Source organism: Neorhizobium sp. T7_12, assembly GCF_002968535.1.
GTDB lineage: Bacteria > Pseudomonadota > Alphaproteobacteria > Rhizobiales > Rhizobiaceae > Neorhizobium > Neorhizobium tomejilense.
In genome coordinates, this window is sequence record NZ_PVBK01000002.1 from 57451 (window position 1) to 169041 (window position 111591).

A 111591-nucleotide genomic window follows, 5' to 3' on the forward strand; every position below is an offset into this window, starting at 1 on the left:
TGCCGGCTTCCAGATGGTCGAGAAGCATGACTGGCTCGGCACCGGCATCTCCTATCATCTTGGCGTCGACGGCATTTCCATGCTGTTCGTCATCCTGACGACCTTCCTGATGCCCTTCTGCGTGCTTGCCAGCTGGAATACGATCGAAAAGCGCCTCAAGGAGTACATGATCGCCTTCCTGCTTCTGGAAGTGGTCATGACCGGCGTCTTCGTTTCGCTCGACGTCGTGCTCTTCTACGTCTTCTTCGAAGCGACCCTCATTCCGATGTTCGTCATCATCGGTGTGTGGGGCGGCAAGGACCGCGTCTACGCCTCCTACAAGTTCTTCCTCTATACGCTGCTCGGCTCGGTGCTGATGATGCTCGCCATCATGGCCATGTACTGGCAGGCCGGCACGACGGACATTACCGCGCTCCTGAAATACGGCTTCCCGGCCGGCATGCAGACCTGGCTCTGGCTCGCCTGCTTTGCGGCCTTCTCGGTCAAGATGCCGATGTGGCCGGTCCATACCTGGCTTCCGGACGCGCACGTCCAGGCTCCGACCGCTGGCTCGGTGATCCTGGCCGGCGTCATGCTGAAGCTCGGCGGTTACGGGATGATCCGTTTCTCACTCGCCATGTTCCCGATCGCGTCCGAACATTTCGCGCCGCTGGTCTTCTCGCTGTCGGTCATCGCCATCATCTACACCTCGCTGGTGGCGATGATGCAGGACGACATCAAGAAGCTGATCGCCTATTCGTCGGTCGCCCACATGGGCTACGTGACCATGGGCATCTTTGCCGCGAACGTGCAGGGCGTGCAGGGCGCGATCTTCCAGATGCTGTCGCACGGCATCGTGTCGGGCGCACTCTTCCTCTGCGTCGGCGTTGTCTATGACCGTCTCCACACCCGTGAGATTTCGGCTTATGGCGGTCTCGTCAACAACATGCCGAAATACGCCGTCGCCTTCATGATCTTCACCATGGCCAATGTCGGCCTGCCGGGCACGTCCGGCTTCGTCGGCGAATTCCTGACGATCATCGGCGTCTTCCGGGTCAACACCTGGGTTGCCCTGTTTGCGGCGACCGGCGTCATCCTCTCGGCCTCCTACGCGCTCTGGCTCTATCGCCGGGTGATCTTCGGGGCGCTTGAGAAGGAAAGCCTCAAAGGCCTGCTCGACCTTTCCGGCCGCGAAAAGCTCATCCTCTATCCGCTGATCGCGATCACCATCTTCTACGGCTTCTATCCGGCGCCGATCTTCGATGCGACGGCAGCATCGGTAGACCTGCTGGTGAACAATTATTCCGCAGCCCTGGCAGCAGCGAAAGACCTTGCACTCAACGTGCACTGAGACGGGACACGACTGGACATGACCGCTGAAATTCTCTCCCTAAGCCTGCAGCTCTCGATGCCGGAGATCATCCTGGCCGTGGGCGCGCTCGCTCTTCTGATGATCGGCGTCTTCTCCGGCGACAAGTCCGCGCCGACGGTGACAGGGCTTGCGGTGGCGTTGCTGGCGGTTGCCGGCCTCTGGCTGATCTTCATGCCCGGCGAGGGCGTGGCCTATGGCGGCGCCTTCAAGCTCGATGCCTTCGGCCGCTTCATGAAGGTCCTGGCGCTCATCGGTTCGATCACCGCCATGGTCATGTCCGTCGGCCATGCGAAGTCGGATCAGCTCAACCGCTTCGAATTCCCGGTCCTTCTGGTCCTGTCGACGCTCGGCATGCTGCTCTTGATCTCGGCGAACGACCTGATCGCCTTCTATCTCGCCCTCGAACTGATGTCGCTGGCGCTCTACGTCATCGCCGCCTTCAACCGGGACAGCTTGCGCTCGACCGAAGCCGGCCTGAAATACTTCGTCCTCGGCGCGCTCTCCTCCGGCATGATGCTTTACGGCATGTCGCTGGTCTACGGCTTCACCGGCAATACCGGCTTTGAAGGCATCGCCAAGGTTCTCTCCGCCGAAACCCGTGGCCTGGGCCTCATCTTCGGCATGGTCTTCGTGCTCGCCGGCGCCTGCTTCAAGATTTCCGCCGTGCCGTTCCACATGTGGACGCCGGACGTCTATGAAGGCGCACCGACCCCGGTCACTGCCTTCTTCGCGGCCGGCCCGAAGGTTGCCGCCATGGCGATCCTGGTTCGCATCGTGTCCGACGCCTTCCTGCCGCTCGTTGCCGATTGGCGCCAGATCATCGTCTTCGTGTCGATCGCCTCCATGCTGCTCGGCTCGTTCGCCGCGATCGGCCAGCGCAACATCAAGCGACTGATGGCCTATTCCTCGATCGGCCACATGGGCTACGCGCTGGTCGGCCTTGCCGCCGGCTCCGAGACGGGCGTCTCCGGCGTCGTTCTCTACATGACCATCTACATGGTCATGACGCTGGGCACCTTCGCCTGCATCATGGCGATGCGCCGCAAGGAAGGCGGCAATGTCGAGAACGTCGACGATCTCGCAGGCCTGTCCTCCACCAAGCCGTTCATGGCCATCGTGCTGACCGCGCTGATGTTCTCGATGGCCGGCATTCCGCCGCTCGCAGGCTTCTTCGCAAAGTATTTCGTCTTCGTCGCGGCGATCGAAGCCAAGCTCTATGCGCTGGCCGTCATCGGCGTGCTCTCCTCGGTCGTCGGCGCTTATTATTATCTGCGCATCGTCAAGCTGATGTGGTTCGATGAAGCCAAGGGCGAGTTCGCCCGTATCTCCGGCGAACTGCGCCTGGTCTTTGGTCTCTCCGGCCTCTTCGTTGTGGCCTATGTGCTGATCGGCGGGCCGATCGGCACGGCGGCAAGTGCCGCCGCGAAGTCCTTCTTCTGAGAATGTCCGGAGCAAGGGGTCGTTTCTCGCTCGATGCGTTCTGTCACGAGGCGCTCGACGAGGTCGGATCCACCAATAGCGAATGTCTCGCCCGCGCTCGCGCGGGTGATTCCGGTTTGTTGTGGCTGACCGCGACACGCCAGCTCGCCGGCCGCGGCCGCCGTGGCCGGGCCTGGACATCGGAACCCGGTAATCTCTATGCGTCGCTGCTGCTGATCGATCCTGCGCTGCCGGAGAGGATCGGCTCGCTGCCGCTCGCGGTCGCAGTCGCCGTCCATGCCGCAGTCAGATCGGTTCTGCCGCCGGGCGGCGAGCCGCTCGACGTCAAATGGCCGAACGATATCCTGATCGGCCGCAAGAAGACCTGTGGCATCCTTCTGGAGGGCGAGGGGCTGCCGGATGGCCGCCGCGCGCTCGTCATCGGCATCGGCATCAATATCCGCCATATGCCCGATAGTGCAGCCTATGCGGTCACGCGGCTTGCCGACCATGGCGCCAACGTCTCGCCGGAAGAGCTTTTTGCGCGTCTTTTCAGAGAGATGGCACAGGTTCTGGAATCCTGGGATGAGGGTCGGGGCACGCCGGAAATCAGCCGGCGCTGGCGCGAGGTCGCCTGCGGCATCGGCGAAAAAATCACCGTGAACCTGCCGGACCGCTCGCTTGTTGGTACATTCGCAGGTATCGATGACAAAGGATTTTTGCTGCTCGACACCGGACTGGGCGCGCTAACGTCGATCGCCGCCGGTGATGTATTTTTTCAAGGAATGGAATAGACAAAGAAAATGGCAAACCAAGAAGAACTGGTGTTTCTGCCGCTTGGCGGCGTCGGCGAGATCGGCATGAACCTCGCCCTCTACGGCTATGGAACGCCGGAGAAACGCCAGTGGATCATGGTCGATTGCGGCGTGACCTTCCCGGGGCCGGACCTGCCGGGCGTCGATCTAGTGCTGCCGGATATCCGCTTCCTCGCCAGCCAGCGCAGCCATCTCAAGGCGATGATCATCACCCATGCGCACGAGGATCACTACGGCGCCATGAACGACCTCTGGCCGGGTCTCAACGTGCCCGTCTACGCGTCGCCGTTCACCGCCGGCATGCTGGAAGCCAAGCGCAATTACGAAGGTTCGCGCGCCGAAATCCCGGTGACGATCTTCAAGGCCGGCGATCGCATCAATATCGGCCCGTTCGAGATCGAGGCGATCGGCGTCAACCATTCGATCCCCGAGCCGATGTCGCTGGTCATCCGCACGCCGCTCGGCAATGTCGTCCATACCGGCGACTGGAAGATCGACCACGCGCCGTCGCTCGGACCGTTTACCGACGAGGCGCGCTTCCGCAAGATTGGCGACGAAGGCGTGCTGGCGCTGATGTGCGACAGTACCAACTCCATGCGCGAGGGCGTTTCGCCCTCCGAGGAGGAAGTCTCCGAAGGCCTGCGCAAGATCATCGAGGCCGCCGAGGGCAGGGTGGCGATCACCACTTTCTCCTCGAATGTCGGCCGCATCCGCTCGATCGCCCAGGCAGCGGACGCTGCCGGCCGCGAAGTCCTGCTGCTCGGCTCTTCGCTGAAACGCGTCGTCGGCGTCGCCCGCGATATCGGCATCATGGAGGGCTTGAAGCCCTTCATCGCCGAGGACGAATACGGTTATATCCCGCGCGACAAGATCGTGGTGATCCTGACCGGCAGCCAGGGCGAACCGCGCGCCGCACTTGCCAAGATCGCCCGCGACGAGATGCGCCACGTGGCGCTGACCTCAGGCGATACGGTGGTCTTCTCCTCCCGCACAATTCCAGGCAACGAAAAGGCGATCATCGAGATCAAGAACGGCCTGATCGAGCAGGGGATCAAGATCGTCACTGACAGCGACGCGCTCGTCCACGTCTCCGGCCACCCGCGCCGCAGCGAACTGGTGCAGATGTATGAGTGGACCCGCCCGCAGATCCTGGTGCCCGTCCACGGCGAGGCCGCGCATCTGACGGCCCAGGCCGAACTCGGCGCATCCGTCGGCATCAACAGCATCCCGCGCGTCAGGAACGGCAATATTCTGCGTCTGGCGCCCGGCCCGGCCGAGGTGATCGGCGATGCGCCTCATGGGCGTATCTTCAAGGACGGCAAGCTGATCGGCGACTTCGAGGAAATGGGCATCGGCGACCGCCGCAAGCTTTCCTTTGTCGGCCATGTTTCCGTCAACGTCCTGCTCGACGCTCGCTACGACTTCGTGACCGATCCCGATCTCATCGCCTTCGGCCTGCCGGAATTCGACGACGAGGGCGAGGACATGGAGGATACGCTTTACGACGCCGTGCTCGGCGCCGTCGAAAGCATACCGCGGGCCCGCCGCAAGGATCTCGACATGGTCCGCGAGGCCATCCGCCGCGCCGTCCGCTCCACCGCCAACGAGGCTTGGGGCAAGAAACCGATCGTGACGGTGTTCGTTACGCGTCTCTGAGGGGATGGGTTGTTTGCCCCTCACTTGCGATTTCTAACACTTAGCCTTTGGCTAAGATGTTGAAATCGCTTTCTCTCCCACAAGGGCAGAGATAAGAGTGCCGCGGCGCCGCAGTCCTACCTCCCCCATGGCGGGGGAGGAAGAAAAATCAGCATCTTAGCCGGAAGGCTAAGTGCTGATTTTTCAGGTGAGGGGGGCGGGAATGGATGCAGTTCCCGAAGGAGGACAGACATGCTCGGACGCGTCAATCACATCGCCATCGCCGTGCCGGATCTTGGCGTCGCGACCACGACCTATCGCGATACGCTCGGCGCCCGTGTCTCCCAGGCCCAGGCCTTGCCCGAGCATGGGGTCACCGTGGTCTTCGTCGAACTCCCCAACACCAAGGTGGAACTGCTCGAGCCGCTCGGACCCGATTCGCCGATTGCGGCCTTCCTCGAGAAGAACCCGTCCGGCGGCATGCACCATATCTGCTATGAGGTGGACGATATCATCGCCGTCCGCGACAAGCTGAAGGCGGTCGGTGCGCGGGTCCTCGGAGACGGCACTCCAAAGACCGGAGCCCATGGAAAACCTGTGCTTTTCCTGCATCCGAAGGACTTCAACGGCACCCTGGTCGAGCTCGAACAGGTGTGATTCCCGCAACTGTGACATCACGTCAGGCCATGCAGATTTGAGCTTGTGGGCCTTTAGGCCTATAAGGCGCCCATTCTTCGAACCGGAATCGAGTCGAGACCATGCCGCTTTTGACGGTCGCCGCCATCTACTTCATCATCTGGTGGACCGTGCTCTTCATCGTCCTTCCGCTCGGCTATCGCAGCCAGCAGGAAGACGGCGAGGTGACCAACGGTACTGTGGAAAGCGCGCCGGCCCGGTTTCGCGGCGGCCGCGTCATCCTGCTGACGACGGTGATTTCGACACTGCTCTACGTGGGCTACTACGTTGCATCCGCCTATTTCGGCGTCGGCATTGCCGATATTCCCGTCATCGTGCCGACCTTCGACTGAAGCACGAAAAAGGCAGGATCATCTGAGCCTGTCATTTCCCCGTCATGATTTTCAGGCATAGGAGCGGCGGCGAAGGCACCCGCGTGACCCGTTCGACTGGCTAAAAAGCAAAAAAAAACAAGGCGGTTAAGCCTTGTTTCTAGTGTCGCGTGATCCTTAACCGTTACCGGGGCTGCGACAAGCGCGCCTAAGATCTGATCCTCCCAAGACTTGACCGCGAAATGGCAAGAATTTGAACTCCTTGCCTCTTTTGTGAGCTGAACCTAGCCCAAAGGATGTGCTTTGTCATCCGCTTTTTTTGTATTTTTGCTACACTTCGATAAAATTTTTCGGTTGACAAAAATGTCGCACACTTGCCACGAAATCCCCGCTTTTGGCAGGTCTGGAAGTGCCGGCGCAGATTCGTGAACGACATGCGATTCATGCTGGGGCGGGTTCCCTTGGGCCTGAGGAACGGCTATGTACCCTCCCAATATTGTTGAAGAAAATGGCCGATTCCTCGCCTGCTGGGGATAGGCCTGACAACCTCGGAAATCGCGATGCGCCTGTCCCGCTATTTTATGCCCATCCTGAAGGAAAACCCCAAGGAAGCGGAAATCGCGTCCCATCGGCTGATGCTGCGTGCCGGCATGATCCGCCAGCAGAGCCAGGGCATCTATTCCTGGCTGCCGCTCGGCAAGCGCGTGCTCGACAAGGTCAACGCCATCATCCGCGAGGAGCAGAACCGTGCCGGCGCCATTGAGGTGCTGATGCCGACGCTGCAATCCGCCGAACTCTGGCAGGAAAGCGGCCGCTACGACGCCTATGGCAAGGAAATGCTGCGCATCAAGGACCGCCAGGAGCGGCCGATGCTCTACGGCCCCACCAATGAGGAAATGATCACGGACATCTTCCGGTCCTACGTCAAATCCTACAAGAACCTGCCGCTCAACCTCTATCACATCCAGCTGAAGTTCCGTGACGAGATCCGCCCGCGCTTCGGCACCATGCGCTCGCGCGAATTCCTGATGAAGGACGCCTATTCCTTCGATCTGACCAAGGAAGCCGCCGAGCATTCCTATCGCAAGATGTTCACCGCCTATCTGCGCACCTTCTCCAGGCTTGGCCTCAGGGCGATCCCGATGCGCGCCGACACCGGCCCGATCGGCGGCAACCTGTCCCACGAATTCATCATCCTTGCCGAGACGGGCGAGTCGGAAGTGTTTTCCCACAAGGATTTCGTCAACTTCGACATCCCCAGCACGGACACCAATTTCGATGACGTCGAGGCCATGCAGGCGGTCTTCGATAAGTGGACCTCTGTTTATGCCGCGACCTCGGAAATGCACGACGAGGAGGCGTTCAACGCCATCCCCGAGACCGACCGGCTTTCCGCCCGCGGCATCGAGGTCGGCCATATCTTCTATTTCGGCACCAAATATTCCGAGCCGATGGGCGCCAGGGTGCAGGGACCGGACGGCAAGGAACACCCTGTCCACATGGGTTCCTACGGCATCGGCCCGACACGCCTTGTTCCCGCCATCATCGAAGCATCGCATGACGACAACGGAATCATCTGGCCGGCATCGGTCGCGCCGTTCGACGTCGTGGTCATCAACATGAAGCCCGGCGACGAAGCCTGCGACCGGATCTGCGAAACGCTCTACGGCGGTCTCGCAACAGTCGGCAAGGACGTGCTCTACGACGACACGGACGAGCGCGCCGGCACCAAGTTCGCGACCGCCGACCTGATCGGCGTGCCGGTCCAGGTGATTGTCGGACCCCGCTCCGCCGCGTCAGGCGAGGTGGAGGTCAAGGACCGCAAGACCGGCGAGCGCGAAACGCTGACCGTCGAAGCGGCCATGAACAGGCTCGCCGGCCGATAAAGCCGGCAGGCGTATCACGGCGGATTTCCCGCCTTCGGCAGGTTGAGGAAATGGCATGGCGAGTGTCGCGGCGAATGGTGAAGCGGTAAAGGCGGGCGGTTCGCCTGCGGCCGGTCCTTTCTCGGCTTTCGAGCGGATGGTCGCCTGGCGTTACCTGCGCTCGCGCCGCCGCGAGGCCTTCATCTCGGTCATCGCCGGTTTTTCCTTCATCGGCATCATGCTCGGCGTCGCGACGCTGATCATCGTCATGGCCGTGATGAACGGTTTCCGCACCGAGCTGATCTCGCGCATTCTCGGCATCAACGGCCACATGATCGTCCAGCCGATCGACGGGCCGCTGACCGACTACGCCGAGCTCACCCAGAAATTTGCGGCCGTCCCAGGTGTGCGGATGGCGCTGCCGCTGGTCGAGGGCCAGACGCTGGCATCGGGCCGTGGCGGTGCAGGTTCCGGCGCTCTGGTGCGCGGCGTCCGCCCCGAAGATCTCGAAAAGCTGTCGGAGGTCGCCGGCAACGTCAAGTCCGGCGATATGGTCGGTTTTGCCTCGGGGCAGGGGGTTCTGGTCGGCTCCAGGCTCGCAGCCCAGCTCGGCCTCTCCGCCGGCGACCAGATCACCCTGATCTCGCCGGAAGGCGACGTGACGCCGATGGGCGTCAATCCGCGCGTCAAATCCTATCCGGTGTCCGGCATCTTCGAGATCGGCATGTCGGAATACGACGCGACGATCATCTATATGCCGCTCGAGGAATCGCAGCTCTATTTCAATGCCGACGGCATCGTTCAGTCGATCGAGCTGTTCATCGACAATCCCGACAATGTCGATGATCTGCGCCCGAAGATCGAGGCCGCGGCCGGCCGCCAGATCTTCATCACCGACTGGCGGCAGCGCAACCAGACCTTCTTCTCCGCGCTTCAGGTGGAGCGCAACGTCATGTTCATGATCCTGACCCTGATCGTGCTGGTGGCGGCGCTCAATATCATCTCCGGCCTGATCATGCTGGTGAAGGACAAGGGCAGCGATATCGCCATCCTGCGCACCATGGGCGCGGGTGCGGGGGCGATCATGCGCATCTTCTTCATGACTGGGGCGGCGATCGGCCTCGTCGGAACGTTCGCGGGCGTCCTGCTCGGCGTGGTCGTCTGTCTGAACGTCGAATCGATCCGCCAGTTCTTCTCCTGGATCTCGGGTACCATCCTCTTCGATCCGCAACTCTATTTCCTCAGCCAGCTGCCGGCGGAGATGAGCTTTGGCGAGACCTTCTCGGTGGTCATGATGGCGCTCGTCCTCTCCTTCATCGCCACCATCCTTCCGGCATGGCGGGCCTCCCGGCTCGATCCTGTCCAGGCCCTTCGATACGAATAGGACCCACATCCTTCATGGCACCCAAAACCGTCTTGCAGCTCTCGGGCGTCGAACGTCACTATGGCCAGGGCGAGACCACGCTTTCGATCCTGAAGGGGGCTGATTTCGACCTTAAGACCGGCGAGATCGTCGCGCTGGTCGCCCCGTCGGGCACCGGCAAATCGACGCTGCTGCATCTCGCCGGCCTGCTCGAACATCCGGACGCCGGCGAAGTCTTTCTCGCCGGGCATGCCTGCAACGGACTTCCCGATGCGGAGCGCACTGCGATGCGCCGCAACCAGATCGGTTTCGTCTACCAGTTCCACCATCTCCTGCCGGAGTTTTCCGCGGTCGAGAACATCATGATGCCGCAGCTAATCGCCGGCCTCTCCAAGGCCGAGGCGAAGGAGCGGGCAAGCCAGCTTCTGGACTATATGCGCATCGGCCACCGCGCCGAGCACCGCCCTTCTGAACTGTCCGGCGGCGAGCAGCAGCGCGTGGCGATCGCCCGTGCCGTCGCCAACGCCCCGCGCGTGCTTCTTGCCGACGAACCGACCGGCAATCTCGACCCGAAGACCGCATCCTATGTCTTCGACGCACTGGAAGCCCTGGTGCGCCAGTCAGGCCTCGCGGCCCTGATCGCCACCCACAACCACGACCTCGCCAGCCGCATGGACCGCCGCGTGACGATCGAGGGCGGCAAAGTCGTCGAGATGTGAAGAGGCGGATATGCGTGCGTCTGGATCCTCGGGTCGAGCCCGAGGATGACGCCGCTGGGTGGTGTGCTCCGCCCCTTCCTCCGTCATCCTCGGGCTCGACCCGAGGATCCACTCTCCACACGCCGACCCATCCGGGCATATTCGAAACCTCCACGGATGGTCATCCAGTCCGGATGTATCCGCATGCGCCAATCTAACCGAAAATCCCACCATTAATGGCTTGTTTACCAGGTGAGGGAGGATATCGCGATATGTTTGTTTCCGGTCTGTTCTTTTATTGACTCTCAAACAAAATGAGAACAAATTAAAAACATAAGAGAACACGGGAGACGACGATGACTGACCTGCTTCGTGACATTGCCGCATTCGCTTCCATCGCCACCTTCGTGGCAAGCCTCTCCGTGATCATGATGGCCATGTGATCTGGACCCTCGGCCGAAAGGCGTTGAGGGGGAAAATCCGAACTGGACTCTCAAGTCCCTGCGCCGGACAATAGCCTGATTCATGAGATGGATATGGCGCAGACATGGCAGATACAGCGGACGTAAAATCGGGATTGGAAAAGCTGGGGACCACCCCTCAATTCGTTCACCTGCGCGTCCATTCCGCCTACTCGCTTCTCGAGGGCGCCTTGCCGCTCAAGAAGATCCTCTCGAAGGCGATCGCGGACAATCAGCCTGCGATCGCGATAACCGACACCAACAATCTCTTCGTCGCGCTGGAATTCGCCCAGAAGGCGATCGGAGACGGCCTGCAGCCGATCATCGGCTGCCAGCTGTCGATCGATATGGAAGACCAGTCGGACGAGCGGCGCAACAGCCACCAGCAGCTCGCCAAGCTGCCGGCGATCGTCGTGCTGGCGGCCAATGCCGTCGGTTACGAACGGCTCGTCGACCTGATCAGCCGCGCCTATCTCGGCGACGAGGGGCATCAATCCATCCATATCAGCCGCTCCTGGCTGGAGGACGGCGGCACCGAGGGGCTGATCGCGCTGACCGGGGCCGGAAGCGGGCCGGTCGACATGGCTCTGAAGGAAGGCAATGCTACGCTTGCCGAAGCGAGGTTGCTGAAACTCAAGGAGATCTTCGGCGATCGGCTTTACGTCGAACTGCAGCGCCACGGCGCCTACGATCGGCGCCACGAGCACAAGATCGTCACGCTCGCCTACGACCACGACCTGCCGCTGGTGGCGACCAACGAGGCCTTCTTTCCCACCAAGTCCGAGTTTGATGCCCATGACGCGCTGATGGCGGTTGCCCATAATGCGATCGTCTCGGACGACACCCGGTTTCGCCTGACGCCGGACCATTATCTGAAGAGCCGCGCCGAGATGGCAAAGCTGTTCGCCGACCTGCCGGAGGCGCTTGAAAACACCGTCGAGATCGCCCGGCGCTGCTCTTTCGTGCTGAAGACCCGCAATCCGATCCTGCCGCGCTTCACCGGCGCCACCGACGATCCGGCGGAAGCCGAACGCGCCGAGGCGGAGGAGCTGCGCCGCCAGTCCGTAGAAGGTCTCGAAGAGCGCATCGCGACGCTCGGCATGACGCGCGGTTATACCGAACAGGATTATCGCGACCGGCTGGATTTCGAACTCAGCGTCATCGAGAAGATGAAGTTCCCGGGCTACTTCCTGATCGTTGCCGACTTCATCAAATGGGCGAAACAGCAGGGCATCCCGGTCGGTCCCGGCCGTGGTTCGGGTGCGGGCTCGCTGGTCGCCTATGCGCTCACCATTACCGACGTCGATCCGCTGCGCTTCTCGCTGCTGTTCGAGCGCTTCCTCAATCCCGACCGCGTCTCGATGCCGGACTTCGACATCGACTTCTGCCAGGATCGCCGCGAAGAGGTGATCCGCTACGTGCAGCAGAAATACGGCCGCGAGCAGGTGGCGCAGATCATTACCTTCGGTTCGCTGCAGGCGCGCGCCGCGCTTCGCGACGTCGGCCGCGTGCTCGAAATGCCCTATGGCCAGGTCGACAAGATCTGCAAGCTGGTGCCGAACAACCCGGCCAACCCGACACCCCTGTCGAAGGCGATCGAGGAGGATCCGAAATTCCAGGAGGAGGCCGACAAGGAGCCGGTCGTCGCCCGCCTTCTCGATATCGCCCAGAAGATCGAAGGCCTCTACCGCCACGCCTCGACCCACGCCGCCGGCATCGTCATCGGCGACCGTCCGCTGTCGAAGCTCGTGCCGATGTATCGCGACCCGCGCTCGGACATGCCGGTCACCCAGTTCAACATGAAATGGGTGGAGCAGGCGGGCCTGGTGAAGTTCGACTTCCTCGGCCTGAAGACGCTGACCGTGCTGAAGACCGCCGTCGATTTCTGCCGCAAGCGCGGCATCGAGATCGATCTCGCCAAGATCCCGCTCGACGACACCAAGACCTACGAGATGCTGTCGCGCGGCGAGACGGTCGGCGTATTCCAGGTGGAAAGTGCCGGCATGCGCAAGGCGCTGATCGGCATGCGGCCGGACTGTATCGAGGACATTATCGCGCTCGTGGCGCTTTATCGTCCGGGCCCGATGGAAAACATTCCGACCTACAACGCCCGCAAGCACGGCGAAGAGGAGATCGAATCGATCCATCCGACGATCGACCACCTCCTCAAGGAGACCCAGGGGGTCATCGTCTACCAGGAGCAGGTCATGCAGATCGCTCAGGTGCTCTCGGGCTATTCGCTCGGCGAGGCCGACCTGCTGCGCCGCGCCATGGGCAAGAAGATCAAGGCCGAGATGGACCAGCAGAGCGAACGCTTTGTCGATGGCGCCATCAAGAACGGCGTCTCCAAGCCACAGGCCAACAACATCTTCGAACTGCTGGCAAAATTCGCCAACTACGGCTTCAACAAAAGCCACGCCGCGGCCTACGCGATCGTTTCCTACCAGACCGCCTTCATGAAGGCGCATTATCCGGTCGAGTTCCTTGCCGCCTCGATGACCTACGATATGTCGAACAGCGAGAAGCTGAACGATTTCCGGCAGGATGCCGGCCGCCTCGGCATCGCGGTCATTCCGCCCTCGGTGCAGACCTCGTTCCGGCATTTCGAGACCGGCGACAACAGGATCTATTACGCGCTGGCGGCCATCAAGGGCGTCGGCGAGTCGGCGGTCGACCACATCACCGAAGTGCGCGGCGATGTGCCGTTTGCCAGCATCGAGGACTTCTGCCTGCGGATCGATCCGAAACAGATCAACCGTCGCGTCATGGAAAGCCTGATCTCGGCGGGTGCCTTCGATTGTTTCGGTCGCGATCGCGCCGAACTGAGCGGCGGCCTCGACCGAATCATCGGTTATGCGCAGCGCGCGCAAGGGGAGAAGGTCAGCGGCCAGCACGACATGTTCGGCTCGTCCTCCGCCTCCGGGCCGGAAACGCTGATTTTTCCGTCGTTCACGCCGTGGATGCCGTCCGAAAAGCTGATGCGCGAATATCAGGTGCTTGGCTTCTATCTCTCGGCCCACCCGCTGGATGCCTATGCCAGCGTGCTTGCCAAGATGCGCGTCCAGAACTTTGCGGACTTTTCCGCCGCCGTGAAACAGGGCGCAACCGCCGGCCGGCTTGCCGGAACGGTGACCAGCAAGCAGGAACGCAAGACCCGTACCGGCAACAAGATGGGCATCGTCACCTTCTCGGATGCGACCGGCCAGTTCGAGGCGGTGCTGTTCTCGGAGGGGCTGGCGCAATATCGAGACCTGCTCGAACCCGGCAAGTCGCTGGTCATCACCGTGCAGGCGGAAGAGCGGCCGGAAGGCATCGGCCTGCGCATCCAGACGGCGCAGTCGCTCGAGGAAAAGTCGGTGCAGATGCAGAAGGCGCTGCGCGTCTTCGTGCGCGATTCAGGCCCGATGCGCGCCGTCGCGCGACACCTCAATGCCCGGGGCGACGGGCTGGTGTCCTTCGTGATCATCAAGGATGACGGCAAGCGGGAAATCGAGGTGGAGCTGACGGAAAAATACCGCATCTCGCCCGAAATCGCCGCGGCGCTGAGGACCGCGCCGGGCGTTCTCGATGTCGAACTGGTCTAGCCTCAGTAGAGGCCGTAGGCGCGGGGCTTCGCTGCCGTCCGCCGCTGGCTGACCGGCTGCGGCCTGGTGATGGAGGCCTGCGCTTCGGCGACCCGCTGCACCGGCTGGGTTACGGTGATGAAATCGGTGCCGTCGCCGGTATCCTGGCCGATGCCCTGGTCGTTGATCGTCAGAGACGAGCCGTCGCTGATCAGCGTTTCGATCCGGTCGCGAATGTCGGCCGGGATTTCGATGCGGCTGAGAGCCTGTGTGGCGGCGCCCGGCGCGTAAGGATCGTCGGCGACGGTGATCCCGAGCCGCTGCTTCATCGCAGCGCTGAGACCGTTGGGAACCGTGACGCTGTGCCATTCGGCCGTCTCTTCCTTGCGCTCGACCTTGTCGACACTGAAGAAATGCGTGCCGAGCGCGATTTCGGGATCCTTGATGCCGACCGGAGCCTCGAACAGCGGCTGGAAATTCTGGCGCACCATGATCTGGCCCATCGGCGGGCGCGGCTTGCCGGCGGTCTCGTAAAGCGAAGCCAGGAATTCCGGCGTCACCAGCGCGCCCTTGGGCGACAGGTTCTTCCAGCGCTTGAACCCGGCAATCGCGCTGCGGGTCATCGGACCAGCGAACCCGTCGCCGCCACCGGTGTCGAACCCGAGCTGCTGCAGCAGGATCTGGGCATCCATCAATGTCTCGCGCTCGCCGCGGCGGGTGATGAGGATGCGCAGCGGTGCGACATCCTCTTTCGCGGCCGCGACCGGTTGGGTCGGAGCCGGCCGCGCGTCGGTTGTCGGATGGACGATTGAGGGATTGTTCGGAACGACGTTCATCGCCACTTCGACCGGTTTCGCGCTGCTGCCGATCGACGAGGTTCGCAGTTGGGCATCGGAAAGCAGCGGTCCTGTCGGCAGCGGCTTGCGCGGCAGGAACAGGTTGGCGTTCTCGATCAATTGCGGCACGACCGGCGCATCGGTGATGATCACATGCGCGCCGCGCTCGGTCATCTGGAAGAGCGATTTGGCAAATGCGCCCGGCATGCGCACGCAGCCATGCGAGGCCGGATAGTTCGGCACACTGTTCGATTCGTGAAGCGCGATGCCCGACCAGGTCAGGCGCTGCATCCACGGCATGGGCGCGTTCGAATAGAGGTTGGATTCGTGATATTTCTGTTTTTCGAGGATCGAGAAGATCCCGCTCGGCGTCGTGTGGCCTTGCTTGCCGGTCGACACCTTGGAGGTGGTGAGCACCGTTTCTCCGTCATAGACGACAAGCGACTGCTTGTCCTTGGAAACGATGATCTGCAGCGTGCGGGCACCTTCCGCAAAAGCCGCATGCGACAGCATGGTCGCAGACAAAAGACCTAACCCGAACACCAGGCGACGCAACATGACCGACCCCATACGCAATACAAGACCCGCATATTAGCGCACGAGGTTTAAGGAAGGTTATCCGCACCGCGAGTAGTTTTAACGTTATGGTTAATAACGGATCACATTTCATTGATCCCGTCGGCGGTTCCCGAAAGTATATCCGGTCTCGACCGCGGCCTTGCCGAATTTGTCGCGCAGCTTGTCCATCGCCGCTTCCGCAGCCGCCCGCCGGCCGGCCTGGCGGTCAACGAGGTCGGGCGGATCGGCAAGTGACGGATCGCCGAGATCGGTGACGCCGATGCCCAGCAGGCGGAATTTGGTGCCGTCGGTCTCGCGCTCCATCAGCGACAGCCCGGTGCGGAAAATGCGGTCGGCGAGCTGGGTCGGGTCCTCCAGCCGCTTGTTGCGGGTGCGGCTTTTGAAGTCGGAGGTCTTCAGCTTGAGAACGACGGTCTGGCCGGCAACGCCGTGTTTCTTCAGCCGTGCCGAGACCTTTTCCGAAAGCCGCCGCAGGATCGGCACGAGATCGTCATAGCTGGAGATATCGTCGAAGAAGGTGGTCTCGGCCGAAACGCTCTTGGCCGCGTCGTTTACATGCACTTCCCGATCGTCGATACCGCGCGAAAGGCGATAGAGCCGCTGGCCCATCGAGCCGTAGCGGCGCATCAGGTCGGCCTCCTGCATGGTCTGGAGCTGGCCGATGGTGCGGATCCCGTCCGCCTCCAGCGTTGCGTTGAACGCCTTGCCAACGCCCCAGATGGTGGTGACGGGCCGCGCTGCCAGGAATTCTAGCGCCTCTTCCTGCCCGATCACCGAAAAACCGCGCGGCTTCTGGAGATCCGAGGCGACCTTGGCGAGAAACTTGCAATAGGAGAGGCCGACCGAAACGCTGATGCCGATCTCGTCCTGTACCCGCTTGGCGAACTTGGCGAGAATTCGCGCCGGCGGGGCGTGGTGCAGCCGTTCGGTTCCGGCGAGTTCGAGAAAGGCCTCGTCTATCGACAGCGGCTGAACCAGCGGCGTCAGATCGTGCATCATGGCGCGCACCTGCCGCCCCACTGTCACATATTTTTCCATGTTCGGCGGGATCACGACGGCGTCGGGGCAGAGTTCCAGCGCCTTGAACATCGGCATCGCCGAGCGCACGCCGTTGATGCGGGCGATATAGCAGGCCGTCGAGACGACGCCGCGCTTGCCGCCGCCGATGATCACAGGCTTGTCTGCAAGCTCCGGATTGTCGCGTTTTTCGATCGTCGCATAAAAGGCGTCGCAATCGATATGCGCCAGCGTCAGCGCGTAGAGTTCCTTGTGATAGACGAGGCGCGGGCTGCCGCAGGCGCGGCAACGGCGCACTTCCGCCTTCTGCTCAGCAAGGCAGTCGCGACAGAAGCCGGGTGTCTTGTCAGGCGTGGGCGTCATGGCAGAGAACAAAGGTTGAACACCGCGACGTTAAAGCCTAAGCTCATGAGTCACAAGGTAGGGTGTGGAGGTTTGGCGTGGATATCGATCTTCGTTTCGAGCCCGTGACGGCGGAGCGCTGGGGGGATTTCGAAATGCTCTTCGGCCCGCAGGGTGCCTTCTACCACTGTTGGTGTGTCGCTCTGCGCTTGCCGCATGCGGTGCGCACCAGGATGCAGCCGCAGGAGCGGAAGGATCACATCCACGACCGTATAAATGCTGGTCCGCCGCCCGGCATCCTGGCCTACGCGGATGGCGGGCCGGTCGCCTGGGTACAGGTCGGACCGCGCCATGATGTGCCGCAGTTCAATTCGCCGCGCACCGTCTCGCGCCCGCTGGAGGAGGCGGATGCAACCGATCCCTTTGTCTGGGCGGTCAGCTGTTTTTTCCTGACGCCGAAGCTCAGAGGCAAAGGGCTGAGCCACCGTCTGCTGTCGGGTGCCGTCGACTATGCGCGCCAGATGGGAGCGCGGTTCGTCGATGCCTGTCCGATCGATCATGTGAAGCAGTCGAAATCGGTGACGCTGTGCATCGGCTCGACGGCGATCTTTGACGCCGCCGGCTTCGACGTGGTGGAGCGCCGCAAGGACGGACGACCGCTGATGCGGCTGGAGCTTTAGATGTCAGGCGGCTTTGGTCTGGATATGGTGACGGATCAGCCCGGCGGCATGGGTCCAGTCCGTCGCCCGGACGATGCCTTCGTCCGGTTTCGGCGCAAGCAGATGCAGGGGAGAGTCCGGCATCATATGGAGGACGAGGCATTCGGCGACGTGATCCCGCACCGAGTGGAGATTGCGCGCCATATCGTCGATGAAGACGCAGGGCAGGGGACGTCCGGCATGCAGGCGCTGCACGATCGGTCCCTTGGGTTCCTCGCTGGCGATCAGCGGGAAGGTGAGGCCGATCTGGTCGAGAAGCCGGCGGCGGTGGTCGCGATAGCGCGGCGGCATGGCGGTGAGAAACACGACGTCCGCATCGTCCGACAGCGTCTGCAGTGTCTGGACGACAAGTTCGGTCGGGATCTGCCAGTTTTCCTGCGCCTCGAAAAAGGCTTCGATCAGCCGCCGCACCTGCACAGGCTCGAGCGCCGTCCGGGTCTCGGCGGAGACGATATTGCCGGTAAGGCGGAAGGAGCGCGGCAGCAGTTCATGACCTTCGCCGCGCAGAAAATCCTGAAAGGGGGCCACGAAGTGCAGCACCACATCGTCGATATCGCAAACGACGAGCGGCCGGTCGCCGAGGCGCACATGGGAAAGGTCGAGGATCTCGCTCATCTCAATAGTCGCCGGAGCCGAGCCCGGGGCCGGAATAATGCTGCCAGGCTGCTGCCACGGTCTCGGGTTTTGTACCCGTCGCCTCACAGAAGGCGAGCAGCGTCGGTTCGTGACCCATCAGGAAATCGATCATCCCCGCAAGAAAGCCCGGATCGTTTACCGCATTGCGCAGCTGGTTGGGCTGTACGCCGGAAAGGGCGAGGAATCGGCCCAGCATGTCGGGTTCGTTGGCGAGCCATCCCAGAATGGCGCCTGCCGTCTCTTCCGCCTTGGCTTCGTTGCTTCGAGCATTACCGGGTTCGCGCCGCATTGTCCGCCGAGTTACCTCTTTTTCAACTAAATGGCTTTACCGTGCCTGATAGGCGCTCTGTGGAATCGGCCGTTCCGGGAGCTTATATACTGAAGGCACTCATGCAAGCCGGGATTTAAGGAACGGATCGCTATGCCCAAACGGGTCATGATCGTCGAGGACAACGAGCTGAACATGAAGCTCTTCCGCGACCTGATCGAAGCATCGGGATACGATACCATCCAGACCCGCAACGGTATGGAAGCGCTTGATCTTGCACGCAAACATCGCCCCGACCTGATTTTGATGGACATCCAGCTGCCCGAGGTTTCGGGTCTGGAAGTCACCAAATGGCTGAAGGAAGACGATGAATTGCACGTCATTCCGGTGATCGCGGTGACCGCCTTTGCCATGAAGGGCGACGAGGAACGCATTCGCCAGGGCGGTTGCGAGGCCTACGTCTCGAAACCCATCTCGGTGCCGAAGTTTATCGAGACGATTAAAACATATCTCGGCGACGCGTGAAAACGGGACGGACCTCATGACGGCGCGGATACTGGTAGTCGATGATATTCCAGCGAATGTGAAGCTGCTCGAAGCCAGGCTTCTGGCTGAATATTTCGACGTCCTGACCGCCGACGACGGCTACAAGGCGCTGGCGATCTGCGACAGCACGCATGTGGACCTGATCCTGCTCGACATCATGATGCCCGGCATCGATGGTTTCGAAGTCTGCGAGCGGCTGAAGGCCAATCCGCGCACCGCCCATATTCCGGTCGTCATGGTCACCGCGCTCGACCAGCCTTCCGACCGTGTGCGTGGCCTGAAGGCCGGCGCCGACGATTTCCTGACCAAACCGGTCAACGACCTGCAGCTCATTTCGCGCGTGAAAAGCCTGGTGCGGCTGAAGACGCTCAGCGACGAGCTGCGCATCCGCGCCGACACTGCCAGCAATATCGGGCTGGAAGACATGCTGAAGGGTGCCGACGGCCGCGAAGAGACGGCCCAGGTCCTGCTCGTCGATGGCCGCGCGAGCTCGCAGGAGCGCATCATCAAGGCGCTGAAGCCGGTTGCCGGCGTCATTGCCATGTCCGATCCGCAGGCAGCGCTTTTCGAGGCGGCGGAGAGCCCGGTCGATATGGTGATCGTCAACGCCAATTTCGACGAATACGATCCGCTGAGGCTCTGCTCGCAGCTGCGCTCGTTGGAGCGCACCCGCTTCCTGCCGCTGCTGCTGGTGACCGAGATGGGCGCCGACGATTTGATCGTGCGAGCGCTCGACCTCGGCGTCAACGACTATATCGTACGCCCGATCGACCCGAACGAACTGGTGGCCCGCGTGCTCACCCAGATCAAGCGCAAGCGCTACAACGATCGCCTGCGCATGAGCGTCCGCCAGACGATCGAGCTTGCCGTCACCGACGGGCTGACCGGCCTCAGCAACCGGCGTTATCTCGACAATCACCTCAAGGTTCTGTTCAACCGGGCTGCCGCACGCTCCAAGCCGCTGTCCGTCTGCATCACCGATATCGACCGCTTCAAGTCGGTCAACGATGCCTACGGTCACGATGCCGGCGACGAGGTGCTGAAGGAGTTCGCAGCCCGCGTCCGCTCGACCGTTAGGGGAGCCGATCTTGCCTGCCGTTACGGGGGTGAGGAATTCGTGGTGGTCATGCCCGATACCGACGCTATGTCGGCCGGAGCGATTGCCGAACGGCTGCGCAGCATCATCGAGAGCCAGCCGTTCCATTTGAAGACAGCGGGTATCATGCTCAACATCACCGCCTCGCTCGGCCTCGCCTGCAGCACGCAGGGCGCCGAAACGCCGGAACAGCTCCTGAAGCAGGCCGATCGCGCGTTGTATGAAGCGAAAAATGGCGGGCGCAACCGGGTGGTTGCCGCAGCCGCGTAGAGAATCAGCAGATACTGAAATTCCTGCCCCGCCTTCGCCGAATGGCGAAAACACCGAGAAAAAAGCGCCCGGTCCCCAGTTATTTTTGAGCGGAACCCAACTTTTTGTAGGTGCTAATTAATGGAAGAATTTCATGAACAGCTGTCAGTTAACGGGACTGCTGCAGCGCATTCAAGAAATTTCGAATGTATCCGCGCACTCTCAGATTTGCCGGCAGAGAATAGCTGTTTGTATTGGCTTTGAATTTTTTGCATGGCTGAGAAGATAGACAGTGCTCGCCAAGGATGTGCTTGAAAGTTGGAAGGCATTTCTGAGAGCTAGATCAAAGTAAGCATATAAAGCGCCGGGAGTAACTTTGGATTTATGCCAGGAAAATCGAAAAAATATCAGTAGCGGCCGCGGATTTTAACCAACAACAGTGAAGGATTCGGTTCGAGATTAAGATTGTGTTGATTTTCTTTTCGTTTTGCGCAATTTTGGCCCCGACCAGACAGTGTACCCGAAATGGTACATAGATACCCCATGATGCTCAGGTCCGCCGCATCTCCTGGGTCGTGGGGTCGGTCGACCGGCAGGCATACCAAAGCGGTTCCTCGTGCCGTGATTGCAGGCTGGTCGACCCCCATTTGAAAGCGCCGCTTCCAGTTTCTGGAGCGGCGCTTTTCCATTTCTACGCAGCCCGTCCCGCTCTGGATCACTCGGCTACCGCAACGGCCCGAAAATCAGTTCCGAATTCTGGAAAGCCCGCGGCAATGGGAGAATGCTGGGTAAAGCCCAAAAGAAAAGGCGCCTGGCCCTATCGGCCGGCGCCCTTCGACAACCCTCGGATCAAGGTCTTACTTGATCTTGGTTTCCTTGAACTCGACGTGCTTCTTGGCGACCGGGTCGTACTTGGTCTTGGTCATCTTGTCGGTCATCGTGCGGCTGTTCTTCGTGGTGACGTAGAAGAAACCGGTGTCAGCCGTCGACAGCAGCTTGATCTTGATGGTCGTAGCTTTCGCCATGGTGTTCTGCCTCTAAGAAAAAATGAAGCCGCGGACGCGGGTTGGGTCCACGGCGAAATCTGGCGCGAAATTACAAATCGCGCCCGAAAAGTCAACTCCGTTTTGAGCGGAAAAGCATTCGGCAGATGGAAACCAGCACATAGAAGCCAAAGAATCCCGCCAATGCCCAGGCAAAACCGTCATTGCCGGCGATATCGATGGCCGCGCCGATGCCCTGCGGGCCGGCAACAGTGCCGACCGCATAACAGAAGATGAAGGCTGCGTTGGCCGCGGCAAGGTCGGCTCCGCTGAGCCGCGATCCGAGATGCGCCAGGCCGACGGTATAGAGGCCGGAGACGCAACCGCCCCAGAAGAACAGGACCACGGCCATCATGATCCAGTTCTCGATCAGGAAGGGCAGCGCAAGCGATCCTGCGACGCCGAGCACCGCCATGGCGGTCAAGAGTGGCCGCCGATCCCTCAGCTTGTCGGAATAGAGGCCGAGCGGGATCTGGAAGGCCATATTGCCGATGCCCATCACCGTCAGCAGCAGGGCGGCCTGCTGCTCGGTCAGCGCAGACCGAATCGCATAGATCGGGAACAGCGACAGCCCGCCCGCCGAAACCGCGCCGAAGGCGAATACCGCCGCGGTCGCCGTCGGCACAAGGAAGATGTAGTGGAAGAAGTGCCGGTCCGGCTTGGTATCCAGCACGGGGCTTTCATTGCGGGCGATGAAGATCGGGATGATCGCCAGCATGATGATCGCCGCGCCGACCAGGAAGGGCAGGACGCCGTCGCTGCCGAGCGCAGAGAAGAGCAGGGGTCCGATCGCGAAGCCGATGGCCAGCACCGTGGCATAGATGCCGAGAACGAGCCCACGGCGCCGGGGAGGGGCCGCCTCGTTGATCCAGAATTCGGACAGGATGAAAAGCGTCGTCGTCGCGCCGTGGAAGGTGAAGCGCAGCGGGAACCACATCCAGAAGGCATCCGCGTAAAAGAAGCCGATGGCGCTGACTGCGGCGACGAGCACCGCGAACATCATCGTCCGCGCGACGCCGTAGTCGTGAGCGATCTTGGTGGTGATCGGCGCGGCCGCCATGGAGGCGACGCCGGCCATGGCAGCGTTGAGGCCGATCAGGGTGGAGGAAATTCCGCGCTTTTCAAGAATGATGCTGAGGAGCGGCAGGCCGAGGCCGATGGCGATGCCCACTGCACTGATGGCGGATATGGCGGCGATCAGCGATGGCCAGTGGATCTTGTCGACATGGCCGTTGGCGTCTGTCGTCGGCTGAGCCATTCAATATTCCTTACAGTCGGCTGCGGACGAATCGTCCATGACGCATGAAGTAGAAGGACACCGGGCTTCCAAACGGTAAAGATGGATCGGAGACCATCAGGTTTTTCACGTCCTCCAGAACCGCCTGTGTGATGCGCGGGAGTTTCAGACCTGAAAGCTCGGCAATGTCAAGCCAGCGCACGTCCTGAAGTTCGCTTGAGTCGCCCAGGCGCGTTATGTCGAAGCGGGTTTCGTCGGCAAAGGTGAGAAAGAAGCGCGTATCGTAGCGCCGGACATTGCCTGGCGGCGTGATGGCGCGGGCGACGTAGCGCAGGCGGGAGAGGTCGGCAGCGCCGCCGCCCGCAAGCCCGGTCTCCTCCTGGAGTTCCCTGAGGGCCGCGAGCGCCAGTGCCCGGGCGCGGGCCGAGGTCATGCGGGCGGTGGTGCCTGCCGCCAGCTTTTCGAAGACGATCGGGTCGAGATCGGCGCCGAAGGGGAGGGCATGGTCGCGAGGATCGCGCTTGCCGCCCGGGAACACGTAGACATCAGGCATGAAGACATGGCCGCTGCCGCGCCGGCCCATGAGGACTCGGGGAGCCACGTCCGAGCGATCGATCAGGATCAGGGATGCTGCGTCCTTGGGCGTCACGCCGGCCACGCGCGCATGCTTCGGCGCGTCCATTGCGAACGGAGCCTGTTCCTCGGCCGACGATGTCATGCGATCGGTCCGCCCCGGCCCGGATCGACGGCTTCGTCGTCCGTGCCATTGAAGCCGTGCATCTTCAGCGCCCATTGAAAGCCGATGACGCCGCCCTTGATCGGCTGGATGGTCAGAAGCGCCGCAAGGATCGCCAGCGGCACCCAGATGGCGAGATGCACCCAGGGCGAGACCCGAAGCGTCATGTCGGTCAGCATGTAGCCCGTCATCAGCACGTGGCCGACGACGACGATCACCAGATAGGCCGGCAGGTCGTCGGCGCGGTGATGATGGATTTCCTCGCCGCAGACGGCGCAGGTATCGACCGGTTTGAGGAACGCCCGGAACAGGCGGCCGGTGCCGCAGGCAGGACAGGTGCAGAGCAAGCCCCGCCTGATGGAGCGGCCGAGCGGCCTTTCGGCCTCTTGTGCGCCACCGTATCGGACCGTCTGTTCGTCCTGCTTCTGCATCCTATCTCCTTCGGCCGCTCCGCGGAGGCCGCGTGCCGGGTTGGGTCCGGCCACGCCGCCCCGATTTGTGGAAGGAGCGGATCGCGGTCGGCAATTTCTTGCCCTCGCTCAGCATCTCGAACTGCAGCGCGCCGGCAAGCGGGATGGCCTGTTTCAGCCGCACATCGACCGTATCGCCGATCTGGTAGCCCAGACCGGTCTTCTCTCCGGACAGCGCCTGATGCGCCTCGTCATAGATGAAGTAGTCGTTGCCGAGCGTGGATATAGGTATGAATCCGTCCGCACCATAGGTCGGAAGCGAGACAAATAGTCCCGCCTTGGTGACGCCGGAGATCCGGCCGACGAATTCCTCGCCGATGCGCTCGGAGAGGTGATGGGCGATCAGCCGGTTGATCGTGTCACGTTCGGCGGCCATCGCGCGGCGTTCGAAGGTCGAGATCTCGGCGGCGATATCGTCGAGCTGGGCCTCTTCCTCCGGCCTGATGCCGCCTTCGCCCAAGCCCAGCGATCCGACCAGTGCACGGTGCACGATCAGGTCGGCGTAGCGGCGGATCGGCGAGGTGAAATGCGCGTATTTCATCAGGTTGAGGCCGAAATGGCCGATATTCTCGGGGCTGTAGATCGCCTGGCTCTGGGAGCGCAGCACCATCTCGTTGACCATCACCTGGTGGGCGGTGCCCTCGGCTTTGGCGAGAATGCCGTTGAACGAGTTGGCGCGCATCTGGCCGCCCTTGGCCATCGGAATGCCGAGCGTCGCGAGAAACTCGCGCAGCGTCTCCTGCTTGGCAAGCGACGGTGTGTCGTGGATGCGGTAGATCAGCGCCTGGCGCTTTTTTTCCAGCGTCTCGGCGGCAGCGACGTTCGCCTGGATCATCATCTCTTCGATGAGCTTGTGGGCATCGAGCCGGTCCGGCACGAAGACCCGGTCGACCGTGCCGTCGGGCTTCAGCAGGATCTTGCGCTCCGGCATGTCGAGCTCCAGCGGCTGGCGGCGGTCGCGGCCGCGCTTCATCACCCCATAGGCATGCCAGAGCGGCTTCAGGATCGGATCGAGCAACGGCCCGGTCTTGTCGTCCGGCTTGCCGTCGATGGCCGCCTGCGCCTGCTGGTAGGAGAGCTTGGCGGCGCTCTTCATCATGATGCGGTGGAACGTGTGGCCCGCCTTGCGGCCTTCCCTGGAGAAGACCATGCGTACGGCAAGCGCCGGTCTATCCTCGCCTTCGCGCAGCGAGCAGAGATCGTTGGAGATGCGCTCGGGCAGCATCGGCACGACGCGGTCCGGGAAATAGACAGAGTTGCCGCGCTTCAGCGCCTCGCGGTCGAGCGCCGAGCCGGCGCGGATATACCAGGAGACATCGGCGATCGCGACGGTGACGATCACGCCGTCCGGATTGTCGGGCGAGGGGTCGAGCTCGGCATAGACCGCGTCGTCGTGGTCCTTGGCGTCGGCCGGGTCGATGGTGATCAGCGGCAGCGAACGCCAGTCCTCGCGTTGCGACAAGGAAGCCGGTCTTGCCGCTTCGGCCTCGTCCATCACCGCCTTCGGGAAGATATGCGGAATGCCGTGCGAATAGACGGCGATCATCGAGATCGCCTTTTCCGAACCGATCGTGCCAACGATCGACAGAACCCGGGCGCGGGGGAGGCCGAAGCGGCCCGAACGGACCACTTCCGTCTCGACCAGGTCGCCGTCCTTGGCCTCGCCGATATCGGCGGGCTCGATCACCATTTCCTCGCCGCGCCGGTCGATCGGTAGCAGACGCAGCTCGCCATCGGCGAGCTGATGGACGATGCCGAGCGAGGCGCCGCGACGCTTGTCGATGATCTTGATGACGCGGGCGGTATAGGCCGGTCCGGTCCGGTCCTTGTTCGGGAAGATCTTTGCCAGAACCCGGTCGTTGAGACCGGCGGCAGTCACCCTGCCTTTGCCGCGGCTGTCCGACGATTGCCGGATCAGCACGGCCGGCGCCGCACCCAGCTCCTCCGGCCATTCGGCCGGGCGGGCGATAAGTTCGCCATCCTTGTCGCGGGTGGTGATGTCGAGAACGGTGACCGGCGGCAGCGCATCGGGACGGGTCAGCGACTTGCGGCTCTTCTTGAGAAGGCCTTCCTCCTCCAGCGTCCGCAGGAGATCCTTCAGTTCGACGCGGGTGTCGCCCTTCAGCCCGAAGGCCTTGGCGATCTCCCGCTTCGACCCCTTGTCTGGGTTTTCGGCGATGAATTCGAGCAGGACATCACGCGGCGGCACGGCACCGTGGATGATCACCGGCTTCTCCGTTGCAGAAGCGGCGTGACCGCGGGCAACCTTTTCGGGGCGTTTTCCCGGATGTCTCGATCTATCGCGTGGTTCTCTCACGTGCCTGTCTTCTTCGCCTTGGGTGCGGCCTTTTTCACCGGAGCTTTCGCCTTGGCGGCCGTCTTGGCTTTCGGTGCTGCCTTCTTGGTGTCGGTGGTCGTCTTGGCGGCGGCTTTCTTCGGCTTTGCCTTGGACGACGGCGCCTTGCCGCCCTTTTCGATGATGAAGGCCATCGCCTGTTCCATCGTCACCGATTGCGGGTCAAGCCCCTTCGGCAGCGTGGCGTTGACCTTGCCCCAATTGACGTAAGGGCCGTATTTGCCGTCGCGCACGGTGATCGTGCCGCCATCCGGATGGTCGCCGAGTTCCTTCAGTGCCGCAGGCGTGCCACGGCCGCGGCCACCGCCAGCCGCCACCTTGCTCTGCTTTTCGGCAAGCACGGTCACAGCGCGGTTGAGGCCGATCGAGAACACGTCCTCGATGCTCTCCAGGTTGGCATAGCTGCCGTCATGCAGCAGGAACGGCCCGTAGCGGCCAAGCCCTGCCGAAATCATCTTGGCTGATTCCGGATGTTTGCCGACGTCGCGCGGCAGGTTGATCAATGCCAGCGCCTTTTCGTGGTCGATGTCCTCGGGCTTCCAGCCTTTGGGCAGCGACGAACGCTTGGCTTCCTTGCCTTCGCCGCGCTGGATATAGGGGCCGAACCGGCCGGAACGCAGCGTCAGTTCCTCGCCCGTATGCGGATCGGCACCGAGTGCCTTCGGTTCGTTGAGAGCGTTCGCTTCCGCATCCGCGCCGCCTTCCGAGGAAAGCTGGCGGGTGTAGTTACAGTCCGGATAGTTCGAGCAGCCGACGAAGGCGCCGTATTTGCCGAGCTTCAGCGACAGGTTGCCCGTGCCGCAGACCTGGCAGATGCGCGGATCGCTGCCGTCCTCCCGCTTCGGGAAGACCAGCGGCGCCAGCGTCTCGTTCAGCGCATCGAGCACGTTGGTGACGCGCAATTCCTTGGTGTCCTCGATCTGGGCGAAGAAATCCTGCCAGAATTCGCGCAGAACCTGCTTCCAGTCGAGTTCGCCGGCAGAGATCTTGTCGAGCTTTTCTTCCAGATCGGCGGTGAAGTCGTATTCCACGTATTTCGTGAAGAAGCTTTCGAGGAAGGCCGTCACCAGCCGGCCCTTCGAATGGGGGATCAGCTTGCGCTTGTCCATCGTCACGTATTCGCGGTCGCTCAGCGTCTTCAGCGTCGCGGCATAGGTGGACGGCCGGCCGATGCCGAGCTCTTCCATCTTCTTGATCAGCGAGGCTTCCGAATAACGCGGCGGCGGCTCGGTGAAGTGCTGGCTGGCATTCACCTTGTTCTTGTCGAGCTTTTCGCGGGCGTTGATCTCGGGCAGGCGACCATCTTCATCGTCATCCTCGCCCTTTTCGGCATCCTCGCGGTTGTCCACGTAGGCGCCGAGGAAGCCGTCGAAACGGATCACCGAGCCGACGGCGCGAAGGCCAGCCTTCTCGCCCTTGTTGTCGGCGAGGATCTCGACCGTGGTGCGCTCGATTTCGGCGGACGCCATCTGGCTGGCGATGCCGCGCTTCCAGATCAGCTCGTAGAGACGGGCCTGGTCGGCGTCGAGATAACGGCGCACCTGGTCCGGGGTGCGGGTGAATTCGGTCGGGCGGATCGCTTCGTGGGCTTCTTGGGCGTTTTTCGCCTTGGTGGAATAGAAGCGCGGCTTTTCCGGCAGGTAACGCTGTCCGAACTGGTCGACGATGGCGCTGCGGGCAGCATCGACTGCCTCCGGCGCCATCTGCACGCCGTCGGTACGCATATAAGTAATGAGACCGACCGTCTCGCCGCCGATATCGACGCCTTCATAAAGCTTCTGCGCCACCTGCATGGTGCGCGAAGCGTTGAAGCCGATATTCGAGGAGGCAGCCTGCTGCAGCGTCGAGGTGGTGAAGGGCGGGCCGGGGTTGCGCTTGACGGGCTTCGCCTCGACCGTATCGACCAGATAGGTCGCGCCGTCGAGCAGCGCCTTCAGGCGGTTGGCGTCCTCGCCGTTCTTGATCGAGCGGGCCTGCAGCCGCTTGCCGTCGGCCGAGACGAGGCGCGCCTCGAACTCGTCGCCGCGCGGGGTGCGCAACAGCGCCGACAGGTTCCAGTATTCTTCCGAGACGAAACGTTCGATCTCCGACTCGCGGTCGCAGACGAGCCGCAGCGCAACCGACTGCACGCGACCGGCCGAGCGCGCGCCCGGCAGCTTGCGCCACAGCACCGGCGACAGATTGAAGCCGACCAGATAGTCGAGAGCGCGGCGGGCGAGATAGGCGTCCACCAGCGGCACGTCGATATCGCGCGGATTGGCCATCGCATCGAGCACGGCCTTCTTGGTGATGGCGTTGAAGACGACGCGCTTGACCGGCTTGTCGCCGATCAGCTTCTTCTTCTTCAAAAGGTCGAGCACGTGCCAGGAAATGGCTTCGCCTTCGCGATCCGGGTCGGTCGCGAGGAACAGGCCGTCCGAGCCTTTCAGGGCGTCGGCGATATCCTTCATGCGCTTTTGGGAGGCGCTATCGACTTCCCACAGCATTTCGAAGTCCTGGTCGGGAAGTACGGAACCGTCCTTGGCCGGAAGATCGCGCACATGGCCGAACGAGGCGAGAACCTTGTAGCCGGGGCCGAGATACTTGTTGATTGTCTTGGCCTTGGCGGGAGATTCTACGACGACAACATTCATTTTGCTTCTCTGCAATAGAGGCTTGGCCCGGAACCTTTGCAGTCCAGGCGGAAATCTGACCTCCCGACATGGAGGGCGTTTGCCTCGCGGTCAAGGGGCGTGTGCCAAATTATAGGGTACAACGAGATGCAACCGCAGGAAGATTTACAATTGGTTGCAATCTTAAATAAATGCGATATGGTCCCTCGCATACCTCGAGGTGAATTTATTTGGACCGGTGGCCGACTTTTTAAGGATAGAATATGATTTCCCGAAGTGAGACAAACGGCCGGCGCGAGGACGATACCAGGGAGAGTATAGCCTATATAAGGCAGATGCTCGGAGAGCTCCGGCAGGTCGCCTTGGGAGAGGGAGCCGATATGCTCTGTTACCTCATCGAGATGGCCTATGTAGAGGCGGGGGATGTACAGGCGGGCCGGCGTCCCCGCTCAGTCTTCCATCGCGATTGAAACCAGACCGCCGACATGCCGATGCAGCCGGCCGGCGAGATCAAGTTCCAGCAGGATGAGATAGACGGAAGAGGCGGGTAGTTCCGTATGGCGGATGATGTCGTCCACCTCTACCGGCGTCGGCCCCAGCGCCGAAACGATGATCGCCCGGTCGTCGTCATTGGGCGGCAGTATGTCGCTGAACTTCTTGGGCTCTTCCACCACAGAGCCGCTGAACAGATCGAGTTGCGAGAGCGGCGCCAGGGCTTCGATGACGTCGGCCGACCCAGTTGTGACGATCGCCCCCTGTTTCAGAAGCCCGTTTGTGCCGTGGCAGCGCGGATCAAGCGGCGAGCCAGGAACGGCGAAGACAAGCCGTCCGAAATCGGTCGCCATCCTGGCGGTGATCAGCGAGCCGGAACGCTCCGCTGCCTCGACCACGACGACTCCGAGCGAAATGCCGGATATCAGCCGGTTGCGGCGGGGGAAATCCCGTGCGCGGGGCTCCCAGCCGAAGGGCATTTCGCTGACGGCAAGACCTGCACCCTCGGTGATCTCCTCGAGCAGAGGCACGTTCTCCGGCGGATAGGGTTGGTCGAGCCCGCCGGCCAGCACCGCGATCGTCCCGGTTTCCAGGCTGGCCCGATGGGCTGCGGTATCGACGCCGCGGGCAAGGCCTGACGTCACCGTATAACCGGCCCGGCCGCAATCCTTTGCGATCATCGCCGCGAACTTGGCGCCCGATATCGAGGCGTTGCGCGACCCAACGACGCCGACCGATGGACGGGTCGCGGCGGAAAGGTCACCTTTCATGGCAAGAAGCGGTGGCGCGCCTTCGATCTGGCGCAGCGCCGGCGGATAGTCCGGTTCGCCGATGCCGACGAAGCGAGCGCCAAAGCGATGGGCAGCTTCGAGTTCGCGTTCGGCCTCCTGCACGCCGGCAATCCGGATCGCCCTGGTCGCTCCGCCGCGGGCGGAGAGTTCGGGCAGCATGGCAAGCGCGTTTTCCGCCGAGCCGCAGTGGTTGATGAGATCTCGAAACGTGGCGGGGCCGACATTGTCCGAACGGATCAGCCTCAGCCAGGCGATCCTTTGCCTCTCCGTCAGCGCAATTCCTGTTCGTTTCGCGCTGCCGTCCGCCATTGTTTCCCCGGTCTATCCCTTTTGGCCGATCCTGCTTTCGGTGCCGGCGATCAGCCGCTTGATGTTTTCTTCGTGCTTCCACCAGGAAATCGCGGTCATGACGGCCAGGACGAGCGCGATCTTCGGCTCGTTTAAGAACCACAGCACAACCGGAATGACAAGAGTTGCAACCAGAGCGGAGAGCGACGAATATTTGCTGATCCTGGCGACGCCGAGCCAGATCGCCGCAAACACCAGCACCATCCAGGGAGCGACGCCAAGCAGCGTGCCGATATAGGTTGCGACGCCCTTGCCGCCCTTGAAGCCGAGCCAGACCGGGAAGAGATGACCCATGAAGGCCGCAAAACCGGCAAGCAGGCCGGCTTCTTTCCCGAACAGATACCAGGCGACCAGTGCAGCGACCGTGGCCTTCAGCGCGTCGAGCAGCAGGGTGGCCGCGGCAAGCTTCTTGTTGCCGGTGCGCAGCACGTTGGTGGCACCGATATTGCCCGATCCGATCGACCGGATATCGCCGAGGCCCGCCGCACGGGTGAGGATCAGGCCGAAGGGAATGGAACCGAGCAGATAGCCGAACACCAGCGCGGCCAGTGCGATCGGCAGGGTGATCTGCCAGTTGAAGAGTTCACTCACGCCCGTGCTCCCCTTAAAGCGTGTAGACGCACTTGCCGGCCACATAGGTGGCGACGGCGCGGCCCGAGAAACGCGCGTCTTCGAACGGCGTGTTCTTCGACCGCGACAAGATCATATCCTTCGAAACGATCCAAGGCTCGTCGAGATCGATCAGCGTGATATCCGCCTTGGCGCCGGGCTTCAGCGTGCCTGCATCGAGGCCGAAGATCTGCGCCGGCCGGGTCGACATCGCATCGATCAGCCGCATCAGCGGCACGCGGCCGTCATGGTGCAGGCGAAGGGCGGCCGCGAGCAGGGTCTCGAGGCCGATCGCCCCGTCCTCGGCATCGGCAAACGGCAGGCGCTTGGTATCGACGTCCTGCGGATCGTGCGAGGAGACGATGATGTCGATCGTGCCGTCCGCGAGCGCATCGGCCATCGCCACGCGGTCGTCTTCGGAGCGCAGCGGCGGCGAGAGCTTGAAGAAGGTACGGTACTCACCGATGTCGTTCTCATTGAGCGCCAGATGGTTGATCGAGACGCCGCAGGTGGCGTTGGCCCCGCGGGCGCGGGCGACGCGCATCGCTTCGGCCGATTCCGCCACGGAAATCTTCGCCGCATGGTATTTCGCTCGGGTCAGGCCGGCGATCCTCAAATCCCGTTCGAGCGGGATGATCTCCGCTTCCTTCGGCACGCCGGAGAGGCCGAGCCAGCTGGCGAACAGGCCCTCGTTCATCACGCCGTTGCCGAGATATTTTTCGCGCAGTTCCAGCGAGACGACCGCGTCGAATTCGCGCGCATAGGTCATTATGCGGCGCAACAGCAACGTGTCGGAAAGTCCGTGCCGGCCGTTGGTGAAGGCGACGGCGCCCGACTGCTGCAGCAGACCGATCTCGGTCATCTCCTTGCCGGCCAGCCCCTTGGTGAGGGCGGCGGCCGGATGGACGTTGACGACCGCCTTGTCGCGCGCCGTCTTCTGCACGAATTCGACCAGCGCGATATCGTCGATCACGGGGTCGGTGTCGGGCATCATGATGAAGGAAGTGACGCCGCCGGCTGCCGCCGCCCGGCTTGCCGATTCGATCGTTTCGGTGTGTTCGGCGCCCGGTTCGCCGACATAGACGCGGGCATCGACGAGGCCAGGCGTCGCGACGAGGCCCTGGCAGTCCCGGATCGTCGCGCCTTCCGGGGCGCCCTGGTTCTGGGCGTCTTTCCCGGCGGCGAGGATGCGACCGTCGGCGCCGATGACGATCGTGCCGGTCTCGTCGAGATTGCGCGACGGGTCGATGATGCGGAGGTTCTTGAGGACGGTGGGGGTCATGCGCGTTCTCCCTGGTTCTGGGAGACGAGCAGGGTCTCCATCACGGCCATGCGGACCGCGACCCCCATTTCCACCTGTTCCTCGATGACGCTCTGCGGACCATCGGCGACTTCGGAGGCGATCTCGACGCCGCGGTTCATCGGACCGGGATGCATGACCAGCGCATCCGGCTTGGCAGCCTTCAGCTTTTCGGCATCGAGCCCGTAGAAGCGGAAATATTCGCGCACCGACGGCACGAAGGCGCCGGCCATCCGCTCGCGTTGCAGGCGCAGCATCATCACCACGTCGGCATCCTTGAGGCCTTCTTCCATGGAGTGAAAGACCTCGACGCCCATGTCCCTGATGCCGGAGGGCAGCAGCGTCGAAGGCGCCACCACACGAACCCGCGCGCCCATGGCGTTGAGCAGGAGGATATTGGAGCGCGCGACGCGCGAATGCAGCACGTCGCCGCAGATTGCCACGATGATGCGCGACAGCTTGCCCCTGGCGCGGCGGATGGTGAGTGCGTCGAGCAGCGCCTGTGTGGGATGCTCATGCTGGCCGTCGCCGGCATTGATCACCGAGCAGGCGACCTTTTGCGCCAGAAGTGCGGCGGCACCGGCGGAGGAATGACGCAGCACCAGCACGTCCGGGCGCATGGCATTCAGCGTCATCGCCGTGTCGATCAGCGTTTCGCCTTTTTTCACCGAGGAATTGCCGACCGACATGTTCATCACATCGGCGCCGAGGCGTTTGCCGGCGAGCTCGAAGGATGATTGTGTACGGGTGGAAGCTTCGAAGAACAGGTTGATCTGGGTGAGACCACGCAGCGTGGAGGTCTTTTTCTCCCGCTGCCTCGAGATCTTCACGGCCTCGTCGGCCTTGTCGAGAAGAAAGGTGATATCCTGTTCGGTAAGGCCCTTGATGCCAATCAGATGGCGGTGAGGGAAGAAGACCATGGACACGTCTCCGCTTGCGTTCGGCGGTCTATAAGGTCTGACGGCAGGAGCCGCAAGCGGGCGCGGGGTTTATCTCACTGCTTGTTTGCCCATTGTCGCTCGCAGCGGTTTCCCGGCGTGGGCGCGGCCTTTTGTTGAGAACGCCAGAAATCCTGAGCGGGCGCCGTTCCCAGGCCCGGTAACTTCCGCTAGAACCCGTTTCATGAACCAGATGTCGCGCGCCGAAGAAAAATTTGCCGAACTGAACCAGCCAAAACCCTGGTCCGGCATCAATGCCTACCGATCCGATCCGCTGGTCGTCGACCTGACGAGCACGCTGAACCGCACCATCCGTGAGGAGTACGACCAGCTCGGCCGTTACGTGACCTCGCCGGAGGCGCAGGAACTGGCGCGCATGGCGAACGAGAACCCGCCGAAGTTGAAGACCCATGGTCCGCGCGGCGAGCGGCTCGACGTCGTCGAGTTTCATCCGGCCTGGCATGCGCTGATGCGCCGTTCGATGCAGACCGGCCTGCATTCCTCGGTCTGGGAAAACATCCCCGAAGCCAAGGGCCACGAGCACAAGGCGCGCGCGACGCGATTCTATCTGTCGGCGCAGCTCGAGTGCGGCCATCTCTGCCCGCTGACCATGACCAGCGCCTCGATTGCCGCGCTGATGGCCTCGCCGCGCGTACAGAAGGAATGGGCGCCAAAGATCCTGTCGCGCAAATACGACTCGACGAATCGCCCGGCTCTTCAGAAGAGCGCGGTCACCCTCGGCATGGGCATGACCGAAAAGCAGGGCGGCACGGACGTGCGCGCCAACCGCTCGACCGCCGAGCGGGTCGGCGAGGGCATCTACCGGCTCTCCGGCCACAAGTGGTTCATGTCGGCGCCGATGAGCGACGGTTTCGTGATGCTGGCAAAGACCGGCGACGGCATCGGCTGCTTCCTGGTGCCGCGGTTGCTCGAGGACGGTTCGGCGAACGGCCTGCAGTTCCAGCGCCTGAAGGACAAGGTCGGCAACCGCTCGAACGCATCCTCCGAAGTCGAATTCACCGATGCGTTCGGTTATCTGCTTGGCGAACCGGGCGGCGGCATCCGCACCATTCTCGACATGGTGACCCTGACGCGGCTTGATTGCGCGCTGGCATCCGCCGGCATCATGCGCGCGTCGCTCGCCGAAGCGGTCCACCACACCCGCGGCCGCAGCGTGTTCGGCAAGAAGCTCGTCGATCAGCCGCTGATGACGCGCGTGCTCGCCGACATGGCGCTCGATGTCGCTGCGGCGACGGCGCTCAGCTTCCGGCTCGCCGACTCCTTCGATCGGGCGGCCAGCAACCCGGCCGACGCGGCTTTCGCCCGGGTCATGACGCCGGTCATCAAATACTGGAACTGCAAGATCGCGCCCGCGCTGATCTACGAGGCGATGGAGTGCATCGGCGGCAACGGCTATATCGAGGAACGGCCGATCGCCCGGCATTACCGCGAAGCCCCGGTCAATGCGATCTGGGAAGGCTCGGGCAATGTGATGGCGCTCGACGTGCTCCGTGTCCTGTCGCGCGGGCGGGACCTGTTCAACACGGTGCTGGCCGGTTTCGAACGGGATCTCGGTCCTGCGGGCCGCAAGACGGTCGAGGTTCTGCGCGCCGCCATGGCGCTCTGCGAGACCGACGAGGGAGCCGCCCGGCTTCTGGTGGAGCAGCTTGCACTTGCGGCTGCGGCGTCCGAACTGGTGCGGCTTGGCGCCGGCAAGATCGCCGATGCTTTCCTGGAAACGCGGCTCGCCGGCGGCTGGCGCTCGACCTACGGCATGCTCGATGCCCGGTTCGACGCGCGCTACATCGTCGACCTGCTTTATCCAGCAGCCACGTAGGCGACAGCTGTCATCACCACCGGAATGGTGAGGAACGAGGCGACGACCTGCAGGGTCGCCGCCGCAGCGTACATGTCTGCATCGCCGTTCAACTGTTTCGCCAGCAGATAGCCGTTCATCGCGGTCGGAACCGCGGCACTCAGTGCCAGAAGCACGAGGGCGCTGCCCTGGATGCCGCACAGCGCGCCGACGCCCACGGCGACGATCGGGAAAGCGATCAGCTTCAAAAAGACGGCGAGGAGAGTGATAGGCCTCGGCCTGAGCGCGTCCATGACTCGCAGGCCCGCGCCGACCGTGATCAGGCCGAGGCTGAGCGAAGCCTGCGACAGCAGGTCGACCGCCACCATCACCGGTTCGTAGATCGGAATGCCGGCAACGTTGACGACGATGCCCAGCGCCGTCGAGACGATCAGCGGATTGGTGCAGACTCTATAGAAGATGGCCTTGTAGTTCCGGTCGTGGCCGGAGAACCACAACAGCACGGTCACATTGATGAAGTTGAGCGGAATGATGATCGCCGCCATCACCAGGCCGACCATGGTCAGGCCCTGCTGGCCGTAGGTCTTTGCGGCGATCGCCAGCGCCATGAAGGCGTTCCAGCGCGTCGCCGTCTGGAACAGCGAGGTATAGGCCGGCCCGCCGACACGCAGGTTCCGCAGCAGAGGCCATGCCAGCAGCAATCCGCCCGACATCACGAAAACGGAAACGATCGCCGCGAAACTGACCGTCAGGGTCTCGGTATTCGAAAAGTCGGCCTTGGCCATCGTCGAAAACAACAGGGCCGGAAACATCACCCAGTAGCTGCACTGTTCGAGACCGTCCCAGAAATCGGCGTTGATGATCGGCGCACGTCTCAATCCCACGCCGAGGAGGACGAGAAGGAAGATCGGCAGAACGCTTTGGAAGACGATGAGCATGGAGGAGGGCACGTCGGTGGGAGGATAGGATCTCGTTAGTCCTCCCATGCCAAGAGTGCAATGTGCAGCCCCGCAAAATCAAGTGCTGCGCGCGCAATCCTGTGCATGGGCACCGAGACCGCTTGCGGCGGTTGACGGCTCGGACTATCGCGGTTGAAGATTGAAACCGAAACAGGCGGAAAATGCTCCAGATCCCTGAAGTCACAGCGCAACAAGGTTCGGTCGCCAAGGTGCGCAGCCGCGCCGGCACCGAGCGGGCGATCTTCCTGGCGGCCCGCGCGCTGCTTGCCGAACAGGGTTTTCAGGGTTTCGGCATCAACGCAGTGGCGCGCCGGGCCGGCTGCGACAAACAGCTCATCTATCGATATTACGGCGGTCTCGACGGGCTGATCGAGGCGATCGGCGCCGATCTCGGCACCTGGGTCAAGGACCGCATCCCGGAAGATACCGGCGGCATGTTCCTGCTGACCTACGGCGATCTGATGGAGAAACTCTCCATCTATTTCATGGAAGCACTGCGCGACGACCCGCTGGTCTGCAAGATCGTCGCCTGGGAGGTCTCGCAGGATACGCCGCAGGTCCGCCGGTTGTCGGAAGCCCGCACCAAGGCGCTCGGCAAATGGCTCGAAAAGATGCGCGGCTCGCTGACACCGCCCAAGGGCGTCGATGCCGCGACCACCAATGCGCTGCTGTTTGCGGCAATCCAGCACCTGGTGATCTCCGCCGCCGTGAGCGGCCAGTTTGCCGGCATGGCGCTCAAGACCGAGAAGGACTGGGATAAGGTCGGCAACGCGCTCCGCCGCCTGGTCCGCGCGATCTACGGCTGATCCGTGGCCAAGTCTTGAAGCCATGACGTCTGCCTCATATCTCTTGGGAAGACGGAGGGAACGCCATGACAGTGCCAACGCTTTATGAATGGATCGGCGGCTTCGATGCGCTCTTGCGTCTCACGACGGAGTTTTATCGACGCGTTCCGACGGACGACCTGCTCGGTCCGGTCTTTTCCGGGATGGACCCGGAACATCCACAGCATGTAGCCATGTTCATCGCAGAGGTCATTGGCGGGCCGAAGCTCTATTCGGAGCAGCGTGGCGGTCATCCGGCGATGGTGCGCCATCATCTTGAAAGGCACCTGACCGAGCCGATGCGCCGGCGATGGATCAACATCCTGCTCGATACCTATACGGATCTCGAACTTCCGGCCGACCCGGAGTTCACGTCTGCGCTGGTCGGCTATCTCGAATGGGGAACACGGCTTGCGGTCGTTAATTCGCAGCCCGGAGCCAAGGTTTACGAGCATGCCCCGATGCCGACATGGGGATGGGGCGAGACCGGCGGTCCTTATATTCCGAAGAAGCCGAAATCGCCGGCTGCCTGACCTGCTTTATCCACAGGCGCCCTTGCGAAATTAACCATCTCCCCCGGTTTCCGTTGCGGCAAATCCCTGCGGGCTTAAGTTCGGCGTTAACGCACTGTTAACTACGACGTTCGCCGAGTATCCGCGTATGGGAACTGCAATCCGGAATATAGCATTGCTGATCGTCATGACGACGGTCTTCGCGGCGCTGGCCATGGATATTGCCATTCCCGCATTGGCCTTGAGCCTTATGGCTCTATCGAGATGGCTCGTGTCTCTGGAACCGTATCCGGCAGAGTCGAGAGGGAGGACTGCATGAAGTGGTTCGTGATTTTGTGGGCCGGTCCGGTCCTGCTGCTGACCAGCTGGTACGGGCTTTCCTATTACGACATGAGCTTCGGTTTCTTCATGCTGACCCGACAGACGCATGATCTTGTCTTCCAGATCTACGGCAATGTTCTGGGCATTCCCCCGGAAACCATTCCGCCTTTGGTGGCGCGCGCCATCGCTTTCGACAGCGTGGTCGTGTTTGCAATCATCGCCTTTCGCAAGCGCCGCGAGATCGCCGCCTGGTGGAGCAAGCGTCAGCTGGCGAAATCGGTCTCCCTGCCGAGCGACGAGAGCCTGTCCAGAGCGCCCTGAAGAATGAAGCTTGCCGCGGCGGAATCGATCCGCTCGGCACGTTTGGCCCGCGACACGTCCATTTCCAGAAGCGCCCGCTCGGCGGCCACCGTTGACAGCCGCTCGTCCCAGAAGACGAAGGGCAGGGCGGTCTTTTCCGACATCGAGCGCACGAAGGCGCGCGTCGCCTGGACGCGCGGACCGGCCGAGCCGTCCATGTTCGTGGGCAGGCCGATCACGAAGCCCGCCACTTTTTCCTTCTCGGCAAAGGCGAGCAGCACTTCGGCATCCTTGGTGAACTTCACCCGTTTGATGACCGGACGTGGCGTGGCAAATCGGCGGCCGAGATCCGACATGGCGAGCCCGATCGTCTTGGTGCCAAGGTCGAGCCCGGCAATCGCCTGTCCGGGTTTGAGGGCCTCAGCCAGTTCCTCGATGGTCATCACTGTCATGCGTTCTTCATCCCGGGGATCCAAATAGCGTGTCCAGAGCGGGTTTGTCCCACCCTCTGTCCCACTTCCCTTTAGCCTCCTATCGGCTATGTGTCGTCATTATCTCACATCATTTCGAGGAGAGTTTTCCATGAAGATCACCTGGCTCGGCCATTCCGCATTCCGCATCGAGACCGCCAAGGCCAAGATCCTGGTCGACCCGTTCCTGACCTATAACCCCGCCTTTGCCGGTCAGGATATCAAGGCCGCTGCCGAAGGCCTGACCCATATCCTGCTCACCCACGGTCACGGCGACCATGTCGGCGATACGATCCAGATCGCCAAGGAAACCGGTGCCGTCGTGCTCGCCAACTACGACCTCGGCGTCTGGCTGGCAAAGAAGGGCGTCGAGAAGCTCGAAATGGGCAATACCGGCGGCACGATCGGCTTCGACGGGTTCACCGCCACCTTTACCAATGCGCTGCACTCGTCTGCCTCGCTGACCGAAGACGGCGTTTCGCACTGCCTCGGCAATGCCAATGGTCTGATGCTGCATTTCGACGACGAGCTCTCCGTCCTCCACATGGGCGATACCGACATCTTTTCAGACATGGCCCTGATCAACGAACTGCACCAGCCGGATATCGGCATCGTGCCGATCGGCGACCGTTTCACCATGGGCGGTGCCGTCGCTGCGCTCGCCTGCCAGCGTTTCTTTGATTTCAAGCACGCGCTGCCTTGCCATTATGGCCTGCCGGGCGTCGACCAGACGCCGGAAAAGTTCGTCAAGGGCATGGAAGGCTCCCGCACCCGGGTCGAGACGCCGGCGCCGGGCGGCAGCCTGACCTTCTGAATCGCATCCTTTCAGGCGGCGCGCCTTCGCAAAATGAGGCGCGCTCCCTGTTGCGAAGGGCGGGCATGGCCATTATAGCGAAGGGGAAATTTCCCATCGGAGTTATGCCATGTCCGTCGATCTCGCCACCGTCAAGCGCGTCGCGCGCCTTGCCCGCATTGCGGTCACCGAGGAAGATGCCAATCGCATGGTCGGCGAGCTGAACGGCATCATCAATTTCGTCGAGCAGCTTTCCGAAGTCGATGTCACGGGCGTCGAGCCGATGACGTCGGTCACCCCGATGGACATGCGCAAGCGCACAGACGCCGTCACCGATGGCGACAAGGCTGACGATATCGTCGCCAACGCGCCTTCTACCGACCATAATTTTTTCCTGGTGCCGAAGGTCGTCGAGTGAGCGCTGGATAGCGCCCCGCCGAACCTCCTCCTCGTATTCGAACCGTTTGAAGAGCCCATGACCGAACTCACCAGCCTCACCATTGCCGAAGCCCGCGAAAAGCTCGAAGCCAGGGAGTTCACCTCCGTCGAGCTGACCGAGGCCTATCTTTCCGCGATCGATGCCGCCAACTCGGTGTTCAACGCCTATGTGGCCGTGACGCCGGAAAAGGCGCTCGGCATGGCGAAGGCTTCTGACGAACGCCGTGCCGCAGGCACTGTCGGCGCCCTGGAAGGCATCCCGCTCGGCATCAAGGACCTGTTCGCCACCCGCGACGTCCATACCCAGGCCTGCAGCCATATCCTCGACGGTTTTCTGCCGAAATACGAATCGACCGTTACCCAGAACCTTTGGGACGACGGAGCGGTCATGCTCGGCAAGCTCAACATGGACGAGTTCGCGATGGGCTCCTCCAACGAGACCTCTCACTATGGCGCCGTGATCAACCCGTGGCGGGCCAACGGTTCCAACCAGCAGCTCGTGCCGGGCGGTTCTTCCGGCGGTTCCGCCGCTGCGGTGTCCGCATTCCTCTGCGCCGGTGCGACCGCCACCGATACCGGCGGCTCGATCCGCCAGCCGGCCGCCTTCACCGGCACCGTCGGCATCAAGCCGACCTATGGCCGCTGCTCGCGCTGGGGCACTGTTGCCTTCGCATCCTCGCTCGACCAGGCCGGCCCGATCGCCCGCGACGTACGCGACGCCGCGATCATGCTGAGGTCGATGGCGTCGGTCGATGCCAAGGACACGACCTCTGTCGATCTGCCGGTGCCGGATTATGAAGCCTCGCTCGGCCAGTCCCTCAAGGGCATGAAGATCGGCATTCCGAAGGAATACCGCGTCGAGGGCATGCCGGAAGAGATCGAAAAACTTTGGGCTCAGGGCATCGCCTGGCTGAAGGATGCCGGTGCCGAGATCGTTGACATCACCCTGCCGCACACCAAATACGCGCTGCCGGCCTATTACATCGTCGCGCCTGCCGAAGCCTCGTCGAACCTCGCCCGCTACGACGGCGTGCGCTACGGCCTGCGCGTCGACGGCAAGGACATCGTCGACATGTACGAAAAGACCCGCGCTGCCGGTTTCGGCACCGAGGTCAAGCGCCGCATCATGATCGGCACCTACGTTCTGTCGGCCGGTTATTACGACGCCTATTACCTGCAGGCGCAAAAAGTCCGCACGCTGATCAAGCGCGACTTCGAGATCGTCTTCGACGCCGGCGTCGATGCGATCCTGACGCCCGCCACCCCGTCATCGGCCTTCGGCATCGCCGATGAGGACCTCGCGTCCGATCCGGTCAAGATGTACCTCAACGACATTTTTACGGTGACGGTGAACATGGCCGGCCTGCCGGGCATCGCCGTTCCCGCCGGCCTCGACGCCAAGGGCCTGCCGCTCGGCCTGCAGCTGATCGGCAAGCCGTTCGAAGAGGAAACTCTCTTCCGCACCGCCCATGTCATCGAACAGGCCGCCGGCCGGTTCACGCCGGCGAAGTGGTGGTAAGCGGACCGATCATCCGGAAAATGACGGCCGCCGATCATCGGGCGGTCGCCGGGGAGATGGCTCATGGCTAAGACGGATCTGGAAGGATTGATCGAGGCGTTCGATCGTCTCGCGGCCAATGGTTTCACCATGGGTGCGGACTGGCAGGCGGTGCACGAGATTTGCCAGGCCCATGAGGGCGAACAGCCCTTCGACTGGGGCCACGCTCTCTGCCATCGCATCGAAGGCGACGACTCGAACGCCGACTACTGGTACCGCCGCGCCGGCAAGCGACGTGCGAACTCGATCGCCGAGGACTGGACGGCGATGAGGGCTGAGCTTTCGGCTTAGAACCCCGTCCGAGAATGGGGTTGGAAGGACCCGGAAGCGACCATCAAGTCTGCCAAGGCATTTCTCTACGCCGCATCCATCATGACGCTAGTCCGAAGAATTGCATGCCGCTTATGAATCTCACTTCGCCTCTGCCTCTCATGCGAGGATTGCAAACAAGTGCCTTGGGTGGACGGCCGGCCTAGCATCCAAGCGGCCTTTGGCGGTCTCGCTTTCTTTTTCGTCCATCTGGGCGCGTTAGGATGAGTCACGAACAAGCTTATCTATGTAGGTCTGGAGCGAGATCGATCCTCGAATTGGATCCGCGGGGTATTCGGGACCATCGGCGGTGAGAGCCGTCATCCTTGCATACGAGTGAGCCGCCGCGTCGGAGAAGCCCAGACTGCGATATGCGCCTTCCCAGTTTTCCCGCGGGATCACCTCGATGCGAACGGCCCGGCCGAGGGCGGCGGCGAAGGCTGCGGCGACATCAGTGGGAGAGTACCGTTTCGGCCCCTCAACGGGGTGTATGCCGATCTGTTCGATCGGCTCCTGCAGGAGCCGCGCCGCCACCCTTCCCAGATCCTCGGGCGCGACCATCGGGAGCGTGAGATCGGCAGGGAGCATGGTCGACAGCACCCCGTCCTTAGTGACAGGCCCCACCATCGTATCCCAGTTACTATAGTAGTAGGCTGCGCGGATGACACTGGCAGGTATCGGCTGGTTCCTCAGGCCCGCTTCCAGTTCGTAAAGGATGTTGAGATCGCCGCATTCCTCGCCCGGCTGTGCGCCCATGGTTGATTCCGCCACTACCTTCTCCAGCCCGGACCCTTCGATCGCGTCGAGTAGGCAGCGGACGGTCTCGCGTTCCTCCCGGTCCGTATCGCTCGAGATGTCAGCGTTCGGGTTTAGGAGGAAGGCCCGCTTCCCGTTGCGGAACACCTCACGCAGCGACGTCACGTCGTGGACGTCGGCGACGGCGACCTCCGCCCCCCGCAGTCGCCATGCGCCGGCCTTATCGGAGTTTCGCGTGACGACCGTGACAGCTTTGCCTTCTTCGAGCAACGTCTGTGCCACGGCGGAGCCGACGTGCCCCGTTCCGCCAACAACGATGTACATTTGCCATTTCTCCAGCAGTGATGTGGCGCATAACCCTTCGCCCCGTTCAAAGGTTCCCTTTTGGCATTTGGCGGCTTCCCCAGCGTCTTCTTTCGACGTCACCGAAAAAGCATATCGCTGGTAATCTTGATTTGACAGCCGCGCGTCGAGGACGACGCGCGGCCTTTCATCCGATTTCACCGATTGTCCTGCTCGGCCCTCACCAGCACCAGACCCCTTTCGGTGATGCGGTAAGGCCTACCGCCCTGAGACTTGATGGCTCGTTTCTGCTTGAGCTTACGGAAGGTGGTGAGGTCTAAACCCGAGAAGACCCAGCCCTCGCGGGTGACCAGCTGGAGTTTTTCGATCTTGCGGTTCTGATCGCGGGTGATGTCGATCCTGCCGCCCTGGGCGAGCAGGTGGAGAATGCGCTGTTCGGCGCGGGAAATATCCATTGTCTTTTGATGTCCGGAAAAGCGCTCGCAAACGAGCGCACAAAAACGTTGCCGGCGTCGCGTGACGTCGGGGTTCTCGTTTTTGTCTGGGCCGGCGCGGCTTTAAGAGCGGGGCCGGCCCCTCAGCAGGTCTCTACGGAAGAGAACATCAAAACTCCATCGATACGAAATCCGCACTAGGCGCGTTTTCCCGAGCCGTCAAGCGCCTGACCGAAACGCCCTAGATGTTGCACTGGTCAAAGCGCGGACTCAGTGGTCTACTAAGGCTGCAGCAGGGGAAGCTATGGCCCATATTCGCAATGCGCGTGAGGACGAGGTGGATATCCTGGCGGAAATCGGCTTCCGCTCCTGGGAGAAGGCCATGATTTCGATCGGCGAGATGACCGATATGCGCTCCAGCGCCCGCACTGCCTTCCAGAATTTCACGCGCTCCTCCTGGCTCACCATTACCGTCGTCGAACATGCCGGCAACCTTGCCGGCTGGGCGGCGCGCGAAAAGCTCGACGAGCTGATCTCCGACTTCTGGATCGATCCGGCCTTCCAGGGCCACGGCTTCGGCCGGGCGCTTCTCGTCGAGGTCGAGGCCGAGATCGTCCACCAGGGGTTCGAAGTCGCCCGCGTCGAGACCCACGCCCGCAATGCCGAGGCGGTCGGCTTCTTCGAGAAGCTGGGCTATTCCATCAACTGGCTCTCGACCATCTATTCGCCGAAGATCGACCGGGACGTGCAGTCGGTCGGCCTGTCGAAGCGCCTCGTCGCGGAAGTGCCGGATACTTACGGGCCAAGCTTCTAGATTGCCCGAGCGATCTTTGCGATTGCTGCCCGCGTTAGTTCCGGCGCAAGTAGCCACGATGCCGCACCGAGCGTGTGAAGAGCGATTATGATCATCAGCAGCGTGCGAAAAGGTTCCTTGCGTGTCTTGTGCCGCAGCATCTGCTGCGCGGTCACGGCGCCCAGGCTGCCGCCGATAAAGGCCACACCCAGCAGCGTACGCTCGCTGATCCGCCATGTGCCATCGATCGCCGCCTGCTTGTCCCACCAATAAACGCAGAATACGATGACGTTCAGGACTAGATATAAGAGAAATAGCGCGAGTGGGGTTGATAGCTCCATTTCGCAATTTCACCAGAACCTAGTTAAAATCGGCTGAACTACAGCACTCCACAGCGACCCCTGCGCGCAGCAAGCCTTGCACCGCAACGCCATTTGCTCTACCTCCAGAAAACGCAATAGAGACCATTTCACGAGCATCAGATGACCCTTGTCGACGTCCGCACGCCCGATCCGAAACGCTTCATTCCCGGTGCCACCGGCGACTGGGAAGTCATCATCGGTTTGGAGGTGCACGCCCAGGTCCTCTCCAATTCAAAGCTGTTTTCCGGCGCCTCGACCGAGTTCGGCAAGCCGGCGAATTCGAACGTCTCGCTCGTCGATGCCGCCATGCCGGGCATGCTGCCGGTCATCAACGAGGAATGCATCAAGCAGGCGGTGCGCACCGGCCTCGGCCTGAAGGCGCAGATCAACAAGCGTTCGCTGTTCGACCGCAAGAACTATTTCTATCCGGACCTGCCGCAGGGCTACCAGATTTCCCAGTACAAGGATCCGATCGTCGGCGAAGGCAAGATCGTCATCTCGCTCGGTCCCGACCGCCAGGGCCAGTTCGAGGATATCGAGATCGGCATCGAGCGACTGCATCTCGAACAGGATGCCGGCAAGTCGATGCACGACCAGCATCCGACCATGTCCTATGTCGACCTGAACCGCTCCGGCGTGGCGCTGATGGAGATCGTCTCCAAGCCCGACATGCGCTCGTCCGACGAAGCCAAGGCCTACATGACCAAGCTCCGCTCGATCGTGCGCTACCTCGGCACCTGCGACGGCAACATGGACGAAGGCTCCATGCGCGCCGACGTCAACGTCTCGGTACGCCGCCCGGGCACGGAATTCGGCACCCGCTGCGAGATCAAGAACGTCAACTCGATCCGTTTCATCGGCCAGGCGATCGAATACGAAGCGCGCCGCCAGATCGGCATTCTTGAAGACGGCGGCTCGATCGACCAGGAGACCCGCCTCTTCGACCCGAACAAGGGCGAGACGCGCTCGATGCGCTCCAAGGAAGACGCGCACGACTATCGCTATTTCCCGGACCCGGACTTGTTGCCGCTCGAATTCGACGATGCCTTCATCGCCGAGCTGGAACAGCACCTGCCGGAACTGCCGGACGACAAGAAGGCTCGTCTCGTGCGCGAGCTCGGCCTGTCGATCTACGACGCCTCGGTTCTGGTGTCCGAAAAGGCGATCGCCGATTATTTCGAGGCGGTTGCCGAAGGCCGCGACGGCAAGATCGCCGCCAACTGGGTCATCAACGACCTGCTGGGCGCCTTGAACAGAACCGGCAAAGACATTGAAGAGACTCCCGTTTCTCCGGCCCAGCTCGGCGCCATCATCGACCTCATCAAGGCCGAGACGATCTCCGGCAAGATCGCCAAGGACCTGTTCGAGATCGTGCTCGCCGAGGGCGGTGACCCGGCCGAAATCGTCGAGAGCCGCGGCATGAAGCAGGTGACCGATACCGGCGCAATCGAGGCCGCTGTCGACGAGATCATCGCCGCCAATCCGGACCAGGTCGCCAAGGTCAAGGCCAAGCCCACGCTCGCCGGCTGGTTCGTCGGCCAGGTCATGAAGTCGACCGGCGGCAAGGCCAATCCGCAGGCCGTCCAGGCGCTGGTCAAGGCGAAGCTCGGGATCGAAGAGGAGTAGGCCCGATGGTCTACTTCGTCCGCACCGCCGGAGAAGCTGACGTCGAGCAGATCCGCGCCCTGCTGGCGGCGACCTTTCACGATACCTACGATCCGTTCTACGGGGCCGACAAGGTGAGGAGAATGGTTGACGGCTGGCATTCTCCGGGCGCCGTAAAGGCGCGTATCCAGAAACGCGGCGGCGAATTTCTGGTCGCCGACAATGGCAAGGATATCGGCGGCATCGGTTATGCCGCCATGTATCCGAAAATGGTGAAGACGGCGATGCTGCACCAGCTTTACGTCAAGCCATCCTGCCAGAACGAGGGCATCGGCCGCGATATCTTCGCCGAGCTCGAAACCTGTTTTCCGGATGCCGAGATCATGCGGGTCGAGGTGGCGCTGCCGAACGTGCGCGCGATGTCCTTTTACGAGAGGCTCGGGTTTTCCGAGGTCGACAGGATGGAGGAGTGGGGTGCTCCCAATTCCGGCCTGCCAGCGATCATCATGGAGAAGCGGCTGGAGCTGCGCTGACCCATCTGAGAAGGACTTTTTGCATGGCCGACATCGTCATCCGCAGAGCGCGGCAAGTCGATCTCCCCGAACTCATCGCCCTGTTCGCGGCGGATGACGTCGGAGGCCATGGCGACACGACGGACGAGGCCGCCTTCGACGACTACCTGCGCGCCTTCAACGTCATCGATGCCTCGCAGAACGAGCAGCTTTTTGTCGCCGAGCTGGAAGGCGAGGTGGTCGGCACGTTCCAGATCCTCTTCAACCGCACGCTGACGGGAAGGGGATCGCTGTCGATGATCCTGGAAGCGGTGCAGACGCGCAGCGACATGCGCGGCAAGGGCATCGGCGCGCAGATGATCGGACACGCGATCGAGGAAGCCAGGCGCCGCGATTGCCGCCAGGTCGCACTCACCTCCAACATGGCTCGCACGGATGCGCATCGCTTCTATGAACGGCTCGGCTTCGTCAAAAGCCATTTCGGCTTCAAGATGAAGCTCAAATGACCGTGCGCGACATTTGGAACCACTGGACATCGAAGGCGTCAGGCGGCATAAGCGGATCAGCCAATTCGATCGTCATCCTGTTTGCCAAGCCGACGGAACATCCATGAAAAACCTCCTGCTGCAGATCTTCACCTGGTGGAACGGACAGACCATGGGCACCCGGTTCTTCACCTGGCGTTTCGGCAAGAAGGTCGGCGAAGACGAGTTGGGCAACGTCTATTACGAAGGACCGATGACTTCCTGGGGCAAGCCGAAGCGTTGGGTGATCTACAAGGATTACGCCGAAGCCTCCGCAATCGGGCCTGGCTGGCACGGCTGGATGCATTATCGCACCGACGTTGCTCCGTCGCAGGAAGAGTACAAGGCCCGCGAATGGGAAAAGGCGCACAAGCCGAACGGCACCGGCACGCCGCTTGCCTATCGCCCGCAGGGCTCGCTTGCTGCCACCGGCGAACGCCCCCGCGTCACCGGCGACTACGACGCCTGGACGCCCGGCAACTGACACCTGTTTTGGCCACAATCGCACTCTAGGTCTCGACGCCGACGGGATCGCCGGGACGGGAAGCATAATGGGATTGATGACGGTTTTTCCACGCAAGCAAATGATCGGCGCGTTGACCGCGCTGGCATCCGTGCTCGCGGCGGATTGTGTATCTGCGGCGCGGCTGAACAACCCGGTCGCCGTCTTTGCCGGCATCGACAAGATTACCGGCCGCATCACCACGTTCGACGTCTATGTCAATGAGACGGTTCAGTACGGCGCGCTGCAGGTGACGCCAAAGGTCTGTTATTCCCGCGACGAGACGGAAGCCCAGAAGATCGATGGTTTCGTGGAAGTCGACGAGATCACCCTCGACCGCAAGATCCGCCGGATATTCACCGGCTGGATGTTTGCCGACAGCCCCGGCCTCAATGCCGTCGAGCATCCGATCTACGACGTCTGGCTGACCGGCTGCAAACAGAAGTCCGACGTGCCGCCGCCGAAGGCGACCAACTGATTTTCCTTTAGAATTTCAGATGCGGGGAATCGACGGCGATTCTCAAGAGCTTGAGATAGTCGTCCTTGGGGATGTCGATTGCGCCGAACGTCTTCAGATGTTCGGTTGTGAACTGTGTGTCGAGCAGGGTAAAGCCGTTTTTCCGGAGCCGCTCGACAAGGTGCACGAGGCAGATCTTGGAGGCGTTCGTGCGCCTCGAAAACATGCTCTCGCCGAAGAAGGCCGAGCCGAGCGAAACGCCATAGAGACCCCCGACCAGTTCATCGCCCTCGAAGGCCTCGACGCTGTGCGCGTGGCCCATGCGGTGCAGTTCGTTGTAGAGCTTGCGGATTGTGGAGTTGATCCAGGTACTCGGCCGGTCGCCGGCCGACTCGGCGCAGAATGCGATCACCCGTTCGAAAGCCGTGTCGAAGCGGATGTCGAGCGGTGTCCTGCGAACCGCCTTGGCCAGGCTTTTGGAGAGATGGAAGGCATCGAGCGGCAGGATGCCGCGCATTTCCGGTTCGACCCAGAAGATTTCCGGGTCGTCGGCAGATTCGGCCATCGGAAAAAGTCCGATGGAATAGGCGCGCAACAGGATTTCCGGAGTTATCGCCGGGTAATATCTGCCGCGTCGCCCTGCCATCGATCTCCCTAATGCGTCTTGTCGCCGGCGAGATATTGCTCCAGCCAGTGTATGTCATAATCGCCGTTGGCGATATCCGGATTGTCGACCAGATCCTGGAAAAGCGGCAGCGTCGTCTTGATGCCGTCCACGACGAACTCGTCCAGCACACGCCGCAGACGCATCATGCATTCGACGCGGGTGCGTCCGTGCACGATCAGCTTGCCGATCAGGCTGTCGTAATAGGGCGGGATCTTGTAGCCGGCATAGGCGCCCGAATCGACGCGCACGCCGAGGCCGCCCGGTGCATGGAAATGCGTGATCGTGCCGGGCGACGGCACGAAGGTGCGCGGGTCCTCGGCATTGATGCGGCATTCGATGGCATGGCCGGAGAACACGATGTCTTCCTGACGCACGGACAGGCCGCCGCCGGAGGCGACGCGAATCTGTTCGTGCACGAGGTCGATGCCGGTGATCGCTTCGGTGATCGGGTGTTCGACCTGAAGACGGGTGTTCATTTCGATGAAATAGAACTCGCCGTTTTCGTAGAGGAACTCGATCGTCCCGGCGCCGCGGTATTTCAGCTTGCGCATCGCGTCGGCGCAGACTTCGCCGATCTTCATGCGCTGCTCGACATTGAGGGCAGGGGAGTTGGCTTCTTCCCAGACCTTCTGGTGGCGGCGCTGCAGCGAGCAGTCGCGTTCACCGAGATGGATGGCATTGCCTTCGCCGTCGCCGACAACCTGAATTTCGATATGGCGCGGTTTCCCGAGATATTTTTCCATGTAGACGGCATCGTTGCCGAAAGCGGCGAGCGCTTCGGAACGGGCAGTCGACACGGCTTCGTCGAGGTCGGCTTCGGTCTTGGCGACCTTCATGCCGCGTCCGCCGCCGCCAGCCGTCGCCTTGATCAGCACCGGAAAACCGATCTGGCGGGCGATTTCCATGGCGTTCTCGGGCTTCACTTCGCCGTCCGAACCGGGAACCACGGGGATGCCGAGTTCCTGCGCGGTCTGCTTGGCGGTGATCTTGTCGCCCATGATGCGGATATGATCGGCGGTCGGGCCGATGAAGGTGATGCCGTGCGCGTCGAGGATATCCGCGAACTTGGCGTTTTCCGACAGAAAGCCGTAGCCCGGATGCACGGCGTCGGCGCCGGTGATTTCGCAGGCGGCGACGATCTGGTGGATGTTCAGATAGCTGTCGCGCGACGGCGGCGGGCCGATGCAGACGCTTTCGTCGGCAAGCCGGACGTGCATGGCGTCGGCGTCCGCAGTGGAATGGACCGCGACGGTCGCGATGCCGAGTTCCTTGCAGGCGCGAAGCACGCGAAGCGCGATTTCACCGCGGTTGGCTATGAGGATCTTGGAAATCATGGATGCGCCTTACTCGATGACGACGAGCGGCTGGCCGTACTCGACGGGCTGAGAGTCGTTGACCAGGATTTCCGTGACCTTGCCGGAGCGCGGCGACGGGATCTGGTTCATCGTCTTCATGGCCTCGATGATCAGCAGCGTCTGGCCTTCCTTGACGGTGGCGCCGACTTCAACGAAGGCGCGCGAACCCGGGGCTGGGGAGAGGTAGATGGTGCCGACCATCGGCGCAGTGACCGCGTTCTTGTTGTCCTGGATTGCGGGCGCTGCTGCGGCTACGGGCGCTGCAGCCGGGGCATAGGCGGGCGCTGCGACCGGAGCCTGGACATATTGAGTCGTACCGACGCGCGATACACGAATACGCACATCGTCCTGTTCGACTTCGATCTCGGTGAGGTCGGTATCGTTGAGAATGTTCGCGAGGTCGCGGATCAGTCCCTTGTCGATACCGTTCTTCTTGTCAGACATGGCAAACCCTATTGTTCTGTTTATCTTGTCAGGCGGTAATGGATTTCAAGGCGTGCAGCGCCAGAATGTAGCTCGCGGTGCCAAAACCGCAGATCACGCCCTTTACCGCCGGTGCGATCATCGAATGATGGCGGAATTCCTCCCGCGCGTGGACATTCGAGATATGAAGCTCGATCACCGGCACGGAGATCGCCTTGATGGCGTCGTGCAAGGCGATCGAGGTATGGGTATAGGCGCCCGCGTTGATGGCGACGCCGACGGCCTTTTCATTGGCCTCGTGCATCCAGTCGATCAGCACGCCTTCATGATTGCTCTGGCGAAAATCGACATCGAAGCCGAGTTCCCTGCCGGCGGCGATACAGTCCTTCTCGACGTCCTTCAGCGTGGCCGCACCGTAGATGCCCGGCTCGCGCTTGCCCAGCATATTGAGATTGGGGCCATTGAGGACGAAGATCGTCTTGCTCATCACTGATCTATTGTTCCATGCAGAAATTCAGGGGCCACCTATAGACCGCCGACGCGGCAAGGGAAAGCCCCCGCCGCGCCGAAAGCCCGCGAGTCCACTGCGATGGAACATCTGTCGCTCGGGAGGTTGCCCTGTCAGCAGGTCGCCTTGCCGCAGGCACGCACGTTGGCGACCTTCTGTTCGATGGTTTCGAGGCCGACGGCGCCGAAGACGGCTTCGTCGCCGACCACATAGGTCGGCGTGCCGGTTATGCCGATCGCGTTGGCGAGCCGGTAGGCGTCGCGCACCAGGTCGTCGTTCGGCTGGTCGGCCATGGACTTGCGGATCGCCGCCTCCTTGACGCCGAGGGCGCTTGCGACCGCAATGGCAGTCGCTTCCGAAGCGTGCGGCTTGCCGCTGAGCAGCTCGCGATGGAATTCCGCATATTTTTCCGGCGCGACCAGGCGCACGGCGTTGGCCACCCGGTGGGCGGCGACCGAGTCCGGCCCGAGGATCGGGAATTCCTTGAGGATGAAGCGGACGTTCTTATCCTTGGAAAGGATGTCGTCCATGTCAGAGAGCGCCCGCTTGCAGTAGCCGCAATTGTAATCGAAGAATTCGACGACCGTGACGTCGCCCTTCGGATTGCCAAGCGTAATGTCGGTCGGCGAGGAGAAGATCGCCTGCCTGTTGTCCGCGATCCCCTTGGTCGACTGCTCGACGCGCTGGGTCTGCTGCTTCGCCTCCAGCGCGTTCTGGACTTCGACCAGCACTTCCGGGTTCTGCAGCAGGTATTCACGGATGAACTGGCCCATTTCCTTCTTCTGCTGGTCGTCCAGGGCGAAAGCCGGGGCGGTCGCGGAAAGTGCCAGCGCCAGCATCGAGCCGGCGGCCAGTGTCTTGAAAACGGGCGTCTTGAACAGGCGGGTCATCCATATCCTCTTGGTCGGCACACGAATCCCGCGCACCATTGTTGCGGTTTGTGCCCAAAGTAAGCCAGTCGGGCTTTCCAAAAAACCTCAAAATCATGTCCAGGCGGTTTCCGCCAGTTCACAACTGCGTATGACGCCTGGCCGGACGGCGGACCCGATGCTGGAATGGAGTCTGATTTCAACAGGCTAGCCACGTTTTCGGAATCGCTTCGGCAGGCGGTTGATCCAGTTTCTGAGGCTCAGGGCAGGGCAGAAATAAAAACGGCCGCGTCTTGCGCGGCCGTTTCGTCGGTTCTCGTCAGGCTCAGAAGAAGCCGCGGCGCTGCCACCAGCCGGCTTTCTTCGGCTTCGACGGGTCGGCTTCGGTCTCGGGCGCTGCCACGGGATCGGAGCTCTTCACCACCGCCTCGACGGAGGAGGAGATGTTCGATGCGCGGTTGGCCCGTGCCGGCTTTGCTTCACCGCTATCGGCCTGCTCGGCCTCTGCGACGGGAGCTTCTTCGGCAGGCGTGGCTTCAACCGTAGCGGCTTCGGGAGCCTGCGGCTCCTGGCCGAGCGCGGCTTCGACCTGCTCGACGACGGTTTCCACCGGAGCCGGAACAACCGCAGCCGCTTCTTCCGCAGCCGGTGCGTCGGTCGCAGTCGCCGCCTTGCCACGACGCGAACGGCGCGGCTTGGCTTCCGGCTTGCCGCTAGGTGCTGCTTCCGCCTCGGCGGGAGCCGGGACAGCCTCGACGGCGGCCTCTTCGGAGGCTTCCGCTACGGTTGCTGCCGGCACTGCCGCGACGTCTTCGCTGGATGCATCTTCGTCGGCCGCTTCGCCGTCCTCCGAAGCGCTCAGTTCCTGTCCGTCCTCACCATTGCGATTGCGACGACCACCGCGCTTGCCGCGGCGGCGGCGCTTGCGGCGGTTTTCTTCCGAGTCCGAATCGGCTGCAACCGTTGCGTCGGATGCTTCGCCGGCTTCGGAAACGTCGTCCTCGCCTTCGTCGCCGTCCTCGTCGCCATCGGCCATGTCGTCGTTGCCGCCCTGGGCAGTCTGGGCGTCTCCGCCCTTTTCTCCACGGTTGCGACGACGCCGGCGGCGCTTGCGCTTGCGGCCGTTCTGGTCGTCGCCCTGCTGCTGGGCGCGCTCGGCACTGGCTGCTGCCGGCTGCGCCGCCGCTGCGACGGTCTCTTCTTCTTCCTCCTCGTCGGCCTCGATGACGAAGTCGTCATCGTCCTCTTCGACGGGGATGGCCGCGAACTGCATCAGGCTTTCGATCTTGACCGGGTTCTCGACCGGCTCGCCACGATCGATCGCGAAGTGGCTGGAGCCGATGCTGACATCCGATTCGATGAAGATCGAGACGCCGAAGCGGTTCTCGTAATCGACGATGCTGGTGCGCTTGTGGTTCAGGAGATAGAGCGCGATCTCCGGCGTGGTGCGCACGGTGATGTCATGCGTGGTGTTCTTGAGCAGATATTCCTCGACGCCGCGCAGCACGTGCAGGGCGACCGACGACTGCGAGCGCACATGACCGGTGCCACCGCAATGGGTGCAGATCTGCGTCGTTGATTCGAGAACCGAGGCGCGGATGCGCTGGCGCGACATTTCGAGCAGGCCGAAATGCGAGATGCGACCGACCTGGATGCGGGCGCGGTCGTTCTTCAGGCAATCCTTCAGCTTCTTCTCGACGGCGCGGTTGTTGCGCTTCTCTTCCATGTCGATGAAGTCGATGACGATCAGGCCGGCAAGGTCGCGCAGACGAAGCTGGCGGGCGACTTCCTCGGCAGCTTCCAGGTTGGTCTGGAGCGCCGTTTCCTCGATCGAATGTTCGCGGGTCGAGCGGCCGGAGTTGACGTCGATGGCGACCAGCGCTTCCGTCTGGTTCATGATCAGGTAGCCGCCGGACTTCAGCGTCACCTGCGGCTGCAGCATGCGATCGAGCTGCGCTTCGATGCCGGAACGGGCGAAGATCGGATGCAGGTCGCGGTAGGGCTGGACCACCTTGGCATGGCTCGGCATCAGCATCTTCATGAAGTCTTTCGCTTCACGATAGCCTTCTTCGCCGGAGACGATGATCTCGGAAATGTCCTTGTTATAGAGGTCGCGGATCGAACGCTTGATCAGCGAGCCTTCCTCGTAGACGAGGGTAGGGGCGGTCGAGCTCAGTGTCAGCGTGCGGACGTTTTCCCAAAGGCGCATCAGGTATTCGAAGTCGCGCTTGACTTCGACGCGGGTGCGGTTCGCACCGGCGGTGCGCAGGATCACGCCCATGCCCTGCGGCACGTCGAGTTCGCGGGCGATTTCCTTCAGGCGCTTGCGGTCCTGCGGCTGGGTGATCTTCCGGGAAATGCCGCCACCACGCGCCGTGTTGGGCATCAGCACCGAATAACGGCCGGCGAGCGAAAGATAGGTGGTGAGAGCCGCACCCTTGTTGCCGCGCTCTTCCTTGGCGACCTGCACGAGCAGGATCTGGCGGCGCTTGATGACTTCCTGGATACGGTACTGCTTGCGCGGCTTGCGCACGACGCGGTCCGGAACTTCTTCCATGGCGTCTTCGGCGCCGACCGATTCGATCACTTCCTTCTCGCCGTGGTCGTCATCGTCGTCGTCATCGAAATCGTCGTTGCGGCCGCCGCGGCGGGCGTCGACGTCTTCCGAAATCGAATCGGTCTCGACCATCGCGGCCATTTCGCCGGGCGTCGAACCGTCGTCGTCATTGTTCTCGGAGGAAGGAGCGCCTTCGCCTTCGGATGCGCCGGCTTCGAGAGCGGCTGCTTCTTCCGCCGGCTTCTTGCGGGCGCGGCTGCGGCGCGGCTTGGCCTTCGGCTTTTCTGCCTCTTCGGCGGCGACAGCCTCGACCGGGCTTGCCTCGGCTGCTTCCGCGCCGGCTTCGCTTGCTGGCTCGGCGGCGGGGGCAGGGGTGGAAATGCCGATATCCGGCTGTTCCTGGTGGGCTGGATCGACCACCGGATCAGCGGCTTCCGCCTCGGCGATCTTGCGCTGATCCTCGGCTTCCTGCTGCATCAGCGCCTGACGGTCGGCAAGCGGAATCTGATAATAGTCGGGATGGATTTCGGCGAAGGCGAGGAAGCCGTGACGGTTCCCGCCGTAGTCGACGAAAGCGGCCTGCAGTGAGGGTTCGACCCTCGTCACCTTCGCCAGATAGATATTGCCGCGTATCTGTTTCTTATGCTGCGATTCGAAATCGAACTCCTCGATCCGGTTACCGCGAACGACGACTACGCGCGTCTCCTCTTCGTGAGACGCGTCGATAAGCATTTTGTCTGCCATTGAAATTCTGCTCCTCGGCGCCGCCGGGAGAATGCAGAAAAGCCTGCCACGAGGACAGGCCCGTCATGCAATGCGGTCGTTGCGCCGGATAAAGATGTTCCCGTCGGGCGCGGTTGTGACGGCAACCGGAAAGATGACGGGGAGCGTTGCTCCCTCGGTCTCTCCAGGTTCTGAAAATTGTGCCGCGACATCAAAAACCAAACGAGAATGACGATACCATAGGCCCGCATGGGCCCGATGAATGTGCTCCGCATGAGCGGTGGGTGGCACGCCACCCGGTATTATTCCGGCCACCGCCGGTTGGATCGTGTATCAGGAAAAAGTGTAGCGACGGCGGATGACTGTCGGTCTTCGGCGCCAGGTCCTGAAAAGGCTGGCCAGCCTATCGGCAGACTATCCCGTCAACACTTTAACCCTCACGGGCGTTGTATGGTTTATCTGTCACAATAGCAAGGGAAAAGCCAAGTTTGCCATATTCTCGATGGAATTAGACCCCTTATGGATGGCAGGGAACGGGCGGTTGATTCGCATCTTTTGACATGCAAATGCCTTCTAGAACGGGCACTTTGATGCGGGTTGCCCGACAGGCGGCGGGGCTTTGAATGCGAGTGGCGTTTTGAGGGCGGATCTAAAGGCAAGCGCAGCGACGGCCTGCGGCGGAAGCCTGCAGGGTTTTTTTGCGCGAATCGCTTGCGCGGTTCTTCTTTTGGCAGCCTCCGCCGCGACCCTTCCCTTGAGTTCCGCCCGCGCTACGCCGCAGCCGCCGCTTCTCGCCTTCAGCGCGCGGGTTGCCGGCGACGAGGCGCGCACCAGGATCGTCATCGAATTCGAGAAAAAGCCGGAATTCTCCGTCCACTACGTCGCCGCGCCGGAGCGGGTGATCGTCGACCTGCCGGCGACCGCCTTCGGGTTCCCCGCCGAGGATCTGGCCGCGCGTGGTCTCTTCAAGGACATCCGCTACGGCGCGATGGGTGAGTCGAGCGCCCGCATCGTGCTGACCGCCAAGAGGCCGGTGAAACTGTCGATCGCCGAGGTCCAGTCGAACGACAACGGCAGCTATAGGCTGGTCCTGGATGCGGAAATGGCCTCCAGGGAGGTATTTGCCGATCTGGTGAAGACCCAGAACTGGGCGACCCCGACGGCGGCGGTTCCGGACGCGCTGGCGATGGCCGAGAAGGACAATGTCTTTACGGTTGCTGTCGATGCCGGGCACGGGGGGATCGATGCCGGCGCGACGGGGGCGGGCACCAAGACGCCCGAAAAGACCATCACGCTTGCGTTCGCCAAGACGCTTGCCGAACGATTGAATAAGGTCGAGGGTATCAAGGCCGTCCTGACCCGCGACGACGACACGTTTCTTTCGCTCTCCGAGCGCGTGACGCTCGCCCGCCAGGGCCACGCCGATCTCTTCGTGTCCCTGCATGCCGATACGCTCGGCCAGAAGGACATTCGCGGCGCGACCGTCTATACCCTGTCTGACAAGGCCTCCGACCGCATGGCCGAAAACCTCGCCGCCCGCGAAAACCTGTCCGACGAGCTTGCGGGCTATACGCTCCAGAGTGGCCCGCCGGAGGTCGCCGATATCCTGCTCGACCTGACCCGGCGCGAGACCCAGGCGTTTTCGACCGCGCTCGCCACCAATGTCGTCCAGTCCTTCGAAGGGCAGATCGGGCTCATCAATAATCCCCACCGTTATGCGGGCTTCCAGGTTCTGCGCGCGCCGGACATTCCCTCCGTGCTCCTCGAACTCGGCTTCCTGTCCAATGTCGAAGATGAAAAGCTGCTGCTGGATGAGTCGTGGCGGTCGAAGGTGATCGATCGCATGGTCGACGCCATCAAGCGCTATCGTGCCCGTGCGATGGCGAATGGCGGCTGATTGCCTGTGCTCCGCGTGGCGCCGGTGCCACAGGCATCGGGGAATATCGCGCGGGGGAGGGCGGACGCCGGAAATCGCATCTAAGAGCCCTATTTTACTCACATTCAGGCGGTTATTCGATAATCTCTCAGATGCAACGGATGGCGGAGGATCGATCCGCTTTCGCCTTGCGCTGGTGCAATCACCGTGCAAAACGCCTCTAACCATGCGATGGTGTGTTTCACGCGCCGAATGAAAGCTGAACGGTAGCTCCGATATGGTAAGATTGATTGGTTATCTCTTTGGTTTGGCCTGCGTCCTGTTTCTGGTCGTGGCTGCCGGCGTGGGTATCTACCTCACCGGGATGACCAAGGACCTGCCGAACTACGAGGTGCTTGCCTCCTACGAGCCGCCGGTCGCCACCCGTGTGCATGCAGGCAACGGCGCTCTGATGGCGGAATACGCCCGCGAACGGCGTCTCTTCCTGCCCATTCAGGCGGTGCCGGACCGGGTCAAGGCGGCCTTCCTGTCCGCCGAGGACAAGAATTTCTACAGCCATCCCGGCATCGACATCACGGGTCTTGGGCGCGCCGTCCTCTCGAACCTCCAGAACCTGGGTTCCGGCCGTCGCCCCGAAGGTGCCTCGACGATCACTCAGCAGGTGGCGAAGAACTTCCTCCTCTCTGCCGACCAGACGATCGACCGCAAGGTCAAGGAAGCGATCCTCTCCTTCCGCATCGAGCAGACCTATTCGAAGGACAAGATCCTCGAACTCTATCTGAACGAGATTTTCTTCGGCCAGAACTCCTACGGCATCGCCGGCGCGGCACTCACCTATTTCGACAAATCGGTGACCGAGCTGACGACGGCCGAGGCCGCCTATCTTGCAGCCCTTCCGAAGGGTCCGGCCAACTACCATCCCTTCCGCCGCGAAAAGGCAGCGCTCGAGCGCCGCAACTGGGTCGTCGACCGCATGGCCGAGAACGGCTACATCACCCAGGCCGATGCCGAGGAGGCCAAAAAGCAGCCGCTGGGCGTCAAGCAGCGCCGGACCGGCGCCCATGTTTTCGCATCGGATTATTTCTCGGAAGAAGTGCGACGCCAGATCATCGAGCGTTACGGCGACAAGTCGCTCTATGAAGGGGGGCTTTCGGTCCGCACCTCGCTCGATCCCGACCTTCAGGTCATCGCCCGCGCCGCCCTGCAAAACGGTCTGGTGGAATATGACGAGCGCCGCGGTTTCCACGGGCCGGTCGCTCAGATCGCCGTGACTGGTGCCCCTGGAAGCTGGGATTGGGGGCCGGAACTTGCCAAGCAGAAGTCGCTCTCGGACGTGCCGGAATGGAAGCTCGCCGTCGTCACCGAGGTCTCGGCAAAGTCTGCCACGATCGGCCTCCAGCCCTCGGCGGATGCGGCCGGCAAGGTCGACGCGGCTCGCGAGATGGGTACGATCAACGGCGACGACATGAAATGGGCCTATCGGGACTCGACCAATACCCGCAAGCCGGCGAAATCGCCGGACGGCGTGCTGAAGCCGGGCGACGTCGTTTACGTGGAGCCAATCAATCCGCAGGCCAAGACCTACAGGCTGCGCCAGCCGCCGAAGGTCCAGGGCGGTTTGGTCGCCATGGACCCGAATACGGGCCGCGTTCTCGCGATGGCCGGCGGCTTCTCCTATTCGCAATCGGAATTCAACCGCGCCACCCAGGCAATGCGCCAGCCGGGTTCGTCGTTCAAGCCCTTCGTCTATTCGGCAGCGCTCGACAACGGCTATACGCCGGCCTCGGTCATCCTGGACGCGCCGATCGAGATCGTCTCCGGTGGTCAGGTCTGGCGGCCGGAAAACTACGGCGGCGATTCAGGCGGCCCGTCGACGCTGCGCATCGGCATCGAAAAGTCTCGTAACCAGATGACCGTGCGCCTGGCGCAGGACATGGGCATGGAGCTGGTCGCCGAATATGCCGAGCGTTTCGGCATCTACGACAAGATGCTGCCGGTGCTGGCCATGTCGCTCGGTTCCGGCGAAACGACGGTCATGCGCATGGTTTCGGCCTATGCGGTCATCGCCAATGGCGGCAAGCAGATCAAGCCGACCGTCATCGACCGCATCCAGGACCGTTACGGCAAGACCATCTTCCGTCACGAGGAGCGCGCCTGCGACGGCTGCAACTTCAATGACTGGGCCAACCAGGAGGAACCGAGCATCGTCGACAACCGCGAGCAGGTTCTCGACCCGATGACCGCCTACCAGATCACTTCGATGATGCAGGGCGTGGTCCAGCGCGGTACGGCAGCCGGCAAGATCCCGGTCAAGGACCGCGACGTCGCCGGCAAGACTGGCACCACCAATGACGAAAAGGACGCCTGGTTCGTCGGCTTCACGCCGAACTTGGTCGCCGGTCTTTATGTCGGCTTCGACACGCCGGCACCGCTCGGCCGTGCCGGCACCGGCAGCGGCCTTGCCGCGCCTATTTTCGGCGAGTTCCTCGCCCAGGCCGCCAAGCTGACGCCTGCCGAAAAGTTCCACGTGCCGGACGGCATGCAGCTCGTCGCCGTCAACCGCAAGACCGGCATGGCGGCCATGGAAGGCCAGCCCGACACGATCGTCGAGGCCTTCAAGCCCGGCACCGGCCCGGCCGACGTCTTCCAGGTCATCGGCGACGGCGAATACATGACCCAGGACCAGATCTTCACCAACTCGCCCCAGGCGCAGCAGGCTGTCACCTCCGGCATGCCGGGTCTGTTCTGATCGCTATCCGAAGCGGCAGCCTCGTCGGCAGGCCCGGGCTTTACATCCGGGCTTGCTGCAACTATGTCCACGGCACCTAAAACCCCAACACAAAGAGCGAAGAACAAGCGCCATGCGTGCGGAAATCATCAATGTAGTCGACGAAATCAAGCAGGCCATAAGCCTGCTGAGGAGGCATCTTTGACTGGGATCAGGCGGTAAGACGACTGGACTGGTTGAACAACAAGTCAGAGGATCCGAACCTCTGGAACGATGCTGCGGAAGCGCAGAAGCTGATGCGCGAGCGCCAGCAGCTCGACGACGGCATCAATGGCGTCAAGGCCATGGAGCAACAGCTCAACGACAATATCGAACTCATCGAACTCGGTGAGGAAGAGGGCGACGAAGCGATCGTCAAGGAAGCCGAAGAGGCGCTGAAGGCGCTGATGGCGGAATCCGGCCGGCGCCAGGTCGAGGCCATGCTGTCGGGCGAAGCGGATGGCAACGACACCTATGTCGAAGTCCATTCCGGCGCCGGCGGCACGGAAAGCCAGGACTGGGCGAACATGCTTCTGCGCATGTACACCCGCTGGGCCGAGCGTCAGCGTTTCAAGGTCGAGCTTCTGGAAGTGCATGACGGCGAAGAAGCCGGTATCAAGTCGGCGACCATCCTCGTCAAGGGCCACAATGCCTATGGCTGGCTGAAGACCGAATCGGGCGTCCACCGCCTGGTCCGCATTTCGCCCTATGACAGCAACGCCCGCCGCCACACCTCGTTCTCGTCCATCTGGGTCTATCCGGTCATCGACGACTCGATCAACATCGAGATCAACGAAAGCGACTGCCGCATCGACACCTATCGTTCGTCGGGTGCCGGCGGCCAGCACGTCAACACGACCGACTCGGCGGTGCGCATCACGCACATGCCGTCGGGCATCGTGGTGCAGTGCCAGCAGGAGCGTTCGCAGCACAAGAACAAGGCCAAGGCCTGGGACATGCTGCGTGCGCGGCTCTACGAAGCGGAGTTGAAGAAGCGCGAAGACGCGGCGAACGCCGAGGCGGCTTCCAAGTCCGAGATCGGCTGGGGCCACCAGATCCGCTCCTACGTGCTGCAGCCCTACCAGATGGTCAAGGACCTGCGCACAGGCGTGACCAGCACTGCGCCGGACGACGTGCTGGACGGAGATATCAATCCGTTCATGGAAGCTGCCCTGGCGCATCGCATCAGCGGCAAGCCGGATGTGGATGTCGCTGACGTCGATTGACGATCCGCGGAAGAATCACAAACGAAAGCGGCCGGGCTTGGAAAAGTCCGGCCGCTTTTTTGTTGGGTGGATAGCTGGTTATTCCGCCGCGGCCGCCATGGCGCCTTGGCGGCTGCGCAGCACCACGAGCGACAGCAGGAAGACCACGACCGAGCATAACGCGATGACCGTCACCATCGGCAGCGAAGTGCCGTCGACGAACAGGCCGCCGAGGCCGATCACGACCGCCGAGGTCACGAACTGGATCGTGCCCATCATCGCCGACGCCGTGCCGGCGATCCGGCCGTGATGTTCGAGCGCCAGCACCGCCGCCGTCGGAATGATCATGCCGAGGAAGCCGTAGCCGCCGAACAGGAAGGCCGCCATCACATCGAGACGGTCGATGCCGAGCGACGTGACGAGCGCCAGAAGGACCATCATCGTGGAATACCCGAACACCGCGCCGCGGATCACTTTCCGCAGCCCGATCTTGCGGGAGAGCCAGCCGTTCAGCTGCGACATGCCGATAAAGGCAACCGCATTGCACGAGAAGACGAAGCTGTAGAACGTCGGCGACAGGCCGTAATGCTCGATCAGCACGAAGGACGAATTCGCCACGTAGATCATGTAGCTCGACATGCCGAAGGAGGCGATCAGCACCAGCCCGAGATAGTAGGGATCCCGCAGCAGCGTGCCATAGGACCTGAGCGCGCTGGCGAGACTGCTTTCACTGCGTGCGGCCGGCAGACGGGTTTCCTCGAGGAAGAAGACCGCAACGACGGCGCCGACCGCACCGGCGCCGACCATGACCCAGAAGATCAGCCGCCAGTCGCCGAACACGGTAACGATGCTGCCGGCAAGCGGAGCGAGGATCGGCGAGACGCTGAACACCAGCATCAGCCGCGACATCAGCTGGGCTGCGGCCGGACCGGTATGCAGGTCGCGGACGATGGCGCGGGAGATGACGACGCCGGCGCAGGCGCCCATGCCCTGCAGGAACCGGAAGGCGATCAGCCACTCGATCGACGGCGACAGGGCGCAGCCGACCGCCCCGATGGCATAAAGTGCGAGACCGACATAGAGCGGCTTCTTGCGGCCGAACATGTCGGAGACCGGGCCGTAGACGATCTGCGAAACCGCCATGGCGACGAAGAAGGAGATCAGGCTCGCCTGCACCTCATGGCTGTCAGCATTGAGGTTGACGCTGATGGTCGGCAATGCCGGGAGATACATGTCGAGGGCGAAAAGCCCGATAGCGGAGAGCAGCCCGAGCGACAGGGCATGCGAAGGAGCTCTGCTTTGCATTTGGAAAAAACCTTTCCCGTCACCACATCTGCCGTGGTAACGGCAGGGCGAAGACGATTATGGGAGATGAATATGAGAGCCGGCCGCGTTTGGGAGGATAGGCCTAAACAATCATGTAAATTATTTTGGACACAATTGCCCAATTCGTCAAGCCCCGCTATAGTGATGTCATGAAAAATTCGTCTGCCGAACTTCCGCGCGATTACGACACTTGGCCGCCGGCGCAGAACAAGCGCCAGGCGATCCTCAACGCTGCAGCCGATGTTTTTGCCCAGGAAGGCTTTGGCGGCGCCAGCATCGATGCGATCGCTGCAAGGGCAGGGGTATCGCGCCAGACGATCTACAATCAGCTGGGCGACAAGGATAATCTTTTCAAGGTCGTGGTCGCCGAAATCACCGACCGCTCCAGCGCCGGTTTCTTTCGCGTGCTCGATACGTTTCCCGTAGCGCCGCAGGATATCGACACCGAACTGACGCAGTTTTCGGCCCAGCTCCTGCGCAAGGCAATCTGCGACCCGAACGGCCGCTGGCTGCGCAAGGTGGTCGAAACCGAAGGCGCCCGCTTCCCCGAGCTTTTCGAAACCTGGAAGGAATACGGGCCCGGCAAGAAATATCCGGCGATTGCGGCCCGCCTGGCGCAACTCGCTCACGGCGGTCATCTCGAGATCGACGATCCGGCGCTTGCCGCCCGCCAGTATATGGCGCTTCTGGCGGCCGACCTTCGCTACGATCAGCAGATGGGCCGCCAGACGCCGGAATCGGAAATCGACCAGATGGCGGCGAACGCCACCCGCACTTTTCTGCGTGCCTTTAGACCGAAGCGCTGAGCCTCACGCGAGGACAACAGGTTTCATTTGCGTGAGCTGACGCTGAGTCAGTTGTTGAACTGCTCGGCGAGAATCCGGTCGGACCAGGAATGGTTGGGATCGGAGAGGATGCGGGCGGTGATTTCGGTCGATTGCGCCACCCGCACCTTCAGCACCGACTTCACCTCGGTATTGTCGGCAACCGCATTGACCGGCCGCTTCTCGGGTTCGAGGATGTGGATATCGACGCAGACGTGGTTCGGCAAAAGCGCGCCGCGCCACCGCCGCGGGCGAAATGCCGAGACCGGCGTCATGGCGAGCAACGGCGCCTCCAGCGGCAGGATCGGCCCATGCGCCGAGAGATTGTAGGCGGTCGAACCGGCGGGCGTGGCGATCATCAGCCCGTCGCAGATCAGTTCCTCCAGCCGCACATGGCCGTCGATCTCCACCCTGAGCTTGGCCGCCTGATAGGATTGCCGGAAGAGATAGACCTCGTTGATGGCAAGGGCCACCGACGTCGAGCCATCCTCGTTGACCGTCGTCATCTTGAGCGGATGAAATTCGTTCTCGATCGATTCGGCCACCCGCTCGTGGAGTTTCTGTGCGCGATAATCGTTCATCAGGAAGCCGACCGAACCGCAGTTCATGCCATAGACGCTTTTGCCCGTATTGATCGTGTCGTGCAGCGTCTGCAGCATGAAGCCGTCGCCGCCGAGCGCGACGATCACGTCGGCTTCCGCGGTGGGCACGTTGCCGTAGAGCCTCACGAGTTCCTCCAGCGCGGATTGTGCTTCCGGGGCCGTCGAGGCGATGATGGAGAGCTTGTTCGTCTGGGACGACATGAACGGGCCTTTAAGGGTGCCGCCGCCCGAGGGGCCGCGCAAGGGACGCTGAAACCATTTGAGCTAACACGAGCCTATGACAGGACCATGCCGCCCGGACGGCATTAAGTACAGGAAAAACAGGCTTTTGGACAAGCGCCTTGCGCCATCGCCGGTGAGTGAAGCAACCCAGCTCGAATGCACGCCATCTCATGTTGCGGCGATTTTCTCTTTACAGGAAGGGAAAATCTGGTAACTCCCCACTCGAAAGTGCCCTTGTAGCTCAGTTGGTAGAGCACCTGATTTGTAATCAGGGGGTCCCGGGTTCGAACCCTGGCGGGGGCACCACTTTTTTCTCTATCCGTTTCAATATGTTAGTGCGGGCTTTTAGTTCGGATACGGCGGCAATGTTGCATTTCGTGTTGCAAGCGGCTCCCCTTCATTTCCAGTGAGTTCCCCATAGCCCCGGCAAATCCATGCGACATGGGATGCAACATGAACCAAAAAAGATGCTACCGCCAGACGCCACAATGCGAACGATAATGGCAGACCTGAAAGCTCCGGCCGAATTCGTCCGGGCGGTGTTCGCGAACATGGCCGGCTATCGGCAGGACTGCCAAGTTCGACTTGCGTTGGATACTCGCGCGAGTTCTCCGGATTATCAGATAGAGTTTTTCATCTACGACGACGTTGACGGCGAAGAAGTGGCTTTCCCTCAGACTGCAGCGGTCTTCAATGGCAGAAACCATCGAGAGGTAACTTATGATGGGACGGAACTAGCAAGGCCGTGGTCCACGAGAGCCATGACCCATTCTGAAGTTCGACAGCTTCATGGTGAGCTACGCGGCATATTTCCTGTGCCTTGACACGAGCGCGCGCCGTGGCAAGTTGCCCTTGTCGCTGTGACTTGACGCCCGCGTATAGCCTGTCAGTTTGTGCGGATTGATGGGGGTAAAGATGAAAGCCACAATGATCCTCGAAGACGGGACTGAGTTCGCCGTTAGTCTGTCCAGGTCATCATCCAATGGAGGTTTCGCGGAGGTCGACGGCGATCCGAACTATCTTTCGGCCGCCATCGCAAGCGAAGGGGTTAAGCTTCGCAGAGAAGACGGTGAGCTCAAGAACGTGACAGTCGATGTGCTCGGCGGCCGCTTTAGAGTTCGGACCATCTCCTAAGCCGCCCGCCTGAACCATCCGTCGAACACCTCGGCGGTCAGGTAGATGACGTTGGAGGGCCTGTCCTTGACGGGTTGCCCCTTCCTTCGAGTTCGGAACTCATCGGATTTATGTTTGGACGAACAGAAGCGAGCGTGCTTGTTCTTTGATCCGAACACCCTCTGGCACCAGACGCACGTGCAGAGAAATCTCTTCCTGGCATCCGGCATCAATTTTTCCTCATCGAGATCGCCGTGGCGTCTGCGGCGGGCCTGGCTGATGCCTGCGTCAGCGGCGACTTTTTGCCCCGCCATCGTCCGCAAGCCTGAGATGTCTGCACAGAACCTCGGAAACCTTATGCGGTCGGCGGGGTTAGACGGCCGTAGGGCATGTTTGGAAAGTCCCACGAGAGGAAACCCAATGTTTGTAAAGATACTCACCGTTGGCGCACTGTCGCTCGGTCTCGCCACTGCCGCGGTCGCCCAGTCGGGCTCGGGAACCGGATCAGGATCCGGCGGCGCTACTGGCTCAGGTTCTGCGGGAACCAGCGGAGCCGTTCCGGGTTCGGGCGCCAGCGGCTCCGGTTCCGGCACGCTCAACGGCAATACCACGACTCCGCTGAATGGCGGCGGGTCAGGCGCGCTTGATTCCAATACGACCGGCAGCACGACCGGCGATTCCGGCGGTTCCAAATGCCCGCCCAACAATCTGTCGCAGGGTACCGGCTCCGCCACGACTAACAACCTGCCGCAGGGTTCCGGCTCCGCAACGCCCAATGCGGACGGAACTCTGGCGCCCGGGCAGGCACAAAACTGCTGATCGGGAATCATGTGCGGCAAGCGGAAGGCGTGCTTCTGCTTGCCTCATGCCGCTTCAGTTTCTGAAAACCGTGCAGGGCACCGCGTGTGCCCTGATCTTCGTACACAAATCGGTCGCCTCGGCTCTGGTGGCACGACCGATCCGCGCCGCATAGCGCGGGCGATAGCCGAAATTGCCCCGTTTCTGCCGCACGACGAGCGCCCGTTCCGCGTTGAGCGGCGCCGGCAGCCTGCCGATCGTGTTGGCAAACAGCTGGCTGGCGATATTCGGATTGTAATGCGCGGAAAGCTGCACGCCCCATGGCGCCCAATCCGCCGATGCGATCAGCACGGTCTCGTTGAGACGTCTCGTGGCGGCGAGCTGGATGCATCCGTCGATGAAGTTTTTTTGCGGAGCGAGGGCCTGAGCCGCCGTCTTCGGCGGATTGTCCCTCCATGTCTCCGCTGAGTGACCGGTGATCGCAAACACGTAGTCGCGCGTCTCGATCGGCAGCCGGCCGACCTTCAGGAATGTTTCCAGCCCGGCTTCGCCGGCATTATAGGCCGCGGCGGCAAGGCCGAGGTTGCCGAAACGGTCGCGCAGGGCCCTCAGATAGAGCGAGGACGCGGCAAGGGCTTCTATGACATCGAAGCTGTTCTGCAGGCCGCGGATTTTCGCGGTCGCTGGCATGAACTGGGCGATACCTTCCGCGCCTTTCGGGCTCACCGCGTTCGGCCGAAACAGGCTCTCCCGCCAGATCAGGCGCGCGAAGAATTCCGGCGGCAGCCCGTTCGTTACCGCCAGCTGCTCCATGACATGGCAGAGATCCTCGTTGTAGGCGTCGGGACGAATGCACAATCGGCCGATCTCATCCGACGCCGCGCGCTCGTATCGGCATTTGGGGGCGGTAGTCTCTTCCGCAGCATGGACGCTCCCGCCAAAGGGAGCGACGGCCAAAGACAAGCCCAAACCTGTTTGGCCCAAACCTGTTTGCATGAGACGGCGAAACATCATCGACATGCAATATGCCCAATCACGTCGCGGCTTGAAAGCCTTCGGCGGCAGGAACAGGCGATCGGAACGCCTATCGCCTGGATTGCTCCAGAAGAGATTGGCAGGACTGGTCCCGCGCGACGAAATCGGCTTCCGCCATCGATTGCGTCTTTTCCAGCATCTGCTGCGTCTGTCTCTCGAAAAGCGCCGTCGTTTCGTTCCGCGGATAATGATTGTCCTGGAGGATCACCAGCGCGGCATGCATATGCTCTTCGTCACGGGAAACGGTGCCCTCGGCCGTGTCGCTCTTGCCGAACTCCTTGGCCATGATCTTGCGCATCGAATAGAAGGCCGAACACGATATGTGTTGTTCGGCAGAACGTACCGGCTGGGTCTGGGGCTGGGTCTGGGCCAGCGCAGACGGCGATGCGGTCAGCACCGCGGTCATGGCCCAGACGATTTTCGCTTGCGTGGTCATGCGACACAATCCTTGGGCTGAGCCCGAGGTTCCCGCCGGCCCGCCGTCTTGGCGGCTATTCTAGCGCAGTTTTCCGACGCCGGAATAGGCAAAGCCGTGCGCTTCGACTTCCGGCGCTCGATAGACATTGCGCAGGTCGACGAGGATGGGGCTCTTCATGACGGACTTCAAACGCTCGAGATCGAGTGCGCGAAATTCGTTCCACTCGGTCACCAGAACCGCCACATCCGCACCCTCGGCGGCCTGGTAGGGGCCGCTGGCGAATTCGATATCCATCATCTGCCTGGCGTTTGCCATGCCTTCCGGATCGTAGCCGGACACGATCGCGCCTGCATCCTGCAGCGTCTGGATGACGGCGATCGCCGGGCTGTCGCGCATGTCGTCGGTGTTCGGCTTGAAGGTCAGCCCGAAGACGGCGACCTTCTTGCCGCGCACATCGCCGCCGGCAGCCGCGATCACCTTGCGGCCCATGGCGCGCTTGCGGGTATCGTTGACGGCGATGGTGGTTTCAATGAGGCGGACAGGGCTGTCATAGTCCTGGGCGGTCTTTGCGAGCGCCAGTGTGTCCTTGGGAAAGCAGGAGCCGCCATAGCCGGGGCCGGCATGCAGGAATTTCGAGCCGATGCGCCCGTCGAGGCCGATGCCGCGCGAAACGTCCTGGACGTCGGCGCCGACGCGCTCGCAGAGGTCGGCCATCTCGTTGATGAAGGTGATCTTCATCGCCAGGAAGGCGTTTGCGGCGTATTTGATCAGTTCGGACGTGCGGCGGCTGGTGAAGAGGAGCGGCGACTGGTTGAGATAGAGCGGACGGTAGACTTCCGTCATCACGCCGCGGGCACGCTCGTCGGAAAGACCGACGACGATCCGGTCCGGACGCTTGAAGTCCTCGATAGCAGCGCCTTCGCGCAAAAATTCCGGGTTGGAGACGACGGCGAAATCCGCGTCCGGATTGGTTTCGCGGATGATCCGCTCCACCTCGTCGCCGGTGCCGACAGGAACGGTCGATTTGGTGACGATGACGGTGAAGCCGGTCAGCGCTTCGGCGATTTCGCGGGCGGCGGCATGGACATAACCGAGATCGGCATGGCCGTCGCCGCGGCGCGACGGCGTGCCGACCGCGATGAAGACGACATCGGCATCGGCCACTGCGGGGCCGAGCTCGGTGGTGAAGGAAAGGCGACGGGATTTGACGTTCGATTCGACCAGCGCCTCGAGGCCCGGCTCGAAGATCGGGATGACGCCCTGTTTCAGCGCCTCGATCTTTTCGGCGGCCTTGTCGACGCAGATCACGTCATGTCCGAAATCCGCAAAGCAGGCTCCCGACACGAGGCCGACATAACCCGATCCAACCATCACAATACGCATCAATAATCCTCATCCTTATCCGGCAATCGCACGCGCAGCGGTTTCCTAAGCGCATCCGAAAGGGAATGCAACGCGTCGGCTTGGCTGCCTGTCACGGGCCTGGGTCGGGCGTTACCCCCGGCAACCCGCCCTGACTGGCCAATGTTACCGGGTGATGACAATAGGACGACGGCTAGGAGTTTCCAGGCCGCGACCCCCAGGCGATGAAATCGGGGTTGGCGAAATCCAGCATGTCCGCGCGGCCGGTCTTGCCATAGGTAAGCCGCGCCCCGTCGAGCGTGACCGTGGCCCCGCCCGCGGCACGGAGCACGGCGTCGCCGGCGGCCGTGTCCCATTCCATGGTCCGGCCGAAGCGGGGATAGAGATCGGCGGCACCCTCTGCCAGCAGGCAGAATTTCAACGAGGAACCAATGCTGCGGATATCGGCGGCGCCTGATTTTTCGAGAAAGGCCTCGGTCTCGGCGGAATTGTGAGAGCGGCTCGCGACGCAGATCGGCCGGCTCCCGACCGGCCTTGCGACGATCGGCTCCCGGCTCGTCACCGCGAAATCGTCATCGACGACGAGTTTTTCCGCCCGTCCGCCGCCGCCGAGATAGGCGACCTTGAGGGCGGGGGCATAGACGGCGCCGAGGATCGGCGCGCCGTTCTCGATCAGCGCGATGTTGACCGTGAAATCCTCACGGTTGTTGATGAATTCCTTGGTGCCGTCCAGGGGATCGACAAGGATGAAGGAGCCCCCTTCGATCGACGGGATGCGTCCCATCGCCACCGATTCTTCCGCGATGACCGGAATCTCCGGAAAGGCTCGGGCGAGTTCGGCGAGGATGATCTCTTCAGCCCGCTCGTCCGCCTCCGTGACCGGGGACCGGTCGGCCTTGTAGCTGGTGTTCGGCCCAGCCCTGTAGATGTCCAGAATGGCCTTGCCCGCGAGCAGCGCGGCTTTTTCGAATGTAGCGAGCATGAATTCCATGGCGGCTGGTCACGTCGGTTGCGTAAGACTTCCCATGACACGTTTGCCCCGCGCTTGGGAGTCTAAACGGCGCAGGTCAGCCGACCTTGGCGAGATGCTGCTGTGTCGCATAGAGCGCGATCGCGGCGGCGTTCGAGACGTTGAGCGACTTGATGGCGCCCGGCATGTCGAGACGGGCAAGCGCGTTGACCGTCTCGCGGGTCTTCTGCCGCAGGCCCTTGCCCTCTGAGCCGAGCACCAGAGCGATCCGGCCGCCGGCGAACGTGCCTTCGAGCGGGGCGGGGCCTTCCGAATCGAGCCCGATCGTCTGGAAGCCGAGCCGGTGCAATTCCTCGATCGCATCGGCGAGATTGGTAATCTGTATATAAGGTATCAGTTCCAGCGCCCCGGAGGCGGATTTGGCGAGCACGCCGGATTCGGTCGGGCTATGTCTCTGGGTGGTGATCACCGCGCCGGCGCCGAAAGCGACCGCCGAACGCATGATCGCCCCGACATTGTGGGGGTCGGTCACCTGGTCGAGGACGAGGAGAAGCGGGCTCTCTTTCAGGCCTTCCAGCCGGCGGACGGGCAGGGGGCGTGTTTCCAGCATCACGCCCTGATGGATGGCCTCGGGGCCGAGCACCTTGTCGATATCCTGCGGCGAGACGAATTCGACCGGAAAGGACAGCGTCTCCGGCTCGCCGATATCGAGCCGCGCGAAGGCGTTCTGGGTCACCGACAGCTTGATAAGCTTGCGCTCGGGATTGTCGAGGGCGGCGCGCACCGTGTGCAGGCCATAAAGGAAGACCTGTTCCGCCTGAAGCTGCGGCGGCTTCCAGTCCTTGTTAGACTTCGGCCGCTTCAAGGGCGGCGTCGGAATTTCTCCGCGCTCGCGCTTGGAGTCGCGCACCGCGCGCCGAAGCGTCGCATAATGGGTGTCGCGGGTGGATTTGTCTTGTTTGTCGTCCTTGCTCATCAGGCCTTATAGCCATCCTCGCTCTCCGGGCAAAGCCCTCGACGGGGAGGCGGATCGAAAGAGCGACTGATTTATTTTCGTCATTTTTGCTTCTTCCTCGTGTTGACAGACGAGAACGAGGCGGTCATATACGCGGCGCAGATCAAGGGGCGGCAAGCTTCAAGGTCTGACGAACTTGGTCTCACGATCCGGACGAAAAACTGGAGAGATGCCCGAGTGGTTAAAGGGGACGGACTGTAAATCCGTTGGCTCAGCCTACGTTGGTTCAAATCCAACTCTCTCCACCATTCGTCTCTGATCGGACACCACACCGCGGGTATAGCTCAATGGTAGAGCAGCAGCCTTCCAAGCTGAATACGCGGGTTCGATTCCCGCTACCCGCTCCATAATCTCAACGATTTACAATAACGGCGTGCCAATCGGTGCAACGCTCTCCTGCGTCCCTGTCGAAGCGGATCCGGCGATTGCGCGGCTTGCGCCGTGCTTGTGGGACACCAGAAGCTTCCATCGACCGGAACGAGGTGCGGGTCTCGCATCGATTTGGGCCGCGCATCCAGTGCGACGTCCCCGCCGGTAGGTACGGCAGCTGACAAACGATCCCGGAACAAACTTCTGTGTTATACTGGCGTCATCAAGGCGGACCTGGAGCCCCGCGGCCTTACCCGGCCGCGGGGCTTTTCGCGCTTACGGCGCTCGCCAATTCGCTGAAGCCCGCAGTCGGAGCCGGTCTGGATCTTGAACTGAGCGCGTGCTGAACCGGCCGTCCCCGGGGCATTTTCAAGCCGATTTCGCCTGCTCCCCTTGTCCGGGCGCGCGTCGTAATTATGTCTTGCGCATTCTAGTGGAAAGCCTTAAACGGCGACACCAAACCCGGTCGCCGGGTCCACCCTTATGTTCACAGGAAGCATTCAATGGCAAAGAGCAAGTTTGAGCGCAACAAGCCGCACGTCAACATTGGCACGATCGGTCACGTTGACCATGGCAAGACGTCGCTGACGGCCGCGATCACGAAGTACTTCGGCGAGTACAAGGCCTATGACCAGATCGACGCGGCTCCTGAAGAAAAGGCTCGCGGCATCACCATTTCGACGGCGCACGTCGAATATGAGACGCCGGCCCGCCATTATGCCCACGTCGACTGCCCCGGCCACGCCGACTACGTCAAGAACATGATCACCGGTGCGGCGCAGATGGACGGCGCGATCCTGGTTTGCTCGGCTGCCGACGGCCCGATGCCGCAGACCCGCGAGCACATCCTGCTCGCCCGTCAGGTCGGCGTTCCGGCGATCGTCGTGTTCCTCAACAAGGTCGACCAGGTCGACGACGCCGAGCTTCTCGAGCTCGTCGAGCTGGAAGTGCGCGAACTTCTGTCGTCCTACGACTTCCCGGGCGACGACATTCCGATCGTCAAGGGTTCGGCGCTGGCCGCTCTTGAAGATTCCGACAAGAAGATCGGCGAAGATTCGATCCGCGAGCTGATGGCTGCTGTCGACGCCTACATCCCGACGCCTGAGCGTCCGATCAACATGCCGTTCCTGATGCCGATCGAAGACGTGTTCTCGATCTCGGGTCGTGGCACGGTCGTGACCGGCCGCGTCGAGCGCGGCATCGTCAAGGTCGGCGAAGAAGTCGAGATCGTCGGCATCCGCCCGACCTCGAAGACGACGGTGACCGGCGTTGAAATGTTCCGCAAGCTGCTCGACCAGGGCCAGGCCGGCGACAACATCGGCGCTCTGGTTCGCGGCGTGAACCGTGACGGCGTCGAGCGTGGCCAGATTCTGTGCAAGCCGGGTTCGGTCAAGCCGCACAAGAAGTTCATGGCCGAAGCCTACATCCTGACGAAGGAAGAAGGCGGCCGTCATACGCCGTTCTTCACCAACTACCGTCCGCAGTTCTACTTCCGCACGACGGACGTGACGGGCATCGTATCGCTGCCGGAAGGCACGGAAATGGTCATGCCGGGCGACAACGTCACCGTTGAAGTCGAGCTGATCGTTCCGATCGCGATGGAAGAAAAGCTGCGCTTCGCGATCCGCGAAGGCGGCCGTACCGTCGGCGCCGGCATCGTCGCCTCGATCATCGAGTAATCGATAGCGACATCAAATAGCAAAGGCCCTGCCGGCAACGGCGGGGCCTTTTGCTTTCAAGCCCTGACCTTGAGTCAATCTGGTGGCTCACCCTGAGTCAGTTTTTGAAAAAGCTCGCTCTCGTAACGGAAACGACTTTGCCGCGGGGCATGCACATCACAGATTGCCGAGCCTCACGCGATGCCAGGCGCGATGCAGCCAGACGCTGTCAGGGCCGACTGTGGCATTGGTGGATGCCGGCAGGGGAGGCGGGCAAACATCCACCTCAGCCTGTAAGTCTCCGCACGGTGACTCATTGCGGAAGAAGCGTAAATGCGCGTCCGCGATCAATTCTACTCGTGTAGCGCGGCGCCATCGATCGCTTCCTGTTGCGAATCGCCCCCGACCGACCCCGGGGAAGCCTCTGTCGATCAACCGGAAGCCATCGCGGATCGGTCGTCCGGCCAAGGAAATCAGCGCAGGTGGCGCCGGGACGGCGCTTTCGGGCGCTCGCTTTGCCGAAGCGCCTGACGGGTCCGGCCGAAAGCTCGGGTAGAACGGCCCGGATATCAAAAATGCTCTTGCAAAGCGCAGCGCATCCCCTTAAAGGGAGCGCCTAGCCAGTTGGCGGCGAGGCCGAGTTTCCGGTTTTACGTTCCGCCAAGGTTGAAGGGGTGTAGCTCAGTTGGTAGAGCGGCGGTCTCCAAAACCGCAGGTCGTCGGTTCAAGCCCGGCCGCCCCTGCCACTTTCAGATGATTGGCGCGAGATTATCCGCAGCGGAATTGTCGGGAAATGGCCGCCGTGCAAAACGGCGAAATTTCATCGAACACTGTTTTCCCTCTTGTGTAAAGGGGAAGGGGTGTTTATGTAGGTCAAAACAGACACGCGGTGCGTGGGGCTGAGCAAGTTCAGCTTTACGCGCCGTAATTGCGTGGGCAATCAATGGCATCCAAGACCAATCCAGTTACGTTTCTGCGCCAGGTTCGATCCGAAGCGCTGAAAATCCATTGGCCGTCGCGTCGCGAGACCATGATCTCCACGGCCATGGTTCTGGTTATGGTTGTGTTCGCCGCGCTGTTTTTCTTCGCTGCAGACCAGCTCATGGGATGGTTGCTCCGTCTCGTACTGAACGTCAGCGTTTGATTTCTGGAGAATAAAGATGGCGGCGCGTTGGTACATCGTCCACGCATATTCTAATTTTGAGAAGAAGGTGGCTGAGGACATCGAGAACAAGGCTCGCCAGAAGGGGCTTGAACATCTGTTCGAGAAGATCCTCGTGCCGACCGAAAAGGTGGTCGAAGTGCGTCGCGGCCGCAAGGTCGATTCCGAGCGCAAGTTTTTTCCGGGTTACGTCATGGTCCGGGCCAACCTGACCGACGAAGCCTACCACCTGATCAAGAACACGCCGAAGGTCACCGGTTTTCTCGGTTCCGACAACAAGCCGGTTCCGATTCCGGACTTCGAGGCCGAGCGCATCCTTGGCCAGGTCCAGGAAGGTGTCGAGCGGCCGAAGTCGTCGATCACTTTCGAGATCGGCGAGCAGGTTCGCGTATCGGACGGTCCGTTCGCGTCCTTCAACGGCACTGTTCAGGATGTCGACGAGGAGCGTTCGCGCCTCAAGGTCGAGGTCTCGATCTTCGGCCGTGCGACCCCGGTCGAGCTGGAATACGCTCAGGTCGAAAAGGTCTGATCAGTTTCGAATTGAGGCCTGCCGTTTATTCGGTGGGTCTCGCGCGGCGTTTGCCGCAAGCGCGTGGGAGGAATGGTGCCTTAGCCGGGCATTCTGACCGAACCACGCAACCGCAGCCGCCGGCGAAAGCCGGCATATCGGACCGGGAAACCGGTCTCTAATGAGCCGGGTAACCGGTCTCTCGAAAGGCAGAGAGTTATGGCTAAGAAAGTTATGGGCCACCTCAAGCTGCAGGTAAAGGCAGGGTCGGCCAATCCGTCCCCGCCGATCGGTCCTGCACTTGGTCAGCGCGGCATCAACATCATGGAATTCTGCAAGGCATTCAACGCCGCCACGCAGGAAATGGAAAAGGGCATGCCGATCCCGGTCGTCATCACCTATTTCCAGGACAAGTCCTTCACCTTCGCGATGAAGCAGCCTCCGGTCAGCTACTGGCTGAAGAAGGAAGCGAAGATCACCTCGGGTTCCAAGACCCCGGGCAAGGGCGCCAAGGCTGGCACCCTGACCAAGGCTCAGATCCAGACCATCGCCCAGGCGAAGATGAAGGATCTGAACGCGGCCGATCTCGAAGGCGCAATGGCCATGATCGAGGGCTCTGCCCGCGCCATGGGCCTGGAAGTGGTGGCTTAACATGGTAAAGCTTGCAAAGCGTATTCAGAAGATCCGCGAAGGCGTGGATCCGACCAAGCTCGTAGCGCTCACCGACGCCATCTCGATGGTCAAGGAACGTGCGATCGCCAAGTTCGACGAAACCGTTGAAATCGCGATGAACCTCGGCGTCGATCCGCGTCATGCAGACCAGATGGTCCGCGGCGTGGTCAACCTGCCGAACGGCACCGGCCGTGACGTTCGCGTTGCCGTTTTCGCACGTGGCGTCAAGGCTGACGAAGCCAAGGCAGCCGGTGCGGATATCGTCGGTGCTGAAGAACTCGTCGAAATCGTCCAGGGCGGCAAGATCGACTTCGATCGCTGCATCGCCACCCCGGACATGATGCCGCTCGTCGGCCGTCTCGGTAAGGTTCTCGGCCCGCGCGGCATGATGCCGAACCCGAAGGTCGGAACCGTCACCATGGACGTCGCGGGTGCCGTCAAGGCTTCCAAGGGCGGCGCTGTCGAGTTCCGCGTCGAAAAGGCCGGCATCATCCACGCCGGTATCGGCAAGGCCTCCTTCGAAGCCAAGGCTCTCGAAGAGAACATCAAGGCTTTCGCTGACGCCGTCATCAAGGCCAAGCCGGCTGGCGCCAAGGGTAACTACCTCAAGCGGGTAGCGATCTCCTCGACCATGGGTCCGGGCGTCAAGATCGATCCGTCGACGGTAACGATCTAAAAGTTTCGTCCGGAGCCTTCGGGTTCCGGGCTGCATGAATTCCCGGTCCTTCGGGGCCGGGAATTTCCCAGGGAAACCTGGGAATTCCTGTCCGAGATTGCGGGTGGTTTCGACCTTAATCACTTGATGCCTGCATGAGACGGGTAAGACCCGAGATTTATAAAGTGCCTCGCACTTTTGAGTTCGGTTCGAGCCTAGTGTGCCTTGTGCCTGGAGCCCCTGTGGCGACAGTGCGAGGGGACAGGATCCTCAAGCGTCGCTTGGGGTCCTAATCAAGGGATCCCTTGAGGCAAAGGCAACCCGATGGGGCCTGCAGGATTGCGGTCCCGTCAACTGGAGACAGACAGTGGAAAGAGCGGAAAAGCGCGAATTTGTCACGGAGCTGAACGAAGTCTTCAAGGCTTCTGGTTCGGTTGTCGTGGCCCACTATGCTGGTGTCACAGTTGCGCAGATGAACGATTTTCGTTCGAAGATGCGCGCTGCTGGCGGCACCGTCAAAGTCGCGAAGAACCGTCTGGCCAAGATCGCTCTTCAGGGTACGGAGTCGGAAGGGATGTCGAATCTCTTCAAGGGTCAGACGCTGATCGCATTCAGCGAAGACCCGGTAACGGCTCCGAAGGTCGTCATGGATTTCGCCAAGACCAATGACAAGATCATTGTTCTGGGCGGTTCCATGGGTGCAACCACGCTCACTGCGGATGCGGTCAAGTCGCTTGCGACCCTGCCTTCGCTGGACGAGCTTCGCGGCAAGCTGCTGGGCCTCTTGAATGCCCCGGCATCGCGTATCGCGACGGTTGTTGCAGCACCGGCAAGCCAGCTTGCCCGCGTGTTCGCGGCCTACGCCAAGAAGGACGAGGAAGCCGCTTAAGGCGGTTTTTCGCTGTTCATACCCAAATCAAGTTCGAACCGAATATAAGGAACTATCAAAATGGCTGATCTCGCAAAGATCGTTGAAGACCTCTCTGCTCTGACCGTTCTGGAAGCTGCTGAGCTTTCCAAGCTGCTCGAAGAGAAGTGGGGCGTATCTGCAGCTGCTCCCGTAGCCGTTGCTGCTGCTGGCGGTGGCGCTGCTGCTGCTGTCGTTGAAGAAGAAAAGACCGAGTTCGACGTCATCCTCGTCGAAGCCGGCGCCAACAAGATCAACGTCATCAAGGAAGTCCGCGCCATCACCGGTCTCGGCCTCAAGGAAGCCAAGGACCTCGTCGAAGGCGCTCCGAAGGCTGTCAAGGAAGGCGTCAACAAGGCTGAAGCCGCTGACCTCAAGAAGAAGCTTGAGGACGCCGGCGCCAAGGTCGACGTTAAGTAATATCGGAATGCGGCGGGAGGGGTCTCCTCTCCCGCCCATTTCCTCCGAACGTATTACCCAGGAACCGTCAAAACGGTTCCTGGGTAATGGGTTCTCAAGAGGATGGTCCCGAATCGAACAGAAAAGGCAATCCGGCCTGGCGTGTTCGAGAGGTGGGACGAGATTGAGAATACCCATTGATCGACGGGATCGACTGGCCAGCGAACCCCGTCCGTTGCAGGCCCGGATGCAATTTTGAAGGAGCGACGATGGCTCAGACCCTTTCCTTTAATGGTCGCAGGCGCGTACGCAAGTTTTTTGGAAAAATCCCCGAAGTCACAGAGATGCCGAACCTCATCGAGGTTCAGAAGGCATCCTATGACCAGTTCCTGATGGTTGATGAACCGAAGGGCGGTCGTCCGGACGAAGGTCTGAACGCTGTCTTCCGGTCGGTCTTCCCGATCACCGATTTTTCCGGCGCCTCCATGCTCGAATTCGTGTCCTACGAATTCGAACTGCCGAAGTTCGACGTGGAAGAATGCCGTCAGCGCGATCTGACCTACGCAGCGCCGCTGAAGGTGACGCTGCGTCTCATCGTGTTCGATATCGACGAGGATACGGGCGCCAAGTCCATCAAGGACATCAAGGAACAGTCCGTCTACATGGGCGACATGCCGCTCATGACCGATAACGGTACGTTCATCGTGAACGGCACCGAACGCGTGATCGTGTCCCAGATGCACCGTTCGCCGGGCGTCTTCTTCGACCACGACAAGGGCAAGAGCCACTCTTCCGGCAAGCTGCTCTTCGCAGCCCGCGTCATCCCGTATCGCGGTTCCTGGCTCGACATCGAATTCGACGCCAAGGATATCGTTTACGCCCGTATCGACCGCCGCCGTAAGATCCCCGTGACCTCGCTGCTGATGGCGCTCGGCATGGACGGCGAAGAAATCCTGTCGACCTTCTATACGAAGTCGTCCTATCAGCGCGACGGCGACGGCTGGCGGATTCCGTTCCAGCCGGAAACCCTGAAAGGTGCGAAGACCCTTTCCGACATGATCGACGCCGATACCGGCGAAGTGGTTGTCGAATCCGGCAAGAAGCTCAACCCGCGTCTTCTCCGTCAGCTGACGGAGAAGGGCTTGAAGGCGTTGAAGGCGACCAATGACGACATCTACGGCAACTATCTTGCCGAAGACATCGTCAACGCGGAAACCGGCGAGATCTACCTCGAAGCCGGCGACGAAATCGACGAAAAGACCCTGCCGATCATCCTGAGCGCCGGTTTCGACGAGATCCCGGTTCTCGGCATCGACCATATCAATGTCGGCGCCTACATCCGCAACACGCTTTCCGCCGACAAGAACGAGAACCGCCAGGACGCTCTGTTCGACATCTACCGCGTCATGCGCCCGGGTGAACCGCCGACGATGGAATCGGCCGAAGCCATGTTCAACTCGCTGTTCTTCGATGCGGAGCGTTACGACCTCTCCGCCGTCGGCCGCGTCAAGATGAACATGCGTCTCGACCTCGAAGTCGCCGATACCGTTCGCACGCTCCGCAAGGACGACATCCTGGCCGTGGTCCGGATGCTGGTCGAACTGCGCGACGGCAAGGGCGAAATCGACGACATCGACAACCTCGGCAACCGCCGCGTCCGTTCTGTCGGCGAACTGATGGAAAATCAGTATCGCCTCGGCCTGCTCCGCATGGAGCGCGCCATCAAGGAACGCATGTCGTCGATCGAAATCGACACTGTCATGCCGCAGGACCTGATCAACGCGAAGCCGGCAGCTGCCGCGGTTCGCGAATTCTTCGGTTCCTCGCAGCTGTCGCAGTTCATGGACCAGGTGAACCCGCTTTCGGAAATCACCCACAAGCGCCGTCTTTCGGCACTTGGCCCGGGTGGTCTGACCCGCGAGCGCGCAGGCTTCGAAGTCCGCGACGTTCACCCGACCCATTACGGTCGTATTTGCCCGATCGAGACGCCGGAAGGCCCGAACATCGGTCTGATCAACTCGCTTGCCACCTTCGCCCGCGTCAACAAGTACGGCTTCATCGAAAGCCCGTACCGCAAGATCATCGACGGCGTCGTGACGAAGGAAGTGCTTTACCTTTCCGCTATGGAAGAGGCGAAGTATTACGTGGCACAGGCGAACGCCGAGCTGGATAAGAACGGCTCTTTCGTGGAAGAGTTCGTCGTCTGCCGTCATGCCGGCGAAGTCATGCTGTCCCCGCGCGACACCATCAACCTGATGGACGTCTCGCCGAAGCAGCTTGTCTCGGTCGCGGCCGCTCTCATCCCGTTCCTGGAAAACGACGACGCCAACCGCGCTCTCATGGGCTCGAACATGCAGCGTCAGGCCGTGCCGTTGGTGCGTGCTGAAGCTCCGTTCGTCGGCACCGGCATGGAACCGGTCGTCGCCCGCGACTCCGGTGCAGCGATTGCTGCCCGCCGTGGCGGTGTGGTCGACCAGGTCGATGCGACCCGTATCGTTATCCGCGCCACCGAAGACCTCGATCCGTCGAAGTCGGGCGTGGATATCTATCGTCTGCAGAAGTTCCAGCGTTCGAACCAGAACACCTGCGTCAACCAGCGCCCGCTGGTCGCCGTCGGTGACATCCTGAACAAGGGCGACATCATCGCCGACGGTCCTTCGACGGACCTTGGTGACTTGGCGCTCGGCCGCAACGCGCTCGTCGCGTTCATGCCCTGGAACGGCTACAACTACGAAGACTCGATCCTGCTCTCCGAGCGCATTGTGTCGGACGACGTGTTCACCTCCATCCACATCGAAGAATTCGAAGTGATGGCGCGTGATACCAAGCTTGGTCCGGAAGAAATCACGCGCGACATTCCGAACGTTTCGGAAGAAGCGCTGAAGAACCTCGACGAAGCCGGCATCGTCTACATCGGCGCCGAAGTCCAGCCGGGCGACATCCTCGTCGGCAAGATCACCCCGAAGGGCGAAAGCCCGATGACGCCGGAAGAAAAGCTTCTGCGCGCCATCTTCGGTGAAAAGGCCTCCGACGTCCGCGACACTTCCATGCGCATGCCTCCGGGCACGTTCGGCACGGTCGTCGAAGTCCGCGTCTTCAACCGTCACGGTGTGGAGAAGGACGAACGCGCCATGGCGATCGAGCGTGAGGAAATCGAACGCCTCGCCAAGGACCGCGACGACGAACAGGCAATTCTTGACCGCAACGTCTATGGCCGTCTGACGGACATGCTGCGCGGCCAGATGTCGGTTGCCGGTCCGAAGGGCTTCAAGAAGGGCATCGAGCTCACCAACGCCGTCATCTCCGAATATCCCCGCTCGCAGTGGTGGATGTTCGCAGTCGAGGACGAAAAGGTGCAGGGCGAAATCGAAGCGCTCCGTGGTCAGTACGACGAATCCAAGTCGCGCCTTGAACAGCGCTTCATGGACAAGGTCGAAAAGGTCCAGCGCGGCGACGAAATGCCTCCGGGCGTCATGAAGATGGTCAAGGTCTTCGTCGCTGTGAAGCGCAAGATCCAGCCGGGCGACAAGATGGCCGGCCGTCATGGCAACAAGGGCGTCGTGTCGCGTATCGTTCCGGTCGAGGACATGCCGTTCCTCGAAGACGGCACACATGTCGACATCGTTCTGAACCCGCTCGGCGTGCCTTCGCGAATGAACGTCGGTCAGATCCTCGAGACGCACCTGGCCTGGGCTTGCGCAGGCATGGGCAAGCGTATCGGGGCGCTGCTCGAAGATTACCGCAGGTCGAACGATATCACCGACTTGAAGAAAGAGCTGACGGAAGCCTATCAGAGTGAGGCAAACGCTGAAGTTGCAAGCTTCGACGACGACTCTCTCGTTCGTCTGGCCGAGCAGTCCAAGCGCGGCCTCTCGATCGCAACGCCGGTCTTCGACGGTGCGCATGAGCCGGACGTCGCAGCGATGCTGACCAGAGCAGGCCTCGATCCGTCCGGTCAGTCGGTCCTCTACGACGGCCGTACCGGCGAACAGTTCGACCGCAAGGTGACTGTCGGCTACATGTACATGATCAAGCTGAACCATCTCGTGGACGACAAGATCCACGCGCGTTCGATTGGTCCGTACTCGCTGGTTACCCAGCAGCCGCTCGGTGGCAAGGCGCAGTTCGGCGGCCAGCGCTTCGGCGAAATGGAAGTCTGGGCGCTCGAAGCCTACGGCGCCGCCTACACGCTGCAGGAAATGCTGACCGTGAAGTCGGACGACGTGGCGGGCCGTACCAAGGTCTACGAAGCGATCGTGCGCGGCGACGACACGTTCGAGGCAGGCATTCCGGAGAGCTTCAACGTTCTCGTCAAGGAAATGCGCTCTCTCGGCCTGTCCGTCGAGCTCGAGAACTCGAAGATCGAGGACGCGAACGCCGGCCAGCTGCCCGACGCAGCCGAATGATCATAACAAGGCGCGCGCCGTTTGAAGGCGCGCGCTGCTCCCTCCGCCGGTATCCGCCGGCAGGATAGGGAAACTTTCGCCGCATTTCGCGGCTAATACCGTTTTAAAGCATCGGACGGTCCGTCCCGGGAATTTGGACTGGTCCGATCGCAAGCCGAGGGCTTCCGCCCCTAAAGGAGATAGGCATGAACCAAGAGGTCATGAATCTTTTCAATCCGCAGGTGCCTGCACAGCACTTCGACTCGATCCGTATCTCGATCGCGTCTCCGGAGAAGATTCTCTCCTGGTCCTACGGCGAGATCAAAAAGCCGGAGACCATCAACTACCGTACCTTCAAGCCTGAACGCGACGGCCTTTTCTGCGCCCGCATCTTCGGGCCGATCAAGGACTATGAGTGCCTGTGCGGCAAGTACAAGCGCATGAAGTACAAGGGCATCATCTGCGAAAAGTGCGGCGTCGAAGTCACGCTGTCGCGCGTTCGCCGTGAGCGCATGGGCCATATCGAGCTCGCTGCTCCCGTCGCCCATATCTGGTTCCTGAAGTCGCTTCCGTCGCGCATCTCGACCCTTCTCGACATGACGCTGAAGGATGTCGAGCGCGTTCTCTATTTCGAGAACTACATCGTCACTGAGCCGGGTCTCACCTCGCTCAAGGAAAACCAGCTTCTTTCCGAAGAAGAATACATGATCGCCGTCGACGAGTTCGGCGAAGATCAGTTCACGGCGATGATCGGCGCCGAGGCCATCTACGAGATGCTGGCCTCGATGAATCTCGAAAAGATCGCCGGCGACCTGCGTTCGGAACTTGCCGACACCACGTCGGATCTGAAGCAGAAGAAGCTGATGAAGCGCCTGAAGATCGTCGAGAACTTCATGGAATCGGGCAACCGTCCGGAATGGATGATCATGAAGGTCGTCCCGGTCATCCCGCCGGACCTGCGCCCGCTGGTTCCGCTCGATGGCGGCCGTTTTGCGACCTCCGACCTCAACGATCTCTATCGTCGCGTCATCAACCGTAACAACCGTCTGAAGCGCCTGATCGAACTGCGCGCTCCGGGCATTATCATCCGCAACGAAAAGCGCATGCTGCAGGAATCTGTGGACGCGCTGTTCGACAACGGCCGTCGTGGCCGCGTCATCACCGGCGCCAACAAGCGTCCGCTGAAGTCGCTGTCCGACATGCTGAAGGGCAAGCAGGGCCGCTTCCGCCAGAACCTTCTCGGCAAGCGCGTCGACTATTCCGGCCGTTCGGTCATCGTGACCGGTCCGGAACTGAAGCTGCACCAGTGCGGCCTGCCGAAGAAGATGGCGCTCGAACTGTTCAAGCCGTTCATCTACGCCCGCCTCGACGCCAAGGGTTACTCCTCGACCGTCAAACAGGCCAAGAAGCTGGTTGAAAAGGAAAAGCCGGAAGTCTGGGATATCCTCGACGAGGTTATCCGCGAGCATCCGGTTCTCCTGAACCGTGCGCCGACGCTGCACCGCCTGGGCATCCAGGCCTTCGAACCTATCCTGGTCGAAGGCAAGGCTATCCAGCTGCATCCGCTCGTCTGCACGGCCTTCAACGCCGACTTCGACGGCGACCAGATGGCCGTTCACGTGCCGCTGTCGCTCGAAGCCCAGCTCGAAGCCCGCGTGCTGATGATGTCGACGAACAACATCCTGCATCCGGCAAACGGCGCACCGATCATCGTTCCGTCGCAGGACATGGTTCTCGGTCTCTACTATCTGGCGATCATGAACCAGAACGAGCCGGGCGAAGGCATGGCCTTCTCCGACATGGGCGAACTGCACCACGCTCTGGAAAACAAGATCGTCACCCTGCATGCCAAGATCCGTGGCCGCTTCAAGACCCTGGATGCCGACGGCAAGCTGGTGTCGAAGATCTATGAAACGACTCCTGGCCGCATGATCATCGGCGAACTTCTGCCGAAGAACGTCAACGTGCCGTTCGAGACCTGCAACCAGGAAATGACCAAGAAGAACATCTCCAAGATGATCGACACGGTCTACCGTCACTGCGGTCAGAAGGACACGGTCATTTTCTGCGACCGCATCATGCAGCTCGGCTTCACGCATGCGTGCAAGGCCGGCATTTCGTTCGGCAAGGACGACATGATCATTCCGGAAACCAAGGCCAAGATCGTTGGCGACACCGAAACCCTGGTGAAGGAATACGAGCAGCAGTACAACGACGGCCTGATCACTCAGGGCGAGAAGTACAACAAGGTCGTCGACGCCTGGGGCAAGGCCACCGAAAAGGTTGCAGAAGACATGATGGCCCGCATTAAGGCCGTCGAGTTCGATCCTGAAACCGGCCGCCAGAAGCAGATGAACGCCATCTACATGATGTCCCACTCGGGTGCCCGTGGTTCTCCGAACCAGATGCGCCAGCTGGGCGGCATGCGTGGCCTGATGGCCAAGCCGTCGGGTGAGATCATCGAAACGCCGATCATCTCGAACTTCAAGGAAGGCCTGACCGTTAACGAGTACTTCAACTCGACCCACGGTGCCCGTAAGGGTCTCGCAGACACCGCCCTGAAGACCGCGAACTCCGGTTACCTGACCCGTCGTCTCGTCGACGTGGCGCAGGACTGCATCGTCAACCTGGTCGATTGCGGCACCGAGAGCGGCCTCACCATGACGGCGATCGTTGACGCCGGCCAGGTCGTGGCCTCCATCGGCGCTCGTGTCCTTGGCCGTACCGCACTCGACGATATCGATCACCCGGTCACGGGTGCCCGCATCGTCGATGCCGGCAAGATGATCCTCGAGCCGGATGTCATCGAGATCGAAAAGGCTGGCATCCAGTCGATCCGCATCCGTTCGGCACTGACCTGCGAAGTTCAGACGGGCGTCTGCTCGGTCTGCTACGGCCGAGATCTGGCCCGTGGTACTCCGGTCAACATGGGCGAAGCCGTCGGCGTCATCGCGGCTCAGTCGATCGGCGAGCCGGGAACCCAGCTCACCATGCGTACCTTCCACTTGGGCGGTACGGCAAACGTGGTCGACCAGTCGTTCCTGGAAGCATCGTACGAAGGCACGATCCAGATCAAGAACCGCAACATGCTGCGGAACTCCGAAGGCGTTCTCGTCGCGATGGGCCGCAACATGGCGGTCACCATCCTTGACGAGCGCGGCGTCGAGCGTTCCTCGCAGCGTGTCGCTTACGGTTCGAAGCTGTTCGTGGATGATGGCGACAAGGTTCGTCGCGGTCAGCGTCTAGCAGAGTGGGATCCCTACACACGCCCGATGATGACGGAAGTGGAAGGTACGGTTTACTTCGAAGACGTGGTCGACTCGATCTCGGTTTCGGAATCCACCGACGAATCCACCGGCATCACCAAGCGTCAGGTTATCGACTGGCGTTCGACGCCGCGTGGCATCGACCTCAAGCCGGCGATCGTCATCAAGGACGCTTCGGGCACCATCCTGAAGCTTGCCCGCGGTGGCGAAGCCCGCTTCAACCTGTCGGTCGACGCCATCCTGTCGGTCGAGCCGGGCAGCAAGGTATCGCAGGGCGACGTTCTCGCCCGCGTGCCGCTGGAAAGCGCCAAGACCAAGGACATCACCGGTGGTCTGCCGCGCGTCGCCGAGCTCTTCGAAGCCCGTCGTCCGAAGGATCACGCCATCATCGCTGAGATCGATGGTACGATCCGCCTCGGCCGCGACTACAAGAACAAGCGTCGCGTCATGATCGAGCCTGCCGAAGATGGCGTCGAACCGGTCGAATACCTGATCCCGAAGGGCAAGCCCTTCCATCTTCAGGAAGGCGACTACATCGAAAAGGGCGACTACATCCTCGACGGCAATCCTGCGCCGCACGACATCCTGGCGATCAAGGGCGTGGAAGCACTCGCTTCCTACCTCGTCAACGAAATCCAGGAAGTCTACCGCCTGCAGGGCGTTGTCATCAACGACAAGCACATCGAGGTGATTGTCCGTCAGATGCTGCAGAAGGTCGAGATCACCGATGCCGGCGACAGCCAGTATATCGTCGGTGACAATGTCGACCGGATCGAATTGGACGAAGCCAACGAGCGTCTTGCCGAAGAAGGCAAGAAGCCCGCTTACGGCGAACCGGTTCTGCTCGGCATCACCAAGGCGTCGCTGCAGACCCCGTCCTTCATCTCGGCCGCTTCTTTCCAGGAAACGACCAAGGTGCTGACGGAAGCTGCGATCGCCGGCAAGACGGATACGCTGCAGGGCCTGAAGGAAAACGTCATCGTCGGCCGTCTCATCCCGGCCGGTACGGGCGGCACCATGACCCAGATCCGCCGCATCGCCACCTCGCGCGACGAGCTGATCCTGGAAGAACGCAAGAAGGGTTCGGGCGCCTCGTCCGCCACCCCGATGCTTCAGAACCTGAATACCGAGAACACGCCTGCGGAGTGATCCGCCGGCACGTCGGTCAGAACGAAGAAAACCGCCCGGAGCGATCCGGGCGGTTTTTTCGTTTCAGGCGGGAAGGGGAGCGAGCATTAAAAAAGCCGCCGAAAGTGTTCGGCGGCTCGTGCATGGTTTGGTGAGATGCTCCGAGGTCTGGCGCGCAGCTCTACTGGTGAGGTGGGGGGACAGGCCGGTGATCGAAAGGGCGGCATTACTGCAGCCGCCAACGAGGGGAGGCGAGGGCGGTCAGGCCTCCCTCATCGATCCGAGACTACTCGAACCGGATGATCGCCACTTCGCCTTCGAGCGCGCCCTGGTAGGCCGAGGCGTGCGGCTCCTCGGTGGGTTCGTCGGTCAGGACGCCGATCTGGTCGAGATCGGCCTCGATGAAGCCTTCTTCCGAGAGGGCGTTGAGCGCTTCGCGCACGGCGGAATCGTCGTCCGGTGCGCGCAGCATGATATGCAGCTCGATGCCTTCGGCGCCCTTCGTCTCATAGCCCTTGCCGATGATGATGAAGACCATCGGCCCGTCGAGGTTGTTGTCATTGTCGGGTGTGGCGATCATGGTCATCTCCGCGAGCGAATCCCTGGTATCGTCCGAAGACGAGGCGGAACGGAAGGTTCCCGCACTCTTTAGTGCGATCAGCGGTGATTCCCAAACATTATCCGCGAGGGCATCTCATATTTCTGGAAACCTTGTCCCGAAACCCTCCATTTGGCCCCGAAACCAAGGGTTTGGGGCAATAATTTAGGATTCGGTCTTGACGGGCAGGGGGGAAAACAGTAAACGCCCCGCATCGGAAGCGATGTGAGGCTTGCCCGTTCGGAACGACTCGTTCCGGAGTACGCCTCAGACACGGTTCCATACGCACGTTGAAGACACGAATGCTGCACGCACGACGCATGAGGAATGCGTCCTCTGCTTTTTGTGGTCCATCCGAAAAGCGGATCGGGCCACGTTTTGCGCATGAGGAAATGTGTGTGCCGCCGCCGGAAACGGCATCAGATCGGCCCGAAAGGGTACTGAGAAAAACGTAAGGGATGGTTGAATGCCTACCGTAAACCAGCTGATCCGCAAGCCTCGCCAGGCGAACGTAAAGCGTAACAAGGTTCCTGCTCTGCAGGAAAACCCCCAGAAGCGCGGCGTTTGCACCCGCGTTTACACGACGACCCCGAAGAAGCCGAACTCGGCTCTGCGTAAGGTTGCCAAGATTCGCCTGACCAACGGCTTCGAAGTCATCGGCTATATCCCGGGTGAAGGCCACAACCTGCAGGAACACTCCGTCGTGATGATCCGCGGCGGCCGCGTCAAGGACTTGCCGGGCGTTCGCTACCACATCATCCGCGGCGTTCTCGACACCCAGGGCGTCAAGAACCGCAAGCAGCGCCGTTCCAAGTACGGTGCGAAGCGTCCGAAGTAATTCGGCATTCTGATTATCCGGCGCTGCGCGAGGTTCTCCGCGTGGTAAAGCGCCCGCAACAATTGAGAGACGAGAAGTATGTCCCGACGCCATAGTGCAGAGAAGCGTGAGATCAACCCGGACCCGAAGTTCGGCGATCTGGTCGTCACGAAGTTCATGAATGCGATCATGCTCCACGGCAAGAAGTCCGTAGCTGAAAACATCGTTTACGGCGCGTTCGACGTCGTGCAGGGCAAGGCCAAGGCCGACCCGCTGGGCATCTTCCATTCGGCGCTCGACAATGTCGCGCCGCATGTCGAAGTTCGTTCGCGCCGCGTTGGTGGTGCGACCTACCAGGTTCCGGTCGACGTTCGTCCCGAGCGCCGTCAGGCTCTCGCGATCCGTTGGGTGATCGCTGCTGCCCGCAAGCGCAACGAAACGACGATGGTCGATCGCCTTTCCGGTGAACTTATGGATGCTGCAAACAACCGTGGCAGCGCCGTCAAGAAGCGTGAAGACACGCACAAGATGGCCGACGCCAACCGCGCATTCTCGCATTACCGTTGGTAATCTTCACTCGATCGAATTTCGAAAGGCAGTCCTATGGCTCGCGAATATAAAATCGAAGACTACCGCAATTTCGGTATCATGGCGCATATCGACGCCGGCAAGACCACGACCACCGAGCGTATTCTTTATTACACCGGCAAGTCGCACAAGATCGGCGAAGTTCACGACGGCGCAGCCACGATGGACTGGATGGAGCAGGAGCAGGAGCGTGGCATCACGATCACTTCCGCTGCGACCACGACCTTCTGGAAGGGCCGCGACGGCAAGATGCGCCGCTTCAACATCATCGACACCCCCGGCCACGTCGACTTCACCATCGAAGTCGAACGTTCGCTGCGCGTGCTCGACGGTGCGGTTGCTCTCCTCGACGCCAATGCCGGCGTTGAGCCGCAGACGGAAACCGTCTGGCGCCAGGCCGACAAGTACAACGTTCCGCGCCTGATCTTCTGCAACAAGATGGACAAGACCGGCGCCGATTTCTATCGCTCGGTCGAGATGATCAAGACGCGCCTCGGCGCGACTGCGGTTGTCTGCCAGTTGCCGATCGGCGCTGAGACCGAGTTCAAGGGCATCGTCGACCTGATCGAGATGAACGCTCTCGTCTGGCGCGACGAATCGCTCGGCGCTATGTGGGACGTCGTCGAAATCCCGGAAGACCTGAAGGCTCGTGCCGAAGAATTCCGCGAAAAGATGATCGAAACGGTTGTCGACATCGACGAAGAAGCTATGGAAAACTATCTGAACGGCATCATGCCGGACAACGATAAGATCCGTGCGCTCATCCGTCGCGGCACCATCGACGTCAAGTTCTTCCCGATGTTCTGCGGCTCTGCCTTCAAGAACAAGGGCGTTCAGCCGCTCCTCGACGCGGTTGTCGAATTCCTGCCGTCCCCGGCAGACATTCCGGCGATCAAGGGCATCGACGTCAAGACCGAAGCCGAAATCGACCGTCACCCCGATGACACCGAGCCGCTTTCCATGCTGGCGTTCAAGATCATGAACGACCCCTTCGTCGGTTCGCTGACCTTCTGCCGTATCTATTCGGGCAAGCTCGAAAAGGGTTCTGCGCTGCTGAACACGGTCAAGGAAAAGCGCGAGCGCGTCGGCCGCATGCTGCAGATGCACTCGAACTCCCGTGAAGACATCGAAGAAGCCTTCGCTGGCGACATCGTCGCTCTCGCAGGCCTCAAGGAAACCACCACGGGCGACACGCTCTGCGATCCGCTGAAGCCGGTCATCCTCGAGCGCATGGAATTCCCCGAGCCGGTCATCCAGATCGCCATCGAGCCGAAGTCCAAGGGCGACCAGGAAAAGATGGGCCTCGCGCTCAACCGCCTGGCTGCTGAAGACCCGTCCTTCCGCGTCAAGACCGACGAGGAATCCGGCCAGACGATCATCGCCGGCATGGGTGAACTTCACCTCGACATTCTCGTCGACCGCATGCGTCGCGAGTTCAAGGTCGAAGCCACCGTCGGTGCTCCGCAGGTTGCTTACCGCGAAACCATCACGCGCAAGCACGAAGAAGACTACACGCACAAGAAGCAGTCCGGTGGTACCGGTCAGTTCGCGCGCGTCAAGATCGTCTTCGAACCGAACCCGGACGGCGACGACTTCAAGTTCGAGTCCAAGATCGTCGGTGGTTCTGTTCCGAAGGAATACATCCCGGGCGTCCAGAAGGGCATCGAAAGTGTTCTGTCTTCCGGCCCGCTGGCTGGCTTCCCGATGCTGGGCGTCAAGGCGACCCTCATCGACGGCGCCTTCCACGACGTCGACTCGTCGGTTCTGGCATTCGAAATCGCCTCCCGCGCCTGCTTCCGTGAAGCAGCCAAGAAGGCCGGTGCCCAGCTCCTCGAGCCGATGATGAAGGTCGAAGTCGTCACTCCGGAAGATTACGTCGGTGACGTGATCGGCGACCTGAACTCCCGTCGCGGCCAGATCCAGGGCCAGGAATCGCGCGGCATCGCCGTCGTGATCAATGCCCACGTGCCGCTGGCGAACATGTTCAAGTACGTCGACAACCTGCGCTCCATGTCCCAGGGCCGCGCGCAGTACTCGATGACCTTCGATCACTACGCACCGGTTCCGACCAACGTCGCAAACGAAATCCAGGCTAAGTACTCCGGTCAGAAGTGACCGGGGTAACCCCGCCCAATCAATTAGAGAATAACCCCTGACGGGGATAAGAACGGAGAAGCCGGAAATGGCAAAGAGCAAGTTTGAGCGCAACAAGCCGCACGTCAACATTGGCACGATCGGTCACGTTGACCATGGCAAGACGTCGCTGACGGCCGCGATCACGAAGTACTTCGGCGAGTACAAGGCCTATGACCAGATCGACGCGGCTCCTGAAGAAAAGGCTCGCGGCATCACCATTTCGACGGCACACGTCGAATATGAGACGCCGGCCCGCCATTATGCCCACGTCGACTGCCCCGGCCACGCCGACTACGTCAAGAACATGATCACCGGTGCGGCGCAGATGGACGGCGCAATCCTGGTTTGCTCGGCTGCCGACGGCCCGATGCCGCAGACCCGCGAGCACATCCTGCTCGCCCGTCAGGTCGGCGTTCCGGCGATCGTTGTGTTCCTGAACAAGGTCGACCAGGTCGATGACGCCGAGCTTCTCGAGCTCGTCGAGCTGGAAGTGCGCGAACTTCTGACCTCTTACGATTTCCCGGGCGACGACATCCCGATCATCAAGGGTTCGGCGCTGGCCGCTCTTGAAGATTCGGACAAGAAGATCGGCGAAGATTCGATCCGCGAGCTGATGGCCGCTGTCGACGCTTACATCCCGACGCCTGAGCGCCCGATCAACCTGCCGTTCCTGCTGCCGATCGAAGACGTGTTCTCGATCTCGGGCCGTGGTACGGTCGTGACCGGCCGCGTCGAGCGCGGCATCGTCAAGGTCGGCGAAGAAGTCGAGATCGTCGGCATCCGCGCCACCACCAAGACGACGGTGACCGGCGTTGAAATGTTCCGCAAGCTGCTCGACCAGGGCCAGGCCGGCGACAACATCGGCGCGCTGATCCGTGGCGTCCAGCGTGACGGCGTCGAGCGTGGCCAGATTCTCTGCAAGCCGGGTTCGGTCAAGCCGCATACTGTCTTCATGGCCGAAGCCTACATCCTGACGAAGGAAGAAGGCGGCCGTCATACGCCGTTCTTCACCAACTACCGTCCGCAGTTTTACTTCCGCACGACGGACGTGACCGGCATTGTTGAGCTTCCAGAAGGCACGGAAATGGTCATGCCGGGCGACAACGTGACTGTTAAGGTCACGCTGATCAACCCGATCGCGATGGAAGAAAAGCTGCGCTTCGCAATCCGCGAAGGCGGCCGCACCGTCGGCGCCGGTATCGTCGCCTCCATCGTCGAGTAAGTTTTAACGCAAGCGGCCAAGGCCGCTTGCGTATGACACAAAAATGTAGCAAATGGCGCGCGAGCGTGATTTGCCCTCTGCTTCGGGTTCGAGGCGGGCAATGAACAGACAAGGTGGGCCAAAGGCCCGAAGACTGGAAAGGGACGCCGTATTTCGGTGTCCCCTTCGATCTTTGAAACCGGTGGTCCGCCTTAAGGTAAGAGAACAACCCGTGCCCTATTGGGTTGGCACGTGGATAAACAGACAACAAGGATAACGTCGAATGAACGGCCAAAATATCCGCATTCGCCTGAAGGCGTTCGATCACCGCATTCTCGACGCGTCGACGCGCGAGATCGTGTCGACGGCGAAGCGCACCGGCGCAAGCGTCCGGGGCCCCGTTCCGCTTCCGACCCGCATCGAGAAGTTTACGGTTAACAGGTCCCCCCACATCGACAAGAAGAGCCGCGAGCAGTTCGAGATGCGCACGCATAAGCGCCTTCTCGATATCGTTGACCCGACACCGCAGACGGTGGACGCGCTGATGAAGCTCGACCTCGCCGCTGGTGTCGATGTTGAGATCAAGCTCTGAGACTTCTGTCTCGGGCTGAGTGAGAAGGATTGAACCGATGCGTTCAGGTGTAATTGCACAGAAGGTGGGAATGACGCGCGTCTACAACGACGCAGGCGAGCATGTCCCTGTAACCGTATTGCGGTTGGAAAACTGCCAGGTCGTGGCTCAGCGCACCGTAGACAAGAATGGCTACACTGCCGTTCAGCTGGGTGCCGGCACTGCCAAGGTAAAGAACACGACCAAGGCGCTGCGCGGCCATTTCGCCGTTGCCGAAGTCGAGCCGAAGGCGAAGCTCGTCGAGTTTCGCGTTTCCGAAGACAATCTGATCGACGTCGGCACCGAGCTGACGGCAGGTCACTTCACGGCGGGTCAGCTGGTGGACGTCACCGGTACCTCGATCGGTAAGGGTTTCGCCGGCGCCATGAAGCGCCATAACTTCGGTGGTCTCCGCGCCACGCACGGTGTGTCCGTTTCGCACCGTTCGCATGGTTCGACTGGTAACAACCAGGATCCGGGCAAGGTCTGGAAGGGCAAGCGCATGGCTGGTCACATGGGCCAGACGCGTATCACCACCCAGAACCTCGAAGTCGTTTCCACCGACGAGAACCGTGGCCTGATCCTCGTCAAGGGTGCCGTTCCCGGCTCCAAGGGCGCTTGGATCGTCGTTCGCGATGCCGTCAAGTCGGCCGCGAAGTAAGGGAGCCAAGCACATGGAATTTAACGTCAAGACCCTCGAGGGAAAAGACGCCGGCAAGGTAGCCCTGTCGGACGAGATTTTCGGCCTCGATCCCCGCGAAGACATTCTGGCCCGTATGGTTCGTTGGCAGCTCGCCAAGAAGCAGCAGGGCACGCACAAGACCAAGGGTCGTGCTGAAGTCTCCCGCACTGGCGCCAAGATGTACAAGCAGAAGGGTACGGGCCGCGCTCGTCACCATTCGGCTCGCGCTCCGCAGTTCCGCGGCGGCGGCAAGGCTCACGGCCCGGTCGTTCGCAGCCACGAGCATGACCTTCCGAAGAAGGTTCGCGCTCTGGCTCTCCGTCACGCCCTCTCTGCAAAGATGAAGGCTGAAGACATCATCATCGTCGACAACCTGGTTGCCGCCGAAGCAAAGACCAAGGCGCTTGCCGGTTCGTTCGCTTCGCTCGGCCTCACCAACGTGTTGTTCATCGGCGGCGTTGAGCTCGACAGCAACTTCAAGCTCGCAGCCCAGAACATCCCGAACGTCGATGTTCTGCCGGTTCAGGGCATCAATGTTTACGACATCCTGCGTCGCGGCAAGCTGGTGCTTTCCAAGGCCGCGGTGGAAGCTCTAGAGGAGCGTTTCAAGTGACCGACATCCGCCACTATGATGTGATCGTATCTCCCTCGATCACCGAAAAGTCGACCATGGCATCTGAACAGAACCAGGTCGTCTTCAACGTTGCCAAGACTGCTTCCAAGCCGGAAATCAAGGCTGCCGTAGAGGCGCTTTTCGGTGTGAAGGTCACGGCCGTCAACACGCTTGTCCGTAAGGGCAAGGTGAAGCGGTTCCGCGGCTTCATCGGCAAGCAGAAGGACGTCAAGAAGGCTGTCGTCACCCTGGCCGAAGGTCAGACGATCGACGTCTCCACCGGTCTCTGAGGTATAAGATAATGGCATTGAAAAGCTACAACCCGACGACCCCGAGCCAGCGTCAGCTGGTCATCGTCGACCGGTCCGGCCTCTGGAAGGGTAAGCCCGTCAAGAAGCTCACCGAGGGTCTCTCCAAGAGCGGCGGTCGCAACAACTACGGCCGCATCACCGCCCGCTTTATCGGCGGCGGTCACAAGCGTACCTATCGCCTGGTCGACTTCAAGCGTCGCAAGTTCGACGTCGAAGGCACGGTCGAGCGTCTGGAATACGACCCGAACCGTACGGCCTTCATCGCTCTCGTCACCTATACCGACGGTGAGCAGGCCTACATCCTGGCTCCGCAGCGTCTCGCTGCCGGCGACAAGGTGATCGCGTCCGAAAAGGCCGTCGACGTAAAGCCCGGCAACACCATGCCGCTGCAGTACATCCCGGTCGGCTCGATCGTTCACAACGTCGAAATGAAGCCGGGCAAGGGTGGCCAGATGGCTCGCTCCGCAGGCACCTACGTTCAGCTCGTCGGCCGCGATGCCGGCATGGCGATCCTGCGCCTGAACTCCGGCGAACAGCGCCTCGTACCGGGCTCCTGCCTGGCTTCGATCGGTGCTGTATCCAACCCGGATCACGGCAACATCAACGACGGCAAGGCCGGTCGTACCGTCTGGCGCGGCAAGCGTCCGCATAACCGCGGCGTCGTCATGAACCCGGTCGACCATCCGCACGGCGGTGGTGAAGGCCGCACCTCGGGTGGCCGTCATCCGGTCAGCCCCTGGGGCAAGCCGACCAAGGGCAAGCGCACACGTTCGAACAAGTCCACGGACAAGTTCATCATGCGTTCGCGCCACCAGCGCAAGAAGTAAGAGAGGAAGTCACTAATGGCTCGTTCAGTATGGAAAGGTCCGTTTGTTGACGGCTATCTTCTCAAGAAGGCTGAGAAGGTGCGCGAAGGCGGACGGAGTGAAGTAATCAAGATGTGGACCCGTCGGTCCACCATCCTGCCGCAGTTCGTTGGTTTGACGTTTGGCGTCTACAACGGCAGCAAGCACATTCCGGTCAGCGTCAACGAAGACATGGTCGGACACAAGTTCGGTGAATTCGCTCCCACCCGTACCTATTACGGTCACGGCGCGGACAAGAAGGCGAAGAGGAAGTAATCATGGCGAAGGCTAAGACCGAACGCCGGCTGAAGGATAACGAGGCGCAGGCAGTTGCGCGTACGCTCCGCGTCAGCCCCCAGAAGCTGAACCTCGTTGCCGCCATGATCCGCGGCAAGAAGGTAGAACGCGCGCTTGCAGAACTCGAATTCTCGCGCAAGCGCATCGCCGGCACCGTGAAGAAGACCCTCGAGTCTGCAATCGCCAATGCCGAAAACAACCATGACCTCGACGTCGACGCGTTGATCGTTTCGGAAGCCTATGTAGGCAAGTCGATCGTGATGAAGCGCTTCCACGCTCGCGGCCGCGGCCGTGCATCGCGGATCGAGAAGCCTTTCTCGCATCTGACGATCGTCGTTCGCGAAGTCGAGGAAAAAGGGGAGGCTGCATAATGGGCCAGAAAATTAATCCGATCGGTTTCCGCCTCGGCATTAACCGCACCTGGGACAGCCGTTGGTTCGCCGACAACGCGGAATACGGTCAGCTCCTCCATGAGGACCTGAAGATCCGCGCCTACCTGATGTCGGAACTGAAACAGGCCGGTATCGCCAAGGTGGTCATCGAGCGTCCGCACAAGAAGTGCCGCGTCACGATCCATTCGGCTCGCCCGGGCCTGATCATCGGCAAGAAGGGCGCTGACATCGAGAAGCTTCGCAAGAAGATCGCGACGATGACCAATTCGGAAACGCATCTCAACATCGTTGAAGTGCGCAAGCCGGAAATCGACTCGACGCTCGTCGCCCAGTCGATCGCCCAGCAGCTCGAGCGTCGCGTGGCCTTCCGCCGTGCGATGAAGCGTGCCGTTCAGTCGGCCATGCGTCTCGGTGCCGAAGGCATCAAGATCACCTGCGCCGGCCGTCTCGGCGGTGCTGAAATCGCCCGTACCGAATGGTACCGCGAAGGTCGCGTTCCGCTTCATACGCTGCGTGCAGACATCGACTACGGTACGGCGGAAGCCGAAACCGCATTCGGCATCTGCGGTATCAAGGTCTGGATCTTCAAGGGCGAAATCCTTGAGCACGATCCGATGGCTTCTGAACGTCGCGCCATGGAAGGCGATGCCCAGGGTCCCGCAAGCCGCGAACGCGGCGATCGTGGTGACCGTGGCGATCGCCGCCGCGAAAACGCTTGATCAACGCTGGCGAAAGATAAGCTCGGAGAAGTAAGAAAATGTTGCAGCCAAAGCGTACCAAGTACCGCAAGCAGTTCAAGGGTCGCATCAAGGGTGTGGCCAAGGGCGGCTTCGACCTGGCCTTCGGTGAATTTGGTCTGAAGTCCCAGGAACCCAACCGCGTCAACGCTCGCGAGATCGAAGCGGCCCGCCGCGCGATCACCCGCGCGATGAAGCGCGCCGGCCGTGTCTGGATCCGCGTGTTCCCGGACGTTCCGGTCACCGCAAAGCCGACCGAAGTCCGCATGGGTAAGGGTAAGGGCGGCGTCGAATACTGGGCCTGCAAGGTCAAGCCCGGTCGCATGATGTTCGAGATCGACGGTGTTTCCGAGGAGCTCGCCCGCGAGGCGCTTCGTCTCGGTGCTGCCAAGCTCTCGGTCAAGACGCGCTTCGTACAGCGCATCGCAGAGTAAGGAGCAAGGCACATGAAAGCCGAAGACGTTCGCGGCCTCACGGCCGATCAGCTCAAGGACAAGCTCGCCGACCTGAAGAAGGAGCAGTTCAACCTGCGCTTCCAGAAGGCAACCGGCCAGCTCGAGAAGTCCTCGCGCATCACCGAAGTCCGCAAGGACATCGCCCGCGTGAAAACCATTGCCCGCCAGAAGGCGGCAGAAGCCAAGGCCTAAGGAAAAATAATATGCCGAAACGCATTCTGCAGGGCGTCGTAGTTTCCGACAAGAACGAGAAGACCGTTGTTGTCCGGGTCGAGCGCCGCTTCGCGCATCCGCTGCTTCAGAAGACGGTCCGCCGTTCCAAGAAGTACAAGGCGCATGACGAGAACAACCAGTACAAGGTAGGTGACGTCGTTTCCATCGAGGAATGCGCGCCGATCTCCAAGGACAAAACCTGGACGGTCATTTCCGCCCAGGCTTAATTTGCTTCGGATCCGCGTCTGGGCCTTGCGCCCGGCGCAGAATCCTGTAAGAAGCACCCCACTGGCGCAGGACGCTCGGAAACGAGCGTTCTTTTGCTTTGAGCGCAGGGAAGGTCCTTTTAAGGAAACCACCTTGGCAAGACCCCACCCGCGCACAACGAGATTCTGTCCATAAGCCGAAACGGGGCGTTTTTAACGCCCGGTCGTTTCGGTCATTAGAAAAAGGCGACCTGACATGATTCAGATGCAAACAAACCTCGACGTGGCGGATAATTCCGGCGCACGTCGTGTCATGTGCATCAAGGTGCTGGGCGGCTCCAAGCGCAAGTACGCTTCCATCGGCGACATCATTGTCGTTTCGATCAAGGAAGCCATCCCGCGCGGCCGCGTCAAGAAGGGTGACGTGATGAAGGCGGTTGTTGTGCGTACCGCCAAGGACATCCGTCGTCCGGACGGCAGCGTCATCCGCTTCGACAACAACGCAGCGGTCCTCATCGACAACAAGAAAGAGCCGATCGGCACCCGTATCTTCGGACCGGTTCCGCGCGAACTTCGCGCCAAGAACCATATGAAGATCATCTCGCTGGCTCCGGAAGTACTGTAAGGAGCTCATGCGATGAACAAGATCAAGAAGGGCGACAGCGTCGTCGTACTCGCCGGCAAGGACAAGGGTCGCTCCGGCGAAGTCCTCCAGGTTATGCCGAAGGAAGACCGCGCCGTCGTGCGTGGCATCAACATGGTGAAGCGCCACCAGCGTCAGTCTCAGACGCAGGAAGCCGGCATCATCAACAAGGAAGCGTCCATTCACCTGTCGAACATCGCGATCGTCGCGAAAGACGGCAAGCCGACCCGCGTTGGCTTCTCCGTCGTCGACGGCAAGAAGGTGCGTGTAGCCAAGCGTACGGGAGATGTGATCGATGGCTGAGGCAAAGTATGAGCCGCGGCTCAAGGTGGAATACAATTCCCGTATCCGCGCCGCGCTGAAGGAACAGTTCTCCTTCGCAAACGACATGATGATCCCCAAGCTGGACAAGATCGTCATCAACATGGGTGTTGGCGAAGCGACGGCTGACTCGAAGAAGCCTTCCGTGGCTGCCGCCGACCTGGCCGCTATTGCCGGCCAGAAGCCGATCATCACCAAGGCACGGAATTCCATCGCGGGCTTCAAGGTTCGCGAATTCATGCCGATCGGTGCAAAGGTTACGCTTCGCGGCGCCCGCATGTACGAATTCATGGACCGTCTGATCAACATCGCGCTTCCGCGCGTTCGCGACTTTCGTGGCTTGAACCCGAAAAGCTTTGACGGCCGTGGCAACTTCGCCATGGGCATCAAGGAGCACATTGTGTTCCCAGAGATCAACTACGACAAGGTTGATCAGATGTGGGGCATGGACATCATCGTTTGCACGACGGCTACCAAGGACGACGAAGCACGGGCTCTCTTGAAAGAGTTCAACTTCCCGTTCCGCCAGTAACCGTAACGACGAGCGTTTAGAAGGAACTCCCATATGGCGAAAACCAGCGCAGTTGAAAAGAACAAGCGCCGCCGCAAGACAGTTGCCAACCAGGCCGCCAAGCGTGCGACCCTGAAGGCAACCATCATGAACCAGGAACTTTCGATCGAAGAACGGTTCAAGGCAACCCTGAAGCTCGCTTCTCTGCCGCGCGATGGCTCGAAGACGCGTATCCGCAACCGTTGCGAAGTCACCGGTCGCCCGCGCGCTTTCTATCGCAAGCTCAGGATGTCGCGTATTGCGCTTCGTGAGCTCGGCAATCTCGGCAAGGTGCCGGGCATCGTCAAGTCGAGCTGGTAAGGAGATCGTTAGATGACCATGACTGATCCCTTGGGCGATATGCTCACCCGTATCCGCAACGGCGCAGCCCGCCGCAAGTCGACCGTTTCCACGCCTGCTTCCAAGCTGCGTGCCCGCGTCCTCGACGTTCTGCAGGCTGAAGGCTATATCCGCGGTTATTCGGAAATCGACTTCGGTAACGGCAAGGCCGAGATCGAAATCGAACTCAAGTACTACGAAGGCGCGTCGGTGATCCGTGAGATCGGTCGCGTGTCCAAGCCGGGCCGCCGGGTCTATGTCTCGGTAAAGTCCATTCCGCAGGTCGCGAACGGCCTCGGCATCACCATCCTTTCGACTCCGAAGGGCGTGATGGCCGATCACCAGGCTCGCGAACAGAACGTTGGTGGTGAGGTTCTCTGCTCTGTCTTCTAAGACAGGGTAGGGGAACTCCATAGCGAACAGACAGGATTGAAACATGTCTCGTATCGGTAAAAAGCCCGTTCAGGTTCCTGCAGGGATCACGGCCACTGTTGATGGCCAGAAAGTGACTGCCAAGGGCCCGAAGGGTGAGCTTTTCTTCGTCGCAAACGACGAAATCAAGCTGGAACTCGAAAACAACGCTGTCTCGGTGACCCCGGTCAACGACAGCAAGGATGCTCGTTCGAAGTGGGGCATGTCCCGCACGATGATCGAAAACATCTTCAAGGGTGTGAAGGACGGTTTTGAGCGCAAGCTTGAAATCAACGGCGTTGGTTACCGCGCATCTCTGCAGGGCAAGAACCTGCAGCTGGCTCTCGGTTTTTCCCACGACGTGGTCTATCAGACCCCGGAAGGCATCACCATTGCCGTGCCGAAGCCGACGGAAATCATCGTCACCGGCATTAATAAGCAGCAGGTCGGTCAGGTTGCCGCGGAGATCCGTGAATACCGCGGTCCAGAGCCTTACAAGGGCAAAGGCGTCAAGTACGCTGAGGAACGGATCGTCCGCAAGGAAGGCAAGAAGAAGTAAGGACGACGGATCATGGCAACCAGAAAAGAAGCACTCACCAAGCGTGCGAGCCGTGTTCGCCGCCAGATCAAGAAGGTCGCAAACGGCCGTCCGCGTCTGTCGGTTCATCGCTCGTCCAAGAACATCTATGTCCAGGTCATCGACGACGTGGCCGGCCGCACGCTTGCTGCCGCCTCCACGCTCGACGCTGGTCTGCGCGCATCGCTGAAGACCGGCGCTGACGTTGCGGCTGCCGCCGCTGTCGGCAAGCTGGTTGCGGAACGCGCCACCAAGGCCGGCGTGACGGAAGTCGTGTTCGATCGCGGCGCCTTCATCTATCACGGCCGTATCAAGGCCCTGGCCGAAGCTGCCCGCGAAGGCGGCCTGAGCTTCTAAGAACTTTCGCCCGCATCCCTGAATAGGGGAGGCGGGCGAAATGCGGTTCGCCGCACTCATAAGTCGTTCCATCCTAGTCCTTCGAGGGCAGGGGATGGTTGGCTCCCGGAAATTGCCCATTGCACCCGGAAAAGAAAAAGGAAAAGAACAATGGCACAAGAAAGAAGAGGCCAGCGCGAAGATCGCCAGAGCCGCGAAGAGCGCGATAGCGAATTCGTAGACAAGCTGGTCGCGATCAACCGCGTCGCCAAGGTCGTCAAGGGCGGCCGTCGTTTTGGTTTCGCAGCTCTCGTCGTCGTCGGCGACCAGAAGGGCCGCGTCGGCTTTGGCCATGGCAAGGCACGCGAAGTGCCGGAAGCCATCCGCAAGGCGACCGAAAGCGCAAAGCGCGATTTGATCTTCGTTCCCCTGCGTGATGGCCGTACGCTGCATCACGATGTCAACGGCCGTCACGGCGCCGGCAAGGTTCTGCTGCGCTCGGCCAAGGCTGGTACCGGCATCATCGCCGGCGGCCCGATGCGCGCCGTATTCGAAACGCTCGGCGTCCACGACGTCGTTGCCAAGTCGACCGGTTCGTCGAACCCTTACAACATGGTTCGCGCCACGTTCGACGCCCTGAAGCATCAGGTGCATCCGAAGGACGTAGCAGCTCAGCGCGGCATCAAGTATGCAACGCTGCAGACTCGCCGCGCCGCTTCCGGCAATGCGCAGGAAGAATAAGGAGAGCGATAATGGCCAAGAAAGCCACTCAGGCAGAAGCCAAGAAGACGGTTACGGTCGAGCAGACCGGTAGCCCCATCCGCCGCCCGGCCGTGCAGCGTCAGACGCTGATCGGTCTCGGCCTCAACAAGATGCACCGGACCCGTACGTTGGAAGATACTCCTTCCGTTCGTGGCATGATCCGGGCTGTCCAGCATCTCGTTCGCGTCGTCGACGAGAAGTGAGACGGAGGAAACGACCATGAAACTGAATGAGATCAAGGACAACGAAGGCTCTTCCAAGGACCGTATCCGCGTAGGTCGCGGTATCGGTTCGGGCAAGGGCAAGACCGGTGGTCGCGGCGTGAAGGGTCAGAAGGCCCGTTCCGGCGTCGCCATCAAGGGCTTCGAAGGCGGCCAGATGCCGATCTATCGTCGCCTGCCGAAGCGCGGCTTCACCAACATCTTCAAGACTGACTACGCCGTCGTTTCGCTCGGCCGTATCCAGACCGCGATTGATGCCAAGAAGCTCGACCCGAAGGCAACGATCGATGCTGCTGCCCTCAAGGCTGCCGGCGTCATCCGTCGCCCCAAGGACGGCGTTCGTCTCCTCGCCGACGGCGAGCTGACGGCGAAGGTTTCGATCGAAGTTGCCGGCGCCTCCAAGGCTGCCGTCGAGAAGATCGAAAAGGCCGGCGCTTCGATCAAGCTGCTCGTCGTAGCCGAAGCAGCGGCCGAATAAATCGTTTTGAAATCGCCCGGTTTGTGCTTCACACCGGGCGATTTTATCTCCATATGTGAGCCTCACGATCCCGAAGCGATCCTGTTGGTCGCCTGACCGGGATCATACGGAAAACAGGGTGAGGCATCCGATTGCATTGGCAATCTCGCACGCCCGGTTTTTTGAACCAGAATTTTTAGACTGCTTTCCGGACCCGGCATTTTCCCCGCCGCCGGAGAATTGGTCAGGCGGAGAATTGCATGGCTTCTGCAGCGGAACAACTTGCCTCCAATCTGAATTTTGCGACTTTCGCAAAAGCGGAGGATCTCAAGAAGCGGCTTTGGTTTACCCTCGCGGCACTTCTCGTGTATCGCCTCGGTACCCATATTCCGCTTCCGGGCTTGAACCCCGAAGCCTATGCGCAGGCCTTCCGCGGCCAGGCCGGTGGCATCCTCGGACTTTTCAACATGTTTTCGGGCGGTGCAGTGGAGCGCATGGCGATCTTCGCGCTCGGCATCATGCCCTATATTTCCGCATCGATCATAGTGCAGCTGATGACCTCGGTCGTCCCCTCGCTTGAGAACCTCAAGAAGGAAGGCGAAGCCGGCCGCAAGATCATCAACCAGTACACCCGTTACGGCACGGTGCTGCTCGGCACGCTGCAGGCCTATGGCATTGCAGCCGGCCTCGAGAGCGGCCAGGGCCTGGTGCTGGATCCGGGCTGGTTCTTCAAGATTTCGACGGTCGTGACGCTGCTCGGCGGCACCATGTTCTTGATGTGGCTTGGTGAGCAGATCACCTCGCGCGGTATCGGCAACGGCATTTCGCTGATCATCTTCGCAGGTATCGCCGCAGGTCTTCCGACCGCGCTGGCCGGTACGTTGGAGCTTGGCCGCACCGGTGCGCTTCCGACTGCGCTTATTCTCACCGTGATCGTTGTGGCCATCGGCGTCATCGCCCTCATCGTTTTCGTCGAGCGCGCCCAGCGCCGCCTTCTGATCCAGTATCCGAAGCGCCAGGTCGGCAACCGCATGTTCCAGGGCGATACGTCGCACCTGCCGCTGAAGCTCAACACTTCGGGCGTCATCCCGGCGATCTTCGCCTCGTCGCTGCTGCTTTTGCCGGCGACTGCTGCGGGCTTTGCCGGCAATGCCGGGCTGCCGGACTGGGCGACGATGATCATCTCGGCGCTCGGTCACGGCCAGCCGCTGTTCATGCTGCTTTACGGCCTGCTGATTGCCTTCTTCGCCTTCTTCTACACGGCGATCGTCTTCAATCCGAAGGATACCGCCGACAATCTGAAGAAGCATGGTGGCTTCATTCCGGGCATCCGTCCGGGCGAACGCACGGCCGAATACATCGATTACGTGCTGACCCGAATCACGGTCGTCGGCGCTATCTACCTTGTTTTCGTCTGCATCCTGCCGGAATTCCTCGTGGCCCGCAGCGGCGTGCCATTAGCCCTTGGTGGGACTTCGCTTTTGATTGTTGTCAGTGTAACCCTCGATACGGTAGCACAGATTCAAGGGCACCTCATTGCGCAGCAGTATGAGGGTCTGATCAAGAAGTCGAAACTGCGCGGAGGAAAGAGGGGACGATGAGACTGATTCTTTTAGGGCCGCCGGGCGCGGGTAAGGGGACCCAGGCCCAGCGGATCGTGGAGAAGCACGGTATCCCGCAGCTCTCCACGGGCGACATGCTGCGTGCAGCCGTCGCCGCCGAGACGGAAGTTGGCAAGCGCGCCAAGGCCGTCATGGATGCTGGCAATCTTGTCTCCGACGAGATCGTCAATGCGATCGTCTCCGAGCGTATCGACCAGCCCGATTGCGCCAACGGCTTCATCCTCGATGGTTTCCCGCGCACCCTGGTGCAGGCGGATGCGACCGAGGCGATGCTGAAGGCGAAGGGTCTCGATCTTTCGGTCGTCATCGAACTGCGTGTCGACGACAGGGAACTCGTGCGTCGCGTCTCCGGCCGCTATTCCTGCGCCCAGTGCGGCACGGTCTACCACGACACGGACAAGAAGCCGTCCCAGGAAGGCGTCTGCGACAAGTGCGGTTCGACGCATTTCAAGCGCCGTCCCGACGACAATGCCGAGACCATGACCAAGCGCCTCGAGGTCTACTACAAGGAAACCTCGCCGCTGATCGGTTATTACCACGCCAAGGGCAAGCTCAAGGCTGTGGACGGCATGGCCGACATGGACAAGGTCACGGCCGATATCGAAAATATCCTGGCGGCTCTTTGAGCCGTCATCTATCTGTTAAAGAATCTTGGGCGGAGCGGTTGCATTTCAGCGCTGATTCCGTTAAACACCGCGCCAACTCGCGACAGCTTTAGCGATCGGCGCGGATTTCCCGCAAGGACATCCGAGACCGGTCGTTTTGACCTGTTCCGTATGGTGTTTGAACTGGCGGCCATAGATCTGGCTGCTTTCATGGAAGAAGTACCACTTGCCGGATGGCAACTGGAACAAGGAGAATAGGCGTGGCACGTATCGCTGGCGTCAACATCCCGACTGCGAAGCGCGTTGTCATCGCGCTGACCTACATTCACGGGATCGGCCCGAAATTCGCATCGGAAATCATGGAGAAGGTCGGTCTTCCGGCTGAAAAGCGCGTCCATCAGCTGACGGACTCGGAAATCCTGCAGATCCGCGAAACCATCGACCGCGACTATCAGGTCGAAGGTGACCTTCGTCGCGATACCGCGATGAACATCAAGCGTTTGATGGACCTCGGCTGCTACCGCGGCCTGCGTCATCGCCGCGGCCTCCCGGTTCGCGGTCAGCGCACGCACACCAATGCCCGCACCCGCAAGGGTCCGGCAAAGGCGATCGCTGGTAAGAAGAAGTAATTTTCAAGTGAGCGGTGATTAGTGAGCAGTGATTAGTCCTGCTCACTAACGACTAACGACTGCTTACTTGAGGTGGAGCCGCTGGAATTACGGCGGTGCAGAGATCAACGAAAGGGATAAAATGGCCAAGGAAGCCACCCGCGTCCGTAGACGCGAGCGTAAAAATATTACGTCGGGCGTTGCCCACGTCAATTCTACCTTCAACAACACGATGATCACCATCACCGACGCGCAGGGCAATGCGATTGCCTGGTCGTCTGCCGGTGCAAAGGGCTTCAAGGGTTCGCGCAAGTCGACCCCGTTCGCTGCCCAGATCGCTGCCGAAGACTGCGCCAAGAAGGCGCAGGAGCATGGCATGAAGTCGCTGGAAGTCGAAGTCTGCGGCCCGGGTTCCGGCCGTGAATCGGCTCTGCGCGCTCTGCAGGCTGCCGGCTTCATGATCACCTCCATCCGTGACGTGACCCCGATCCCGCACAACGGCTGCCGCCCGCGCAAGAAGCGCCGCGTCTGATCGTCGGAAATTGAAGGGGCTGCCGAATCTCACATCGAGAATGGGCGGCCTCTGTCTGAACTCGGGAATAGCCGCCTGACCCTCTGCGGAGGTTCGGCGGCTTTACCCATATCGCCGATGGACATGGTTCCGATCGGTGCCCCTCATGCTCGGTTGCCACGATTGGATGGTGGCAACGAACGGAAGGTATTTAGTGATGATCCAGAAGAACTGGCAGGAACTGATCAAGCCGAACAAGGTGGAATTCTCCTCCTCCGGCCGTACCAAGGTAACCCTGGTTGCCGAACCCCTCGAGCGCGGCTTCGGCCTGACGCTCGGCAACGCGCTTCGTCGCGTGCTTCTGTCGTCTTTGCGCGGTGCGGCTGTGACCGCCGTGCAGATCGATGGCGTATTGCATGAGTTCTCCTCCATCCCGGGTGTCCGGGAAGATGTGACGGACATCGTGCTCAACATCAAGGAAATCGCCATCAAGATGGATGGCGACGACGCAAAGCGCATGGTCGTGCGCAAGCAGGGCCCGGGCTCGGTAACCGCCGGCGACATTCAGACGGTTGGCGATATCGAAATCCTCAACCCGCACCATGTCATCTGCACCCTCGATGAGGGCGCCGAGATCCGTATGGAATTCACGGTCAACAACGGCAAGGGTTACGTCCCGGCCGATCGTAACCGTGCCGAAGATGCTCCGATCGGCCTCATCCCGGTCGACAGCCTCTATTCGCCGGTCAAGAAAGTGTCCTACAAGGTGGAAAACACCCGCGAAGGCCAGGTTCTCGACTACGACAAGCTGACCATGACCATCGAAACCGATGGCTCGGTCACTGGTGAAGACGCCGTTGCCTTCGCCGCTCGCATCCTTCAGGACCAGCTCTCGGTCTTCGTCAACTTCGACGAACCGCAGAAGGACGTCGAAGAAGAGTCGGTTACCGAACTCGCGTTCAACCCGGCGCTTCTCAAGAAGGTGGACGAACTGGAACTTTCGGTCCGTTCGGCCAACTGCCTGAAGAACGACAACATCGTTTACATCGGCGATCTCATCCAGAAGACCGAGGCGGAAATGCTGCGCACTCCGAATTTCGGTCGCAAGTCGCTGAACGAGATCAAGGAAGTTCTGGCATCCATGGGCCTCCATCTTGGTATGGAAGTTCCCGCCTGGCCGCCGGAAAACATCGAAGATCTCGCCAAGCGTTACGAAGACCAGTACTGAAATCAACAAAGGCAGGTTTTGACTGCCTTTCCCCGTCAAACAGCGGGCCTCTGATCGAAAGAGATGAGTGCCCGTATGTGCCAGGAAACGGCAGGCCCTAAGAAGAATGGGTACCTGCATTAAAGGAGAATAGCCATGCGCCACGGAGTAGCCGGCCGCAAGCTCAATCGTACCGCCAGCCACCGCAAGGCGATGTTCGCCAACATGGCGGCTTCGCTCATCACCCACGAGCAGATCGTCACGACCCTTCCGAAGGCGAAGGAAATCCGTCCGATCGTTGAAAAGCTCGTCACCCTCGGCAAGCGCGGCGACCTGCACGCTCGTCGTCAGGCGATCTCGCAGATCCAGGACCAGGACGCCGTCAAGAAGCTGTTCGACGCCATCGCTTCGCGTTACGCAACCCGCAACGGCGGTTACCTGCGTATCATGAAGGCCGGCTTCCGCCAGGGCGACAACGCCGCCATGGCTGTCATCGAGTTCGTTGAACGCGATGTCGACGCCAAGGGCGCAGCCGACAAGGCCCGCGTTGCCGCTGAAGCAGACGCTGCCGAAGCCGCATAATCCTGTCCGCATCGTCGGAATAAAAGGCCGGGTGGAAACGCCCGGCTTTTTCGCGTTGGTGACCTTGGGCGAAGGATGGATGATGAGTGAGCGGGCTTCGGGGCGCATCCTGCGGATTGCCGGGACGGTGGCGGTGATTGCCGTCGGCCTCGCCCTGCGACGGTTCGGTTACGATCTCGGCCTGCCGTTCCTCGTGGTGAAATATGGAGGCTCAATTCTTTGGGGCGCGATGGTCTACCTGGCCCTTGCCGCTCTCCTGAACTCCACCCGGGCCGTTCCGGTCGTCGCCTTCGCTGTCGGGATCGCCGTCAGCGTGGAGTTCTCCCGGCTCTATCACACGCCATGGCTGGATGAATTCCGGCTGACGAACCCCGGTGCGCTTCTGCTCGGTCGCGTGTTTTCGCTCTGGAATATACTCGCCTATGTCGCCGGTATCGTGACGGCGGCGTTCATCGATCGCCGCCTCGCGAATCGAAGGCCCGCTGACCCGCGTCTATGAGCCACTCCGGTTCTGAGTTGACTGGCGTTTGGCTAATTTCTACGGCCTACTGCCTCACCACCTGCGCTACTTTGGTCTTACCGCGTTTCCAGTTCATGAATGGCCGCCTGACGGCCCGGTAGGCGAGGAGGAGGGCAATCAAGCCGATGTGGATGAACGGCACCAGGGTCACTGATTTGACCGCCAGCACGTAATGAAGCGCCCCGCCGGCGGCGATGATGTAGATCAGCCTGTGCAGCCTGTTCCAGCCTTGCGCGAGCTTGCGGATCGACCAGCTGTTGGAGGTGACGGCAAGCGGGATCAGCATCAGCAGGCAGGCAAACCCGATGGTGATGTAGGGCCGCTTGGCGATATCGCCGCCCACAGCGCCGAAATCGAAGCGCAGGTCGAGCGTCAGATAGACCGAGAAATGCATCAGCACGTAATAGAAGGCGATCAGCCCAAGCGCCCGGCGATAACGTATCCAGTTGATGCCGGCGAGATCGCGCAGCGGCGTGATCGCGAGCGTCGCGATGATGAACCGCAGCGCCCAGATGCCGAGCTGATGTTCGAACTCCTTGACCGGATTGAAGCCGAGGCCACCGGTCAGCCCGAGGTAAAAGTACCAGGCAGCCGGAACGAGCCCGATCACGTAGAACGCCCAGACGCTGGCCTTGTGATAGCGGCGGGGCAGGGAGGGGAGGCTCGCCATTCTCAATAGTTCGCCTTCAGGTCCAGGCCGTCATAGAGGCTCGCCACCTGGTCCGCGTAACCGTTGAAAGGCAGGGTCGGCCGGCGGTTGGCGCCGAAGAAGCCGGCTTCGCCGATCCGCTGTTCCGTCGCCTGGCTCCAGCGCGGATGATCGACCGCCGGATTGACGTTGGAATAGAAGCCGTACTCGCGGGCGTTGGCGTTCTTCCAGGTGGTTTCCGGCTGCTTCTCGACCAGCGAAATCTTGACGATCGACTTGATGCTCTTGAAACCGTATTTCCACGGCACGACGAGCCGGATCGGCGCGCCGTTCGGGTTCGGCAGCGTCTCGCCGTAAAGGCCGACCGCGAGGATCGCCAGGGGATGGCGGGCCTCGTCGAGACGCAGGCCTTCGATATAGGGCCAGGGCAGCGGCTGGAAAAAGCCCTTCTGGCCCGGCATTTCCTCCGGCCGCACCACGGTTTCGAACGACACGTATTTGGCGCTGCCGAGCACGTCCACCTGATCCAGAAGAGCCGAAAGCGGGAAACCGATCCAGGGGATCACCATCGACCAGCCTTCGACACAGCGCATCCGGTAGGTGCGGTCCTCGAGGTTCATCTTCATCAGTTCCTCAAGCCCGAATTCCTTCGGCTTCCCGACCATTCCATCCACCTTCACCGACCACGGGGTCGGTTTGAAGTCGCCGGAATTGGCGGCCGGATCGTCCTTGTTGACGCCGAATTCGTAGAAGTTGTTGTAGGTGGTGACGGCCTCCTTCGGCGTCGGCGTCTCGTCCAGCTTGAAGGCGCTGGGCTTGGCCGACAGCGGCGCGGCAAACGCGCTGTCTGCGCCCGCAAAGGCCAGTCCGGCGGCGGCCGCGGCGCCCATAAAATTCCGGCGCGACATGTAGATATCGCGGGGGGTGATTTCGGAAGCCGCGATATGCGGCGGACGATAGGCGGACATGACGAAAATCTCCTCTGCGGCAACGAGTGCCTTCTTGCTCCTATACGTAACGCGGAACCAAAAGGTTTCACAGCGGCGCGAAGATTGGTTCGAACCACGTTTGCGTGAAAAACGGCAGGTTTGCGGATGGAAATGCGATCGATGCAACCCCATTTCTGGTTCTACAGTTCTCATCGCAGGGCCATTCGCCCGACAGGAGGAGATGCAGATGACGGCACGCACGTGGGAGGCCGGAAGCAACGAGACCCTCGCCGACCGCACTGAGAGATTGCGGCGCCTGCGCCGCCTTTCGGGCATCGCGCGGCTGATGGATACGGCAATCGGCATTCCCGGCACCCGCATCCGTTTCGGCGCCGATTCCGTCTTCGGCCTCATCCCGCTCGTGGGGGATGCGGGCGGGGCGCTCGTCGGCCTCTACATCGTCAACGAAGCCCGAAAGCTCGGCCTGCCGCCCGCAAAGCTCACCCGGATGCTCGGCAATGTCGCCGCCGATTCCGTGCTCGGCAGCGTACCGCTTGCCGGCGATGTCTTCGACCTCTTCTTCAAATCGCACCGCCGCAACGTCAAGATGATCCTCGACCACTTCGACATCCATCCGGATGAACTGCGGAAGAGGTGAGGGCCGATCAGAACGCCTTCGGAAGTCCGGCTTGCTTGAGAGTGGCATTGGCGGTGTGACGGGATTTCACGCCATGGTCCACCGTGAAATAGCGTTTGGTGATCGGGCTATACCAGATTTCGTGATCACCCTTGCCGGGCCGGTGGTAATGACAGCCGGCCTTTTCCAGCATCTCCTTCAATTCCCGAAGGTAGCCGGCCATTGTTCAGGCGCGTCGTGGGTTGGGAATGCGGGAGAGCTGCTCCGACATGATGTAGACAGGAATTTCCTGGAGCGGAGATGAGGTGCCGTTGAGCTCAATCAAATCGGCGAGCGCGGCTTTCACCTTTGGTTCAAGCTCTTCCATGGTATCGGCTTCAACTGCCAATCCCTCGATATCGTTGCTCGTCGCGACCCACACGGAGGCTTCCTCGTCCCAGGTGGCGTGAACGATGATCGACATGATGGAGGTCATTGCTTTCTCCGGACGGCCTTGAGAACAATATAGAGGTTCGAGGCCCGGAACACAATTTCGGTTTCTGCAGGTCTTCCAACCGTACCGCTTTGGCCTGTCGTGATAGTGACACTCCGGGCACTTTGCGCTAGGAAAGCCGCAAAACCACGGGCTTTTGCGCGCGTCTCCCGAAAGCGGTAGACTGTGCCGGCCCGCAAGAAGAGATCGAGGACAACACCATGCCAGCTTACCGCTCGAGAACCACGACCCATGGCCGCAACATGGCAGGCGCGCGCGGGCTTTGGCGCGCGACCGGCATGAAGGACAGCGACTTCGGCAAGCCGATCATCGCGGTGGTCAACTCCTTCACCCAGTTCGTGCCCGGCCACGTGCACCTGAAGGACCTGGGCCAGCTCGTCGCCCGCGAGATCGAGGCGGCCGGCGGCGTCGCCAAGGAATTCAACACCATCGCCGTCGACGACGGCATCGCCATGGGCCACGACGGCATGCTCTATTCGCTGCCGTCGCGCGAAATCATCGCCGACTCGGTCGAATACATGGTCAACGCCCACTGTGCCGACGCCATGGTCTGCATCTCCAACTGCGACAAGATCACGCCCGGCATGCTCAATGCCGCGATGCGCCTCAACATCCCGGCCGTCTTCGTCTCGGGCGGCCCGATGGAAGCCGGCAAGGTGGTGCTCAAGGGCAAGACCCATTCGCTCGACCTGATCGACGCCATGGTTGCGGCCGCCGACGACAAGATGAGCGACGAGGACGTCAAGGTCATCGAGCGCTCGGCCTGTCCGACTTGCGGCTCGTGCTCGGGCATGTTCACCGCCAATTCGATGAACTGCCTCACCGAAGCGCTCGGCCTGTCTCTGCCCGGCAATGGCTCCGTGCTGGCAACCCATGCGGACCGCAGGCGCCTGTTCGTCGAGGCCGGTCACTTGATCGTCGATATCGCTCGCCGCCACTACGAGCAGGAAGACTATTCCGTCCTGCCGCGCTCGATCGCCACCAAGCAGGCTTTCGAGAACGCCATGACGCTCGACATCGCCATGGGCGGCTCCACCAACACCGTGCTGCACATTCTTGCTGCGGCTTACGAGGGCGAAGTCGATTTCAACCTTGACGACATCGACCAGCTCTCACGCCGTGTTCCTTGCCTCTCCAAGGTCGCGCCGGCCAAGGCCGACGTGCACATGGAAGATGTCCACCGCGCCGGTGGTATCATGTCTATCCTCGGCGAGCTGGACAAGGGCGGGTTGCTCAACCGCGAGTGTTTCACCGTCCATGCCGAAACGCTCGGCGACGCGATCGACCGTTGGGATATCACCCGCACCAACAGCGAGATGGTGCGCAACTTCTTCCGCGCAGCACCTGGCGGCATCCCGACCCAGGTGGCATTCAGCCAGGAAGCCCGCTGGGACGAACTCGACACCGACCGTGAGGCGGGCGTCATCCGCTCCGTCGAGCATCCGTTCTCGAAGGACGGCGGCCTTGCGGTCCTCAAGGGCAATATCGCTGTCGACGGCTGCATCGTGAAGACGGCCGGCGTCGACGACTCGATCCTGAAGTTCACCGGTCCGGCCCGCGTCTTCGAAAGCCAGGATGCGGCCGTCAAGGCGATCCTGTCCAACGAGATCGTCGCGGGCGACGTCGTGGTCATCATCTACGAAGGCCCCAAGGGCGGCCCTGGCATGCAGGAAATGCTCTATCCGACCAGTTACCTGAAGTCGAAGGGCCTCGGAAAGGCCTGCGCGCTGATCACCGACGGCCGTTTCTCCGGCGGCACCTCGGGCCTGTCGATCGGCCACGCCTCGCCGGAAGCGGCCAATGGCGGCACGATCGGCCTGGTGCGGGAAGGGGACAAGATCGAGATCGACATCCCGAACCGCACGATCAACCTCGCCGTTTCGGACGCCGAACTCGCCGAGCGCCGTAGAGAGCAGGACGCCTCCGGCTGGAAGCCGTCGCAGCCCCGCAAGCGCAACGTCACCACCGCCCTGAAGGCCTACGCCGCATTTGCTGCGAGTGCTGACAAGGGCGCCGTGCGGATCTTGCCGGAGTAAGAGTTGGCAGGCAGCTGTGTTGAAAATTCATAAAGCGCCGTCAGGTTTTCCTGTTGGCGCTTTGTGTTATGTTGATGTTTCTGTTGCCCAAGGGGTGAGAAATGTCCGAGCTTCATCGCATCACTTTTGATCCGCACATCTGTTCGGGACGCCCGACAATCCGCGGGCTGCGCATCCGGGTGAAA

The 111591-nt window shown here is 61.3% G+C and carries 115 protein-coding genes and 4 tRNA genes (2 of these 119 cut by a window edge); 82 read left to right on the plus strand and 37 right to left on the minus strand.

Features of this window, described 5'->3' with window-relative positions:
* From C5J26_RS06140 to dnaE, 10 genes are all read left to right on the plus strand, one after another.
* Positions 1-1330: the 3' portion of an NADH-quinone oxidoreductase subunit M gene (locus tag C5J26_RS06140; protein ID WP_105401028.1), read on the plus strand. 182 nt of this gene lie to the left of the window's left edge; only the last 1330 of its 1512 coding nucleotides appear in the window; the start codon falls outside the window, past its left edge; it ends in the stop codon at positions 1328-1330.
* An 18-nt stretch (positions 1331-1348) separates the two neighbouring features.
* Entirely contained in the window at positions 1349-2791 is a 1443-nt protein-coding gene (gene nuoN, locus C5J26_RS06145) for an NADH-quinone oxidoreductase subunit NuoN (protein WP_105401029.1), read from the plus strand.
* A 2-nt stretch (positions 2792-2793) separates the two neighbouring features.
* A complete protein-coding gene (locus C5J26_RS06150) occupies positions 2794-3564 on the plus strand; it encodes a biotin--[acetyl-CoA-carboxylase] ligase (RefSeq protein WP_105401030.1) in 771 nt (256 codons plus the stop codon).
* A 9-nt stretch (positions 3565-3573) separates the two neighbouring features.
* Positions 3574-5241 (plus strand): ribonuclease J, encoded by a 1668-nt coding sequence (locus C5J26_RS06155; RefSeq protein WP_105401031.1) that lies wholly within the window; start codon positions 3574-3576, stop codon positions 5239-5241.
* Between the two features lie 231 nt (positions 5242-5472).
* Positions 5473-5877 (plus strand): methylmalonyl-CoA epimerase, encoded by a 405-nt coding sequence (mce, locus tag C5J26_RS06160; protein WP_046667751.1) that lies wholly within the window; start codon positions 5473-5475, stop codon positions 5875-5877.
* 101 nt (positions 5878-5978) lie between these two features.
* The gene (locus C5J26_RS06165) at positions 5979-6248 is read left to right on the plus strand and encodes a DUF1467 family protein (protein ID WP_105401032.1); all 270 of its coding nucleotides are present in this window, start codon (positions 5979-5981) and stop codon (positions 6246-6248) included.
* A gap of 539 nt (positions 6249-6787) precedes the next feature.
* Positions 6788-8113: a proline--tRNA ligase gene (proS, locus tag C5J26_RS06170; protein ID WP_105401033.1), complete on the plus strand. Its 1326-nt coding sequence runs from the start codon at positions 6788-6790 to the stop codon at positions 8111-8113.
* A gap of 55 nt (positions 8114-8168) precedes the next feature.
* Positions 8169-9476 carry a lipoprotein-releasing ABC transporter permease subunit gene (locus tag C5J26_RS06175; RefSeq protein ID WP_046636586.1) on the plus strand — a complete coding sequence of 436 codons (1308 nt, stop codon included), beginning with the start codon at positions 8169-8171 and terminating at the stop codon, positions 9474-9476.
* 14 nt (positions 9477-9490) lie between these two features.
* The gene (locus C5J26_RS06180) at positions 9491-10174 is read left to right on the plus strand and encodes an ABC transporter ATP-binding protein (protein ID WP_046624259.1); all 684 of its coding nucleotides are present in this window, start codon (positions 9491-9493) and stop codon (positions 10172-10174) included.
* Between the two features lie 526 nt (positions 10175-10700).
* Positions 10701-14198 (plus strand): DNA polymerase III subunit alpha, encoded by a 3498-nt coding sequence (gene dnaE / locus C5J26_RS06185; RefSeq protein ID WP_105401034.1) that lies wholly within the window; start codon positions 10701-10703, stop codon positions 14196-14198.
* A gap of 2 nt (positions 14199-14200) precedes the next feature.
* On the opposite strand, the gene C5J26_RS06190 is transcribed toward dnaE, so the two are convergent.
* Both C5J26_RS06190 and C5J26_RS06195 read right to left on the minus strand, forming a co-directional pair.
* Positions 14201-15571 carry a L,D-transpeptidase gene (locus C5J26_RS06190; protein WP_105401413.1) on the minus strand — a complete coding sequence of 457 codons (1371 nt, stop codon included), beginning with the start codon at positions 15569-15571 and terminating at the stop codon, positions 14201-14203.
* Positions 15572-15679: 108 nt separating this feature from the next.
* Entirely contained in the window at positions 15680-16972 is a 1293-nt protein-coding gene (locus tag C5J26_RS06195; protein ID WP_105401035.1) for a DNA polymerase IV, read from the minus strand.
* A gap of 77 nt (positions 16973-17049) precedes the next feature.
* On the opposite strand from C5J26_RS06195, the gene C5J26_RS06200 reads away from it, so the two are divergent.
* Positions 17050-17631 carry a GNAT family N-acetyltransferase gene (locus C5J26_RS06200; protein ID WP_105401036.1) on the plus strand — a complete coding sequence of 194 codons (582 nt, stop codon included), beginning with the start codon at positions 17050-17052 and terminating at the stop codon, positions 17629-17631.
* Positions 17632-17634: 3 nt separating this feature from the next.
* Here C5J26_RS06200 and C5J26_RS06205 read toward each other — a convergent pair whose 3' ends face one another.
* Together C5J26_RS06205 and C5J26_RS06210 are read right to left on the minus strand one after the other, a co-directional pair.
* Positions 17635-18285, minus strand: a complete 651-nt coding sequence (locus C5J26_RS06205) for a hypothetical protein (RefSeq protein ID WP_105401037.1) — start codon at positions 18283-18285, stop codon at positions 17635-17637.
* Position 18286: 1 nt separating this feature from the next.
* Positions 18287-18595 (minus strand): DUF3572 domain-containing protein, encoded by a 309-nt coding sequence (locus C5J26_RS06210; RefSeq protein ID WP_105401038.1) that lies wholly within the window; start codon positions 18593-18595, stop codon positions 18287-18289.
* A gap of 132 nt (positions 18596-18727) precedes the next feature.
* Here C5J26_RS06210 and C5J26_RS06215 point away from each other — a divergent pair, with 132 nt between their 5' ends.
* Both C5J26_RS06215 and C5J26_RS06220 read left to right on the plus strand, forming a co-directional pair.
* Complete coding sequence (locus tag C5J26_RS06215) at positions 18728-19099, plus strand: response regulator (RefSeq protein WP_007765577.1); 372 nt, start codon at positions 18728-18730, stop codon at positions 19097-19099.
* A gap of 16 nt (positions 19100-19115) precedes the next feature.
* Positions 19116-20486, plus strand: a complete 1371-nt coding sequence (locus C5J26_RS06220) for a PleD family two-component system response regulator (RefSeq protein WP_105401039.1) — start codon at positions 19116-19118, stop codon at positions 20484-20486.
* 836 nt (positions 20487-21322) lie between these two features.
* Here the strand turns inward: C5J26_RS06220 and rpmG are convergent.
* The 6 genes from rpmG to topA all read right to left on the minus strand — a co-directional run bounded on the left by rpmG (position 21323) and on the right by topA (position 28940).
* The gene (rpmG, locus tag C5J26_RS06225) at positions 21323-21490 is read right to left on the minus strand and encodes a 50S ribosomal protein L33 (RefSeq protein WP_003547442.1); all 168 of its coding nucleotides are present in this window, start codon (positions 21488-21490) and stop codon (positions 21323-21325) included.
* A gap of 91 nt (positions 21491-21581) precedes the next feature.
* A complete protein-coding gene (locus C5J26_RS06230) occupies positions 21582-22766 on the minus strand; it encodes an MFS transporter (protein ID WP_105401040.1) in 1185 nt (394 codons plus the stop codon).
* Between the two features lie 10 nt (positions 22767-22776).
* The gene (locus tag C5J26_RS06235; protein WP_105401041.1) at positions 22777-23463 is read right to left on the minus strand and encodes an NUDIX hydrolase; all 687 of its coding nucleotides are present in this window, start codon (positions 23461-23463) and stop codon (positions 22777-22779) included.
* Positions 23460-23912, minus strand: coding sequence for a DUF983 domain-containing protein (locus C5J26_RS06240; RefSeq protein ID WP_105401042.1), 453 nt, complete (start codon positions 23910-23912; stop codon positions 23460-23462). The genes C5J26_RS06235 and C5J26_RS06240 overlap by 4 nt, the downstream gene beginning before the upstream one ends.
* 1 nt (position 23913) lies before the next feature.
* A complete protein-coding gene (gene rnr, locus C5J26_RS06245) occupies positions 23914-26268 on the minus strand; it encodes a ribonuclease R (RefSeq protein WP_105401043.1) in 2355 nt (784 codons plus the stop codon).
* Positions 26265-28940, minus strand: a complete 2676-nt coding sequence (gene topA / locus C5J26_RS06250; RefSeq protein WP_105401044.1) for a type I DNA topoisomerase — start codon at positions 28938-28940, stop codon at positions 26265-26267. Before topA ends, rnr begins: the two co-directional genes overlap by 4 nt.
* A 242-nt stretch (positions 28941-29182) precedes the next feature.
* Between topA and C5J26_RS33170 the strand changes: the two genes are divergently transcribed.
* Positions 29183-29389: a hypothetical protein gene (locus C5J26_RS33170; protein ID WP_105401045.1), complete on the plus strand. Its 207-nt coding sequence runs from the start codon at positions 29183-29185 to the stop codon at positions 29387-29389.
* On the opposite strand, the gene dprA is transcribed toward C5J26_RS33170, so the two are convergent.
* From dprA to C5J26_RS06275, 4 genes are read right to left on the minus strand one after another with little or no spacing between them, the layout of a single operon-like run.
* The gene (gene dprA / locus C5J26_RS06260; protein ID WP_105401046.1) at positions 29369-30511 is read right to left on the minus strand and encodes a DNA-processing protein DprA; all 1143 of its coding nucleotides are present in this window, start codon (positions 30509-30511) and stop codon (positions 29369-29371) included. The genes C5J26_RS33170 and dprA overlap by 21 nt on opposite strands.
* 12 nt (positions 30512-30523) lie before the next feature.
* Positions 30524-31141 (minus strand): glycerol-3-phosphate 1-O-acyltransferase PlsY, encoded by a 618-nt coding sequence (gene plsY, locus C5J26_RS06265; RefSeq protein WP_245441111.1) that lies wholly within the window; start codon positions 31139-31141, stop codon positions 30524-30526.
* Positions 31142-31154: 13 nt separating this feature from the next.
* Entirely contained in the window at positions 31155-32441 is a 1287-nt protein-coding gene (locus C5J26_RS06270; protein WP_105401048.1) for a dihydroorotase, read from the minus strand.
* A complete protein-coding gene (locus C5J26_RS06275; RefSeq protein ID WP_105401049.1) occupies positions 32438-33379 on the minus strand; it encodes an aspartate carbamoyltransferase catalytic subunit in 942 nt (313 codons plus the stop codon). Before C5J26_RS06275 ends, C5J26_RS06270 begins: the two co-directional genes overlap by 4 nt.
* 202 nt (positions 33380-33581) lie before the next feature.
* Between C5J26_RS06275 and C5J26_RS06280 the strand changes: the two genes are divergently transcribed.
* Positions 33582-35234 (plus strand): acyl-CoA dehydrogenase family protein, encoded by a 1653-nt coding sequence (locus tag C5J26_RS06280; RefSeq protein WP_105401050.1) that lies wholly within the window; start codon positions 33582-33584, stop codon positions 35232-35234.
* Here the strand turns inward: C5J26_RS06280 and C5J26_RS06285 are convergent.
* Positions 35216-36151 (minus strand): AEC family transporter, encoded by a 936-nt coding sequence (locus C5J26_RS06285; RefSeq protein ID WP_105401051.1) that lies wholly within the window; start codon positions 36149-36151, stop codon positions 35216-35218. The two genes, C5J26_RS06280 and C5J26_RS06285, sit on opposite strands and share 19 nt — an antisense overlap.
* Before the next feature lie 182 nt (positions 36152-36333).
* On the opposite strand from C5J26_RS06285, the gene C5J26_RS06290 reads away from it, so the two are divergent.
* From C5J26_RS06290 to C5J26_RS06300, 3 genes are all read left to right on the plus strand, one after another.
* The gene (locus C5J26_RS06290; RefSeq protein ID WP_046636606.1) at positions 36334-36978 is read left to right on the plus strand and encodes a TetR/AcrR family transcriptional regulator; all 645 of its coding nucleotides are present in this window, start codon (positions 36334-36336) and stop codon (positions 36976-36978) included.
* Positions 36979-37043: 65 nt separating this feature from the next.
* Positions 37044-37529: a group II truncated hemoglobin gene (locus C5J26_RS06295; protein WP_105401052.1), complete on the plus strand. Its 486-nt coding sequence runs from the start codon at positions 37044-37046 to the stop codon at positions 37527-37529.
* A gap of 294 nt (positions 37530-37823) precedes the next feature.
* Positions 37824-38150 (plus strand): DUF6105 family protein, encoded by a 327-nt coding sequence (locus tag C5J26_RS06300; RefSeq protein ID WP_105401053.1) that lies wholly within the window; start codon positions 37824-37826, stop codon positions 38148-38150.
* Here C5J26_RS06300 and ruvX read toward each other — a convergent pair.
* Positions 38093-38581: a Holliday junction resolvase RuvX gene (ruvX, locus tag C5J26_RS06305; RefSeq protein ID WP_046667735.1), complete on the minus strand. Its 489-nt coding sequence runs from the start codon at positions 38579-38581 to the stop codon at positions 38093-38095. The two genes, C5J26_RS06300 and ruvX, sit on opposite strands and share 58 nt — an antisense overlap.
* Before the next feature lie 130 nt (positions 38582-38711).
* On the opposite strand from ruvX, the gene C5J26_RS06310 reads away from it, so the two are divergent.
* From C5J26_RS06310 to C5J26_RS06325, 4 genes are all read left to right on the plus strand, one after another.
* Positions 38712-39413 (plus strand): metal-dependent hydrolase, encoded by a 702-nt coding sequence (locus C5J26_RS06310; protein WP_105401054.1) that lies wholly within the window; start codon positions 38712-38714, stop codon positions 39411-39413.
* Between the two features lie 109 nt (positions 39414-39522).
* Positions 39523-39810, plus strand: coding sequence for an Asp-tRNA(Asn)/Glu-tRNA(Gln) amidotransferase subunit GatC (gene gatC / locus C5J26_RS06315; RefSeq protein WP_105401055.1), 288 nt, complete (start codon positions 39523-39525; stop codon positions 39808-39810).
* Between the two features lie 57 nt (positions 39811-39867).
* Positions 39868-41349, plus strand: coding sequence for an Asp-tRNA(Asn)/Glu-tRNA(Gln) amidotransferase subunit GatA (gatA, locus tag C5J26_RS06320; RefSeq protein WP_105401056.1), 1482 nt, complete (start codon positions 39868-39870; stop codon positions 41347-41349).
* Between the two features lie 63 nt (positions 41350-41412).
* The gene (locus tag C5J26_RS06325; protein ID WP_105401057.1) at positions 41413-41679 is read left to right on the plus strand and encodes a hypothetical protein; all 267 of its coding nucleotides are present in this window, start codon (positions 41413-41415) and stop codon (positions 41677-41679) included.
* Between the two features lie 237 nt (positions 41680-41916).
* On the opposite strand, the gene C5J26_RS06335 is transcribed toward C5J26_RS06325, so the two are convergent.
* Positions 41917-42777 (minus strand): NmrA family NAD(P)-binding protein, encoded by an 861-nt coding sequence (locus tag C5J26_RS06335; RefSeq protein ID WP_105401414.1) that lies wholly within the window; start codon positions 42775-42777, stop codon positions 41917-41919.
* A gap of 176 nt (positions 42778-42953) precedes the next feature.
* Positions 42954-43211: a YjhX family toxin gene (locus tag C5J26_RS06340; RefSeq protein ID WP_105401058.1), complete on the minus strand. Its 258-nt coding sequence runs from the start codon at positions 43209-43211 to the stop codon at positions 42954-42956.
* A 283-nt stretch (positions 43212-43494) separates the two neighbouring features.
* Here C5J26_RS06340 and C5J26_RS06345 point away from each other — a divergent pair, with 283 nt between their 5' ends.
* Positions 43495-44004: a GNAT family N-acetyltransferase gene (locus C5J26_RS06345; RefSeq protein WP_105401059.1), complete on the plus strand. Its 510-nt coding sequence runs from the start codon at positions 43495-43497 to the stop codon at positions 44002-44004.
* On the opposite strand, the gene C5J26_RS06350 is transcribed toward C5J26_RS06345, so the two are convergent.
* A complete protein-coding gene (locus C5J26_RS06350; protein WP_105401060.1) occupies positions 44001-44324 on the minus strand; it encodes a DUF1294 domain-containing protein in 324 nt (107 codons plus the stop codon). The two genes, C5J26_RS06345 and C5J26_RS06350, sit on opposite strands and share 4 nt — an antisense overlap.
* Before the next feature lie 141 nt (positions 44325-44465).
* Here C5J26_RS06350 and gatB point away from each other — a divergent pair, with 141 nt between their 5' ends.
* From gatB to C5J26_RS06375, 5 genes are all read left to right on the plus strand, one after another.
* Positions 44466-45971, plus strand: a complete 1506-nt coding sequence (gene gatB, locus C5J26_RS06355; protein WP_105401061.1) for an Asp-tRNA(Asn)/Glu-tRNA(Gln) amidotransferase subunit GatB — start codon at positions 44466-44468, stop codon at positions 45969-45971.
* A 5-nt stretch (positions 45972-45976) separates the two neighbouring features.
* On the plus strand, positions 45977-46483 hold the full coding sequence (locus C5J26_RS06360; protein WP_038542070.1) for a GNAT family N-acetyltransferase: 507 nt from the start codon (positions 45977-45979) through the stop codon (positions 46481-46483).
* A gap of 23 nt (positions 46484-46506) precedes the next feature.
* Positions 46507-46968 carry a GNAT family N-acetyltransferase gene (locus tag C5J26_RS06365; protein ID WP_105401062.1) on the plus strand — a complete coding sequence of 154 codons (462 nt, stop codon included), beginning with the start codon at positions 46507-46509 and terminating at the stop codon, positions 46966-46968.
* A gap of 103 nt (positions 46969-47071) precedes the next feature.
* Positions 47072-47470 (plus strand): NADH:ubiquinone oxidoreductase subunit NDUFA12, encoded by a 399-nt coding sequence (locus C5J26_RS06370; RefSeq protein ID WP_105401063.1) that lies wholly within the window; start codon positions 47072-47074, stop codon positions 47468-47470.
* A gap of 76 nt (positions 47471-47546) precedes the next feature.
* Positions 47547-47966, plus strand: a complete 420-nt coding sequence (locus C5J26_RS06375) for a DUF2155 domain-containing protein (protein ID WP_105401415.1) — start codon at positions 47547-47549, stop codon at positions 47964-47966.
* 7 nt (positions 47967-47973) lie between these two features.
* Here the strand turns inward: C5J26_RS06375 and aat are convergent, their stop codons facing one another.
* From aat to C5J26_RS06405, 6 genes are all read right to left on the minus strand, one after another.
* Positions 47974-48591, minus strand: a complete 618-nt coding sequence (gene aat, locus C5J26_RS06380; protein ID WP_105401064.1) for a leucyl/phenylalanyl-tRNA--protein transferase — start codon at positions 48589-48591, stop codon at positions 47974-47976.
* 8 nt (positions 48592-48599) lie between these two features.
* Positions 48600-49946: an acetyl-CoA carboxylase biotin carboxylase subunit gene (gene accC, locus C5J26_RS06385; RefSeq protein WP_046636624.1), complete on the minus strand. Its 1347-nt coding sequence runs from the start codon at positions 49944-49946 to the stop codon at positions 48600-48602.
* 9 nt (positions 49947-49955) lie between these two features.
* Entirely contained in the window at positions 49956-50411 is a 456-nt protein-coding gene (gene accB, locus C5J26_RS06390) for an acetyl-CoA carboxylase biotin carboxyl carrier protein (RefSeq protein ID WP_046667723.1), read from the minus strand.
* A gap of 28 nt (positions 50412-50439) precedes the next feature.
* Complete coding sequence (aroQ, locus tag C5J26_RS06395) at positions 50440-50877, minus strand: type II 3-dehydroquinate dehydratase (protein ID WP_046605457.1); 438 nt, start codon at positions 50875-50877, stop codon at positions 50440-50442.
* A 134-nt stretch (positions 50878-51011) separates the two neighbouring features.
* Entirely contained in the window at positions 51012-51788 is a 777-nt protein-coding gene (locus C5J26_RS06400; RefSeq protein ID WP_105401416.1) for a DsbA family protein, read from the minus strand.
* Between the two features lie 304 nt (positions 51789-52092).
* Positions 52093-55068, minus strand: coding sequence for a ribonuclease E/G (locus C5J26_RS06405; RefSeq protein ID WP_105401065.1), 2976 nt, complete (start codon positions 55066-55068; stop codon positions 52093-52095).
* Positions 55069-55732: 664 nt separating this feature from the next.
* Between C5J26_RS06405 and C5J26_RS06415 the strand changes: the two genes are divergently transcribed.
* From C5J26_RS06415 to prfB, 3 genes are all read left to right on the plus strand, one after another.
* Complete coding sequence (locus C5J26_RS06415) at positions 55733-56944, plus strand: N-acetylmuramoyl-L-alanine amidase (RefSeq protein ID WP_105401417.1); 1212 nt, start codon at positions 55733-55735, stop codon at positions 56942-56944.
* Between the two features lie 256 nt (positions 56945-57200).
* Positions 57201-59672, plus strand: coding sequence for a penicillin-binding protein 1A (locus C5J26_RS06420; RefSeq protein ID WP_105401066.1), 2472 nt, complete (start codon positions 57201-57203; stop codon positions 59670-59672).
* A gap of 112 nt (positions 59673-59784) precedes the next feature.
* A protein-coding gene (gene prfB / locus C5J26_RS06425; RefSeq protein ID WP_105401067.1) for a peptide chain release factor 2 occupies positions 59785-60916 on the plus strand; the annotation gives its coding sequence in 2 pieces (ribosomal slippage) (positions 59785-59853 and positions 59855-60916; 1131 coding nt in all).
* Between the two features lie 78 nt (positions 60917-60994).
* Here prfB and C5J26_RS06430 read toward each other — a convergent pair.
* On the minus strand, positions 60995-62200 hold the full coding sequence (locus C5J26_RS06430) for a multidrug effflux MFS transporter (RefSeq protein ID WP_105401068.1): 1206 nt from the start codon (positions 62198-62200) through the stop codon (positions 60995-60997).
* 170 nt (positions 62201-62370) lie between these two features.
* Between C5J26_RS06430 and C5J26_RS06435 the strand changes: the two genes are divergently transcribed.
* The gene (locus tag C5J26_RS06435; protein ID WP_105401418.1) at positions 62371-63027 is read left to right on the plus strand and encodes a TetR/AcrR family transcriptional regulator; all 657 of its coding nucleotides are present in this window, start codon (positions 62371-62373) and stop codon (positions 63025-63027) included.
* A gap of 47 nt (positions 63028-63074) precedes the next feature.
* Here C5J26_RS06435 and C5J26_RS06440 read toward each other — a convergent pair whose 3' ends face one another.
* Positions 63075-63848 carry an NAD kinase gene (locus tag C5J26_RS06440; protein WP_046636633.1) on the minus strand — a complete coding sequence of 258 codons (774 nt, stop codon included), beginning with the start codon at positions 63846-63848 and terminating at the stop codon, positions 63075-63077.
* 251 nt (positions 63849-64099) lie between these two features.
* Here C5J26_RS06440 and C5J26_RS06445 point away from each other — a divergent pair.
* From C5J26_RS06445 to C5J26_RS06465, 3 genes are all read left to right on the plus strand, one after another.
* A tRNA-Thr gene (locus C5J26_RS06445) sits at positions 64100-64175 on the plus strand.
* 621 nt (positions 64176-64796) lie between these two features.
* Entirely contained in the window at positions 64797-65003 is a 207-nt protein-coding gene (locus tag C5J26_RS06455; protein WP_105419459.1) for a hypothetical protein, read from the plus strand.
* Between the two features lie 399 nt (positions 65004-65402).
* Positions 65403-65801, plus strand: a complete 399-nt coding sequence (locus C5J26_RS06465; protein ID WP_105401072.1) for an oxidoreductase — start codon at positions 65403-65405, stop codon at positions 65799-65801.
* Positions 65802-65855: 54 nt separating this feature from the next.
* On the opposite strand, the gene C5J26_RS06470 is transcribed toward C5J26_RS06465, so the two are convergent.
* From C5J26_RS06470 to rlmB, 5 genes are all read right to left on the minus strand, one after another.
* Positions 65856-66791: a transglycosylase SLT domain-containing protein gene (locus C5J26_RS06470; RefSeq protein WP_105401419.1), complete on the minus strand. Its 936-nt coding sequence runs from the start codon at positions 66789-66791 to the stop codon at positions 65856-65858.
* 73 nt (positions 66792-66864) lie between these two features.
* Entirely contained in the window at positions 66865-67251 is a 387-nt protein-coding gene (locus C5J26_RS06475) for a hypothetical protein (protein ID WP_105401073.1), read from the minus strand.
* Positions 67252-67311: 60 nt separating this feature from the next.
* Positions 67312-68616, minus strand: a complete 1305-nt coding sequence (locus C5J26_RS06480; RefSeq protein ID WP_105401074.1) for a UDP-glucose/GDP-mannose dehydrogenase family protein — start codon at positions 68614-68616, stop codon at positions 67312-67314.
* A gap of 172 nt (positions 68617-68788) precedes the next feature.
* Complete coding sequence (cysQ, locus tag C5J26_RS06485; RefSeq protein ID WP_105401420.1) at positions 68789-69577, minus strand: 3'(2'),5'-bisphosphate nucleotidase CysQ; 789 nt, start codon at positions 69575-69577, stop codon at positions 68789-68791.
* 85 nt (positions 69578-69662) lie between these two features.
* Positions 69663-70541, minus strand: coding sequence for a 23S rRNA (guanosine(2251)-2'-O)-methyltransferase RlmB (gene rlmB, locus C5J26_RS06490; RefSeq protein ID WP_046667712.1), 879 nt, complete (start codon positions 70539-70541; stop codon positions 69663-69665).
* 202 nt (positions 70542-70743) lie between these two features.
* On the opposite strand from rlmB, the gene C5J26_RS06495 reads away from it, so the two are divergent.
* The 12 genes from C5J26_RS06495 (at position 70744) to rpoC (ending at position 85710) form a co-directional block, all read left to right on the plus strand.
* A tRNA-Tyr gene (locus C5J26_RS06495) sits at positions 70744-70828 on the plus strand.
* A gap of 25 nt (positions 70829-70853) precedes the next feature.
* Positions 70854-70927: transfer RNA gene (locus C5J26_RS06500), tRNA-Gly, on the plus strand.
* Positions 70928-71452: 525 nt separating this feature from the next.
* Positions 71453-72628 (plus strand): elongation factor Tu, encoded by a 1176-nt coding sequence (gene tuf / locus C5J26_RS06505; RefSeq protein ID WP_105401075.1) that lies wholly within the window; start codon positions 71453-71455, stop codon positions 72626-72628.
* A gap of 649 nt (positions 72629-73277) precedes the next feature.
* Positions 73278-73353, plus strand: a tRNA-Trp gene (locus C5J26_RS06510).
* Positions 73354-73550: 197 nt separating this feature from the next.
* Complete coding sequence (gene secE / locus C5J26_RS06515) at positions 73551-73751, plus strand: preprotein translocase subunit SecE (protein WP_046669638.1); 201 nt, start codon at positions 73551-73553, stop codon at positions 73749-73751.
* 16 nt (positions 73752-73767) lie between these two features.
* The gene (nusG, locus tag C5J26_RS06520; protein ID WP_007770615.1) at positions 73768-74298 is read left to right on the plus strand and encodes a transcription termination/antitermination protein NusG; all 531 of its coding nucleotides are present in this window, start codon (positions 73768-73770) and stop codon (positions 74296-74298) included.
* A 198-nt stretch (positions 74299-74496) separates the two neighbouring features.
* Entirely contained in the window at positions 74497-74928 is a 432-nt protein-coding gene (gene rplK / locus C5J26_RS06525) for a 50S ribosomal protein L11 (protein ID WP_037088457.1), read from the plus strand.
* 1 nt (position 74929) lies between these two features.
* Complete coding sequence (gene rplA / locus C5J26_RS06530) at positions 74930-75625, plus strand: 50S ribosomal protein L1 (protein ID WP_105401076.1); 696 nt, start codon at positions 74930-74932, stop codon at positions 75623-75625.
* Between the two features lie 310 nt (positions 75626-75935).
* Positions 75936-76493, plus strand: a complete 558-nt coding sequence (gene rplJ, locus C5J26_RS06535; protein WP_258718953.1) for a 50S ribosomal protein L10 — start codon at positions 75936-75938, stop codon at positions 76491-76493.
* A 60-nt stretch (positions 76494-76553) separates the two neighbouring features.
* Entirely contained in the window at positions 76554-76931 is a 378-nt protein-coding gene (rplL, locus tag C5J26_RS06540; protein WP_038585827.1) for a 50S ribosomal protein L7/L12, read from the plus strand.
* 248 nt (positions 76932-77179) lie between these two features.
* The gene (rpoB, locus tag C5J26_RS06545) at positions 77180-81316 is read left to right on the plus strand and encodes a DNA-directed RNA polymerase subunit beta (RefSeq protein ID WP_105401077.1); all 4137 of its coding nucleotides are present in this window, start codon (positions 77180-77182) and stop codon (positions 81314-81316) included.
* Positions 81317-81501: 185 nt separating this feature from the next.
* The gene (rpoC, locus tag C5J26_RS06550; protein ID WP_105401078.1) at positions 81502-85710 is read left to right on the plus strand and encodes a DNA-directed RNA polymerase subunit beta'; all 4209 of its coding nucleotides are present in this window, start codon (positions 81502-81504) and stop codon (positions 85708-85710) included.
* Positions 85711-85975: 265 nt separating this feature from the next.
* Here rpoC and C5J26_RS06555 read toward each other — a convergent pair whose 3' ends face one another.
* Complete coding sequence (locus C5J26_RS06555) at positions 85976-86269, minus strand: hypothetical protein (protein WP_046635345.1); 294 nt, start codon at positions 86267-86269, stop codon at positions 85976-85978.
* Between the two features lie 484 nt (positions 86270-86753).
* Between C5J26_RS06555 and rpsL the strand changes: the two genes are divergently transcribed.
* The 32 genes from rpsL (at position 86754) to C5J26_RS06715 (ending at position 106641) form a co-directional block, all read left to right on the plus strand.
* Positions 86754-87125 (plus strand): 30S ribosomal protein S12, encoded by a 372-nt coding sequence (rpsL, locus tag C5J26_RS06560; protein WP_003547537.1) that lies wholly within the window; start codon positions 86754-86756, stop codon positions 87123-87125.
* 78 nt (positions 87126-87203) lie between these two features.
* The gene (rpsG, locus tag C5J26_RS06565; RefSeq protein ID WP_007755828.1) at positions 87204-87674 is read left to right on the plus strand and encodes a 30S ribosomal protein S7; all 471 of its coding nucleotides are present in this window, start codon (positions 87204-87206) and stop codon (positions 87672-87674) included.
* A 33-nt stretch (positions 87675-87707) separates the two neighbouring features.
* Positions 87708-89807, plus strand: coding sequence for an elongation factor G (gene fusA / locus C5J26_RS06570; protein ID WP_046669642.1), 2100 nt, complete (start codon positions 87708-87710; stop codon positions 89805-89807).
* 67 nt (positions 89808-89874) lie between these two features.
* Entirely contained in the window at positions 89875-91050 is a 1176-nt protein-coding gene (gene tuf, locus C5J26_RS06575; protein ID WP_105401079.1) for an elongation factor Tu, read from the plus strand.
* 262 nt (positions 91051-91312) lie between these two features.
* Positions 91313-91621 (plus strand): 30S ribosomal protein S10, encoded by a 309-nt coding sequence (rpsJ, locus tag C5J26_RS06580; RefSeq protein ID WP_003547547.1) that lies wholly within the window; start codon positions 91313-91315, stop codon positions 91619-91621.
* 37 nt (positions 91622-91658) lie between these two features.
* A complete protein-coding gene (rplC, locus tag C5J26_RS06585; protein ID WP_037084734.1) occupies positions 91659-92300 on the plus strand; it encodes a 50S ribosomal protein L3 in 642 nt (213 codons plus the stop codon).
* Between the two features lie 13 nt (positions 92301-92313).
* Positions 92314-92934, plus strand: coding sequence for a 50S ribosomal protein L4 (gene rplD, locus C5J26_RS06590; RefSeq protein WP_037084733.1), 621 nt, complete (start codon positions 92314-92316; stop codon positions 92932-92934).
* On the plus strand, positions 92931-93224 hold the full coding sequence (locus C5J26_RS06595) for a 50S ribosomal protein L23 (protein WP_037084732.1): 294 nt from the start codon (positions 92931-92933) through the stop codon (positions 93222-93224). The genes rplD and C5J26_RS06595 overlap by 4 nt, the downstream gene beginning before the upstream one ends.
* A gap of 11 nt (positions 93225-93235) precedes the next feature.
* Entirely contained in the window at positions 93236-94072 is an 837-nt protein-coding gene (gene rplB, locus C5J26_RS06600) for a 50S ribosomal protein L2 (RefSeq protein WP_046636975.1), read from the plus strand.
* Positions 94073-94087: 15 nt separating this feature from the next.
* A complete protein-coding gene (rpsS, locus tag C5J26_RS06605) occupies positions 94088-94366 on the plus strand; it encodes a 30S ribosomal protein S19 (RefSeq protein ID WP_007770151.1) in 279 nt (92 codons plus the stop codon).
* A 2-nt stretch (positions 94367-94368) separates the two neighbouring features.
* Positions 94369-94758: a 50S ribosomal protein L22 gene (gene rplV, locus C5J26_RS06610; RefSeq protein WP_007770149.1), complete on the plus strand. Its 390-nt coding sequence runs from the start codon at positions 94369-94371 to the stop codon at positions 94756-94758.
* A complete protein-coding gene (gene rpsC, locus C5J26_RS06615; RefSeq protein WP_007770147.1) occupies positions 94758-95498 on the plus strand; it encodes a 30S ribosomal protein S3 in 741 nt (246 codons plus the stop codon). The genes rplV and rpsC overlap by 1 nt, the downstream gene beginning before the upstream one ends.
* Before the next feature lie 38 nt (positions 95499-95536).
* Positions 95537-95950, plus strand: a complete 414-nt coding sequence (gene rplP, locus C5J26_RS06620) for a 50S ribosomal protein L16 (protein ID WP_007770145.1) — start codon at positions 95537-95539, stop codon at positions 95948-95950.
* A 12-nt stretch (positions 95951-95962) separates the two neighbouring features.
* Positions 95963-96163 (plus strand): 50S ribosomal protein L29, encoded by a 201-nt coding sequence (gene rpmC / locus C5J26_RS06625; RefSeq protein ID WP_007770142.1) that lies wholly within the window; start codon positions 95963-95965, stop codon positions 96161-96163.
* Positions 96164-96174: 11 nt separating this feature from the next.
* The gene (gene rpsQ / locus C5J26_RS06630) at positions 96175-96411 is read left to right on the plus strand and encodes a 30S ribosomal protein S17 (protein WP_038585841.1); all 237 of its coding nucleotides are present in this window, start codon (positions 96175-96177) and stop codon (positions 96409-96411) included.
* Positions 96412-96646: 235 nt separating this feature from the next.
* Positions 96647-97015, plus strand: a complete 369-nt coding sequence (rplN, locus tag C5J26_RS06635; protein ID WP_007770138.1) for a 50S ribosomal protein L14 — start codon at positions 96647-96649, stop codon at positions 97013-97015.
* 12 nt (positions 97016-97027) lie between these two features.
* A complete protein-coding gene (gene rplX, locus C5J26_RS06640) occupies positions 97028-97336 on the plus strand; it encodes a 50S ribosomal protein L24 (RefSeq protein WP_038585844.1) in 309 nt (102 codons plus the stop codon).
* Positions 97329-97886 carry a 50S ribosomal protein L5 gene (gene rplE / locus C5J26_RS06645; RefSeq protein ID WP_046605440.1) on the plus strand — a complete coding sequence of 186 codons (558 nt, stop codon included), beginning with the start codon at positions 97329-97331 and terminating at the stop codon, positions 97884-97886. The genes rplX and rplE overlap by 8 nt, the downstream gene beginning before the upstream one ends.
* Positions 97887-97919: 33 nt before the next feature.
* A complete protein-coding gene (gene rpsN / locus C5J26_RS06650) occupies positions 97920-98225 on the plus strand; it encodes a 30S ribosomal protein S14 (protein ID WP_007770129.1) in 306 nt (101 codons plus the stop codon).
* A 12-nt stretch (positions 98226-98237) separates the two neighbouring features.
* A complete protein-coding gene (rpsH, locus tag C5J26_RS06655; protein ID WP_038542158.1) occupies positions 98238-98636 on the plus strand; it encodes a 30S ribosomal protein S8 in 399 nt (132 codons plus the stop codon).
* A gap of 43 nt (positions 98637-98679) precedes the next feature.
* A complete protein-coding gene (gene rplF, locus C5J26_RS06660; RefSeq protein WP_038585850.1) occupies positions 98680-99213 on the plus strand; it encodes a 50S ribosomal protein L6 in 534 nt (177 codons plus the stop codon).
* Between the two features lie 12 nt (positions 99214-99225).
* Positions 99226-99588 carry a 50S ribosomal protein L18 gene (gene rplR / locus C5J26_RS06665; RefSeq protein ID WP_037084721.1) on the plus strand — a complete coding sequence of 121 codons (363 nt, stop codon included), beginning with the start codon at positions 99226-99228 and terminating at the stop codon, positions 99586-99588.
* A gap of 150 nt (positions 99589-99738) precedes the next feature.
* Positions 99739-100308, plus strand: a complete 570-nt coding sequence (gene rpsE / locus C5J26_RS06670; protein WP_038542164.1) for a 30S ribosomal protein S5 — start codon at positions 99739-99741, stop codon at positions 100306-100308.
* An 11-nt stretch (positions 100309-100319) separates the two neighbouring features.
* A complete protein-coding gene (gene rpmD, locus C5J26_RS06675) occupies positions 100320-100532 on the plus strand; it encodes a 50S ribosomal protein L30 (protein WP_037084714.1) in 213 nt (70 codons plus the stop codon).
* A 16-nt stretch (positions 100533-100548) separates the two neighbouring features.
* Complete coding sequence (gene rplO / locus C5J26_RS06680; protein ID WP_046605439.1) at positions 100549-101028, plus strand: 50S ribosomal protein L15; 480 nt, start codon at positions 100549-100551, stop codon at positions 101026-101028.
* 239 nt (positions 101029-101267) lie between these two features.
* Positions 101268-102608, plus strand: coding sequence for a preprotein translocase subunit SecY (secY, locus tag C5J26_RS06685; protein ID WP_046605438.1), 1341 nt, complete (start codon positions 101268-101270; stop codon positions 102606-102608).
* On the plus strand, positions 102605-103255 hold the full coding sequence (locus tag C5J26_RS06690; RefSeq protein WP_105401080.1) for an adenylate kinase: 651 nt from the start codon (positions 102605-102607) through the stop codon (positions 103253-103255). The genes secY and C5J26_RS06690 overlap by 4 nt, the downstream gene beginning before the upstream one ends.
* Positions 103256-103494: 239 nt before the next feature.
* Positions 103495-103863, plus strand: coding sequence for a 30S ribosomal protein S13 (gene rpsM / locus C5J26_RS06695; protein WP_024164297.1), 369 nt, complete (start codon positions 103495-103497; stop codon positions 103861-103863).
* Positions 103864-103984: 121 nt separating this feature from the next.
* The gene (rpsK, locus tag C5J26_RS06700; RefSeq protein WP_007766864.1) at positions 103985-104374 is read left to right on the plus strand and encodes a 30S ribosomal protein S11; all 390 of its coding nucleotides are present in this window, start codon (positions 103985-103987) and stop codon (positions 104372-104374) included.
* Positions 104375-104570: 196 nt separating this feature from the next.
* Positions 104571-105581 (plus strand): DNA-directed RNA polymerase subunit alpha, encoded by a 1011-nt coding sequence (locus C5J26_RS06705; protein WP_007766867.1) that lies wholly within the window; start codon positions 104571-104573, stop codon positions 105579-105581.
* Between the two features lie 135 nt (positions 105582-105716).
* Entirely contained in the window at positions 105717-106142 is a 426-nt protein-coding gene (gene rplQ / locus C5J26_RS06710; protein ID WP_007766870.1) for a 50S ribosomal protein L17, read from the plus strand.
* The gene (locus C5J26_RS06715; protein ID WP_371681895.1) at positions 106108-106641 is read left to right on the plus strand and encodes a DUF2809 domain-containing protein; all 534 of its coding nucleotides are present in this window, start codon (positions 106108-106110) and stop codon (positions 106639-106641) included. Before rplQ ends, C5J26_RS06715 begins: the two co-directional genes overlap by 35 nt.
* Before the next feature lie 46 nt (positions 106642-106687).
* On the opposite strand, the gene msrQ is transcribed toward C5J26_RS06715, so the two are convergent.
* Positions 106688-107332, minus strand: coding sequence for a protein-methionine-sulfoxide reductase heme-binding subunit MsrQ (gene msrQ / locus C5J26_RS06720; RefSeq protein ID WP_105401081.1), 645 nt, complete (start codon positions 107330-107332; stop codon positions 106688-106690).
* A gap of 2 nt (positions 107333-107334) precedes the next feature.
* Entirely contained in the window at positions 107335-108279 is a 945-nt protein-coding gene (gene msrP, locus C5J26_RS06725) for a protein-methionine-sulfoxide reductase catalytic subunit MsrP (RefSeq protein WP_105401082.1), read from the minus strand.
* A 208-nt stretch (positions 108280-108487) separates the two neighbouring features.
* Between msrP and C5J26_RS06730 the strand changes: the two genes are divergently transcribed.
* Positions 108488-108898, plus strand: coding sequence for a DUF4112 domain-containing protein (locus C5J26_RS06730; protein WP_105401422.1), 411 nt, complete (start codon positions 108488-108490; stop codon positions 108896-108898).
* A 7-nt stretch (positions 108899-108905) separates the two neighbouring features.
* Here C5J26_RS06730 and C5J26_RS06735 read toward each other — a convergent pair whose 3' ends face one another.
* Both C5J26_RS06735 and C5J26_RS06740 read right to left on the minus strand, forming a co-directional pair.
* A complete protein-coding gene (locus C5J26_RS06735; RefSeq protein ID WP_105401083.1) occupies positions 108906-109100 on the minus strand; it encodes a type II toxin-antitoxin system HicA family toxin in 195 nt (64 codons plus the stop codon).
* Between the two features lie 3 nt (positions 109101-109103).
* Positions 109104-109352: a DUF1902 domain-containing protein gene (locus tag C5J26_RS06740; RefSeq protein ID WP_052754766.1), complete on the minus strand. Its 249-nt coding sequence runs from the start codon at positions 109350-109352 to the stop codon at positions 109104-109106.
* 218 nt (positions 109353-109570) lie between these two features.
* Between C5J26_RS06740 and ilvD the strand changes: the two genes are divergently transcribed.
* Both ilvD and C5J26_RS06750 read left to right on the plus strand, forming a co-directional pair.
* Entirely contained in the window at positions 109571-111406 is a 1836-nt protein-coding gene (ilvD, locus tag C5J26_RS06745) for a dihydroxy-acid dehydratase (RefSeq protein ID WP_105401084.1), read from the plus strand.
* A 101-nt stretch (positions 111407-111507) separates the two neighbouring features.
* Positions 111508-111591, plus strand: partial view of a DUF433 domain-containing protein gene (locus C5J26_RS06750; protein WP_105401085.1) — the beginning only. It continues 141 nt past the right edge of the window; 84 of the gene's 225 nt are visible here — the first part of the coding sequence; it begins with the start codon at positions 111508-111510; its stop codon lies off the right edge, out of view.

Bases quoted from the DNA above. Each gene is read 5' to 3' on its own strand.
- nuoN (WP_105401029.1), top strand. From the start codon at position 1,349: ATGACCGCTGAAATTCTCTCCCTAAGCCTGCAGCTCTCGATGCCGGAG.
- C5J26_RS06150 (WP_105401030.1), top strand. From the start codon at position 2,794: ATGTCCGGAGCAAGGGGTCGTTTCTCGCTCGATGCGTTCTGTCACGAG.
- C5J26_RS06155 (WP_105401031.1), top strand. From the start codon at position 3,574: ATGGCAAACCAAGAAGAACTGGTGTTTCTGCCGCTTGGCGGCGTCGGC.
- mce (WP_046667751.1), top strand. From the start codon at position 5,473: ATGCTCGGACGCGTCAATCACATCGCCATCGCCGTGCCGGATCTTGGC.
- C5J26_RS06165 (WP_105401032.1), top strand. From the start codon at position 5,979: ATGCCGCTTTTGACGGTCGCCGCCATCTACTTCATCATCTGGTGGACC.
- proS (WP_105401033.1), top strand. From the start codon at position 6,788: ATGCGCCTGTCCCGCTATTTTATGCCCATCCTGAAGGAAAACCCCAAG.
- C5J26_RS06175 (WP_046636586.1), top strand. From the start codon at position 8,169: ATGGCGAGTGTCGCGGCGAATGGTGAAGCGGTAAAGGCGGGCGGTTCG.
- C5J26_RS06180 (WP_046624259.1), top strand. From the start codon at position 9,491: ATGGCACCCAAAACCGTCTTGCAGCTCTCGGGCGTCGAACGTCACTAT.
- dnaE (WP_105401034.1), top strand. From the start codon at position 10,701: ATGGCAGATACAGCGGACGTAAAATCGGGATTGGAAAAGCTGGGGACC.
- C5J26_RS06190 (WP_105401413.1), bottom strand. From the start codon at position 15,571: ATGTTGCGTCGCCTGGTGTTCGGGTTAGGTCTTTTGTCTGCGACCATG.
- C5J26_RS06195 (WP_105401035.1), bottom strand. From the start codon at position 16,972: ATGACGCCCACGCCTGACAAGACACCCGGCTTCTGTCGCGACTGCCTT.
- C5J26_RS06205 (WP_105401037.1), bottom strand. From the start codon at position 18,285: ATGAGCGAGATCCTCGACCTTTCCCATGTGCGCCTCGGCGACCGGCCG.
- C5J26_RS06210 (WP_105401038.1), bottom strand. From the start codon at position 18,595: ATGCGGCGCGAACCCGGTAATGCTCGAAGCAACGAAGCCAAGGCGGAA.
- C5J26_RS06215 (WP_007765577.1), top strand. From the start codon at position 18,728: ATGCCCAAACGGGTCATGATCGTCGAGGACAACGAGCTGAACATGAAG.
- C5J26_RS06220 (WP_105401039.1), top strand. From the start codon at position 19,116: ATGACGGCGCGGATACTGGTAGTCGATGATATTCCAGCGAATGTGAAG.
- rpmG (WP_003547442.1), bottom strand. From the start codon at position 21,490: ATGGCGAAAGCTACGACCATCAAGATCAAGCTGCTGTCGACGGCTGAC.
- C5J26_RS06230 (WP_105401040.1), bottom strand. From the start codon at position 22,766: ATGGCTCAGCCGACGACAGACGCCAACGGCCATGTCGACAAGATCCAC.
- C5J26_RS06235 (WP_105401041.1), bottom strand. From the start codon at position 23,463: ATGACATCGTCGGCCGAGGAACAGGCTCCGTTCGCAATGGACGCGCCG.
- C5J26_RS06240 (WP_105401042.1), bottom strand. From the start codon at position 23,912: ATGCAGAAGCAGGACGAACAGACGGTCCGATACGGTGGCGCACAAGAG.
- topA (WP_105401044.1), bottom strand. From the start codon at position 28,940: ATGAATGTTGTCGTCGTAGAATCTCCCGCCAAGGCCAAGACAATCAAC.
- C5J26_RS33170 (WP_105401045.1), top strand. From the start codon at position 29,183: ATGATTTCCCGAAGTGAGACAAACGGCCGGCGCGAGGACGATACCAGG.
- dprA (WP_105401046.1), bottom strand. From the start codon at position 30,511: ATGGCGGACGGCAGCGCGAAACGAACAGGAATTGCGCTGACGGAGAGG.
- C5J26_RS06270 (WP_105401048.1), bottom strand. From the start codon at position 32,441: ATGACCCCCACCGTCCTCAAGAACCTCCGCATCATCGACCCGTCGCGC.
- C5J26_RS06275 (WP_105401049.1), bottom strand. From the start codon at position 33,379: ATGGTCTTCTTCCCTCACCGCCATCTGATTGGCATCAAGGGCCTTACC.
- C5J26_RS06280 (WP_105401050.1), top strand. From the start codon at position 33,582: ATGAACCAGATGTCGCGCGCCGAAGAAAAATTTGCCGAACTGAACCAG.
- C5J26_RS06285 (WP_105401051.1), bottom strand. From the start codon at position 36,151: ATGCTCATCGTCTTCCAAAGCGTTCTGCCGATCTTCCTTCTCGTCCTC.
- C5J26_RS06290 (WP_046636606.1), top strand. From the start codon at position 36,334: ATGCTCCAGATCCCTGAAGTCACAGCGCAACAAGGTTCGGTCGCCAAG.
- C5J26_RS06295 (WP_105401052.1), top strand. From the start codon at position 37,044: ATGACAGTGCCAACGCTTTATGAATGGATCGGCGGCTTCGATGCGCTC.
- C5J26_RS06300 (WP_105401053.1), top strand. From the start codon at position 37,824: ATGAAGTGGTTCGTGATTTTGTGGGCCGGTCCGGTCCTGCTGCTGACC.
- ruvX (WP_046667735.1), bottom strand. From the start codon at position 38,581: ATGACAGTGATGACCATCGAGGAACTGGCTGAGGCCCTCAAACCCGGA.
- C5J26_RS06310 (WP_105401054.1), top strand. From the start codon at position 38,712: ATGAAGATCACCTGGCTCGGCCATTCCGCATTCCGCATCGAGACCGCC.
- gatC (WP_105401055.1), top strand. From the start codon at position 39,523: ATGTCCGTCGATCTCGCCACCGTCAAGCGCGTCGCGCGCCTTGCCCGC.
- gatA (WP_105401056.1), top strand. From the start codon at position 39,868: ATGACCGAACTCACCAGCCTCACCATTGCCGAAGCCCGCGAAAAGCTC.
- C5J26_RS06325 (WP_105401057.1), top strand. From the start codon at position 41,413: ATGGCTAAGACGGATCTGGAAGGATTGATCGAGGCGTTCGATCGTCTC.
- C5J26_RS06335 (WP_105401414.1), bottom strand. From the start codon at position 42,777: ATGTACATCGTTGTTGGCGGAACGGGGCACGTCGGCTCCGCCGTGGCA.
- C5J26_RS06340 (WP_105401058.1), bottom strand. From the start codon at position 43,211: ATGGATATTTCCCGCGCCGAACAGCGCATTCTCCACCTGCTCGCCCAG.
- C5J26_RS06345 (WP_105401059.1), top strand. From the start codon at position 43,495: ATGGCCCATATTCGCAATGCGCGTGAGGACGAGGTGGATATCCTGGCG.
- C5J26_RS06350 (WP_105401060.1), bottom strand. From the start codon at position 44,324: ATGGAGCTATCAACCCCACTCGCGCTATTTCTCTTATATCTAGTCCTG.
- gatB (WP_105401061.1), top strand. From the start codon at position 44,466: ATGACCCTTGTCGACGTCCGCACGCCCGATCCGAAACGCTTCATTCCC.
- C5J26_RS06360 (WP_038542070.1), top strand. From the start codon at position 45,977: ATGGTCTACTTCGTCCGCACCGCCGGAGAAGCTGACGTCGAGCAGATC.
- C5J26_RS06365 (WP_105401062.1), top strand. From the start codon at position 46,507: ATGGCCGACATCGTCATCCGCAGAGCGCGGCAAGTCGATCTCCCCGAA.
- C5J26_RS06370 (WP_105401063.1), top strand. From the start codon at position 47,072: ATGAAAAACCTCCTGCTGCAGATCTTCACCTGGTGGAACGGACAGACC.
- C5J26_RS06375 (WP_105401415.1), top strand. From the start codon at position 47,547: ATGACGGTTTTTCCACGCAAGCAAATGATCGGCGCGTTGACCGCGCTG.
- aat (WP_105401064.1), bottom strand. From the start codon at position 48,591: ATGGCAGGGCGACGCGGCAGATATTACCCGGCGATAACTCCGGAAATC.
- accC (WP_046636624.1), bottom strand. From the start codon at position 49,946: ATGATTTCCAAGATCCTCATAGCCAACCGCGGTGAAATCGCGCTTCGC.
- accB (WP_046667723.1), bottom strand. From the start codon at position 50,411: ATGTCTGACAAGAAGAACGGTATCGACAAGGGACTGATCCGCGACCTC.
- aroQ (WP_046605457.1), bottom strand. From the start codon at position 50,877: ATGAGCAAGACGATCTTCGTCCTCAATGGCCCCAATCTCAATATGCTG.
- C5J26_RS06400 (WP_105401416.1), bottom strand. From the start codon at position 51,788: ATGACCCGCCTGTTCAAGACGCCCGTTTTCAAGACACTGGCCGCCGGC.
- C5J26_RS06405 (WP_105401065.1), bottom strand. From the start codon at position 55,068: ATGGCAGACAAAATGCTTATCGACGCGTCTCACGAAGAGGAGACGCGC.
- C5J26_RS06420 (WP_105401066.1), top strand. From the start codon at position 57,201: ATGGTAAGATTGATTGGTTATCTCTTTGGTTTGGCCTGCGTCCTGTTT.
- C5J26_RS06430 (WP_105401068.1), bottom strand. From the start codon at position 62,200: ATGCAAAGCAGAGCTCCTTCGCATGCCCTGTCGCTCGGGCTGCTCTCC.
- C5J26_RS06435 (WP_105401418.1), top strand. From the start codon at position 62,371: ATGAAAAATTCGTCTGCCGAACTTCCGCGCGATTACGACACTTGGCCG.
- C5J26_RS06440 (WP_046636633.1), bottom strand. From the start codon at position 63,848: ATGTCGTCCCAGACGAACAAGCTCTCCATCATCGCCTCGACGGCCCCG.
- C5J26_RS06455 (WP_105419459.1), top strand. From the start codon at position 64,797: ATGATCCTCGAAGACGGGACTGAGTTCGCCGTTAGTCTGTCCAGGTCA.
- C5J26_RS06465 (WP_105401072.1), top strand. From the start codon at position 65,403: ATGTTTGTAAAGATACTCACCGTTGGCGCACTGTCGCTCGGTCTCGCC.
- C5J26_RS06470 (WP_105401419.1), bottom strand. From the start codon at position 66,791: ATGTTTCGCCGTCTCATGCAAACAGGTTTGGGCCAAACAGGTTTGGGC.
- C5J26_RS06475 (WP_105401073.1), bottom strand. From the start codon at position 67,251: ATGACCACGCAAGCGAAAATCGTCTGGGCCATGACCGCGGTGCTGACC.
- C5J26_RS06480 (WP_105401074.1), bottom strand. From the start codon at position 68,616: ATGCGTATTGTGATGGTTGGATCGGGTTATGTCGGCCTCGTGTCGGGA.
- cysQ (WP_105401420.1), bottom strand. From the start codon at position 69,577: ATGCTCGCTACATTCGAAAAAGCCGCGCTGCTCGCGGGCAAGGCCATT.
- rlmB (WP_046667712.1), bottom strand. From the start codon at position 70,541: ATGAGCAAGGACGACAAACAAGACAAATCCACCCGCGACACCCATTAT.
- tuf (WP_105401075.1), top strand. From the start codon at position 71,453: ATGGCAAAGAGCAAGTTTGAGCGCAACAAGCCGCACGTCAACATTGGC.
- secE (WP_046669638.1), top strand. From the start codon at position 73,551: ATGGCATCCAAGACCAATCCAGTTACGTTTCTGCGCCAGGTTCGATCC.
- nusG (WP_007770615.1), top strand. From the start codon at position 73,768: ATGGCGGCGCGTTGGTACATCGTCCACGCATATTCTAATTTTGAGAAG.
- rplK (WP_037088457.1), top strand. From the start codon at position 74,497: ATGGCTAAGAAAGTTATGGGCCACCTCAAGCTGCAGGTAAAGGCAGGG.
- rplA (WP_105401076.1), top strand. From the start codon at position 74,930: ATGGTAAAGCTTGCAAAGCGTATTCAGAAGATCCGCGAAGGCGTGGAT.
- rplL (WP_038585827.1), top strand. From the start codon at position 76,554: ATGGCTGATCTCGCAAAGATCGTTGAAGACCTCTCTGCTCTGACCGTT.
- rpoB (WP_105401077.1), top strand. From the start codon at position 77,180: ATGGCTCAGACCCTTTCCTTTAATGGTCGCAGGCGCGTACGCAAGTTT.
- rpoC (WP_105401078.1), top strand. From the start codon at position 81,502: ATGAACCAAGAGGTCATGAATCTTTTCAATCCGCAGGTGCCTGCACAG.
- C5J26_RS06555 (WP_046635345.1), bottom strand. From the start codon at position 86,269: ATGATCGCCACACCCGACAATGACAACAACCTCGACGGGCCGATGGTC.
- rpsL (WP_003547537.1), top strand. From the start codon at position 86,754: ATGCCTACCGTAAACCAGCTGATCCGCAAGCCTCGCCAGGCGAACGTA.
- rpsG (WP_007755828.1), top strand. From the start codon at position 87,204: ATGTCCCGACGCCATAGTGCAGAGAAGCGTGAGATCAACCCGGACCCG.
- fusA (WP_046669642.1), top strand. From the start codon at position 87,708: ATGGCTCGCGAATATAAAATCGAAGACTACCGCAATTTCGGTATCATG.
- tuf (WP_105401079.1), top strand. From the start codon at position 89,875: ATGGCAAAGAGCAAGTTTGAGCGCAACAAGCCGCACGTCAACATTGGC.
- rpsJ (WP_003547547.1), top strand. From the start codon at position 91,313: ATGAACGGCCAAAATATCCGCATTCGCCTGAAGGCGTTCGATCACCGC.
- rplC (WP_037084734.1), top strand. From the start codon at position 91,659: ATGCGTTCAGGTGTAATTGCACAGAAGGTGGGAATGACGCGCGTCTAC.
- rplD (WP_037084733.1), top strand. From the start codon at position 92,314: ATGGAATTTAACGTCAAGACCCTCGAGGGAAAAGACGCCGGCAAGGTA.
- rplB (WP_046636975.1), top strand. From the start codon at position 93,236: ATGGCATTGAAAAGCTACAACCCGACGACCCCGAGCCAGCGTCAGCTG.
- rpsS (WP_007770151.1), top strand. From the start codon at position 94,088: ATGGCTCGTTCAGTATGGAAAGGTCCGTTTGTTGACGGCTATCTTCTC.
- rplV (WP_007770149.1), top strand. From the start codon at position 94,369: ATGGCGAAGGCTAAGACCGAACGCCGGCTGAAGGATAACGAGGCGCAG.
- rpsC (WP_007770147.1), top strand. From the start codon at position 94,758: ATGGGCCAGAAAATTAATCCGATCGGTTTCCGCCTCGGCATTAACCGC.
- rplP (WP_007770145.1), top strand. From the start codon at position 95,537: ATGTTGCAGCCAAAGCGTACCAAGTACCGCAAGCAGTTCAAGGGTCGC.
- rpmC (WP_007770142.1), top strand. From the start codon at position 95,963: ATGAAAGCCGAAGACGTTCGCGGCCTCACGGCCGATCAGCTCAAGGAC.
- rpsQ (WP_038585841.1), top strand. From the start codon at position 96,175: ATGCCGAAACGCATTCTGCAGGGCGTCGTAGTTTCCGACAAGAACGAG.
- rplN (WP_007770138.1), top strand. From the start codon at position 96,647: ATGATTCAGATGCAAACAAACCTCGACGTGGCGGATAATTCCGGCGCA.
- rplX (WP_038585844.1), top strand. From the start codon at position 97,028: ATGAACAAGATCAAGAAGGGCGACAGCGTCGTCGTACTCGCCGGCAAG.
- rplE (WP_046605440.1), top strand. From the start codon at position 97,329: ATGGCTGAGGCAAAGTATGAGCCGCGGCTCAAGGTGGAATACAATTCC.
- rpsN (WP_007770129.1), top strand. From the start codon at position 97,920: ATGGCGAAAACCAGCGCAGTTGAAAAGAACAAGCGCCGCCGCAAGACA.
- rpsH (WP_038542158.1), top strand. From the start codon at position 98,238: ATGACCATGACTGATCCCTTGGGCGATATGCTCACCCGTATCCGCAAC.
- rplF (WP_038585850.1), top strand. From the start codon at position 98,680: ATGTCTCGTATCGGTAAAAAGCCCGTTCAGGTTCCTGCAGGGATCACG.
- rplR (WP_037084721.1), top strand. From the start codon at position 99,226: ATGGCAACCAGAAAAGAAGCACTCACCAAGCGTGCGAGCCGTGTTCGC.
- rpsE (WP_038542164.1), top strand. From the start codon at position 99,739: ATGGCACAAGAAAGAAGAGGCCAGCGCGAAGATCGCCAGAGCCGCGAA.
- rpmD (WP_037084714.1), top strand. From the start codon at position 100,320: ATGGCCAAGAAAGCCACTCAGGCAGAAGCCAAGAAGACGGTTACGGTC.
- rplO (WP_046605439.1), top strand. From the start codon at position 100,549: ATGAAACTGAATGAGATCAAGGACAACGAAGGCTCTTCCAAGGACCGT.
- secY (WP_046605438.1), top strand. From the start codon at position 101,268: ATGGCTTCTGCAGCGGAACAACTTGCCTCCAATCTGAATTTTGCGACT.
- C5J26_RS06690 (WP_105401080.1), top strand. From the start codon at position 102,605: ATGAGACTGATTCTTTTAGGGCCGCCGGGCGCGGGTAAGGGGACCCAG.
- rpsK (WP_007766864.1), top strand. From the start codon at position 103,985: ATGGCCAAGGAAGCCACCCGCGTCCGTAGACGCGAGCGTAAAAATATT.
- C5J26_RS06705 (WP_007766867.1), top strand. From the start codon at position 104,571: ATGATCCAGAAGAACTGGCAGGAACTGATCAAGCCGAACAAGGTGGAA.
- rplQ (WP_007766870.1), top strand. From the start codon at position 105,717: ATGCGCCACGGAGTAGCCGGCCGCAAGCTCAATCGTACCGCCAGCCAC.
- msrQ (WP_105401081.1), bottom strand. From the start codon at position 107,332: ATGGCGAGCCTCCCCTCCCTGCCCCGCCGCTATCACAAGGCCAGCGTC.
- msrP (WP_105401082.1), bottom strand. From the start codon at position 108,279: ATGTCCGCCTATCGTCCGCCGCATATCGCGGCTTCCGAAATCACCCCC.
- C5J26_RS06730 (WP_105401422.1), top strand. From the start codon at position 108,488: ATGACGGCACGCACGTGGGAGGCCGGAAGCAACGAGACCCTCGCCGAC.
- C5J26_RS06735 (WP_105401083.1), bottom strand. From the start codon at position 109,100: ATGGCCGGCTACCTTCGGGAATTGAAGGAGATGCTGGAAAAGGCCGGC.
- C5J26_RS06740 (WP_052754766.1), bottom strand. From the start codon at position 109,352: ATGACCTCCATCATGTCGATCATCGTTCACGCCACCTGGGACGAGGAA.
- ilvD (WP_105401084.1), top strand. From the start codon at position 109,571: ATGCCAGCTTACCGCTCGAGAACCACGACCCATGGCCGCAACATGGCA.